We start from the raw sequence: 115,343 nt of genomic DNA, 5'->3' as shown, positions 1-115,343 counted from the left end.
CCGGCGACTTTCGGCACCGGTTACTCCAGCTTCAGCTAGCTGCGCTCTCCGCCTGAGCCTGGCTGTGCTTGCCGAGGGAGTGGAAACCGAGGCCGAGGCTGCGGCGGCGCTGCGCGAGGCCGGTCGCGATCATGGCCAGCGCTTCCGGTGTACACACCCGTACGCCCCCGAGGACGCCGCCTGCTTGATCGGCACACAGAAAGCACACGCAAAGTAGCGTTCGCTGCGCACTGTCCATCAGCCTGGCCCAAGTAAATAGGGCCTCTTTCCTACAGCCGAAACAATTGCTAACATTTTCACGCGTGCGCGCCCCAGGATACGCATATCATTGTGCCAACGCCGCTCGTGCCGCCCGTTCCATACCGGCAGCGGGCAGGCGTGGGAGAAGTTGATGATGCAGCGAAGAACCGACGAGCAAACCGCCCTGACCGCCGAATATGCGCTTTACCTGGTTGATATCCGCGGGGTCGATTTCGCCCTCGAATACCTCGACATCTGTAATGTGCCGCGCGCCATCCTGGCGCGCGCCCTGCAATCGCCGCTGCACCGCCGCCACCACGAACGCCGCAAGCAAATGCGCGCGGATTGATCCTCCCAGCCGCGCCGTTCCTGTCTGCCCGATAAAACCGCAAAAAGGCGGGTGTTTCCAGACCTCAAGTCCCGTTAAAAGCTGCCGTTAAACCAGTAGACTATTCGTTGAAGAATGGCAGGGCGGCCTTGGCGCTACCCCGGCAAGCTCCAGCACGAACTTGCGCAAGGCCTTGGCGCTGCGCGCACCACTGACATAACTGAGGGCACTGATGTTTGGATCGATGCAACGCGGCGTCAACGCCTATGCCACAGTAGGACTGGAAACCTCGGTGATTTCCGGGTCCCCCCACAAATTGATCGTGATGCTCTGCGACGGCGCCCTGGTTGCCGTCAAGAGCGCGATGAAGCACATGGCGGCCGGCCATATCGCAGAGAAAGGCGCCGCCATGTCCGACATGCGCGACGCGTCGAACCAGATCAGCGACAAGCCCGTCGTGCCGGGCGCGTTGTCGTCCCGCCACCCAGGCGTGGCGAGCGAATGATGAGGTGCGGCGAGGAAGTGTTGTCCGAATACGTCGCCATTGCCGACCTTACCGGCATGCTTGCCGTCGCAGATGCCGGCGACCGGAATCAACTGACCGAGCTTGAGCAGCACTGCTCGTTACACGTCGACGCCTACGGCAGCGTCTGATTTTCCGATGGTCGAGCGCATCCCCAGCCCGGGCGTCAGCGCCCCGCTCCCGGCGCAGCCGGTGCTGGCGCCTGAACGCACGGGCGATCCGCGTCTCGAGGCCTTTCAACGCTCGCTCGCAACCATGCTCGGCAGCAAAGTGCCGGTCGCCGTGCTCGCGCGCCTCGGCGACGGCAGCTTCCTCGTGCGCGTAGCGGACACGTCGGTGCGCATGCAACTGCCGCCCGGCACTCAAACCGGCACCGTACTGTCCATGACAGTGCTGGCGGCCTCGCCCCAGCCGACCTTGCAATTGGGTGGTGCCACCTTGCACGGCAGCTTCGCGCCGCTTGGCACCGCTGCAGCGTCGCTCGCGGGGGCCATGGCCGCTGCCCGCGCTCCCCTGGTCGACGATAGCGGCCAGCACCAGTCGGCCGACCTGAGTCCGACCGCGCACCTGCTGGCGCAAGTACTGCACGGCGCCACCGGGAATGGCGCGTCCGCCGCCGTCAGTGGCGCCGCCCCGCTGCTGGCGCACGGTACGCCAGACCCCGTCCAGCTCGCCGGCAAGTTGCAGCAGGCGATCGAAAAAAGCGGTCTGTTCTACGAATCGCATGTCGCCGAATGGGCCGAAGGCAAGCGCGCGCTGGCTGAACTCATGCTCGAACCACAAGCACACAGCGCGCCGGGCGCCCAACCCACCGACCCGCCCCTCGCCCGCATGATCAACATGCAGCTGGCCAGCCAGGAGCAGGGCCAGATCTTGTGGCAGGGCCAACTGGCGCCTGGCCAGGCCTTCGAATGGAAGGTGACGCGCGAACAGGACCAGGAGGCGCGCGGCTCTCTCGAAGCCGAGCCGGCCTGGCAAAGCGGCCTGCGCCTGCGTTTCGCCGCGCTCGGCGAAGTGGAAGCGCGCCTCACCCTGCGCGGCAAGCATCTGCAGATCGACCTGCAGGCGGCGCCCGCCGTGCTGGCCACGCTGCGTGAAGGCGCCCCTCACCTGGAAGAAGCGCTGGCCGCGGCCGGCAGCGCACTGGCCGCACTGCGCATCCACGCCACGGGAACGCCGTGACCGACAAGACGTGCGACGGCGCTCCGCAGCGCCAGCAGCGCGCAGTTGCCCTCGCCTATGCAGCCGGTTCAAAGGCGCCGACCGTGGTGGCCAAGGGGCGCGGCCTGCTGGCCGAACAGATCATTGAGCGTGCGCAAGACGCCGGGGTGTTCGTCCACGAATCGAAGGAACTGGTCTCGCTGCTGATGGATATCGACCTCGACGGCCAGATTCCGCCTGCCCTGTATCGCGCAATTGCCGAACTGCTTGCTTGGCTTTATCATATTGAATCTGGGCAAGGAACCGGGCGCCATTCCCTGTCCCCGCCCGACCTGACACCCCGTCTCGAACCCAAGGCCGCGCCAAGTACCGATGCAAGCAATGACTGACGTAGAACTGGAACACTGGCAAGACTTCGCGGTCGAATCGCGTACCGAAATCCTGGCCCTGCTGCGGCGGATCGGCGCCGAAGAGCAGCCGCTGCGGCTGCTCGACAGGGCTGCCCCGGAAGTGCCGCCGTCGGCGCTGCGCCTGCTCGACATCGGGACCGCGACGATGCTGCTGCAAGGCCCGCAAGATCCTGCCGCGATCCCGGACCTGCTGGCGGCGCCCCAAGTGATCTGCGACACCACGCTCGACAACATTCGCATCGTGTTCGCCGTCGATGGCCTGCGCGAGACCCGCAGCGACGGCATGCCGGCCTTGTCGGCCGACCTGCCGCATACGCTGTTCCGGCTGCAACGGCGCGAGTTCTACCGGATGCCGGCGCCGCCCAGCAAACCTTTGCGCGCGATCATTCCGGCGGCCACGGACAGCGGCGCCAGCCTGGCCTTTTCCCTGTACGACATCAGCTGCGGCGGTATTTCCCTGCTCGACGATGCGCTCCAGCTGGGCGCCCGGATCGGGCAAGTCTACGAAGCCTGCGCAATCGAATTGCCGGAGATTGGCATGGTGAGCACCTCGCTACAGGTACGCAACTGCCTGGATACGCCGCGCCTGCACAAGGGTACGCGCCGCCTCGGATGCCAGTTCACCGGCATGTCGCGCGCCGCACTGGCCAGCGTGCAGCGCTATATCCTGCGCCTTGAAAGCGCGCGCAATGCGCGCCGGGCGGGACTGGCCTGACCCTACGGGTCTGGCCCCGCTTACGAGTGTCAATGTCGTTTTTTGGCCTAACGCTCAGCCAGGTGCTCGTACACGAAAGATTTGAGTGCCAGTTCGCTGGCGTCGTCGATGCCGGCATTGAAGGCGATTCCGTAGCGCATCTGCTGGGATAACTTCCCCTTGATGCTCTGGATCGTGCCTGCCAGTTGCAGCAGATGGGCCTTGCCCCCGATCTTGACCCGGAATGCGAGACTGAGCTGGGTTCCCACATTACCCAGCACAAAGCCGGTCGCGATCGCGCAGCCGCCACCGGACAAGTTGGTGATAATGCCAGGCACGCTACCGTCGACCAGCGTGATCGAGGCCGGCACCTTGACTTCTATCCGCAGCGCCTGGCGGAACGGTTTGCTGACCGCCTCGGTCGGATAGCGCAGGAACAGGTGACCGCTCGGCAAGGCGGCAAACCGCATCAGGGAAGTCTTGAAGGCGCACAGAGTGCGTCCGAAGATGACCTGGGCAGTCATTGGCAGGCCGTCGAAGTGCTGCCAGCTCTGGCCATTGGCAGCGCGCACGGCCGGCGCCGACACGATAATCGACTGCAAGGGAACGCGGCCGTAGAAATCGACCTGCGCCGAGCGCGGTTCATAATCGCCCGGCAGCTTGAAGGTCAACACCATGCCTTCGGCGTTGTGCTTGAGCGATTGCAAAGGATCGCTGGTGGGCCCTGGCATGCGCTCGTCGAGGTCGTCGCCCAGCTCCAGCATGTCACCCGCCCTGTCGCCGGCCGAGCTGCTGCGCACCGGGCGCGACAGCAGCAGCCGGTTCAGCGTAGCCTGATCCGATACCACATAGCCGGCCGGCGCAAGCAAGTCGCCGGAGCGCAAGTACAGCGGCCAAGGCAGCGGCTCGCCCACCAGCAAGTCGTTTTCCGACACAGTCACATACTGTTGCTTGCTCATGTTTCCTCTTGATGATTCGACCGGGCAAATCGCGTTCGACCGTGAATGTTGACACAAATTAATACCTGCGGCAATGGGACAACACACCTGCGCGAGATGAAAGGGAAAGGCGGTTCTTTTCCCCCCTTTGAATATTTCCGGCACACCTCATAATGGCGCCAACATCCTCCTCCGAACCCCATCCATCATGCCTGCAGCACAAGAGCTTATTGACGACACCACTGCCGCGCGCCAGCCCTTTTTCAGGACTGCGCTGGGACGCAACGTCATGCTCGGCGGCGTGGCCGCCGCTGCGCTGGCGCTCGTCGCCGCCCTCTGGCTGTGGAGCCAAGCGCCCGAATACCGCGTCTTGTTCTCCAACTTTACAGACCGCGACGGCGGAGCGATTACCGCCTCGCTGGAGCAAATGGGGGTCCAGTACAAATTTGCTGAAGGCGGCTCCGCCATCCTGGTACCTGCCGAACGCGTGCACGACATCCGCCTCAAGCTCGCAGCCCAGGGCTTGCCGAAAGGCGGCAATGTCGGCTTCGAGCTGATGGAGAACCAGAAACTGGGCGTGTCGCAATTCCACGAACAGGTCAACTATCAGCGCTCGCTCGAGGGGGAGCTGGCCAATTCGATCCAGGCGCTCGGCTCGGTGGCGGCGGCGCGCGTTCATCTGGCCTTGCCGAAACCGTCGGTGTTCGTGCGCGACCAGCAGAAGCCGACCGCGTCGGTACTGCTGAACCTGCAGCCAGGGCGCACCCTCGATCCGGGGCAGGTCAGCGCCATCTCCCACCTGATCGCTTCGAGTGTGCCCGAACTGACGACGGCCAACGTCACCGTGGTCGACCAGAACGGCAATTTATTGTCGGAACCGCCAAACAAGTCGGCCGGCAGCAAGCAACTCGACGCCAGCCAGCTCAAGTATGTCGAGCAGGTGCAGCAGAACATCGTCAAACAGGTCGAATCGATCATCACGCCGCTGGTCGGCGCCGGCAACGTGCGCGCCGAAGCGACCGCCGACGTCGATTTTTCCCAAGTCGATACCGCTGCCGAATCGTATAAGCCGAACTCCGCGCCGGAACCGCAGGCCATTCGCAGCCAGCAGAGTTCGGAAGCGAACGCCCCTGGCGGCGCCGCTTCCGGCGTGCCGGGCGCCCTGTCGAACCAGCCGCCGGGCGAGGCCAGCGCGCCGCTCGAAGGGCAGCCGCCCGCCACGCCCCAAGCTGCCTCCCCGGGGCCGGCACGACGCGACGCGACCACCAATTATGAAGTCGACAAGACAATTCGGTATGAACAGCGCCCGATGGGGGGCATTCGGCGCCTGACGGTCGGCGTCGTGGTGAACTACCGGCGCACGGTCGATGCGGCAACCGGCAAGGTGACGGTACGCCCGCTGGCCGCCGCCGAGGTAGCGCAGATCAACGAGCTGGTGAAACAGGCAATGGGCTATTCGCCAACCCGCGGCGACACGCTCAACGTCGCCAACGCGCCTTTTGATGGCGTCGACCGGCCGGTCGATGTCGACCCGCGCGCCGAATGGTGGCGCGATCCGGGCAATCTGGAACTGGCCAGGGATGTGGGTAAATACCTGTTGATTGCGATTATCATTGCATTCTTGTACTTCCGTATCCTGCGACCCCTGCTGCGTCCGGCAATGAAGAAGTTCGACGAGGCCACCGCCCTGCCACCGGAGCTCACCGAAGAAGAGGTACAGCTAGCCGCGGCGGAACAGCAGGAGCAGGATTCCCAACAGCCCCACGCCAACGCCGAGGCGCGGGGTTACCGCGCCGATCTGCAACTGGCCCAGGAGATGGCACGGGACGACCCGCGCATCGTCGCCAACGTCGTGAAAACATGGTTAGGTACCAATGACTGATAAAGAAAAAGATGGCGTCCAGCGCGCAGCGATCCTGATGCTGGCGCTGGGCGAGCACGAGGCGGCCGAGGTGATGAAATATCTCGGGCCCCGCGAGGTGCTCAAGCTGGGTGCCGCAATGGCGCAAATGAAATCGGTGCAACAAGAGGAGGTGGTGTCGGTGCTGGAAGCCTTCCGCGCCGAGACCGACCTGCATTCGACGGTCGGGCTCGACTCGGATGAGTACATCCGCCAAGTGTTGACCAAGGCGCTAGGCGACGACAAGGCGGCTGTGTTGCTGAACCGAATTCTCGGCGGCAAGGATGCCTCAGGGATCGAAAGTCTGAAGTGGATGGACGCCGCCTCAGTGGCCGAACTGATCCGCAACGAGCATCCGCAGATCGTCGCCACGATTCTGGTCCACCTCGAACGCGACCAGGCCTGCGAAATCCTGGGCAATTTCACGGACCGGCTGCGCAATGACGTCGTGCTGCGCATCGCTACGCTCGACGGCGTGCAGCCTGCTGCGCTGCGCGAACTGAACGACGTGTTGACCAAGCTGCTGTCCGGTAACGAGAACATCAAGAAATCGTCGCTAGGTGGCGTGCGCACGGCGGCCGAGATCCTGAACTTCATGAGCGGCGACCAGGAGTCGGCGGTGATGGACAACATCAAGAACTATGACAACGACATGGCACAGAAGATCATGGACGAGATGTTCGTTTTCGACAATATTATCGACATCGACGACCGCGGCATCCAGTTGCTGCTACGCGAGGTTCAGTCCGAGATGCTGATCATTGCGCTCAAGGGTGCCTCCCAGGACCTGCGCGAGAAGATCTTCAAGAACATGAGCCAGCGTGCCGGCGAAATGATGCGCGAAGACCTGGAATCGAAGGGGCCGGTGCGCCTGTCCGAGGTCGAGGCGCAGCAAAAGCAGATCCTGCAGATCGTGCGTCGGCTGGCGGACGAGGGCCAGCTCGTACTCGGCGGCGCCGGCGACGATTCGTTCGTGTAATCCGTAGCCACAACGGGCGTCGATTGCCAAACCAACGCCGTGGTTATACCATATTGAGTGCATACAACATTCAGGCCCTGCGTCGGCCTACCCGGCGGCACTATCGAATTAGAAGAAAGAGCAGCTGAGACAGATGCAAGCGATTACGAACGCTGAACAGGGGAGTTACGAAATCCGCGCGCGCGGCGAGATCGTCGCGCTGCTACGGCAAATCGGTGAAAAGAATCAACTGATCCGCTTGCTGGTACGGGGCGCCGCCGATGTGTGCGTCACTACCATCCTGCGGGTCCATCCGGAAAGCGATACGATCATTCTAGATCATGCGGTCACCGACGAGCAGAACGCGCGCCTGCTGGCCGCCGGCCAGGTGATGTGCGAAACCTCACTCGACAATATCCGGATCGCGTTCACGGCCACCGAGCTGCGCCCCATTCTGTTCCAGGGCGGTGGTGCGCTCAGCGCAGCCATTCCACCAACCCTGGTGCGCCTGCAGCGGCGCGAATTCTACCGGATGGCCACGCCGGTCATGAATCCGGTGCTGGCGACCATCGCGCTGCCGGACGATGGGGCCCGCGCCTTGTTGCCGCTGCACGATATCGGCTGCGGCGGCGTCGCCTTGCTCGACACTCGGCGCCAGCTCGACAATACAATTGGAAAAGTGTTCCGGAATTGCCAAATAGCCCTGCCCGGACTAGGCACAGTGACGACGGCGCTGGAGGTGCGTTATTCGCTCGACCTGGCGCTGCTGAACAACAAGACCAGCCGCCGCCTGGGCTGCGCCTTTGTCGATCTGTCGCGCGCCGACATGTCCCAGGTCCAGCGCTACATCACGCGACTCGAGCGCGAGCGCAATGCACGCCTGGCAGGGCTGAGCTGACATTGACGCAAGGTGGCTGACCAGCATACCGGCTTACACCTGCATGTTCATGATTTCATGGTACGCCGACACCAGTTTGTTACGCACCTGCACACTAGCCTGGAAACTGATGTTCGACTTCTGCATCGCGATCATGGTGTCCGACAGGCTGACCGAATCGTCGCCCATGGCAAAACGCTGTCCCAGCTCTTCAGCATGCTTCTGGCTGTTGCTGACCTGCTCGAGCGAGGTCTTCAGGGCATCCGAAAAATCGACCCTGGTCGAAGGCGCCGCGGCAGGACCGGCCGGCGCGAGAGTTGGCGCGGCCGGACGGGTTGCCGCCGTTTTCAATTGCTCCATCATCGCCAGGATACGGCCGCTGTCAATTCCGCCTACGTTCATGTGGTTTCTTTCCTTCATGGCAATTGAAGCATTCAAGCCCTGAGCATAGCACCGACATTCCGTGGCCCATCAGTCGGGAAGCGCTGAAATATGGTTCTATTTCGCGCTTTGAATGTTTCCTTTGGGCGTCATAATCCGGTCTCGCCAGTTCTTCCGAAACTCTTCGTCCAATGTCGTCCACCATGCCAAAAGAAATGCAAACTGCCTACCAGCGTTGGGAAATGGCGTCCTTCGGCGACGAGCGGCCGAGTACTCGTGCTGCACGCAGCGCGCCACAGGCGGCACCGCCACTGCCATCGCAAGCGGCGCCTCAGTTGATGCTGCCCACGGTTGAGGAACTGGAAAGCTTGCGTGAGGCGGCGCGGGCCGAAGGATATGCTGCCGGCCGCGAGGCAGGTTACGCCGAAGGTCAGCGCGCCGGCGCGGCAGATGCCGATTCCGTGGCGCAGGCCGAACGCGAGCAATTGCGCGCCCTCGCCGTGACCTTCAGCGGCGCTGTCGCCACGGCCGACGAGACGATCGCAGCCGACGTGCTCGATCTCGCCCTGCACCTCGCCCGTTCGATGGTGCGCACCACCTTGACGGTGCGCCCGGAACTCATCATCCCGATCGTGCGCGAAGCGATCGACTATCTGCCGGTGCTGCAGCAGCCGGCCATCCTGACGCTGAATCCCGAAGATATCGAGATCGTGCGCACTGCCCTGTCCGACGAGCTGAACAAAGGCGGCTGGCGCGTCGTGGCCGATCCGCAGGTCGGCCGCGGCGGCTGCAAGGTCGATACTGCGAGCAACCAGATCGACGCTCAGGCCAGCACCCGCTGGACGCGCCTGGCGCACGCCCTGGGCAAGAACGTTGAGTGGCTCACTTGAAAAGCGCTACGTTTGACCGCCACACGGCGCGCTGGAAATCCTACCTGGCCGACTGCGATTCGCTGCTCGGCTTTGTCGAACCGATGCAGGTCTCGGGCCGCGTCACGCGCGTGGCGGGCCTGGTGATGGAATGCGTCGGCCTGCGCCTGGCCGTCGGCAGCGCCTGCACCATCCCGCTGCCGAACGGCGCGAAGATCGAAGCCGAGGTCGTCGGCTTCGAGGGCGAGCGCCTGTTCCTGATGCCGCAATCGGATGTCGAAGGCGTGGTGCCCGGTTCGCGCGTGTATCCGGTCGAAACCCCGGTGCCGCGTCCCGGCACGGTGACCCATCCACGGCGCCGTCCGAGCGACCGCGCGCGCCATTTGCCGGTCGGCTGGAAGTTGCTGGGCCGCGTGGTCGACGGCGCCGGCCGTCCGCTCGACGGCAAGGGTCCGCTCGGCACCGATGAAGTCGCGCCGATCAACGCCCGCCCCGTCAATCCGCTGGACCGCGCGCCGATCAAGGAAACCCTGGACGTCGGCGTGCGTGCGATCAATTCGATGCTGACCGTCGGCCGCGGCCAGCGCCTGGGCCTGTTTGCCGGTACCGGTGTCGGTAAATCGGTGTTGCTGGGCATGATCGCGCGCTACACGACGGCGGACGTGATCGTCGTCGGCCTGATCGGCGAGCGCGGCCGCGAAGTAAAAGAATTCATCGAGCAGATCCTCGGCGAGGAAGGCATGGCACGCTCGGCCGTGGTCGCGGCCCCGGCCGACAGCCCTCCCCTGATGCGTCTGCAGGGCGCGGCCTATGCCACGGCCATCGCCGAGCATTTCCGCGACCAGGGCAAGAACGTGCTGTTGATCATGGATTCGTTGACCCGTTATGCGATGGCACAGCGAGAAATTGCGCTGGCCATCGGCGAGCCGCCGGCGACGAAAGGCTATCCGCCTTCGGTGTTCGCGAAACTGCCGGTGCTGGTCGAGCGCGCCGGCAACGGGCTGGAAGGCGGCGGCTCGATCACCGCCTTTTATACCGTGCTGTCCGAAGGCGATGATCAACAAGACCCTATTGCGGATGCCGCGCGCGGTATCCTGGACGGCCACATCGTCCTGAACCGCCACCTGGCCGAAGCCGGCCACTATCCGGCCATCGACATCGAGCAATCGATCAGCCGCGCGATGCACGGCATCACTTCGCACGAACACCAGTTGGCGGCGAGGAAGCTCAAGCAATTGTATTCGCGCTACCAGCGCTCGCGCGATTTGATCAGCGTCGGCGCCTACGCCCCCGGCAGCGACCCGGTGCTGGACCAGGCGATCGCCCTGAACACGCAGATCGAGGAATTCCTGTGCCAGGAAATCCACGAGAACACGAATATGGGCCAGAGCTTGGGGCAATTGACCTCTCTGTTCAGCTGATCGGTACAAAGTTGCCGCAGGTATACTTTGCGCATTCAAGCTTGATTAATTATGGCGAACCCCTCTGCACTTGACACCCTGATCGAGCTGGCCCAGCGCGATTCCGACGACGCCGCCAAGCGGCTCGGCGTCGCCCTGAAATCGGTCGAGGAAGCGGAACAAAAGCTGCAAATGCTGCTGGGCTACCGCCAGGACTATGCGGACCGTCTCGACCAGGCGCAGATGAACGGCATCACGCCTTTCGCCTACGCCAATTTCGTCGCCTTTGTCGGCAAGCTCGACAATGCGATCAATGGCCAGCAAGAAGTGTTAAAGCACGCGAAATACAAGAGCGAGCTGGAGAAGGCGACCTGGCAGGAAAGCGAACGCAAGCGCCTGTCCTACCGCACCCTGAACGACCGCGCGGCCGCCGAAGCGCTCAAGATCGAAAACAAGCGCGACCAGAAAATGATGGACGACCACGCGGCGCGTACCGTCCGCACCAACCGGTAACTCTTATGACGATGCAAACGACTTCCCTCCCGATCCAGCTGAACGCCCCCGCTCCGGCGCAGAACCCGCGCGCGAACGCCCTGCCCTTGAACGACGGCGTCAATTTCGGCGCGGCGCTGACGCAACAGCTCAACCTCCGGCAAATCAACCAGCGCCAGGTCGAACAGCGCCAGCACGAGCAGCGCCAGGCATTGGCGCAGCCGCAGGCGCCAACGCCGCAGCAGCAAGTCGCCGCCCCGCACCCGCAGGCTGGCGCCAGGCCGGCCGCGAACGAAGCGAAGCCGGCGTCGCGCGAGATGGTCAAGCAGGCGGCGAGGGAAACCGAGCACCCTGCCACCACGGCTAAAAGCGACGCCGCCAAAAGCGACGGCGCTGGCGACAAGATGACTGCCGCGGGGGAAAGCACGGATGATGCTGCCACCTCGGCTGACGCCAAGGCCGCCGATTCCGTGGTCGACATGCTGGCCCTGGTCGCCAGTTTCAACCAGGCTCAGCAGGCTGCGGCCGCCCCGGCGCCGGTTCCCGCCCAGGCGGACGCACTGTTGTCCGGCGTGAAAGCCAGGCTGGGCGACGACCACAAGCTGCTTGTCAAGCTTGAGGGCGACGCCGCCCTCGCTGCGGCGACCGGTGCGCCGCAGGGCAAGGCCGAGCCAGGCATCGACCTGCGTGCCCTGGACCTGACCAAGGCCGGCGAGGCGGGCAAGCTGCCGCTGGAAGGCGCCGACTTCGCCGCCAAACTGCGCGACAGCGCGGCGCAGGCCAGCATGCAGGAAGCCGCCCCGGGCATGGATGCCGTGAACAGCTTGAGCGCCCAGGCGACTGCCCTGCAGAACGCGCAGACGATCGCCAGCGCGCCGACGGATCGCCTCAGCGCGCGCGTCGGCACCTCGGCCTGGGACGACCAGGTGGGCCAGAAAGTGATCTGGATGGTGGGCGGCGACGACCAGAGCGCCACGCTCGAGCTGAACCCGCCGGACCTCGGTCCCGTGCAGGTGGTGCTGAACGTGTCGAACGACCTCGCCAGCGTGACCTTCTCCTCGCAGCAGCTGGAAGTGCGCCAGGCCCTGGAAAATGCCTTGCCGCGCCTGCGTGAAATGATGAGCGAGAGCGGGATCGCCCTGGGGGATGCGTTCGTCAACGCCGGCGCCGAGGGGCGCCAGGGGCAGGATGGTCAGGGTTCGGGCGGCTCGGGCAATGGACGGGGCGGTCATGGCGGCGGTGGCGACAGCGGCGTGGCCGAGGTTGCGCCGCGCCAGCGTACGCGCGTGATTGGCGGCGCGGGAGCGGTGGATACGTTCGCGTAACGCGGCAACAGGTTTCGTTTACGGCCACCATTGTGCGGCCGTTTTTTGTGGGGACCTGTGGAGCCGCGATATGGTCAAACGCAGCACTCTGGGCTCAAGAGCCCAGGCTACGAGCCCAGGGTACAAGATGGAAGAAACCTTGATGTGATGTACCTTCCCCCCTCTTTTCAAAGCTTGCCGCTGCGCACTTTTTCTCGATAATGACATAATCACGCAACCCCACATCAGGCACCCGAGGCAACTTGAAAGCGAATCCGAAAATGAAGGCTGACCCGAAGGCAGAGGCGGCACCGGCGGCAGGATCGAAGAAAAAGCTCATGATCATGGCGATCGCGGGCGTGCTCGTGCTCGGCGGCAGCGCCGGCTGGTTCTTCCTGCACGGCAGCGGTGATGCCGGGGCGGCCCACGCCGAAGACGCGCCGGCGAAGAAGAAAAAGAAGGACAAGGAGCATGTAAAAGCCGAATACGTGCCCGTCGAACCCTTCACGGTGAACCTGCAGCCCGAGAACGGCGACCAATATCTGCAGATACAATTTACGCTGCAGGTCGACGGCCCGGAGCAGGTCGCGCTCATCAAGGACAACATGGCCAAGGTGCGCAGCCGCGTGCTGCTCCTGCTGTCGGGCAAGAAGGCCTCGGAAATCAACACGGTGGCCGGCAAGCAGCAGCTCGCGGCCGAGATCAAGGCCGTCGTCCAGGCGCCGTTCGACGAGGGCGGCGACGACCAGGACATATCAGACGTGTTGTTCACCGCGTTTATCATTCAGTAACAAAAACAATATGGCGGATAATTTTCTCTCACAGGAAGAAGTCGATGCACTCCTCAAGGGGGTCAATGGCGACAAGGACGAGATTTCCGCGCCTGAAGACACCTCGGGCGTACGCACCTACAACCTGGCGACCCAGGAGCGGATCGTGCGCGGCCGTATGCCGACGCTCGAGATCATCAACGAGCGCTTTGCGCGCTTGCTGCGCATCGGCCTGTTCAATTTCCTGCGCCGCAGCGCCGAGGTCTCGGTTGGTTCGGTACGGGTCTCGAAGTACAGTGAATTCATCCGCAACCTGGTGGTCCCGACCAACCTGAACCTGATCCACATGAAGCCGCTGCGCGGCACTGCGCTGATGGTGTTAGATCCGGGCCTGGTGTTCCTGCTGGTGGATAACCTGTTCGGCGGCGACGGACGATTCCATACCCGCGTCGAGGGCCGCGACTTCACCCAGACCGAGCAGCGCATCATCCTGCGCATCCTCGACATCGTGTTCGAAGCTTATGGCAAGTCGTGGGAACCGGTCTACCCGATCGAGTTCGAGTACATCCGTTCCGAGATGAACACGCAATTCGCCAACATCGCGACGCCCAACGAAGTCGTGGTATCGTCCACGTTCACGATCGAGCTCGGTCCGGTGTCGGGCCAGATCCACTTCTGCATGCCGTATTCGATGATCGAGCCGATCCGCGATGCGCTCACCTCGAGCATCCAGGGCGAGGCGCTCGAAGTGGATAAACGCTGGATCCGCCTGATGACGCAGCAGATCCAGGTGGCCGAAGTCGAGCTGGTAGCCGAGCTCGGCCACGGGCGGGCGAACTTCGACGAAATCCTCAACATGAAAATCGGCGACGTGATTCCAATCACGGTCCCGGAAGCAATCCAGGCGACGGTGGACGGTGTGCCGGTGATGGAATGTTCATACGGCGTCTTCAACGGCCAGTACGCGCTGAAGGTCGAGAAATTGCTGGCCAATAGCGACAGCTTCAAGTAATTCAGGAGAAACACCATGTCCGATACCCAAGACGACCAAATTATGGACGACGACTGGGGCGCCGCGATTGCCGAGCAAGCCGCCGCCGAAGCCGCCGCGCTGCAAAAGCAGCAAACCGCCAGCGCCGCCGTGTTCCAGGATTTCGGCACCAAGAACGTGCGTCCGGACACCCCGAACGACATCGACTTCATCCTCGACATCCCGGTGCAATTGACCGTGGAACTGGGCCGCACGAAAATCGCGATCAAGAACCTGCTGCAGCTGGCGCAGGGCTCGGTCGTCGAGCTCGACGGCCTGGCCGGCGAGCCGATGGACGTGCTGGTGAACGGCTGCCTGATCGCCCAGGGCGAGGTGGTGGTCGTCAACGACAAGTTCGGTATCCGCCTGACTGATATCATCACGCCTTCGGAACGGATCAGAAAATTGAATAAATGATGTCGACGCGCGCACCCGCCTGCCCTCCCGCAACCTTGTACGAGGCAGCCGCCAGGGGCAACGACCCTGTCCGGCTGACCGCAAGCCTGCGCAAGAGCGCCGCCGGCGCGCTGCTCGCATCGGCGCTTTTCGCACCGATACTCCTGCTGCCGCTGGCCCCCTGCGCGGCCCAGCCGGCATCGACCAGTAGCACTTCCCAGGCCGCGCCCGCAGCGGCCCAGCCGGCAGCACCGGCGCCGTCCGCCACGGCCGCGCGCCAGCAGGACGGCAGCAGCATGGCGCAGGGGCGACAGGACAGCGGCACGGCGGCGCCAGCCCCGGCCCCCGCCCCGAGTACGCAAACAGCGACGCCGGCCGCATCGCCGGCGGCCACTGCCAACACCCCGGTCCAGGAACGCGCCACCACGGTCGGCGAAGTACCGACCGTCGCCGCCACCACGCCGACGCCGACACCCGGCGTGGCCACCATGCCCGGCGCCCCAGGCGCGATTCCGAGCAACCCGGTCACCATCCCGCAAGCCCCCGGCCCCTCGACCGGCTCCCTGCTCCAGACCATCCTGGCCCTCGTGCTGGTGCTGGCCCTGCTCGCCGGCCTCGCCTGGGCCGCCAAGCGCTATGGCCCGCGCGTGGCCGGCAACTCGGCCAACCTGCGCATGGTCGGCGCGCTGAATATCGGCGGACGCGAACGGATCATGGTCGTCGAAGTGGGCGACCAGTGGATCGTCGTCGGCGCCTCGCCGGGCCGCGTGAATGCGCTGGCGACGATGCCGAAGGGCGACGCGACGGCCAGCGCCGCGCTCGCCGCCCACACGCCGTCGGCATCGAATTTTTCCGACTGGCTGAAACAGACGATCGACAAGCGCAATGCGAAATAAAGTAAAAGGCAAGAGGTAATGCGGGCAATGCGAAACACGAAGAAATTCCTGCTGGCGGCAGGCCTGGCGCTGCTGCCGCTGGCCGTGCTGGCGGCGCCCGGCGTACCGGCCTTCACGACCGCCCCGGGTCCGGGCGGCGGCACCACCTACACCCTGCCGGTGCAGACGCTGCTGCTGATGACGGCGTTTACCTTCCTGCCGGCCGCCCTGCTGATGATGACCAGCTTTACCCGCATCATCATCGTGCTCTCGCTGCTGCGCCAGGCGATCGGCACCCAGACCGCGCCGCCGAACCAGGTGATGGTCGGCCTCGCGCTGTTTTTGACTCTGTTCGTCATGGGTCCGACCTTCGACAAGATCTATACCCAAGCCTACCTGCCCCTGCAGGAAAACCAGATCCAGATGACGGAAGCGATGAGCCGCGGCGCCCAGCCCCTGAAGGACTTCATGGTCAAGCAGACGCGCCAGTCGGACCTCGCCATGTTCGTCAAGATCTCGCGCACACCCGCCCTGCAGGGTCCGGAAGACATTCCGCTGCGCGTGCTGATCCCCGCCTTCGTCACCAGCGAACTGAAGACCGCCTTCCAGATCGGCTTCGCGATCTTCATACCCTTCCTGATCATCGACATGGTGGTGGCCTCGGTGCTGATGTCGATGGGCATGATGATGATGTCGCCGGCCGTGATTTCGCTGCCGTTCAAGATGATGCTGTTCGTGCTGGTCGACGGCTGGCAACTGCTGCTGGGCTCGCTGTCCCAGAGTTTCAATTAGGGAGAGCGCGATGACCCCGGAAACCGTTATGACGATGGGCCGCACGGCCATGGAAATCACGCTGATGGTGTCGGCGCCGCTGCTGCTGGTCGCCCTGATCATTGGCTTGATCGTGAGTATTTTCCAGGCCGCCACCCAGATCAATGAAGCGACCCTCTCCTTCATCCCGAAACTGGTCGGCGTCTTCGTGGCCCTCATCATTGCCGGCCCCTGGATGCTGTCCGTGATGCTCGACTACATGCGGCAAGTGTTCACCGGCATCCCGAACATGGTCGGCTGAAGCCGGCCGAAGTTACCATTCACCGTTCGATGCTGACCCTGACCTCGCTCGAGATCAACGCCTGGATCGCGGGCCTGCTGTGGCCGCTCACGCGCATCCTCGGCCTGATCGCCTCGGCCCCGCTGTTCGGCCACGCCAGCGTGCCGAACCAGGTCAAGCTCATCCTCGGCGTGCTGCTGGCCCTGATCATCGCCCCCACCATCCCTGCCGTGCCCGCGGTCGACCCGATGTCGTATGCGGGCCTCTTGATCCTGGTGCAGGAAATGCTGGTCGGCGCCGCGATGGGCTTTTCGATGCGCCTCGTGTTTGCCGCCGTCGAATACGCGGGCGAACTGGCCAGCTCGACGATGGGCTTCGGCTTCGCCTCCTTTTTCGATCCCACCACGCAAGGCCGCTCGGCGGCGATCAGCCAGTTCCTGTCGATGGTCGCGACCATGGCTTTTCTTGCCGTGAACGCGCACCTGGTGCTGCTGGCGGCGCTGTCGGAAAGTTTCGTCAGCCTGCCGATCTCGGCCTCGCCCTTGTCATTGGCGGCACCATTGGAACTGGCGCGCCTCGGCAGCCGCATCTTCTCGGCCGGCCTGCAGATTTCGCTGCCGATCATTGCCACCCTGCTCATCACGAACGTCGCGCTCGGCATCCTGACGCGCGCCGCGCCCCAGTTGAACATCTTCAGCATCGCCTTTCCGATCACGCTCGGGGTCGGCATGCTGACCCTGAGCGTGGTCCTGCCCTATCTGAACACGCCGATCCAGAATTTGTTCAACGAGGGCATCGAAGCCGGGCGCCGGATACCGCGCGCCGCCGCGCAACGGGTTCCCCCTGCGCTGGCGCCGCAAGGGGCGCCGGGCGTTCCGGCAGCGCCTGCCGCCCCCTGAGTTCGGCAAAAAGCACGTTTTCCCGTTCCGGATCCCCGAGTGAATATTGCTCGCCCACGAACGCACACTGGACTATCATGAACCATGCATGTTGCGTGATTAACCGGCCCGAGCCGGTGCATGCCAGTGCCGGAGAACGCGTTGAATCTTTCACCGTTACCACTCGCCGTCTTCGTCGTCGATGCCGACGGCGTCATCGCCAGCTGGAACAAGGCCTGCGAAAAGCTGGCCGGCTATACCGCGGCCGACATCCGCCGGCAGACGCTCGACGAAATCGTCGAGTTCGACGCCGTGTCCGGACCGGTGCCCACCATCGCCGGCCGCACCGAGATCGATTCCACCGGGTTCCTGCGCTGCGCCGACGGGCGCCGCCTGCCGGTGCGGGTAACGGTCGCGCCGCAGTCGCTCGACCCGGAGCAGCCCGGCACCTTCAGCGTGATCGTGATCCCGCGCGCCGGACCGATCCTGGCGCGCTATGCGTTGATCCAGGACTTGCCGGTCGGCGACATCATCGAAGGCCTGCCCTGCGTCTTTTACGTGATCGACCAGAGCGGCCACCTGCTGCTGTGGAACCGCCTGCTCGAAGACGCGCTCGAAATGTCGAGCGAAGAACTGCCTACCAGTAACGTCAGCCTGTTCTTCGACGAAAAGGATCGCGCGCACATCGTCAAGAAGATCCTCGACGCCTTCGAGCACGGCCACTCTTCGCATGAGGCCGAGCTGGTCGGCAGGCACGGCAAGCGCACCAGCCTGCTGTTTCATTGCGCCCGCACCAGCCTGGGCGAGCTGCCCGTGATCTTCGGCACCGGCCTCGACATCAGCGCGCGCAAGCAGACCGAGCACGGGTTGCGTGTGCGCGACCGCGCCATTTATTCGAGCGTCAACGCCATCATCATCACCTGCTGCGAGGGTGGCAGGAACGTGATCGAGTACGTCAATCCCGCCTTCGAACAGATGACCGGCTATACGCTCGCCGAAATCAAGGGCCGCGATCCGCGCTTCATGCGCGTTGAAGGCTGCGACCTGCACGAACACAGGCGCATCGATCAGGCCCTGAAGAACAAGGAAAGCGTGCAGGTCATCCTGCGCAATGCGCGCAAGAATGGCGACGTCTTCTGGATCGACCTGCGCATCGATCCGGTGAGCAATGCCGATAGCGAAGTCACCCATTTCGTCGCGGTGATCAGCGACATCACCGAGGCCCGCCATTACGAACGCCGCCTGCACCACCTGGCCCACCACGACCCGCTGACGGGCCTGGCGAACCGCACCCTGCTGCAGGACGAGCTGAAATTCTCGATCGACTTCGCCGTGCGCAACAAGGTGCTGGGGGCGCTGGCCTTTCTCGACCTCGACAATTTCAAGCACATCAACGACAACTTCGGCCACGATGCCGGCGACGCCGTGCTGCGCGAAATCGCGAACCGCCTCAAGGAGAGCGTGCGCGACAACGACACGGTGGCACGCGTCGGCGGCGACGAATTCGTGCTGGTCATTAATAACCAGCCCGGCCACGAACAGCTGGCCGACCTCATCGAACGCGTCCGCCAGCGCGTCAACGTCCCGATCAATGTCGCCGGGCGCGACATCCTGCCCGGCACCAGCATCGGCGTGAGCCGCTTCCCGCACGATGGCGACACGGTCGACCGCGTGATGCGCGCGGCCGACGCGGCGATGTACCACGCCAAGGCGCTGGGCAAGAACAACTGCCAGTTCTATTCGAACGAACTGAACCAGGTCGTGCACCAGCACCTGATGCTGGAAGCGAGCCTGTCGCGGGCCATCGGCAACCAGGAAATGGTGCTGGGCTACCAGCCGAAGGTGGACCTGCGGACGGGTAAAGTCGTCGGCGCGGAAGCGCTGGTGCGCTGGAACCATCCGGAAAACGGCATGGTGCCGCCGGACAAATTCATCCCGGTGGCCGAGGAAACCGGTCTCATCGTGCCGCTGGGCGAATGGGTCCTGAACGAGGCCTGCGGCGCGCTGAAAGCGCTCGATAAGCTCGGTATCCACGACTTCGTCATCTCCGTGAACCTGTCGGCACGCCAGCTGCGCCAGCGCCAGTTCGCGGCAGGGCTCGCGCGCACGCTCAAGCGCCACGGCGTCGAGCCGCGCAACCTCGAGCTGGAAGTGACCGAAAGCCAGCTGATGGACCGGCCCGACGAAGCAACGGAGGCGCTGGCCGAACTGAAAGCGCTGGGCGTGCGCCTGTCGATCGACGACTTCGGCACCGGCTACTCGAGCCTGTCCCACCTGCAGAAATTCCCGGTCGACTTCATCAAGATCGACCGCTCTTTCCTCGGCGAAGTGACCCACGACGGCCATGCCGTGATCACGCGCGCGATCATCGCGCTGGGGCACAACCTGAAGCTGAAGGTGATCGCCGAAGGCGTCGAAACGCTGGAACAGCTGACCTTCCTGCGCGAGCACGATTGCGACCAGATGCAGGGCTATTATTTCAGCCCGGCGCTGCCGCAGGAAAAATTGCAAGAAATGCTCTGCAAGGACGATCGGCTACAGGATTAATCCGCAGAATTTCAGCCTGCGGTTAACCCGCCGCCCACGCGCCATCCGCCAACGCCAGTGTCATCAACCTGGGCGAGGTCGACGACGAAGCCTGTGGATCGGACGCCCTCAATCCGAGCAGTGCCGGCTGCGCGTCTTAGCTCATGTAATTAAACAACGACAGCCCCGACAGGATCTTGAAGGATTTCTGGGCAGCGTCGAGCGTCATCTGCTGCGTGCTGTACTCGGAAATAGCCTTGGCCACATCGAGGTCCTGCAGCTTCGATAGCGTCGCCGAGTACTGGAGGCCCAGGTCCATGCCGGTGTTTTCGAGGTAGTCGAGCTCCTTCATGCGCGAGCCAACGGAAGCGCGCACTGTCAGGATATTGTCGAGCGAAGACTTCAGATTGCCGCTTGCTGCGGTCAGCTTGTTCGTCAGCGCAGCGCGGCCTGCCGGATCGTCACTCGAATTGCGCAGTGCGTCGACCAGGTTTGACATGGTCGCGAACACCGATTCCTTCCTGCTCGGCGAGATCTCGAGACTGTCGCCATCGGCCGGCGCACCCTTGATCTCGAACGACACACCGCCAACGCTGATCTGCTGGCCAGGGACGTAGGTCTCGCCAGTGCTCACCTCGACGGCCGGATCGGCGGTCTTATCGGTCACGGTATAGGTCGCTGCGCCCGACGGTGCCACACTGAAAGACAACGTGTACTCGTGCCCGTCGAGCGCGCCCGGATCGGTCACCGCACCGATGCTGGCGACTGCCTGCCCCTGATTCGCGTCCGACATGACTGTCTGGTAACTACCATTCCCGGTGCGGGCGGCGATGAAGATCGCGCTGCCCGGCTCGCTGATCGACATATTGCGCGAGGCGCCCACCTGCAGCATGCGCTGCCCCTGGTCGCCCACGTAACTCGTACCACCTTCACTCTGGACGAAAGGTTTCGTGCTGCCGCTGTAACCGGAGAACAGGTAGCTGCCGTTCCCATCGGTGCTGTTCGCCACTCCCAGCAAATCCTGCATGCGCGCTTCGATTTCGGTGGCGATCTTGTCGCGGTCGCTTTTCGCCAGCGAGCCATTGCCTGCCTGGACCAGCAGCGACTGCACGTCCATGACCAGGTTGCCGCCGTCGCTGAGCGCCTGTTCCACCATTGCCAACGAACTCGTCGCGTTATCGCGGTTGGTGGCGTACTGGGTATTGAGCGATTGCGATTGCGTCACCTCGAGCGCGCGGGCGGCTGCGATCGGGTCGTCGGCCGCGGTCAGGATACGCTTGTTCGCAGCCAGCTGGTTTTGGGTCTTGGCCATCTGCGACTGCAGCGTGTTGAACTGACTGGTCGCGTTTTCATACATGGTTCTGGTGCTGATGCGCATGGTGGACTCCACTCTTTATTCTGATCAACGTCCGATCGACAGCAGGGTGTCGAAGATGCTGGTCGCGACCTGCATGACCTTGCCGGCTGCCTGGTAGGCCTGCTGGTATTTCATCAGGTTGGCCGCCTCCTCGTCCAGGTTCACGCCAGACACGTTTTGTGCTGTTCCCTGCACTTCCTTGAGCAAGGCCTCGCCGGCGCTGGCGCCGACCTGTACTTCCCGCGTCTTGTTACCCACCGCGCTGACGGTTTGGGCGAATGCGGACTGGAAGGTGGCGGTACCGTTGTCGAACAAGCCTGTGGTCTGCAAAGCCGCCATTGCCGCCATGTTACGGGTATCGACGTTGCCATTCTTGTTGTTCACGATACTGAAGGCGTCGCCGTCGTCCGGCGTGCCTGAGATGGTCACGCTCACGCCCTCGAAGCTGTAAGTGGCGCCGGGCGTGAACGGCACGCTGCCGCCGGTGCCGGTATACGGCGTGCCGGGGTTCTCGGGCGTAACAGTCAGCATTGCATCCGGCGGGAAGCCCGACAGGGTACCGGTCTCCTTGTCATAGTTCAGCTCGACCGGCAGCGCTGGCCCGGCGGCGAAAAAATCCTGGCTGATGCTGCCGCTGCTGATCTTTGCGCTCCCCCTGTTGGTGGTCAGCGCCGCAGTGGCAATGGGCATCGCGGCGGCGACCTCGTTCACGTCCGACAGCGCCAGTTTGAAATGGGCGGCGGCGTTGGCAGTGGGCCGCACCAGGTAATTGTCGCCGGATGCGGCGCTCCCGGCAACGGTGAACCGGACTCCATCCTTTTCGATACTGGTAACGCCGTCGGGCGAAGTCGGGATCTGTTCCCGGAAGTTGTCGCGCAAGCGGGTCAGGTAGAAATCGCCACCATCCGACTCAATGCGGAAATCGCTGTCGCCGAGCTTGGCCAGATCGGTGATCTCGGCGCTGACCACTGCGCTGCCGGCGGAATTGCCAACTGCGGGCGACACCGACACCGGCGCCGCCGTGAAGAAGTCCCCGCCTTGCGCGCCGCTGCTATCGATACCGAGCTTGTGCTGTTCGTTGAAGGTCGTGGCCAGGCCCAGGGCCAGGCGACCGATTCCGTTCTGCACCCGGTCTAGCATATTGCCGCGAAACTCCAGCAGCCCCCCCAGTTCGCCGCCGGTAAGCGCGCTTTCCGGCAGCGCGATCTCCTTGCCCCCGGTGAGATAGCCGACGTTGATGCGCGACAGGTCGGTCGGCGAGCGCATCGCCGCCAGCTGGAAGGGCTGGCTGCCCACAACCAAAGGCTGGCCATTGCCGATCGAGATGTTCAGCGCGTTATTGCTGCCGGCCGTGACCGAGGCCTTGACATGCTTGTTCAGCTCCATGACAAGCTGGTCGCGCTGGTCGAGCAAGTCGTTGGGCTGACGGTTCCGGACCGAACCCAGGCCCCCGATCCGGTCGTTGAGATCGGCGATCTGCGTGGCGTAAGCGTTGATCAGCTTGACATTGCTCTCGATCTGGCTGTTCACGCCGGCATCGATTTCCTCGAGACGCGCGTCGACCTGCTGGAAACTGCCGGCAAGCGTTTCGGCGGCCGACAGCAAGGCCTGGCGTGAAGGGGTCGAGGCGCCGCTGCCGCTCACGTTCTGCACCGCCGAGAAAAACGTTTGAATCGCCGGCGACAAGCCCGAGGTGGTGTCTGCCAGCAAATTGTCGATCTGGCTGACTTGGGCGTAATAGGTGTCGAGCGAAGCCTTCGACGTGGTGGCGCTGCGCACCTGGTTGTTCAGGAAGTCATCGCTGTAGCGCTTGATCTCGGCAATCTTGGTGCCCGTGCCGACAAAACCATAGCCCGTTTCCGTCGTCGTCGACGTGGCCTGCACGACGCCCTGACGACTATAGCCATCAACATTCGCGTTAGTGATGTTGTGGCCGGCAGTCGTGAGCGCAGCCTGGGCTGCGTACAAACCACTCTTGCCGATACTAAGGAGATTTCCGGACATGTCGTTTTCTCTATGTGCTGTTTTCTTCTACGGCAGGCCGCGCCCAAACTTGAACGCCCCGCCGTATGTTCATGCCAATGAATCCTTGATGATCCTGGTCAGCTTGTTCCCGTAGTTCGGATCGGTCGCATAGCCAGCGCGCTGCAGTCCGTGAGCAAAGGTCGCGGCGTCGCCGCCGTGGCCGAGTACCTTGTCGTAGCGCGGATTGTTCGCCAGCATGCGCGCGTAATCCTTGAACGAATCGGCAGGCGTGTCGTAGGCACGGAATTTTTCGACCCGCTGGCGCGCGTGGCCGTTCACGTATTCGGTCGTCACGGCGGTCGCGACCTTGCCCTTCCAGCCCGGGCCGGCCTTGATGCCGAACAGGTTGTTAGCATTGCTGCCGTCGGCATTGCGAATCATGCGCTTGCCCCAGCCCGTCTCCAGCGCGGCCTGGCCAAGCATGAATTTGGCAGGCACGCCGGTGGCTGCTTCCGCTTCGGCCGCATGCGCGCCGAGCTTTTCCTGGAAGGCGCGCACGTGCGGCGCCTGGGTGCGGCCGCTCGCGCTGACGCCATTCGTCTGGACCGCGGCGTCGATGCTTTTCAGCGCGCCCGCCTTGTTCGGCAGCATCGGGATGTCGAGCATGCTTGCCCCGGCCCTGGTTGCAGCCGCGCCCTCGGCGCCGCCGATGGCCAGCGCCCTGGCGTCGGTCTGGCTCGAGAGCTGGCGCACCAGCACGTCGGCCAGGCCCATGCCGCGCCTGGACATGTTCTGGCTCAGCTGCTGGTCGAGCATCGACGTGAACATCTTCGTTTGCTGGCTGTCCGTCAGCCCGTCCTGCGGCGTGGCGTCGCGCATGCTCTTCATCATCTGGTTGATGAACAGCGCCTCGAACTGCTGGGCCGCACCGCGCGTCGCATCGGGCGCGCCGGCCTTGGCCGAACGCTTCAGGTTGCCAAGGCCCTGGGTGTCGAGCGCGAAGCTGCCGGAGACGTCGGTTTTCGAAGGAGTCATCACAGCGGCCTTAAATGATTTCGAGTTCTGCGCGCAGCGAACCGGCAGCCTTCAAGGCCTGCAGGATAGCCAGCAAGTCTTGCGGCGTGGCGCCGATCGAATTCATCGCTTTCACGACTTCGGCCAGCGAGGCGCCGCCCTTGACCAGCACGACCTTGCCCGGATCCTTCTTGATTTCCACGCTCGGCGTCGTGATCACGGCCGTCCGCCCGCGCGAACCCGGCGCCGGCTGGCTGACCTGGGTGTCGGCGCCGATCGTCACCGACAGGTTGCCGTGCGAAATGGCGCAAGTGTCGAGCGTAACGGCCTGGTTCATCACCACCGAGCCGGTGCGTGCGTTCAGGATCACTTTCGCGGCCGCGGCCGCGGGCTTGACGTCGATGTTTTCCATCAGGCCGATGAAACTCACGCGCGCATCCGACGAGGCCGGGGTGCGCACGCGGATCACGCGCCCGTCCAATGCCGTGGCGGTACCGGTGCCGAACTGGTCGTTCAAGGCGGTGACGACGCGGCTCGCGGTGGCGAAATCGGTCTGGTTCAGCTCGAGGCGGATCTGGTTGTTTTCGCCGAGGTTCGAGGCGACCGCCTTTTCGACGGTGGCGCCGCTCGAGATCTTGCCGACCGACAGGTGGTTGACCTGCACTTGCGCGCCGCCGGCAGAGGCGCCGACGCCGCCCACCAGCACATTACCCTGGGCCATGGCATACACCTGGCCGTCGGCGCCATGCAGCGGCGTCATGAGCAGCGTGCCGCCGCGCAGGCTTTTCGCATTGCCGATCGAGGAGACCGTGATGTCGATCGTCTGGCCCGGCTGGGCGAAGGCCGGCAGCGAGGTCGTGACCATCACGGCGGCGACGTTTTTGAGCTGCAGCTGGCCGGTCGGCGGTAAATTGACGCCCTTCTGCTGGAGCATGGCGATGATCGACTGCACCGTGAACGGGGTCTGGCTGGTCTGGTCGCCGGTACCGTCGAGGCCGACCACGAGGCCATAGCCCGACAGCTGGTTCTGGCGCACGCCGGCGATGCTGGCCATGTCTTTCAGGCGCTCGGCGTGAGCGGCCGGGGCGGCGGCAAGGGCAGCGCAGAGCGCCAGCAGCGGGAAAGCGAAACGCATGATCACTCCGATCAGAACGGCAGCAGGGACAGGAAGAAGCGCGACATCATCGAATTGGCTTCGGCGCGGTCGATACGGCTGTTGGTGCGGTATTCGACGCGGGCGTCGGCCACCAGGGTCGAGGACACGATATTCCCGTTCTGGATCGTGTCGGGGCTGACCATGCCGGAGAAGCGGATGAACTCGATGCCCTTGTTCATCGCGACCTGCTTCTCGCCGGCGACGATCAGGTTGCCGTTCGAAAGCACCTCGGTGACGGTCACGCCAATAGTGCCGGTAAAGGCATTACTGGCGCTCTGGTTGTCGCCATCGGCGAACTTGATGCCGCCCTCGGTGGCGACGTTCGCGCCCAGTTTCGATTGCAGCGGGCCCGGCAGGCCAAAGCTGGCGCTGCCCGTCTTGTTGCCCGAGCTGTTGCCGGCCTTGTTGGCCGAGGTCTTTTCGACGATGTTGATCGTCAGGAGGTCGCCGATCTGGCGCGCGCGGCGGTCTTCGAACATCGGACGGTAGGCCTTGGCGTTGTAGATGGCGCCATCCGTCGGCGGCGCCAGCTCGGCCAGCGCCGGGCGCGCGCTGCGCGTTTCCTGCACGATGGTGCTCGGGGTGACGGCGCAGCCCGCCAAGGCAGCCAGGATGATCGAGAAAAGAAGCGCTTTCATAGCTGGGCCAGTTTCTGCAGCATCTGGTCGGAAGTCGTGATCGCCTTGCTGTTGATCTCGTAGGCACGCTGGGTCTGGATCATGTTGACCATTTCCTCGACCACGTTGACGTTCGAGGTTTCGACATAGCCCTGCATCAGCACGCCGGCGCCGTTGGTCCCGGGGGTGTTCGCGTTCGCGTTGCCAGAGGCGGTCGTTTCAAGGTACAGGTTCTCGCCCTTCGATTCCAGTCCGGCCGGATTCACGAAGGTCATCAGCTGCAAGTTGCCGATCTGGGTAGTGCCGGTCGACCCGGCGGTTTTCACCGACACCGTGCCGTCACGGCCAACAGTGATGCTTTCGGCATTTGCCGGCACCGTAATCGGCGGCTGAAGCGGATAGCCGCTGGACGTGACCAGGGCGCCGTTGGCATCGCTCTGGAAGGAGCCGTCGCGCGTATAGGCCTGAGTGCCGTCCGGCAGCAGCACCGAAAAGAAACCGGTGCCGTTGATCATCACGTCCTTTGAGTTGCCCGTTTCCTGAGGGTTGCCTTGGGTGAAGATGCGCTCGGTCGAGACGGCGCGCACCCCCGTGCCGAGCTGCATGCCAGAGGGCAAATTGGTTTGCTGCGAAGATTGGGCGCCAGGCTGACGCTGGGTCTGGTACAGAAGGTCCTCGAACACCGCACGCGAACGCTTGAAGCCGTTTGTGCTGACGTTGGCGAGGTTGTTGGTGATGACGTCGAGGTTGGTTTGCTGCGCCTCGAGGCCGGTCTTGGCGATATACAGCGAACGAATCATGGGTTTCTCCTATTGGCGGCACGGGATGGCAACCCAGGGGCCGCCATGCACAATAGAATTATGCTGGAGAAACACTTAATTCAAAGCAAGGATCTGACTGGCTTTCGCGGCGTTATTCTCGGCGTTCTTCATTAAGCTCATTTGTGTTTCGAAAGAACGTGCCAAGCCGATCATTGACACCATGGCATCGACCGCATTCACGTTGCTGCCTTCCAGCGCGCCGCCGACAACGCGCACTGCCGGGTCCAGCTGGGCCGAGCTGCCGTCTTTCAGGCGGAACAGGCCATCATCGCTACGCACCAGGTCCCGCTCGGGCGGATTGACCAGCTTGATACGACCCAGGATGACCGGCGTGGCGGGACGTTCGGCGCGCGTAATCGTGGAGATGGTGCCGTCCCCCCCGACCATGATGTTCGTGTCAGGCGGGATGGTGATCGGTCCCCCATCGCCGATGATGGTGGCACCGCTGGCGGTCATCAAAACGCCATTCGGGCTCATCTCGAGGGCGCCGTTGCGGGTATAGGCCTCGCTGCCGTCGGCATTTTGCACTGCGATCCAACCCTGGCCTTTGATCGCTACGTCCAGATCACGCCCGGTCATTTGCAGTGGGCCGGACGTAAAATCGGCCCCGACCGTATTGTTGACAACGAAGGCGCGCGTCGGCAGGCCCTCGCTTTGCACCGGCACGGCGCGGAAAGTATCCAACTGCGCGCGAAAACCCGTCGTGTTCAAGTTCGCCAGGTTGTTCGACGTCGTCGCCTGCTGCTCGAGGACATGTTTGGCGCCGGAGGCGACGGTATAGATGAGGCGATCCATTCATACTCCTTCTTATTCGTGCGGGATCGCCGTCGTTGGTTGAACGCGTGGGCATACCCTGCGGCGAACCGCTTGTCGTAGCGTGGGCTCTCGAGCCACGCGTCCACCGCCGGACAATCATCCGCGCGGCTTTATGGCCTCGATTAACGCAGGCTTACCAGGGTCTGCAACACCGAATCCTGCGTCTTGATGGTCTGCGCATTTGCCTGGTACACGCGCTGGGCGGTGATCATGTTGACCAGCTCGGCCGTCAGATCGACATTCGAGGACTCGACTGCCGACGATTGCAACACGCCGAAACTGCCTGAATCCGGCGCACCGACCAGCGGGAGCCCCGAATCGGTCGATTCAGCCCAAGCGTTGTTGCCCAGCGGTTCGAGCCCGTTGACATTGGCGAAATTGGCCAGCACCACCTGTCCGAGTGGCTGGCTCTGGCCGTTGCTGTATTGCCCCATGATGATGCCGTCTTCGCCGATCGAGAAGCGCTGCAGGTGCCCGGCCGTGTAGCCGTCCTGGGTCAGGCGCTTGTCGCTAGTCGCGGTGCCATACTGGGTGGTGCCGGTAAAGGCCAGCTCCATCGTCTGCGTCGGTGCGGAGCCGGTGGATGGATAGATCGGCAGGGACAAGCCGAACTTTCCGCCCCCGGTGCTCTCGCTTGCGTTCAGCGCGCCGTTGGCATCGAAAACCAGCTTGCCGACCGGCTGGGCGGCCACCTTGACTGCGGCCGTGATGGCCTTGTCGACCAGGTCCGGGGTAGAGCCCGCGATCGCCGCCGCGTCGGTGCCGGCCTTGATGATCGCGTTCTGAGCCGCCAGGTCGGCGCCGTGCACCGGGGACGCGGCGGCGGCGGCCACCACCGCCGAGGCGGCCGTGGCATACTCATCCAGACGCGAGGCCACGGCCACGGCGTCCGGCGGAACGGCCTTCCGGGCAGCATCCCAGGCCGCGCGCGCAGCACTGGCGCCGGCATCGCCGAGCGAGGCCTGGGCCACCTCAAGCTGGGTGACTTCAATGCCATCGTTGGCGGCGAACACGTCCCACGTGCCTGCCTCGTTCTTGCGGTAAAACGTCGACAGCACGTGAGGGTTGCCCAGTGAATCGTACACGTCGAGCGGTGACTGCTTGTTGTAGGTATTCGGATCACTCGCGTCGAAAGTCAGCAGCGTCGGCGGCGCTGTACGCGAATCGAGGTTCATTTCGATGCCGACCTTCGTGGTCGAGACCGGCTTAAGATCGCTGGTCCTGACCTGCAGCGGGAGCGGCGCGCCGGCGAGCACCCCGCCATTCAGGCCGATGCCATAGCCGGTCAGCTTGGCGCCCTGGGCATTGGTCATGAAACCGTCTTTGTCGAGCGAGAACTGGCCATTACGGGTGTACTGGACCATGCCTGAGGAAACGGTACGAAAAAACCCCTGGCCGTTGATTGCCACGTCAAGTGAGTTATTGGACGATTCAATATTGCCCTGGTTGAATTGCTGGGCGATATTTGCAACCTTGGTGCCGATACCGGCGGTCATGCCGCCAGCACCGTTGAGCGAGCTCGCGTACACGTCGGCGAACTGGGCGGTCGAACCTTTGAAACCCACTGTACTGGCGTTGGCGATGTTGTTACCGATGACATCGAGGGATTTGGCAGCGCCGTTCAAGCCGCTCAGACCTTGTTGAAAAGACATTTAGTTCTCCAGATAGGATTAAAATGAGCGGCTCGGCTCAGAGTACTTGTTTGATGTCGGGCAGCATGATGGCGCCCTTTCCCGCGAGGTTGACCTTCACCCCGTCCCTGGAATTGGTGCTGACGCTGGCAACGCTGTCGAGGGACAAGCCCTTGACGTCGGTCAGCGGCTGGCCGCCGCGCTGAGCAACGACACGGAAGGTGTAGCCGCCATCGGCGACCACTGCCGCATCGGCCGCGTCCGAGCTGCCGTCCCAGGCAAGCGCAGTCGAGCCTGCCTCCGCCGCGCCGAGATCGATGGTAGCGATGTCCTTGCCGGTGCGCGGATCGGTGACGATCACCTGCACGTTGTCGGCCGCGGTGGCAAGATCGATGCCAAATACCGACTTGCCGCTGGTCAGGTTCAAGGTATTGCCTTCGATAAGAACGCTATGACCGATCAGATTGGTCGCCTGCATTGCCTCGCTCGACTGGTAGCTCGACTTCAGGCTTTCCAGCGTGTCGTTGAGTTTATTTACGCCGGTCACGGTCTGCAACTGGGCCAGCTGGCTCGTCACCTGGGCGTTGTCGAGCGGGTTCAGCGGGTCCTGGTTCTTGAGCTGGGTAACCAGCAAGGTCATGAACTTGTCGGTGTCGGCCTGCACGCTGTCGGTCGCGCCCGCCTTCTTGGCGTTCATGGTCGACATCAGGTCGTTGATCGAGGTGCCGGAGGCGGCGGAATTAACGGTGGTCATGGTTCAGTGCTCAGTGGATTATTGACCCAGGGTCAGGGTTTTCATCAGCATGCTCTTGGCCGCATTCATCGTTTCGACGTTGTTCTGGTAAGAGCGCGAGGCCGACAGCATGTTCACCATTTCGTCGACCGGGTTCACGTTCGGCATCGACACATAGCCCTTCTCGTCGGCCATCGGGTGCTTCGGGTCGTAGACCTGCTTCAGCGGCGACGGGTCGTTGACGACTTCCTTCACCTTGACGCCGGTGCCGCCGGTGGCCATCGGCACCGCCTCGAAGACGACCTGCTTGGCGCGGTAGGCTTCGCCCGTGGAAGACGTTGCGCTGTCGACGTTGGCGAGGTTGCTGGCGACGGTGTTCAGGCGCTGGGCCTGGGCGCTCATGGCCGAGCCGGAGACGTTGAAGATGTTAAAGAGGGACATGATTATTATTGACCGTTCTGGATCGCAGCCATCATGCTGCGGATCTGTTGGTTGATCATCGTGATGCCGGCTTCGTAGCGCACCGCATTGTCGGCAAACTGGTTGCGCTCGACGTCCATGTCGACCGTGTTGCCGTCGACCGAGCCCTGCACCAGGCCGCGGTACAGTACCGGAGTGCCGTCGGGCAACGCCTTGCCGTCGGCTCCGGGCTGGATGTGGCCCTTGTTCGTTGCCGCCAGCGGATTCGCCGCGGCCGGGTTCGCTTTGGCGAGCGCGCCCTGCATGGCGCTGGCGAAGTCGATGTCGCGCGCCTTGAAGTTGGGCGTGTCGGCATTCGCGATGTTGGACGCGATCAGTTCCTGGCGCTGGGCTCGCAGGGAGAGCGCGGATTCGTTGAAGCGTAAGTAGTTGTCGAGTTTGCCGATCATGCCGCCTCCGGGCTGATTTCTTGTTGGGACAGCGTGAATCATACGTTTGAGCAACAAAGCCCAATCGAAGGATCAGGACCCCCAATACCCGGCTATTCAAAGTTTCGCTGAGGCATCAACGCGCCTAAGATGGCAGCCATTACGAAAAGGCTTGCCTCCCATGTTCAAGAATTCGAAGCTGTTGACTGTGTTGTTGCTGGCCGGTCCGCTGGCGCTGGCCCAGGCCGCCGGTGCGCGGCAGGACGGCGCCGCGCTGCGCAAGCTGGCCGAAGGATTTTTACAGGCGCAAAGCGCCGGCCTGCCGGGCAAGGTGACGGTGAAAGTCGGCGCGGTCGACCCGCGCTTGTCGCTGGCCGCCTGCCCGGCGCCGGAAGCCTTCCAGCAGCCGGGCGCCCGCCCCTGGGGCAAGACCACGGTGGGCGTGCGCTGCACGGCGCCCGTGTGGTCGATGTTCCTGCAGGCGCAGGTGAGCGTTGTCGCCGATTACGTGACGGCCGCCGTGCCACTGGCCCAGGGACAGGCGATCGACGCCAGCCAGCTGGCGACCATGCAGGGCGATATCGCGGCCATGCCGAACGGAATCATCACCGACATGGCGCAGGCGATCGGCCGTACGCCGACGGTGTCGCTGCCGGCCGGAACGCCGCTGCGGCTCGATTCGCTGAAATCGCAACCGGTGGTGCAGCAGAACCAGGCGGTGCGCATCGTCTCGTACGGCGCGAATTTTTCGGTCTCGGGCGAAGGCAAGGCGATCGGCAACGCCGCAGAGGGCCAGGTGGTGCAGGTGCGCACGCCGCGCGGGGCCATCATCAGCGGTACGGCGCGCAATGGCGGCATTGTCGAGGTGACATTGTAAAACCCTGCCTGGCAGGCGAATGTTGCTTGAGAGACAGATAATAAAAAACTTCTTTGATTCGCGATCCGCGCTAAAGTTTGACGGCAAACAGCCGTTACACACTGCAGATCCCGGAGTTCCTGCTCCGAACAGAGAAGGATGATGCTGTGAAAATTAACGATACCCTCAAAGGGGCGCAAGCCCAGCAGCTGACGAACACCACGGCGGCGAACGCCAGGCAGGCCGAGAAGGCCGCGGCGACGGCGACCCCGGCGCAGACCGACAGCGTCCGTTTGTCGTCGCAGGCGCAAGCGGCCAGCGGCACCTCGGGCTCGACCCAGGTCTTCGACGCCAAGAAAGTTGAACGCATTAAGTTGGCAATTGCCGATGGGCAGTTCTCAGTCAATTCCGAAAAGATCGCGGACGGTTTGCTCGATACCGTGCGCGACCTGCTCCACTCACGCAACCGATAAGCGATCCATGACCCGTCCGAACGCCACCCTCACCGCAGAACACGAGCGCATTGCCGCGCTGGTCGAATTGATGAAGCAGGAACAGCAGTTCCTGGTGGCGGCGGACGCGGACGGGTTGGCCGGGCTGACGCCACGCAAGGTGGTGCTGGTGCAGGAGCTGGCGCAGCTGTCGCGCGAGCGCCATGCCGCGCTCGGCGGTGCCGGTTTCAGCGCCGCGGAAGCGGGCATGGAACCGTGGCTGGCGGCGCAGGGCGACGATGCTGCCCGTGCTGCGTGGTCGCAACTGCTGGCGCTGACCGCCGACGCCAAGGAACTGAACCGCGTCAACGGCATGCTGATCAACCGCCAGATGGCGCACAACCAGACCGTGCTCACTGCCTTGCGCACGCCGACCTCGGCGCCGGAATCGACGCTGTACGGCGCCAAGGGGCAGACCTTCGGCACTGCGCCGTCGCGGCGCTTCGTGGTTGGTTGAGTACTACCCTTCTCTTTCGATGACGGCCGCTGATGCGGCCGTTGTTGTTTGTGGCGGTCGCGGTGGCCCTGATGTGGCTGTGGCCGACGCCCGTCGATGCAACGCTTTTGTAGGGTGGGCGCCCCGCGCCCACGCGGTACGGGCGTCTCCTTTTGGCCCGCTGCTGCGAATGATCGCTCGCACACGCAACCGAATCGCTAACGACTGACGGATGCTTTGCGAGCGGTGCATCCCTGCAACGGACTGACGGTGACGTACGTAACCGCGTGGGCGCGGGGGCGCCCACCCTACAAGAGCTTGCTTCAGCGCAAGCGCCACCGTCTTCACAAGCGGACAGTATTCCTGATTGTCATTACCCGACGGAGGAAACCATGCACCGCATTGCCCTTGCCACCCTGCTGCTCGCCGCCCTGCCCGCCCACGCCGCCATCGTGGTCACCATCACGCCCGAACAAGCCTCGCTCGGCAAGCGCGACGAGGTCGTCGTCACGGTGACGCTCGCCAATACCGGCGCCGCGCCGGAACGCATCGCGAAAGGCCGCACGCCCTTCGGCCCGGTCGAGGGCGCGCTGTTCGAGATCACGCGCGACGGCCAGCCGGTGCGCTACCTCGGGCGCGAAGTGAAACGCGCGCCGCCGACCGACGCCGATATGCTGCTTCTGGCGCCCGGAGAAACCCGTAGCGCGCAGGTCGAATTATCGCGCGCCTACGACATGGCCGCGACCGGCGCCTACGCCGTGCGCTACCGCGGCGCGGGACCGGTGTCGATCCTGGCAAGCGGCGGCCTCGTCTCCAACACGGCCGTCTTCTTCATCGAGGGCCGCTTGCCGCGCGGCACCAGCCTGCCCGCGCTGGCCGCGACGGAAGGCGGCAGCCTGGGCTACGCGAATTGCTCGAACCCCCAGCAGGACACGATCGCCGGCGCCCTCGCGGCCGGCGGCGCGATGGCGGCCAACGGCCTGGGCTACCTGACGAGCGGCAAGGAACAGGCCCAGCGCTACACCAACTGGTTCGGCGCCCTCGACGCGGCGCGCCAGGCGACCGTCAACCAGCATTTCACGGCCATCAAGGACGCCTTCGAAACGAAGCCGGTCAAAGTCGATTGCGGCTGCGACGAGGATTATTTTGCCTACGTTTATCCGGCGCAGCCCTACACGATCTATGTCTGCAACGCCTTCTGGACCGCGCCCCTGACCGGTACGGATTCGAAGGGCGGCACCCTGCTGCACGAGATGAGCCACTTCGATGTCGTGGCCGGTACCGACGACCATGTGTACGGCCAGCAAGGCGCGGCCGAGATGGCGCGCACGGCGCCGGAACGTGCGATCAACAACGCCGATTCGCATGAATACTTCGGAGAAAATTCGCCGCCGCTGAATGAAGGGCGGGTTGTCTATACGCGTTAGCACGCTTGATAAAAGAAATCCAGCACAACGTAAAGAAATTACATCATTGTGACTTTTTTGCTCACCAATGCCACAAACATCCAATTTGCATTGCTCTCGGTGCGTGAATTCAGCAGTATGGGGCTGAGTTTTCGTTAGATTGAAGTCAAGTTTTTGGACGAGGACTTGTCACAAGAAGGGCCAATAGGGCCACGACAAACCATACGGAGAGTACACATGAGCAGGAACAGCATCTGGAAGTCGGTAGTCGGTATCGCAGCACTCGGCGTCGCCGTCGGCGCGCAGGCAGGGTCGAACGGGGTGAAAGTGACGGTCGCCCCCGAGAAGGCCGTGCATGGCCCGAGCGACGATGTCTATGTCAACGTGACCCTGACCAACACCTCGTCCACCCCGCAGTACGTGCTCAAGGCCCGCACGCCCTTCGAGGGGCTGTCCGCGCCGCTGTTCGACATCACGCGCGACGGCGCCAGGGTCGCCTACACCGGCGCCATGATCAAGCGCGGCAAACCGACCCAAGCTGATTACTACGTCCTGAAACCGGGGGCCTCGCACACGGTGAAGGTGGAGTTGTCGTCGCTGTACGACATGAGCGTCAGCGGCGACTATGCGATCCGCTACCGCACGGCCTCGCCCGACCTGTTCCTGGCGACCAATGGCCGCGCCAGCGCCGCCGCGGCCAACGCCCACGATATGGGCGAGCTGCAATCGGACGCCGCCTCGTTCTACATCGAAGGCCGCCTGCCGCGCGGTTCGGACTCCTCGATCATGCAGGCGCTCAAGCAGGGCGGCGGCACCACGACCGGGCCGGCCGGCCTGAGTTACGCGTCGTGCACGGCCTCGCAGCAGAGCACGATCTCCTCGGCGATCTCGGCCGCGAAGACGATGTCCGGCAGCGGCGTCAGCTACATGGCAAATGCCACGATGGGTCCGCGCTACACCAAGTGGTTCGGCGCCGTCACGGCGACCCGCCAGAGCACGGTCAAGTCCCACTTCACGGCGATCAAGGATGCGTTCGACACCAAGCCGGTCGTGGTCGACTGCAGCTGCAAGCAGAGCTACTACGCCTACGTGTACCCGACCCAGCCCTACCGCATCTACGTCTGCAAGGCCTTCTGGACGGCGCCGATGACGGGCACCGATTCGAAGGGCGGCACCCTGGTGCATGAAATGAGCCACTTCAACGTCACGGCCGGCACCGACGACCACGTGTATGGCCAGAGCGGCGCCGCCAGCCTGGCGCTCAGCGATCCCGACGCGGCGATCGACAATGCCGACTCGCACGAGTATTTCGGCGAGAACACGCCGGCATTGAACTAAGCTCGCGCCAAAAAACCGGGCCGGCAGGGTTGATCCTGCCGGCCCGGTTTTTTATTTGAGGTTGGAAATGAACGAGACCGGCCTGGCTTCAAACTCCACCGGCTTGTCGAGTTGCTTGATGTCAGCCAGCACCGGCCCGGTGTAGCCGATGTTGTAGTTGTGGCGGCCTTTGGCGAAGGCGTAGGTGTGGGTGATGTCGATCGTATTCATCAGCATCTTGCCGGGCTCGAGCGGCTGGTAGTCCGCGCTGGTGAGCGCGGCGCGCTTGACCATTTTGCCCGTATAGGCAACCGGCCGCCCGCCGGCGTCGCGCACGTCGAAGCGCGGCCCCGTCAATTCCTTCTCCGCCGCCAGTTCGCGCGGAATCCAGACCGTGGCCTTGCCCTGGTTCGTAAACGTCAGCTCGACCAGCACCTTGCCGGGTGGCGTGGCGATCTCGATGCGGTGCTTGACGTCCACGGTGGGTTCTCCGGCGGCGCCCGCAAGAAGGGGCAGGAGGCTGGCGGCGCCCAGGGCGGCCAGCAGGATCGATCTGCGCTGCATTGTCAGCTCCATATGGTTGTGGTGACCATTGTGCGGGCCCAGCGTGGAAAAGCCAAGGGGGGCGGATTACGTAGGGTGGACTCCCGAGTCCACGCGTTCGGCGGCTGCGGATCGAAACATCAAGACTGACGGACACGTTTCGACTCGGAGGTGCCGCAACGCGTGGACTCGGGAGTCCACCCTACGTGAAACTTTATTTCACCCGTACGGCCGAAATGAAATTTTATTTCACTGACCCGCGGCCAATATCGTCACCGCCACGCGCCGGTTGCGCGCTCTGCCCGCCTCGTCCGTATTTGGCGCCACGGGCAGATTCGCCCCATGCCCCAACGCCGTCAGCCGCCCTTCCGCCACCCCGCCTTCGATAAACAGCCGCACCACGCTGCTCGCGCGCACGCTCGACAATTCCCAGTTCGAGGGAAACGCGGAGTTCGCAATCGGCTGATTGTCGGTATGTCCCTCGACCTGGATCGCATGCGGATCGTTGCGCAGCAAGGTGGCTACCGATCCCAGCGTGGCGCGCGCCTCGCCGCCCAGCGCGGCCTGCCCTTCGTCGAACAGGACTTTGGCATTGATCTCGACCGTCACGCCGCGCGCGGTCTGGGTCACGCGCACCTGCCCGTTTTTCACCAGCGGCGCCAGCGAGGCGTTCAGCTCGCGCGCCAGGGTATCGAGCCGCTCGCGTTCGCGCCGCACGGCCTCGGCGCGCTTGCGGGCAATGAGGTTAGTCAGGGGAAGTTGTTCGATGGTGCTGCTGGCTTGCGGCACGGCGGGCTTGCCGCCAAAGGCGTCGCCCAGCGCGTCCGACAACACCTTGTACTTGCCGACATTGACGACGGAAATGGCGTACATCACGACGAAAAAGGCGAACAGCAGCGTAATAAAATCGGCGTAGGAAATCAGCCAGCGCTCGTGGCTCTCGCGCGTGTGGTCTTCGTCGTCGTAGCGCCGGCGAGCCATCTCAGCGCTTCGCCAGCAGGCTGGCCACGCGCTCCTCGACCACGCGCGTGTGGTTGCCGCTGGCCAGGTCGTGGAAGACTTCGAGCAGGATCTCATACTGGGCGACCTGGTCCGACACGATCGCCTTCAGCTTGTTACCGACCGGCAGGAAGAACAGGTTCGCCAGCCCGACGCCGTACACGGTCGAGACAAACGCCACCGCGATACCGGAGCCCAGGCGCGACGGATCGGACAGGTTTTCCATCACGTGGATCAGGCCAAGTACCGCGCCCAGGATGCCGATGGTCGGCGCGTAGCCGGCGGCGGATTCCCAGATGCGCGCGGCCTGGCGCTCGGCGAATTCGAAGGCGGTGACTTCCGTTTCCAGCAAGCCGCGGATTTTTTCCGGCGTGATGCCGTCCACCACCAGGCGCAGGCCCTTCTGCACGAAGGCATCGGGCGTCGCCATGTACTGTTCGAGCGAGAGCAGGCCGTCGCGCCGTGCCGTATGGCTCCACAGCGCGATTTCCCGCGACAGGGGCTGGCGCCGGCTGGCAGGGGGGAAAAACACCCAGCGCAGCATGCGCATGCCGCGCCGGAAGCTCCGTGCTTCCGATTGCAGCAGCACGGCGCCGAAGGTGCCGACCACCACGATCGCAAACGCGGCCGGCTGGATGAGGGAGGCAAAGCGCCCGCCGTCGAGCGTATGCCCGACGATGAGACCGGCCAGGGCCAGGCCCAGGCCGATCAGGCTGGCGAAGTCCACAGCTTTTCCTTGAGCGAAGCGCGCAGGCGGGCCACGGCTTGCGTGTGCAATTGCGACACGCGCGACTCGGACACGCCGAGCACCGCACCGATTTCCTTCAAGTTCAGTTCTTCTTCGTAATACAGGCCCATCAGGATCTTCTCGCGCGGCGGCAAGCCGTCGATGGCCTCGATCACCGCCTGGCGGAAGTCGGTGTCGAGCAGCGCGCGCAGCGGGTCGTCCTCGTCCACGGCATAGCGGTCGAGGAAGCTGTCGTTGCCGTCTTCATCGTGGAAATCTTCGTAATAGACCAGCTGGTGGCCGCCGCCTTCGAACAGCATTTCCTGGTAGTCCGAAAGCGAGACGTCGAGCGATTTCGCCACCTCGAGCTCGGTCGGTGGACGCCCCAGTTGCTGCTGCAGCTTCGTCATCGCGGTCTCGACCTTCTTCATGGTCGAACGCGTGCTGCGCGGCATCCAGTCGTTGCTGCGCAATTCGTCGACCATGGCGCCGCGGATGCGCAGCACGGCATAGGTTTCGAACTGGGCGCCGTGGTTGTCTTCGTAGCGGTTGATGGCATCGAGCAGGCCCATCATGCCGGCCTGGATCAGGTCGTCCACCTCGACCGACGGCGGCAGCTTCGCCTTCATCTGGTGCGCGAGGCGCTTCACGAGCGGGGCGTGCTCGGTGAGCAAATGGTTCTTGTCCGCTTTCCCTTTGACGGTATACATGCTTGTGCTTTTTTTCTTAGAAACCAAAACGGGCACCGCCGCCTTGACGCAAATCGCGCAATTCGCGCAATTCGCACGTCATGCGCGGCATCGCAAAGCGTCCAGCCAGCTCGCGGAAGGCCACCGAGGCCCCGGCCATCGGGAAGGCATCGACCACCGAGCGTCCGAGACGCGCGGCGCGATGCAGGTATTCGTCGGCCGGCACCGAGCCCATCGAATTCAACGTTACTGCAAGGTAACGACTTGCTGCTGCCGACATATTATCGTAAACCACTTTCGCCTCGGCCTCGCTGGCACCCGTGACCAGGATGCCGAACGGACGCCGCCCGAATTCCTGGGCCAGGCGTTTGATGAGGCCATACGCATTCGTGATCGAGGTGGCACTGGTCGAGACCTGCACGACGATTTCGGAGTCGGCCAGCAACGGCACGGCGAAGCCGCCCTCGCGGTTCAGTTCGCCATCGACGATGACGATGCCGCCCTGCTTTTTCACCAGTACATCGAAGGCCTTGGCCAGGCGCCGTGCTTCATGGCTGCCGGTGGCCGGCGCTTCGCTGTCGCGCGCCAGCAGCGCCACATTGAAACCCTGGGGAGCCAGCTGCACCACTTGGTTCAGCGCGCATTCCTGGCGCGCCACCTGCAGCAGGCTGATGTGGCGCTCCATCTCGAGGCGGCGTGCGACGCCGTACTCGCGCTGGCAGGCGTCGACGATCAGCACGTCGTTGCCGCTGCGGACCAGCGAGGCGCCCAGGTTCACCAGCATCGCGCCCTTGTCGTCGCTCGGGGTAGCGGATAAAAACGTGACGATGCGTGGCTGGGGGCCGGCCAGCATCCGGCGCAGGCCCTCGGCCTGGTCGAAATCGAAACTAGCCAAGGCGCACCTCGCGCAGGCTCTCGTCCTTGTTCAGGCTACCGGTGCCGGCCATCATCAGGGGCAGGTCGGCATCCTCGAAAGCGTTGGCCGCGTCGCGGCGGCTGCGGAAGGCGCGGTCGACCAGCATCGCGCGGTCGGCCAGGTGCAGGTCTTCCGGCACGCGCTGGCCGTTCGAGATGTAGTGCAGGTTCAGTTTCTGGCGAATCACGACGTCGAGCACGTTGCCGATCGAGGCGGCTTCGTCGAGCTTGGTCATGATGCAGCCGTGCAGGCCGCTGCCCTGGTAGGCGCGCACGACTTCGGCCAGGGTTTCGTTGGTCGACGTGGCGTTCAGGCACAGCAGGCGTTTCACGTCGGCGCCCGAGCCTTGCAGCATGGCGACCTGTTCGGTGACCATCTGGTCGCGCTGCGACATGCCGATGGTGTCAATGAGAACGGTGTGCTTGTTCTTGAGCTCTTTCAACGCAATGCGCAGGTCGGCCTCATCCTTCACCGAGTGCACCATCACGCCCAGGATCTTGCCGTAGATGCGCAGTTGCTCATGGCCGCCGATACGGTAGGCGTCGGTGGTGATCAGCGCCAGCTTTTCCGGGCCGTGGCGCATGACGCAGCGCGCGGCCAGCTTGGCGGTGGTGGTGGTCTTGCCGACGCCGGTCGGGCCAACCAGCGCGAACACGCCGCCCTTGTCGAGCAGCGTGTCTTCGTCGGCCATCGTGGTCAGGTTACGGGCGAGCACGGTTTTGATCCAGCGCATCGCCTCGGTGGCGTCCTTATTCGCCGGCATCTTGTCGATCAGGTAGCGCGACAGCGAGGCCGAAAAGCCGGCGGCCAGCATCTCGCGCAGCACGACGGCCTTTTGCGGCTCGCGTGCCTGGGTACCGCTCCAGGAGAGTTCGGCCAGCTGGCTTTCCATCATGCCGCGCATGGCGCGCAGCTCGCTCATCATGCCGCTCATCTCGGCGGCGGCCGATTCCTTGGCCTGGGAGATGGCGGCCGACATCATCGAGGTCATCGCGGCCATGTCGAAAGCGGGTTCCGGCTGCGGCGCGCGGCGGTTGGCGTAGCTGTGTTCGCCTTTGTAGTCGGCCTCGTAGTCGGCTTCCGGCGCAGTGCGGGCCGACAGCGAGCGGCCGGCGAAGGCGGCGGCGAATTCCGGCTCCGGCTGCGGTGCGCGGCGGCTGGCGTAGATCTGTTCGGGCGTGGCGACGGCGGGCGCGGCGCTGCGGCGGTTCACGAAGGCAGGCGCGTCCGGCTCGAAGGCATTCAGGTCGAGGCGCGGCTGCGGCTGGGCCATGTCGGAGCCGGGTGCGGGGGCCGACAGCGAAGCGACGTCGTCGTTGTCGAGCGCCAGGATTTCGACCACGCCGTCGACAGGACGGTTCGAGAGGATGACGGCGTCAGGGCCCAGCGCATCGCGCACCTTGCGCAAGGCTTCCCGGGATGTTGCCGCTGTAAATTTCTTCACATTCATCTTATTCTCCGCACTGCACTATTCGATTGGTACCGGCGGACGCAGCCGGTCTATGGGATAGATTATTGACGATGCCGTGAAGCAAGCATCGGGGGAAAAGGATGGGGAAAGTGGGTTAATTCGAATTAAAGTGCGTGGACTCGTGTCCCCAGGGTGGCGACACTATTGACACTCCACGCTGATCGGCCAGGAAAATGGGCCTGACGGCCCATTTCGCTGGCGATTGCTACCGTGTCCGGAACGACTGCGTCAGCGGCTCCGGCAATGCCGATCAGCGCTGGCGGCGTTTGCGGCTCACGCCGAGGGCAACAGTGCCCAAGGCCAGCAGCATCAGCGATGCCGGCTCCGGTACATCAGTGGGAACTGTCTGCTTTGCAAGAACTTCACCGGACAGGTTCAGGGTCAGTGTCGACCCGGAGTGCAGCGTGCTCGACGCCGCTTGCGGTGCATAGTCAGCGAAGCTCAGCAGATAGGTGGCGTTGTACTTGCCCACAGTATTCGCCAGGAAATCAGCTTCAAATTGCTTGCTGTTGCCAGCCGCAAGATTGTCGAACTTCATCAGATTGGTTCCAAACTGGTTGCCGATGTCGCCGGTCTCGGTAAATCCGGTCAGGCTCAATGCAACACGGTCGCCGAACAGATTGGCCAGCGAAAAGCCGAGGCCGCCTGCTTGATCGCCCAGGTAGAAGGAGCCGAAATCCAGATTCAGCGTCGTGTCGGCGAACCCGCCAAAGGCTGCGGCGGCGTGGTCCTGATAGATATAGCTGAGGGTAACATCGCCGACCCAATTGGCATTCGCCGTGGTGGTCACCGTGGCTTGCCCGATTGCGCCGGAATTGCTGGAGTTGAGCGTGAGCGACTCATTAACGTTGACCTTTCCGCTGCCAACGTAGGCGTTCAGGCTACCAGCGGCGACTGAGGCCGAGACGCCACTGGCTAGCGCACCAGAGCTGCTTTTCTTGGTAGTTTTGTCAGAGGATGTCGACGCCCAGTCGCCGTCGCCGCACTGCGCCGACTTAAAGAAGCGTGAATTATTTTGGCAAGTTACCGAAGCTGAGCTCGTCGAGTTGGCACTGTTGCTTGCACCCACAGCAGTGAGTCCGATTGTGCTTTGGACGCTGCTGGTCGTGGTGCCACTTGATGTATTTTTATCGTACGTGACGGTAACACTGTTGTTTTGGTTGCTGCCGTTCGCTTTCGTTGCCGCACCAATGGTGACACCGGTCAGTACACCGTTGCTGGCATTGAACTTGTTGAACGCCGTGCTTGCGCTGGTCGTCACGTTTTTTGTTCCGGTACCAGTCAGCGACGGAGCGGTTGCCTTTGGCACGGTAAAGCTTTGAGTCGACGTTAGTATGGACGCATGCGCACTTGCGGGCACAATCAGGAAGGCGGTAAGGGTTGAGAGAACTGCAGCGTTGAAGGATTTTTGCGACATTTTGGACCTTTCGTTAATTTCACTCTTTTATCCTGGCACTACACCAAGATTTCTTTCGGTGATGATAATTAAGATAAAGCAACTACTGTGCCAAATGCGCAACATTATGATCTTTAAGGAAATTAAATTTCCAATAACCTAATTTTTGAATCGGTGTAAAAAATTCCGACAGTAAATTGTCGTTCTCAGATCCTTACCGAATGTTTTATTTAGGAAAGTTTGTGTCCTGCGGCTTTTAATGTCTTTATCAGAGGTGTTGCAGACCAGGTCAATCGCGGGCCCTGAGTATACGCTGTGATAAGAAAGCAACTTTTCGCGGATCCATACGCAAGTTCGACATTCCATGTACAGCTACCGCACCCCGGAAGGACGAATTGCAGACAATCATCCGCTGCGCAAACTACGGGTGCTAGTCGATGGCGTGCTGCACTGTATGGATGAGGACATCACGTCAGCGAGGTGACGCAGAAATTCTTCGCCCAAGGTGCTGCGCACCGCCGAACGGCAAAAGCTGGTGTCGAACGAGGACTTCACCGCCGACGGTGCGCTGATCGACGAATGGGCATCGATCCGTCGATTCGTCGATTCGTCGATTCGTCGATTCGTCGATTCGTCGATTCGTCGCCATCGACCTTAATCGAGAGGCTCCGCCCGACGCGATGACACTCTTGAAATTTTGGCACTGCTCGAAGCCAATGGCCTGACGAGGAAGAACGTCGGCACCGTCAACAGTCCACCTCGCCGAAAAAGGTTTGATGACGCGCGGGAGATGATTGTCGACGCCACGCTGATCGCCGCTCGCCCGTCGACCAAGATCAAGATCAAGAGCAAGAATGCAGAACGCGGTCCGGAAATGCACCAGTCGACAAAGGGAAACGATTGGCATTCCCCCATAAAGGCACCCGTGAGCGTGAACGCTACATCAGGTCTTGTACACACAGTCATCGGCACTGCGAACAACGTTTCCGACGTAACACAAACTGGCACGTTGTTGCATGGCAACGAGTCTACAGCGTTTGGCGACGCTGGCTACCAAGGCGTCGAAAACGCCCAGAAATCTCGGTAAGCCGGTTACTCGGCACAGATGGGCAGGTGCTGTTCCATGGCCTGGCGCGTACCACGCTGCACCTGATCTGGGAGGTCGTTATCAGCTCGCAAGCCAATAATATACCCCGCCGCAGCTCAGCGCTGCGCTCAACAAGATTAGCGTCGCACCCAGGAAAGGGTAGGCATTGGTAGATACTGGGCACTCTTTCGATTGCGATTCGCAGGTCTCGTTCGCGTTGCTGAAGTCGTCGATTTCGCCAAAATTGCTGATGTTACTCATGTCAATATGTATAGAGGAAGAAGGAAGAGGCAAAAAGCAGAAAGCAGAAAGCCGGTTGCAGAGGGTTGATCCTCTTCCAATTACCGACCGGCGCCTGAAGGCTTACGCTGGTGCATGAAAGAAACTCAGTTTGATACTCGCCCGCCGCCCGTGCTGTCACCAAATAATGTGCACTTAATAAAACATTATATCCAAAATGAAACATTTTGGCCACGGCAAGTCTGCGACGGTTTTGGTAAGATCGAGTGTTTTTCCCATCTAACCGGACCAAAAGCGGACCTCGTGCACAATCCACTTTCGACTGCGGACGCTTCTACTGTGCAGCAGACAATCGCCGGCGCAGCATCTCCGCACGCATATGCGTCAGTTGCTCCCGAATGTGCGCGACAATGAAACTCGTCCCAAGGCCGGTCGGTAGCCAACTGTTCAATGCAGCCTCGCTCTCATAGGTCACCAGCGTCTTGCCGTGGGCTTCCACTAAGGTTGTCGTGACCTCCGCCTTGCTGACAGTGCCGGATATCGCGTGCGAAACAAGCTTGTACGGCGGCTCCAGGTCGACCTGCCGAACGGATTCAACCGGTAAGGAAAAAACCCCCAGCTTCATTCGCGCGGACTGGGAGACCAGCAGTCTGGCCGGTGATCGCTGGATGACCTTGCTCTCCACCACATCCGGCAAAAAATCACGCATGTGATCGTAGTCGGTGAGGACGGCGAACGCTTGCGATGCGCCGACTGGCACGGCAAAATCCGCCCGTACCCTGACAACGTCTCCCTCGCGTTCCACACTCACCCTGATGTCGTCGTTCCCCTGGGCGGCGCCTTCACGCGTGGGGACGATCATGAGCAATACAAGTGCGCCAAGGGCAAGCGGAAGATTTGGCAGAACCCGGTTTGACCTGGAAAACATGGCGTTGAGTGTCGTGACGTCAGGGAAGTTTCAATGCACACATTTTAGCCGCTAATACCGAGGCTTTCGGGATGACGCGAGGCGGTCAACATGAAAGCCGAAGCGGTCCTTCTTAATCGAAGGTTTCCACCGCACGCAAAGCCTGCGCGTTCGCATCCTTGTCCGCCAGCAGCGGCGTGAACGCGATCGGCCAATCGATGCCGATGTCGGGATCATTCCACCGCACGCTGCGCTCGCATTCCGGATACCAGTAATCGGTCGTTTTATACAGGCACTGGGCGCGCTCGCCGAGCACGACGAAGCCATGGGCGAAGCCCGGCGGTATCCACATCTGGCGATGGTTGTCGGCGCTCAGCACTTCGCCCACCCATTTCCCGAAGGTCGGCGAGGAGCGGCGCAGGTCGACCGCGACATCGAACACGCTGCCTTCGATTACCCTGATCAGTTTGCCCTGTGGATGCTGGACCTGGTAATGCAGGCCGCGCAGCACGCCGCGCTGCGACAGGCTGTGGTTGTCCTGTACAAAAGGCGTATGGATTCCGGTCGCCACCGCGAATTCGCGCAGGTTGAAGCTTTCGGAAAAGAAGCCGCGGGCGTCCTCGAAGACTTGCGGGACCAGTACCAGTACGCCGGGAATGGCGGTCGGTATGACATTCAGTGGCATGGGCGGCTCATTTGAGGATACTGAGCAGGTAACGCCCGTAGCCATTCATGGCCAGGGGCGCCGCGAGCGCCTCCAGGGCGGCGGCATCGATCCAGCCCTGGCGATACGCAATTTCTTCAGGGCAGGCAACTTGCAGGCCTTGGCGTTTCTGCAGGGTGGCGATGAAGCTGGCCGCTTCCAGCAGGCTATCGTGGGTGCCTGTGTCGAGCCATGCATAGCCGCGTCCCATGATCTCCACGTCCAGGCGCCCAAGCTCGAGGTAGCGCCGGTTCAGGTCGGTAATCTCGAGCTCGCCCCTCGCCGAAGGCCGGAGCTCGGCTGCGAGGTCGCACGCCTGGTGATCGTAAAAGTACAGTCCGGTAACGGCATAGCTCGATTTCGGCAGCGCCGGCTTTTCCTCGATGCTGACGGGACGTTGTTCCCCGTCGAACTCGATCACGCCGTAGCGCTCGGGATTGCTCACGTGATAGGCGAACACAGTGGCGGCGTCCAGCCGCGCATCCGCTGCAGCAAGCTGCCTGACCAGGTCATGGCCATAGAAGATGTTGTCTCCCAACACGAGGGCACTGGGCGCCCCGTTGATAAAGTCCCTGCCGAGGATGAAGGCTTGCGCCAGACCATCCGGATTCGCTTGTTCGGCATAGCGAATGTCCATGCCCCAACGGCTGCCATCGCCCAGCAATTGGGCGAATAGCGGCAGGTCGTGGGGGGTAGTGATGACCAGTACCTCGCGAATGCCGCTCAGCATCAGCACGCTCAGCGGGTAATAGATCATTGGCCTGCCATATACCGGCATCAGCTGCTTGCTGATCACCTGGGTCACCGGGTACAGGCGGCTACCGCTTCCGCCAGCCAGGACAATGCTCTTGCGTTTCACCGGGAACATGGCTCACTTTCCAAAATCTGCTGCAGAACATGTTTGACGCCCTCCTCCCACGGGACATCCCGCACCAGGGCGCGCAACGCCGCCTCGTCCGCCAGGTCAAGCACGGCACGCCCCGGTGCAAGGACCTCACCGAGCGGCGCCAGCGCGCGCTGCAGATCGAATCCAAGTTGCCCGTCCCGTCCTGTCAGAAGAATCTTCATATGCTCATGCTACATACGGACCAGCTGCCGGTAGCTGCCGTCGGCGATCCTGTCCACCCAAGCGCGGTTTTCCAGATACCATTGCACGGTTTTCCGGAGTCCGGTCTCGAAACTTTCCGACGGCTGCCACCCGGTCGCGGCGGCGAGTTTACCCGCATCGACGGCATAGCGGCGGTCGTGCCCTGGCCGGTCTTCCACGAAGCGGATTTGCTCACGGTAAGAGACACCATCGGCGCGCGGCCGCAGGTCATCGAGAATATCGCACAGCGCCTCGACGACAGCCAGGTTGGTGCGCTCATTGCCGCCGCCGATATTGTAGACCTCGCCCACAGGCCCGCCGGCGAGGACGCTGCGCAGGGCCGCGCAGTGATCCGTCACATACAGCCAGTCGCGTACCTGCTGGCCGTCTCCGTAGACCGGCAAGCCCTCTCCCGCCAGCGCGCGCTCGATGCACAGGGGTATCAGCTTTTCCGGGAACTGGCAGGGCCCGTAATTGTTGGAGCAATGCGTGGTCAGGACCGGCAAGCCATAGGTGGCGTGCCAGGCGCGCACCAGATGGTCGCTGGCCGCCTTGCTGGCTGAGTAAGGACTATTCGGTGCGTAGCGGTTCGTTTCCCGAAATGGCGGGTCCTTGTCAAGCAATGAGCCGTAGACCTCGTCGGTGGATACGTGGAGGAAACGGAAGCTGCTTCGCTCCGGCTCCGGCAGAGTGGCGTGATACGGGCGCGCAGCTTCCAATAACTGGAAAGTGCCAAGCACGTTGGTCTGGATGAAGTCTTCCGGCCCGTCGATGCTGTTGTCGACGTGGCTCTCGGCGGCGAAATGGATGATCGCGCGCGGCCGGTGACTGGCCAGGAGATGCGCGACGAGCGCACGGTCACCGATATCGCCCCGTACGAAAAGATGTTCGGGCCTGTCGCGCAACCCGGCCAGGCTGTCGAGGTTGCCCGCATAGGTCAGCTTGTCGAGGTTCAGGACGGGTTCGCTCGACTGCGCCAGCCAATCGCGCACGAAGTTCGAGCCGATGAATCCTGCCCCGCCGGTTACCAAAATCATCCACCACTCCTCAAGACCTGCCCATCCGGGCAAGCGGCACCCATGCCGCCGCCCGGCAGTAAATCAGGAGTATAAACGCAGGGCCGACAGACAGTCTCCAGACAGCCTTACTGCGCGCCCACCAGGCTGGTCACACGAATCGTCTTGGTCTCCGGAATCTCCGAATGCGACAAGACCTTCAGCTGCGGCAGCGCCCGCCGCAGGAAACGCGACAGCAGCACGCGCAGCGGCCCCGGCACCAGCAGCACCGGCGTGTGGCCCATCGCTTCCTGCTGCTGCGCCGCGTTGTGCGCCTGCTGGGCGATGGTGTCGGCCAGGCCCGGCTCGATGCCGGTGCCGTCGCCGCCCGCACCCAGCGCCTGCATCAGCAGCCGCTCGAGACGGTTATCCAGGGTCATCACCGACAGCTCGTTGGTACCCGGGAACAGTTGCTGCACGATCGCCCGGCCCAGTGCAATACGCACCAGCGCCGTCAGCTCGCCCGGGTCCTGCACACCGGTGTGCTCGGACAGCGTCTCGATGATGGTGCGCATGTCGCGGATGTGGACGCCTTCGATCAGGAGGTTCTGCAACACCTTTTGCAGCGTCGCCAGCGACACGACTTTCGGCACCAGGTCTTCCACCAGCTTCGGCGTTTCCTTGCCCAGGTGATCGAGCAGCGCCTGCACTTCCATGCGGCCCAGCAGTTCCGAGGCGTGGGTCGTGATCAGATGGTTCAGGTGGGTCGCCACCACCGTGCCGGCGTCGACCACCGTATAGCCCAGGTTCTGCGCCTCGTCGCGCATGCTTGAATCGATCCACACGGCCGGCAAACCAAAGGCCGGATCGGTCGTCGCCTGGCCCGGCAGCGTGCCGCTGGCCATGCCCGGATTGATCGCCAGGAACTGGCCGTTGATCGCTTCGCCGCTGCCCACTTCCACGCCTTTCAGGGTGATGCGGTAGGCGGACGGTTTCAGTTCCAGGTTGTCGCGGATGTGCACGGGCGGCGCCAGGAAGCCGACTTCCTGGGCGAATTTTTTACGAATGCCCTTGATGCGCTTGAGCAGTTCTCCGCCCTGCCCCTTGTCGACCAGCGGAATCAGGCGGTAGCCCACTTCCAGGCCCAGCGTGTCGACCGGCATGATGTCCTGCCAGGTCGCTTCTTCAGTCTCGCTCGATGCCGCACGCTCCGCAGTCGAGGCTGCTTCGCCCGCGGCCGCTTCCGCTTCGCGCTGCGGTGCGTTGCGGGCACGCTTGGCCAGCAGGTAGCCGCTGCCGCCCAGCACGCCGCCCAGCAGCAGGAAAACGAGGTTCGGCATGCCCGGGATCATGCCCATGCCGGCGATGATGCCGCCGGTGATGTAGAGCACCTCCGGTTTGGCGAACAGCTGGCCGATCATCTGGCCGCCGATGTCCTGCTCGTTGGCCACGCGCGAGACGACCATACCGGCCGCGATCGAGATGATCAATGAAGGAATCTGCGCCACCAGGCCGTCACCGATGGCCAGCAGCGTGTAGGTCTTGGCGGCTTCGCCCACGCCCATGTCGTGCTGCACCACGCCGACGATCAGGCCGCCGATGACGTTGATCAGCGTGACCATGATGCCGGCCACGGCGTCACCCTTGACGTATTTCGAGGCACCGTCCATGGCGCCGTAGAATTCGGCTTCCTGCGCCACTTCCGTACGGCGCTTGCGCGCTTCCGGCTCGGTGATCATGCCGGCGTTCAGGTCGGCGTCGATCGCCATCTGTTTACCAGGCATCGCATCGAGGGCGAAGCGCGCGCCGACTTCGGCGATCCGGCCCGCACCCTTGGTGACGACGGTGAAGTTGATGATGGTGAGAATCACGAACACGACGATACCGACCGTGTAGTTGCCGCCGATCAGGAAGTGGCCGAAGGCTTCGATGACTTTACCGGCCGCCGCGCCGCCGGTGTGGCCTTCGGTGAGCACAATACGGGTCGAGGCCACGTTGAGCGACAGGCGCAGCATGGTCGACACCAGCAAGATCGCCGGGAATGCCATGAAGTCGAGCGGCTTGACCGTATACAGCGCGGTCAGCAGCACGATCACGGACAGCGCGATATTGAAGCTGAAGAACAGGTCGAGGATGAAGGCCGGCAGCGGCAGGATCATCATCGCCAGCAGCAGGATGATCAGGATCGGCGCGGCCAGGGCATTGCCCCGGGCACCGATTCCGCTCATCCAGGCAGGCAGTCTCAGACTATTCATTCAACGGCTCCGTTATTCGTGTCGGGTTTAACTTGCGATGCAGGGTTCAGCGGGTCCATCTCCGGCGGCACCGGCAGCTTGGTCGGACGATCCGGATAGTGGCCGCCGGCCTTGCTGTAGTTACGCAGCTGGAAGACATAGGCCAGCACTTCGGCCACCGCCGAGTACAGCTTCTCGGGAATCTCGTCGTCGATCTCGGTGTGCTTGTACAGGGCTCGGGCCAGGGCCGGGGCTTCCAGCAGCGCGACCTTGTGCTCGCGCGCCATTTCCCGGATCTTGGCCGCGACTTCGTCGGCGCCCTTGGCCACCACCCGCGGTGCGCCGCCCTGGCCGTCCGTGTATTTCAAGGCCACCGCATAGTGGGTCGGGTTGGTCACCACGACGTCAGCAGTAGGCACATTCTGCATCATGCGGTTACGCGCCATTTGTCGCTGCATCTGGCGAATCTTCCCTTTGATCTGGGGATTGCCGTCCGATTCCTTCGATTCCTGGATCATTTCCTGGCGCGTCATCTTGAGCTTGTTGCTGTAGTGCCAGAGCTGGTACGGGGCGTCGATCAGGGCGACCACGCCCAGCGAGCCGACGATGATCAGGAAAGCGTGCGCCAGCAGGTCGGCCAGGTGGCCGGTGCCGGCGCCGAGCGGCTCGACGGCCAGCCCGATCACGGCTTCCTTCTCGCTCATGACGACGAGCCAGGCGACGCTGCCCACCAGCACCGTCTTGGCGATCGCCTTCAGCAGCTCGATCAGGGAATTCGTGGAGAACATGTTGCCGATGCCCGTCATCGGGTTCAGCTTCATGAAGTTCGGCATGAAGGCCTTGGAACTGAAGTTGAAGCCGCCGATCGCGAGCGGAGCCGCCAGGGCGACCAGCATGATGGCGCAGGCCAGCGGCAGGCAGGCCAGCAGGACGCCGCCGATATCGTTCGCGATGCGCTCGATCAGGACGGTCGGGTTGTAGATCTGTTCGCGGTTCAGGCTGAGGCTGGACGCGAGCATGGCCGACAGGTGGCCGGCCAGGTTGCCGCCGGTCATCCAGAGGCCGGCGCCGGCGGTCATCAGGACGGCAAAGGTCGCGAGCTCGCGCGAGCGCGGAACGTCGCCTTCCTCGCGCGCCTTTTCCAGTCTCCTGGGGCTTGCGTCTTCTGTCTTTTCCGCGTCGCTGTCTCCCGCCATCTCCCGCTCCCCTGTTCGTCGCTACATCGTGCAAACCGCCATGCAGGACAGGATTATCGCTGGTATTGCCGTAGGGCCATACTCGGAACAGGGAGAGAAAGCGGGGTTAATTCGACTTCCGCGAAGCATGAAGTTTCACAAAAGGAACTCTCCGGCGGCGATTTTTGCTGCTTAGCAACACTATGAATTGTTGTGAAAATCGCTATCAATTGTTCTAAGCACTGTGCATACTCACTCTACAATTAAATCGTCAGCAACAGTCCGGACCGCCTACGTGATTGATTCGCAAAGGAAATAATTGCTGGCAGGGATGTTCTACGAGCACTGGCAGCGATGCCGGCTCCTTGGTTCGATCATGTCACTGTCATCGGGGGTCTCCATGGCTGTCGTTTTCCAATTAAGAAATTGCTGCTTTGCACAAATTCTCTTGGCCGGCATGACGTTTTCCTGCCAGTCGAGGGCCGCCGACACGCTGGTCATGCCGGAGAACCCGTTTCAGCGGGCGGCCGCCGAGGAAGCGAAAATACCGCGCGCTGACCACTGGGATATCTACATGTCCGGCTACGCCTACCACGACCGCGATACCTACACCCGCAAGCAGCTCGACAAGATGAACGAGAATACCTGGGGCGGCGGCCTCGGGCGCACGCTGCGTAACGAGAGCGGCAACGACGAGTCGGTGTACGGGGTGATCATCCGCGATTCGAACAACCGCCCGCAATGGATGGCGGGCTATGCCTATCAGTGGATGTTCCCGGTGGTGTCGAAAAAACTCGAGGTCGGCGTGGGCCTGACGGGCCTGGTGATCCGCCGTTACGACTGGTACGGCGGCCGCCCCTTCCCCGCCCTCCTGCCGGTGGCCTCGATCGGCACGCCGAATGCGCAGCTGGTGGCAACCTATGTGCCGCATCTGTCGATGCGCAAGGCGACGGGCAATATCGTGCTTCTGATGCTCAGGATGTCGCTGTAAGGCGCCGCCAGGCTCCTGAAAAAAAAAAGCCGCACAGCGCCCGCCAGGGAGCTGTGCGGCTGGAGGCAGGCGGGGCGCCGCCCTCCAGGCAAAGCCTCAGACCACCATGAAGTCGCCGCTAGTCAGCGCCAGGTGCACCCCGACGACGGCAATCTTGACTGCCGCGCCGGCGCCGGAACCGTCCGCATCGTAGTAGAGGTTACCGCTGGCCTTGTCGTACTGGATGTAGTCGTTGGCATCGAGGGCGGATGAGCCGAGTACCTTGAAGTTGGCGGACGCAAGCGTTCCTGTGGCCGCCAGCTTCGTGAACACGGCGTTTTCCAGGCGTATCGTGTCTTCGGCGGCGAAGTCGGTGATGACGTCGACGTTACCGGTGTTGTTCAAGGCCGTGCTGAACGTGAACCAGTCGGCACCGGCGCCACCGGTCAGCACGTCGTTGCCGCCGCCGCCGTTGAGGTAGTCGTTGCCCGCCCCGCCGTCGATGGTGTTGGCGCCCGAGCTCCCCGTCAGGGTGTCGCTGTACTTCGAGCCGATGAGGTTCTCGATGTTGAGCACCGTGTCAGCGCCGGAGATCCCCGAGGCCGTCGTCGCCGCCGCGCCCAGCGCCAGCTTCACGCCGGCCGTGCCGGAGGTCGCGGTGGCGGTGGCATACGCGAACGACAGGGTGTCGGTTCCCGCGCCACCGTCGATCGCATTGCGGCCGGTGCCAGCGTAAATCACGTTGTTCAGGTTATTGCCGGTGGCGCTCGTGTCGCCATTGAGCAAGCGCAAGTTTTCCACGTTCGCGCCCAGCTTGTAGCTGATCGTCGAGATGACCTGGTCGATGCCGCCCGCCGTCCTGGCGTTCGTTTCCAGCACCAGGTCGCCGGCGTTGTCGACATAATACGTGTCGTTGCCGTCGCCGCCGACCATGGTGTCGGCGCCGCCGGCGCCATTGAGCGTATCGTTGCCTCCCAGGCCCTCGAGCCTGTTGGCCAGCGTATTGCCGTACAGGATATCGTTGCCGGTGAGCGAACCGCGCACCTGCTCGATGTTCGACAGCTTGTCGCTTCCTCCCTGGCCGTCGGCCGCGATCCCGGTGGCCAGGTTGACGTTCACCGCGGCGCCCGCATAGCTGTAGTCCACCAGGTCGGTACCGCCCATGCCGTTGATGGTGTCGTTGCCGCCGCGTCCTTCGAAGGATTCGAAGGCGCCCGTGTCGCTGCCGGTGAGGATGTCGGCGAAGTTCGAGCCACGGACCGCCTCGATGTTGAGCAGCACGTCGGTGCCGCCGAAGCCGTCGGCGGCGCGGCCCGCGCCCAGGCCGCCCAGCACGACGCTGACCGCCGCGACCGAACTGGTGTAGTCGGCGCGGTCGAAGCCGGCGCCGCCGTCGATCGTATCGTCGCCGCGCTCGCCGCTGAAGAACTCCAGGCCTTCGCCCGGGACGTCGCCGTTGTCGGCATTCCCGCCAACGAGCGTATCGTTGAAGTTCGAGCCGCGCACGCCTTCGATGCCGGTCAGCTCGTCGATGCCGCCGCTGCCGTCGCGGGCGATCCCGGTGGCGAGATTGACGTTCACGCCAGCCAGCGCTTCGATGTAGAGCGCCTGGTCGAGCCCTCCGCGGCCGTCGATCAGGTCGTTCCCCGCGCCGCCGTGGAACTGCTCGACCAGGTCGGTGTTCGAGCCGAGCAAGATATCGTCCAGATAAGTGCCGAACACCTGGTTGATGTTGGACAGGATGTCGGTGCCTGCGCCGTTGATGGCGGTGCCCAGGGCCAGGTCGACCTCGACAGCACTGTCGGCATAGTAATAGGTGACGCGGTTGCCGTTCGTATCGTTGTAGCGGTCGGTCACGGCGCCGCCGTTGATGACGTCGTCGCCGTCGCTGCCGTCGAAGATCTCGAGCACCGCGCGGCTGCTGCCGGTCAGGACGTCGTCGTACGAGGAACCGATCACGGTATTGATGTTCACCAGGCTGTCGACACCACCGAACCCGTCATAGGCTTTGCCCGTCGCCAGGTTCACCACCACGCCCGTCTGCGACTGGACATAGTTCATCGTGTTGCCGTCCGTATAGCCGATCAGATCGGTGATGGCGCCGCCATCGATGGTGTCGTTGCCGGCGTCGCTCCAGAACCTGTCGCGGCCGGCGCCGCCCTGCAGCTTGTCGTTGCCGTCGCCGCCATTCAGGAAATCGTTACCGGCGCCACCGACGAGGATGTCGTCGCCATCGAAACCGCTCAGGTTGTTGTCGCCTGCATTCCCGGTAAGGCTGTCGGCATAGCGCGAACCGACGACGCCTTCGATGTCCACCAGCTTGTCGGCATGGCCCCAGTTATCGATCGCGGTACCGGTGGCCAGGTTGACCGTCACGCCGCCGCCCGTGGCCATGGCACCGTTGCTGTAGTCATTGGTATAGCTGACCGAATCGATGCCGGCGCCACCATCGAGGGTGTCGGCGCCCGCGCCGCCGGCCAAGCGATTGATGCCGCTGCCGCCCCGCAGCACGTCGTCGCCGCTGCCGCCGTCGAGATAGTCGTTGCCGTCGCCCGCGGCGAGCGTGTCGTTGCCGTCCTCGCCGTAGAGACTGTCGTCGCCGGCACCGCCTTGCAGATTGTCGTTGCCGGCGCCGCCGGAGAGATAGTCGCGGCCGTCGCCCGCCATGATGAGATCGTCGCCCGCGTCGCCGCGCAGGCTGTTGGCGAGCGTATTGCCGGTGATGGTGTCGTTCAGGGCGGAGCCGGCCACATTCTCGATGCCGGCGAGGGTGTCGCTGTTGCCCCAGTTATCGCGTGCGGTCCCGGTCGTCAGGTTGACCGTCACGCCCACTGTGCCGGAAGGCAAGCCGTTCCAGTAGGTGATTTCGTCCACGCCATCGCCGCCGTCGATCTTGTCGTTGCCCGCGCCGCCGGAAAAGCGGTCGCTGCCGGCTTCGCCCAGCAGGGTATCGGCGCCCGCGCCGCCATCGAGCCAGTCGTTGCCGGCGCCGCTGCGGACGGTATCGTTGCCGCCGCCGCCGAAGAGGTTGTTGTCGGCCAGGCTGCCGGTGATGCTGTCGTTGAAGTCCGAGCCGTTAACGTCTTCGATGCTGAGCAGCTGGTCGGTATTGCCCCAGCTGTCGACGGCGACGCCGGTGGCCAGGTTGACGGTCGCGCCGACGCCGCTGGCCGGCGCCGTGCCGGACGCGAACCAGTAATACGCGCCGTCGCGCCCTTCGCCGCCATTGAGGATGTCGGCCCCCGCGCCCCCCACGAGCCGGTCGTCGCCGGCACCGCCGTCGAGCGTATCGGCACCGTCGCCGCCGTCGACCCAATCGCTGCCGTCGCCGGCGGCGATGGTGTCATTGCCTGCCTCGCCCCACAGGCTATTGTTGTCTGCGCTGCCGGTGATGGTGTCGGCGTAGCGCGAGCCGATGGCGTCTTCGATGCCGGCCAGGCTGTCGGCATGGCCCCAGTTGTCGACGGCGCTGCCGGTCGCCAAGTTGATGTTCACGCCCAGCCCGGTCGCGGTAGCCGTGATGTCGACATCGTCCCGGTAGTTGACCGAGTCGCGGCCGGCGCCGCCGTCGATGATGTCGGTGCCTGCGCCTCCCGCCATGTAATCGTCGCCGAGGCCGCCCAGCAGGTAGTCGTTGCCGGCGCCGCCGATGAGGCCGTCGTTGCCTTCTCCGCCACCGAGGATGTCGTTGCCAGCCTCGCCGTTCAGGTTGTTGGCGTCGGCGCTGCCCGTGATCGTGTCGTCGAAACGCGAACCCGTCACGTCTTCGATGCCGCTCAGCGTGTCGGTATTGCCCCAGTCGTCGGTGGCGCTCCCGGTCGCCAGGTTGACCATCACCCCGCGTCCGGCCGGTGCGGGGATGCCGTAGTCGTTCCAGTAGTCGGCGCGGTCGATGCCGTCGCCGCCGGCCAGCGTGTCGCTGCCGGCGCCGCCGGTGAGCGTGTCGCGGCCCGCGCCGCCGTCGAGTTTGTCGTTACCTTCTCCGCCCTGCAGGTAGTCGTCGCCACTGGCGCCCAGGAGGGTGTCGTTGCCCGCGTCGCCGTACAGGTTGTTGTTGGCGGTGTTGCCGGTCAGGCTGTCGTCCAGGCGCGAGCCGGAGGCGTTCTCGATGCCGACGAGCGTGTCGGCATTGCCCCAGTTGTCGACCGCGGTGCCACGATACAGGTTGACCGTCACGCCGCGCCCGCTCAGCTTTGCCGAAGCATCGTAGTCGTTGCCGTACTGGACGTAGTCGTTGCCGGCGCCGCCGTCGATCGTGTCTGCGCCGGAGCCGCCCGCGAGCGAATCGTCGCCGAGGCCGCCCTGCAGCTTGTCATTGCCGGCGCCGCCGTCGATCCAGTCGCGGCCGCCGCCGGCGTCGAGCGTGTCGTTGCCTTCCAGGCCTTGCAGGCTGTTGTCACCGGCGCTGCCGGTGATCGTGTCCCCGAAGCGCGAACCGGTGACATCTTCGATGCCGGTCAGTTTGTCGGTATTGCCCCAGTTATCGGTTGCCAGATTGGAGACCAGGCTGACGGTCACGCCCACACCCGTGAGCGGCAGATTGCCGTATTCGACGCGGTAATCGATGCGGTCACGGCCGTCGCCGCCATTGAGCGTATCGGCGCCGGCTCCGCCTGTGATGCTGTCGTCGCCCGCACCGCCCTGCAGGTTATCGTTGCCCGCCCCGCCGTCGAGCCAGTCACGGCCGTCGCCGCCACTAACCGTGTCGTTGCCGTCGCTGCCCCACAGGTTGTTATCGCCGGCGTCGCCCGCAATGGTGTCGTCATAACGCGAGCCGGTCACGTTTTCGATGGCGATCAGCGTGTCGATGTCGCCCCAGTTGTCGATCGCCGCCCCGGTGGCGAGATCGACCGTCACGCCCAGGCCGGTCGCGTCGCGCCCGGAACCGTCGTAGTTGTCGTCAAGGTAATTGACGGAATCGTGGCCCGCGCCACCGTCGATCCGGTCATCGCCGCTGCCCGCGTACACGTCGTCGTCGCCCGCGCCGCCGGTGATGGTATCGTCGCCGCCCCGTGCAAAGACATAGCCGCCGGCGTCGGACATCTGGATGAGGTCGTCGCCTTGGCCGGTATGGAGGTTACGGATGCCATTCAAGGTGTCGGTGCCGATGTCGGCGCCGGTAGCGGTGCCGGCCTGCAGGTCAACGACCACGGCGGCGCTGGCGTCCCCGTACATGACCACGTCATTGCCTCCGTTGCCGTAGACGGTGTCGTCACCCCCGCCGGGGTGGAACCAGTTTCCGCCGGCGGAGCCGAGCAGCGTGTCGTCATGGCTCGACCCGGTAACGTGCTCGATGCCGACCAGGGTGTCGGTGTTGCCCCAGTTATCGATGGCCATGCCGGCCAGCAGGTTGACCGTGACGCCGGCCGGGCCGTCCTCGTAGCGGACGGTGTCGCCCACTTGGCCATCGGCGCCGCCATCGAGCGTATCGTTGCCGGCGCCGCCGCTCAGCGTATCGTCGCCTTCAGCGCCGTAGAGGGTGTCGGCGTCCTCGGTGCCCACGAGCCAGTCCGGGTCCGCGGTCCCGGCGATGATCGCCAGGGTACCCGCGTACTGCTTCGCTTCCAGGGCGCTGGACGTGACGGCGCCCACATGTGCTTCGAGTTCCCAGTTGCCGCCGAGCGCAGCGGCACCCGTCAGACCGGTCGAAGCCGCGATGTCTGCGCCGGTCGCGCGCGCCAGTTGCTGCAGGAAAAAGCCGCCCGCGGCGCCCTTGCCGACGTCGCAGCCATACAGCAGGATGTCGCCGCCCTCGTCCAGGCTGGCGCCGATCTGCGCCAGCGCCGCCGCATGGCGCGCCAGGCCGGCGGCGTCGATGCCGGTGCTGCCAAGGCTGACCTGTCCCGCGCTGCCATGCGAAACGAGGTGGATGGCGCCGAGGCCGCTCTCGCCCGCGAGGGCGGCGGCGATCTGCGCCAGGCCGTCCTGCGTACTGTCGAGCAGGACGATACGTATCGCATCGCCGGCCCGTTCGACGATCGTTTCCCACCCCACGACCGACGGGTCGACAAATATCACTTCACGGCTATGGCTCATGCAGGCTTCCTTATAGTGGCACCAGGATTACAATTCTATAACTTACCGTGCGGAAAATAAAATGGCCGTTCCCGCGCCGGATCGGGCCATCAAAAGAAATCGATGCAGTCAGGGCCGCCCGTCCCCTGATTGCATTTACTGCCGGCTAGACAACGAAGAAGTCGCTTGCATCCAGGACGGGTTTCGAACCAATCGTCGCGATCTGGATCGCTGCTGCGCTTCCATAGCCATCCGCGTCGTAGAACAGGGCGCCGGTGGCCTGGTTGTAGATGATGCGGTCGAAATAGCCGTCGGCAGCCGCGCCCAGGTGGAATTTGCCGGGGTCCAGGGCGGTGCCGGACTCGGGAACATACATTCCAAGCGAAAAGATAGCGTCGTCGAGAACGATCTTGTCCACCCCGTGCACGAAATCGGTGATCGTGTCGATATTCGTGCTGCGCAAGGGGGTATTGAAGACAAAGCTGTCGCTCCCCGCGCCCCCCGTCAACACGTTGTTCGCGCCATTGCCGGTAATCTGGTTGCTCGATGCGTTTCCGGTAGCGTTGATGGCGGCCTCACCCTTGAGCGTGAGATTTTCAACATACGCGCCCAGGGTATAGCTGACCGACGACTCGACGGTATCGACGCCATTGCCCGCATACTCGATCACGATGTCGCCGGCGCGATCGACGACGTAAATGTCGTTACCGCGACCGCCGATCATGCAGTCGTCACCGCCGCCGCCGTTGATGATATTGTCGCCGTTATTCCCGACGATCTGGTTGTTCAGCGTGTTTCCGGTGCCGTCGATATGCGCCGCGCCAGTCAGGGTGAGGTTCTCGACGTTCGACGACAAGGTGAAATTCCCGGTACTCAGGACCAGGTCGGTTCCGCCGCCGGCCAGTTCCACCACCGAGTCTTCTTCGCCCTGGACAAGGTAGGTATCATTGCCTGCTCCGCCCGTCAGGACATTCGCGAGGCTGTTTCCCATCAGCGTATCGTTATAGCCGGTTCCGATGGCATTTTCGATCCGGGCTTCGGTAATCTGCGTCATCCCCTGCGTCAGGGCGGTGACGAGATTGGAGCTGTTGGCCGCCAGCGTCACCACCGTGCCGAACCCGAGCTGCTCAACCAGGTCATTGTAGTAATGCTCGTTTCCCGCGGTGACGGCAAAGATCGGCACGATCCCGGTGGCGACGAGCTTGGCTTTGAGCAGTGGGACCGTCGGATAATCTTCGAGTTCCAATATCGCATCGCCATCGTTGGCGACATACGTGGTGTCGCCGGCGACGTGGTAATCGGCGTCGGTCATCACGATCGCCGTGCGGAAGGAGCCCGACCGGAAACCCACCTCGCTCGCGTGCGTGGCAGCATGGAGCAGCGCTTCGAGCTGGGCTTCGGGTGTGTCTCCGCCGTCTCCGATACCGAGCTTGCCAAGCGCACTGGTCAGCGCTGACTGGCTACTGGTGAGCGCCAGGTCGGTACGGTAGACGTAGCTGTCCTTGTCGATGAAGGAAGCGAGTCCGAAGCGGTTATCCGTCTGAATCGACGAGAGCACGGCCCCGACCTGCGGCACCAGCGCCTTGACCGATGCCACGTCATCGCCGAAAGAACCGGAGCAGTCCTGCAGGAACAATACGTCAAGCGGTGCATCGACCACGCCGCCAGCGGCCAGGGTCACCATGCGCCCGTTGATATTGCTGGTGCTGCCGGGCGTCAGGTCGATGCTGACGCCGCCGGCCGCACCGGAGGCATCGAGCGTATCGACGCCGATCGCGTCTTCGATCATGATCGAGCCGGAAGTGCCTGCCACGACATAGGTGTCATCGCCGGCGCCACCGTTCATGGTGTCGTCGCCCAGCATATCGATGAGGCGGTCGTTGCCGGTTTCACCGATCAGCTGATCGTTGCCTGCCCCGCCACTCAGGGTATCGTTGCCGGCTTTGCCGTTCAGGACATTGTTCGCGCTATCGCCGGTCAACTTGTCGGCGTAGCTGCTTCCCGACAGGTTTTCAATACTGCTCAAGCTATCGAGGCCGGAGCCGCCGGTTGATTGGGAAGCCTTATTGACCGCTACCGTCACCCCCGCCAGCGCAGTCGCATAGCTCACGGTATCGTTGCCGCTGCCGCCATTGATGACGCTGTTCCCGACGTTGGCGGTGATCAGGTTATCCATGGCATTGCCGGTCCCCGACATCGCGCCAGTGCCGACCAGCGTGAGGTTCTCGATCGACGTCAATGACGCCAGCGAAAAACTCACCGTCGACTGCACGGTATCCGTGCCGCTGCTGTCGATAATCTTGTCGGTGGTGGTATCCACTTTGTACAGGTCGTTGCCGCTTCCCCCGTCCAGCGTATCGACGCCGGCCCCGCCCTCCAGGGTATCGTTGCCGGCCAGGCCGGACAGCTTATTATTGGCGCTATTTCCCAGCAGCGAATTGGCTGCGGAATTACCCGTTCCGTTAAGCACGCCCGAGCCCATCAGTTGCAAGTTCTCGACGTCAGTCGCCAGGGTGTGCGTCACATAGGCCTGGACTTTGTCGGTTCCACCGGTACTCGTTTCGGTGATCCGGTCCGAGGTATCGCGCACCACGTAGGTATCGTTGCCCGCGCCACCGATCATGGTGTCGGCGCCAGCGCTCCCGTCGATCACGTTGGCGGCTGCGTTGCCGGTAATCCGGTTGGCCATTGCGTTACCGGTACCGTTGATCGCCGCGGATCCGGTCAGGACGAGGTTCTCGATCGTGCCAAGCGCAGCGAGGCTGAAACTGACGCTCGAATTGACCTGGTCGACACCTGCAGAATCCAGGATGCTGTCTTTCGTCGTGTCGACCACGTAGATATCGTTGCCGGCGCCGCCGTTGAGCACATCCGTGCCGGCGCCGCCATCGAGGGTATCGTTACCGTCGCCGCCACTCAGCGAATTATTTCCCGAGTTGCCAGTCAGTTTGTTGGCATTGACGTTGCCGGTTGCTGAAATGGCGGCCGTCCCCGTCAGGACGATATTCTCGACATTGAGTAGACCTGCAATGGAATACGAGATGCCTGCATTGACCGTATCCGTCCCTTCATTGGCCAATTCGGTGACCACGTCGCTGGCCGCGTCGACGACATACACATCGTTGCCGACACCACCCAGCATCGTGTCGGTGCCAAGGCCGCCGTCGAGGCGATCGTTACCCTCGCCGCCTGTCAGGCGGTCATTGCCGGCGGCGCCGAGCAGCGTGTCGTTGCCGTTCAGGCCACTCAGAACGTTATTCGCACTATTGCCGGTGATGACATTGTCATTCGCGTTGCCGGTGCCATTGATGGCCGTGCTGCCGGTCAGCGTGAGGTTCATCTGGTAGCCGGCAGCCAGGGTCGTGGTCGTTGCGGCGGTCACGTTTTGCGTGAAGTTCGCCAGCGTCGACAGTTGGGTGCTGGACATCCCGACCAGATATGCGGCCTCCATCGACGACATTGCGTTGGCCACTTTCGTGGCTGCCGCCTGCTCCGTCGCAAACCCATAAAAATGCATCAACGTTTTTGTTTCGCCGACAGCCAGGCTAATGGTGTAGGTGGTGGAGGCGACATCCTGGCGGGTAAAGCTGGCGGACGACGCAGACTTGATACCGCCGGACACCACGTGGACCATTTTTTGGCCGTTGTACGAAAATGCTGCGCTGTCCGCCATGTACCAGTCGTCGTTCGACGAATAGGTGGCATCTCCACTCGAGGTGGTGGCGACCCGCGTGTACGAGTCAAAATAAAAGTCGTCGGCAAGCGAGACGGTGAAGGTTTTCGCCGTCGTGCCAGTATTGGTCAGGCTCTCGACCTGGCGCAGGAAATCCTTGCCGACGTAGGCACTCCGGGTCACCGCGAGCCCATAGGTGGTACTCGTCGCGCTCAGATTCTGGGTGTTCGCCGTCGTTGTCGGTGCGCCCCAGGGCAAGTAAGCGGAATAGTACTCGCCGGCAGGCGTGACGCTGAATGAGGTCGAATCGAACATCGAATAGCCAAGCACGCTGGCGTTATCAATATTTCCGTAATTATCCAGGTACCAGGTCTGCCCATCAGCGTTCGTATTCGTCAGCACTATTCTTCTCCTAAAACATTAATTGGTCACAACTCGTCCTGCGCAAATCGCGATGGCGCAATGCTTGCACGTAATTCGATGACGATGGGGGCGCTACAGTTGATCCGCACTATCTCGACGACACTGTGGGTCGCCGCCGGCTGGCATTTCCTGCCAGGGTAAAGCCAGGCCGGACTGCGCTGCTTATCGATCCGATTCGTTTCGCCGTCGATAACATGGTTTCTATGACGCGTAACCTGCTTATATTTAATTGCGATAAAAAGTATAACGATAAATACTGCAAAAAGGAATTTATTTCCGACTGAATGTTTTGCAAACCTCCACCGTCATGATGAGGCCTGGCTCGGTATTTACGCGCAGATGAAACTAGAAGGGCTGGACCCTGTGCAATACAGAATCCAGCCCTGGCTACCTGGCGAATCAACCGTCCAGCTTTACGGATGTGCAGCTGGTTCATCAGGGATAGAAATCGTCGCTGCCGATGAACGCGAAGGCGTCGCTCGAGCCCGAGAGGTCTTCGGCCCTCCATCATGGTATCGACCGCGAACCCACGGTCATTCCGGGCGCGACCAGCATCGCCGGCCTGGCCGCAGGCGCCAGCACCGGCAGCGACAGCCTCTACGACATCGAAAACGTCAAGGGATCGGCATGCAACGACGTCCTCTCGCGCAGCAAGGCCGCCAACCTCATCAACGGCATGGGCGGGACCGACTCCATGATCGGTGGCGACGGGAGCGACACCTACTATGTCGACAACGCGGGCGACCTGGCCATCGAAAGCAACACCAGCCGCACGACCGGCGGCACCGACACGGTCTTCTCGACGGTGTCCCATACTCTTGCAAGCAATGTCGAGGTCCTGCACCTGGGCGGGAGCAGCGCCATCAACGGCACCGGCAACACGCTCGACAACCTGATCCATGCCGGCATCGGCGCCAACATCCTCGATGGCAAAGAAGGCACGGACACGCTGTCGTATGCCGACACGACTGCCGCAGCCGGCACCACGACCGGAGTGACGTTGGACCTGTCGAAAATCAACAGCTCCGGCCAGGCGACCTCTTCCGGCGCTTCCGGCAAGGACCTGGTCAAGGGCTTCGAAAACCTGGCCGGCTCGCGCTACAACGACGTCTTCACCGGCAGCACCGGCGCCAACGTCCTCAATAGCGGCGCCGGCAAGCCACAACGTCGACCGGCTTACGGACTTCTCGGTGATCGATGACACCCTCCAGCTGGACAACGCCGTCTTCGCCAGGCTGGCCACTGCGGGCACCCTCAACGGCGCCTACCTGCGGGTCGGCAGCGCGGCGCTCGATTCCAATGACTACGTGATTTATAACAAGGTCACCGGCGCGCTCAGCTATGACGCCAATGGTTCCGGCAGCGCTGCAGCAGTCCAGTTCGCCTGGTTGGCGACAGGCTTGTCGCCCCTCGGCACGGACTTCTTCGTGATCTGAAGCAGCGCGGCAGGCCGGCGCAGTGCGCCGTCCTGCCGCCGGGTGGGATAGGCAGCAGAGGTAGCCGGTCCTTATTCAGACCGGCTACCTGCAGTGCGATCAGTACAGGCCGAAATCGCTCAGCGCAAGGTTCTGCTGGCCGACGACGGTGACCACGAGCTGCAGCTCATCCGCGGTAATCGTGCTGCCCACATCCATGCTGGTGAACTTGAATACGGCCGAATTGTAGCCGTCGTCGACGACAAAGAGGCGTTCCGCGCCGATCGCAAATGCCTTGTCGGCAGTACCGAGGGTGTCGATAACAGCAGATGCGGTGATTGAAGAGGAGGAACCGGCCCATGTCGAGCTATCGAAAGAATCGAGGACATTTGCACGAACGATCACCATCTCGGCAGCGCTGGAGAAGGTGCCGCCGGCCGTGGTCTTGACAAGTCCGCTTTCGATGGTAAGGTCGCCATCGCCTACGAGTGCACGCGCCAGCTCGATCCGATCCGCCCCTTGGCCGAAATCAATGATCTTGTGTCCAGCCTGGAAGTCTCCGAAGGACCCGACGTTCGACAGCGACGGTTCCGAGAAGCGGAACTTGTCGTTGCCCGATGGTGTCCACGTTGATCCATCGTCCCCATACATGATGTCCTGGCCGGTGGGCCCCCAAGCGCCCGGGACAATCGTCCCTGCGTAGAGAATGTCGTCTCCGGCACCGCCCATGATTCTGTCACTGCCATCGGCATCAGCCAAAATGGTGTCATTGCCGTCGTCGCCGTAAACGTAATCGGCCCCCGCGCCACCATCGAGCATGTCATTGCCGCTGCCACCGTCCACGGTGTCAGCGCCATCGCCGCCGTCGAGCGTGTCATTGCCGCTGTCACCAGACACCATGTCATTGCCGTCGCCGCCCATTAACTTGTCCGCGCCTGCGGCGCCATTCAGGCTGTCATGACCAGCACCGCCGTCGAGCGTGTTCGCGCTGGTGTCGGGCGTAACGGTGTATTGATCGCCGGCGTACAACTGATCGTTACCGTCGCCACCTTCGATCACGTCCGCGCCCAGCCCGCCGTAGATGAAGTCGTCATCAGCGTCGCCATAGAGCTTGTCGGCCGCCGAACCGCCGTAGATGGTATCGGAGCCGGCGTCGCCATGGATCGTATTGCCAAGATCAGCCGGCGGCGTTGTTGATGGGTAACTGTACATGCTGGGAAGTTCATTGCCGTACAATTTGTCGTTGCCGGTGCCACCGCTAAGAATGTCGGCGCCCAGGCCGCCAAAAACGGTGTCCGCGCCATCTCCGCCGTTGACCTTGTCATTGCCGGCATTGCCGCGCAAGGTGTCGTCGCCGCCGAAACCGTTGATCGTGTCGCTGCCGGAACCGCCATACAGCCGGTCGATCGTCGTATTCGACGTGCCGTTCTGCAGCGTGACAGACGCTGTGCCGGTGTACTCCAGGCCCTCGATGTTGGCATAGGCGCTGTAGGAGGTCAGCGTGGCGGAGCGGATCATGTCGATGCCTTCGCCGGCGGCTTCCACGACGGTGTCGGTTGCATCGACCACATACACGTCGTCGCCGAGGCCGCCCACCAGCCGGTCGGCGCCTGCATCGCCAGCGAGAATGTCGTTACCGGCCCCGCCGTACAAGGTATCGTTGCCGGCGCCGCCGGACAGGCTGTTATCGTAGCTGTTGCCGTACATGGTGTTGGCAAGCGCGTTTCCGGTGGCATTCAGGGCCGCGGACGAAGGTATCGCGTCCAGTTTCGTGTACGGTGACGAAAAACCAGCGCCCATGCTCGACACTCTTTCGCTATCGACCATGCCTGCCACCGCGCGCACCTTGTTGAGTGCATCCAGTGCTTTCTGGTCATAGGTCGCGTTCCCGCCGGCGAGCACGATACGTTCAATGCCATCCTTGGCGTCACCGGTATCGGACGTCGTCAGGTACAGGACATCGGCGCTGCCCGCCGTATCGCTGATATCGGCATTGCCGTTCATCACCATATAAAAATCGTTGCCGGCACCGCCCAACAACATGCTGTCAGTACCGGGGGCTGCCATTGCCAGCAAGATGTCATCGCCATCTCCCCCGTCGACCACGTCGGTCACGTTCGCCTGGCCATACCAGTAATTCGGCGGCGCATAGGTGCTGAAGTCCCCAGTCAGGATGTCGTTGCCGAGACCACCGGCGATGTAGTTCTCGCTGGAATTGCCGATAATCAGGTCGGCCTTGTCGCCGCCTTCGGCATACCACGCTGACGTACCGGTGTAGGTGTCGTCAAGCACCAGCGCTTCGACGTTCAGGGCGCCCTTCATGCTGAAATCGACGGTCGACAGGACCACGTCGGTTCCCGTATCCGTCGAGATTTCAGAGATGGCATCGCCCATCTCGTCGATGATGTAGATATCGGAGCCGTCACCACCGGCCAGCGTGTCCGCCACGCCATCGGCCAGATGGGTATAACTCCTGATAAACGTAGCGCGCAGGGCGGTACTGTTCTCGATCCCGGCTGCGCTGCCGCCGTACAGGATGTCGTCGCCGGTATTGCCCTGGACCTTGTCGCTGCCCTTGCCGCCCACGACGACGTCATGCCCGGCGCCGCCCAGAATCGTGTTGTTGCCGGCACCGCCGACGATGACGTTATCGAGGGCATTGCCTGTCACCGTCACGTTGCTGGTACCGGTATAGACCAGGTTTTCGATTGACGTGGCATACGCGCTGTACGCGATGTTTGCTTTCGCACCGACAATCGTGTCGATACCTTCGTTGGCCAGTTCGGTAATAACGTCGGCAGCGTCGCTCTGATAGATATCGTTGCCCTTGCCGCCGATCAGCGTATCCGTGCCCGCGCCGCCGTTCAGGTTGTCGTCGCCATTCCCGCCTTCCAGCCGGTCCGCGGCAGTACCGCCAATCAGCGTATCGTTGCCGTCATAGCCGAACAGGCTGACGACGCCGGTGCTTCCGGTGGCGTTGATCACATTGGCCGCATTATTGCCGTGCAGCGTGGCGGCAAGCTTGCTGATATAGCTCAGGCCCTCGATATTGGTGAAATTGCGCAGGTCGAGGTAGCGTCCGCCTTTTTCATTCGTGACAATGGTATCGAAGCCGCCGCGCGCTGTTTCGAGGATGGTGTCTTCGTTACTAACGTCGCGATACGTATCGTTACCCGTACCGCCGATCAGCACATCGACGTCCGCATCCACGCCGGCATACAGGGCATCGTTGCCGTCCCCGCCCTGCAGGTTGTCCGCGCCGCCATAGCCGAACAGGGTATCGTCACCCTTGTCGCCATACAGGATGTCTGCGACCGTCGTCGACGCATTGGCCATGATCACATTGTTCAGGCTATTGCCTTTGAGCGTAGCCGCCAGGGTGCCGGTGTACGTCAGGTTTTCAATCGCCCCCCAAGGTTCCAGCGCATAGGTTTTCAACCCGTTCAATACACTGGTCTTGATCGTATCGACCCCACCGTATGAGTACTCCAGAAATTTGTTGGAGAGCGACTTGATGATGTAAGTGTCGTTAAACGTGGTGCCGATGAGGGTTTCGGTGGACAGGGTCGCAGTAATGTCGAGACCGCCTGCACTATTCTTGACTAAGGTCGCCATGATGTATTTTATTTATTTTGTAGATGTGAAGGTAGGCTGGAAATCGCTACGGCACGAAGAAAGTCGTATGCGACCCAGAATTTATTCAAGAAGGTTAAATAATGTTTTTTATGTCACCGGCGCGTTTAATGCGTCTGCTTCCGAAAACGGATTTGAATCATTCCGCGACTCGCCTTGTATTATATCGAAGCGACTTGCAGTCTAGCAGAGCTCGAATATTTGTGTCCATTAGTAAATTAATATCTTATCCGGACATGCTTCTGGATCGCACCACACTCATCCAGCAATACAAAAATAAAAAATTTTCCAATGCGACTCAGGTAAACAGGCTATATGTCGTGAAGCGGCTCGTTGAAACGATACGCATCAAAACCAGCGTCATCACTGAATGCACTTACTCTTCGCTGAGCGACGAATGCAAGCGGTCGCGTACCGGCTTGAGCAGGTAATTCATCATCGTGCGCTCGCCCGTCCGTACGAACAGTTCGACCGGCATGCCGGGACGGATGTCGAGGTGATGGCGGGCGATGTCGCGCGCACCCTCTGGCGTCACCCTGGCACGTACGAGATAGTACGGCATGCCGCTGCGCTCATCGACGCTGCGGTCGGCCGACACCTGGGTGACTTCGCCTTCGATATGCGGCGTACGGTTGACGTTAAAGGCCGAGAACATCAGGTCGATCTTCAAGCCGGAGCGCACTTTGTCGACGAGGTTAACCGGCAACATCCCCTCCACAATCAGCGCGTCGTCGCTCGGGACGATGTCCATCATGCGAAAACCCGCGGGTACCACCCCACCCTGCGTGAAGACAGCGAGGCTGACGACCGTGCCGGCGGCCGGCGCCCTGACCTCGGCATTGGTGAGCTCGAAGGTTTGCGCGGCCAGGCGCGCGCCCAGCGCCTCGGCCTCCTTGCGCACCTCGGTCAGCATGGTGCGCACCTCTTTCTGGTACTCCTCGTTGCGCTGGGAACGGCGCAGCGCCATTTCCATGACCTGGCGCTGCAGGCGGCCGACCTGGCCGATGTCTTCGGAGATCTGGCCGCTGAGCTCGGCATTGGCACGTTCCAGTTCCAGCAATCGGGTCCGGGCCACGAAACCCTCGCGCGTCAGGTTGCGCGTACTATCGAGCTGTTCCGCAAGAAAACCGGCCTGCTTGTTCTTGCTGTCGCGCGAGGCCTGCATCGCCGTGATTTGCAGGCGCAGGCCTGCCACGTTTTCATCGAAGGCATTGAGCTCGTCGCGCAACGAGGTCCGCCGCGAAGTCAGCAACTGTTGCTGCAAACGCAGCATCTCCGCCACGCGCGGCTCGCCAAGCCGCGCCTTCAGCGCGGCCGGGAACACGATTTTTTCCTGGCCGTCGCGTTCGGCGCTCAGCCTCGCCTCCGTGGCACGTGCCGTGAGGTACTGGCCATCGGTCATGTCGAAGGCCGAGCGCGCCAGCACGGGGTTCATCCGGACCAGCACCTGGCCGGCCTTGACCACATCCCCGTCACGCACCAGGATCTCCTGCACCGTGCCGCCGACGAGGTGCTGTACGGCCTTGCGGTTCGATTCCTTGGCGACCGTACCCGACAGCGGCACGCCCTTGTCCAGCGGCGCCACGAGCGCCCACAGCAGGAAGCCGCCCACCCCCAGCAAGATGATGAGCCAGCCCAGGCGCGTGTATGCCGCGGCCTCGGTCTTCACTTCATGGACGAGCGTGGCGGCTCCGTTGTTCTGCACGACTTTCATTATTTTTCCTCCGCGAAGTCGGGAGCGGCCGCGACCCGCCTTGCTTGTTGCTCCTGCTGCTGCGCCTTCTGCCCCGGGCCCTGGAGCGCCGCCATGACCTGGGCGGTTGGACCGAAGAGCTGGCTGCTACCCTCACGCAGCAGCAGCAATTTCGTCGTCACGCCGATGAGGCTCGTACGGTGGGTGATCAGGACGACCGTCTTGCCGCGCGTACGCAGTTCGCGCACCGCTTCGGCGAGCGCCATTTCGCCCACGTCGTCCAGGTTCGAATTCGGTTCGTCGAGGACGACCAGCGACGGGTCGCCGTACAGCGCGCGCGCCAGGCCGAGGCGCTGCTTCTGCCCGCCCGACAGCCCGGCGCCACCGTCGCCCAGCACCGTGTCGTAGCCGTTCGGAAGGCGCAGGATCAGGTCGTGCACGCCGGCGCTGGTGGCGGCCCGTACCACCTGTTCGGCATCGATATCGCCGAAGCGCGCGATGTTCTCGCTGACCGTGCCGCCAAAGAGTTCGATCGACTGCGGGAGGTAGCCGAGGTGCGGTCCCAGCTCTTCCTTGGCCCACTGGTAGATATCGGCGCCGTCCAGCCGCACTTTGCCGGCGGCCGCCGGCCAGACGCCCACCAGCAGGCGCGCCAGGGTCGATTTGCCCGAGCCGCTGGGGCCGATAATGCCGAGCACGTCCCCGGGCGCGATGGCGAAGCTCAGGTTCCGGATCACGGGCGTCTGGGCGCCGGGCGGGGCCGCGGTCACGCCTTCGACCGACAAGGCGCCCAGCGGTTGCGGCAACGACATCCCCTGTTCGCGCACCGGATTGGCTTCCAGCAGCTGGTTGAGCCTTTCCCATGCGCTGCGGGTGCCGCTCCAGGATTTCCACACGCCGATCACCTGCTGCACCGGGGCCAGGGTGCGGCCGACGAGAATCGACGCGGCGATCATCATGCCGCCGCTGATCTCGTTCTCGAGCACCAGCAGCGCGCCCAGCCCGAGCACGAGCGACTGCAGCGACACTTGCACGAACTTCGTCATCGCGTTGACGACGCCCGCCTTTTCGCTGGCCTCGGCCTGTACCTGCAAGAACTTCGCGTGCAGGCCGAACCAGCGCTTCATCAGGTTCGGGAGCATGCCCATCGATTCGATCACCTCGGCATTGCGCAGGTTGTTCGTCGCCAGGTTGCTGGCGGCGAGCGCCATCGCATTGGCCTGCGCCAGGGGTGCGTGCGTGACGCGTTCGTTGACATACGCCAGCGCCAGCAGGACGACGGTCCCCCCCAGGGCGAAGACACCCAGTACCGGCTTGAAGACGAAGATCACCGCCAGGTAGATCGGGAACCAGGGAGCGTCCAGGAAGGCGAACAGGGCGCTGCCCGTGATGAACTGGCGCAGGTTGGTCAGGTCCTGGAGCGCCTGGCCGGCATTGTGACCGCTCTGCTTCAGGTTTTGCTGGAACGTGGCGCTGTAGATGCGCTGGTTGAGCTGCATGTCGAAGTGCGCCCCGACCCGCACCAGCACGAAGGTGCGCACCAGTTCGAGCGCCGATATCAGCAGATAAGCGCCCAGCATCATGATGGTGAGCATCCACAAGGTCGTTTCGTTGCGGCTGGTGAGCACCCGATCGTAGACCTGCAGCATGTAAAGGGATGGCGCCAGCATCAGCAGGTTGGTAATTGCGCTGAAGGCGCCGACTGTCAGAAGCGTTTTCTTGAAACCAAGCAGAACCTGTTTGATTTCGCTGTTTTTATTTTGATATTTGTTGTTCATGGGTCGGCCGATGGACGGCGGCAATCTATTCCGGCCTGGGGGGCGAGCCGGAGGCAATCGCAACACTGTGTTGTGGGAGCGCGGCCGGCACGCACTGCCCCGGCCGGAAGTCAAAAACGGTGAACGGCAGGATGCGTTCAGACGATCGGGCTTGCGTCGTCCCAATCGAATACATCCTGGCCGCGCGGCGCCGCGCCGTCCACCAGGGGCTTCGACAGCTTGCTCGGCCGAATGCTGGCCGCGCCGCCCATCAGGGTATGGAAGTTCCGCCCGTAGAACGCGCCATTCAATTGCGTCTGGCTGATCAGGTAGGAACGGAAACGGCGCCACAGCCCCGGATCGATGCGCATCGTGTCGTCGGTCCAGAACTGCTCCAGGCTTCCCTGGTAGGTCAGCCCCGGGATGTCGTACAGGGCGCGTCCCATCAGCTTGAGCGGCTTGTCGTGGTAGAGCGCGGACAGGCCCACCGTGCTGTTGATCGTCACCACGCCGCGTGCATGGCGCAGCAGTGTCGGCAGGTGCACGTCGTGCACATAATGCACGCGGCCGGTCACGCCATGCTCCGCGCTGAGGGAATTCACCAGGCGGCGGTAGTCGCGCTGCCCGCGGTCCATCGGGTGGTGCTTGAATACGAGGTGGTGCGCCTGATCGGCACCGGCCGCAAACGAAGCGACCACTTCCCGAATGAAGTCGCGCACATCGTTGTACGGGCTGTGGCTGGTCACCTGGCTGTCGTTGTAGACCTGCAGGGCGACCGCAAAATAGTTTGAATCCTGCTCGCGCAACAACTGTTCGAAAACCGGCTTGTCGCGGCGGCGGTTCAGGTGCTTGCGTACCCAGGAGCGGACCCAGGTCCGCGCTTCATAGCGTATCGAAAACTTCTTGTGATGCCGGTAATGCGGGTAAGCGGCCTTCGTGAGCCGTCCCGCAGCGTAGTACAGCATCGAGCTGAGCGCGCCGCGCAGGAAACTCGGATAGGCCGGTTTCGGCGTCTCGACCTCGATATCGGGCAAGTCGCGATAGAAGGCTGGATTGCGCGGCAGCTGCGAATGCACGTTCACGCCGCCGCATTCGAGCGTGATGTAATCCGGGCGCACATAACCCTCCTCGAAGACAAGGAAAGGCACGCCGAGTTCATTCGCGACACGCTTGGCGGCAACGTGATAATGGCGGCAATCGCCAAAGCAGATGATGCCGTCGATGCGATGGAGGTCGAGGAAGCGCGCGAGGAAGGCCGGAAAATCGTCCAGCGTACCGGTGTAGTCGGTCGCATTCAGCTTGCGATGGAAAAACCGGTCGCCGCCGTTGAAATTTATCTTGCGCACATCGATGTCGTGCGCGCCGAGCCAGGCTGCAACGCGGTTGAAAAAATTCCCCATCGGTCCCTGCAACATCAGGACGCGGCGGCATTGCAGCAGGGAATAGTAAGCCGGTAATGTGTAATCACCTTGCCGGTAGCGTGCCAGCTGGCTGGCGTCAAGGCGAGCGTTCATTCAATACTCTGCGAAAGGGGTTGCTTTAGGGAATTTCGCTGGCGATTATATTGAGATTTCTTCGTAAGAAACTCAAGCTTTGTAACAGTGTCCCGTGAATACAACGGTTTACAGGAAAAAAAACAGGTTGCTCGGCAGCTTGCTGGAAACGCGCTCAGTTACCGTAAATACATAACTGGTTGAAGTAACACGCGGTATGCGTCATCCTGGTGCGAACAAGCTGCGGCCGAGGATCCGCAGCTTGCGCCGCTGGCGGCGCACCCATCCGAGCCGCAGCTTTTCAAGTCCGCCGTCCTGTTCCAGCGCGGAGCGCGTTTCCAGGATCTGCTGCAGCACCGCTTCGCAACTTGTGTAGCCCTTCAGTTGCCAGTCCCAGTACACCGGATAACGCAACAGGGTCGCGGCCACCAGTTCATCCAGGTCCAGGCGCCGGCGGCGCCGGGCAAACGCGACGCCGCCGTCGACGACATCCTCGGTCAGGCCCCAGCCGGCATAGAAGGGCTGGCCATACACGACGACGCGCTTGCCCCGCAGCAGGGCGTCGAAACCAGTCAGCGAGGTCATGGTGTGCACCACGTTGCAGGCGTCGATGCAGCTGACGACCGACAGGCGCGTCTCGACCAGGTCGGCCAGGCGGCCCGCCTGCGCCAGCGCGACCGTGCCGGCGCGGTTGCCCGACATCACATCCGGATGCGGCTTGTAGACGATGAAAGCGTCGGGATGGGCGCGCCGGGCCGCTTCGAGCAGGCCGAGGTTGGTCTTCACGTCCACGCAGCCGTAGCGGATCGAGGCGTCGTCTTCGACCTGCCCCGGCACCAGCACGACCTGCTTGCCGGCGCTCGGCCAGCCCGCCTGTTCGCGCGGCTCCAGGTTGTATTTCGTGATGCCGTGACGCACGATGAAGGCGCGCACGGCCGCCGCCCGGCGCAGCTCATGCTCGCCAAAGGCCGCGGTGGCGAGCATGGTCTCGAGCGTCGACGGCCGGGTAGGATCGAAATAGATGCCCTGGTCGTCCAGCACCAGGCACAAGGGCGGAATCAGGTCCGAGCCGAGCCCGACCGAACGCGTGAACCCGTCTTCCATGCGCACCAGCGCGGCGCCGCTTTGTTCTGACAGTTGCGCCAGGCCGGGCGGCGCATCGCGGCCCCAGAACACCAGCCTGTCAACGGGCGCCGGCTGCAGTTGCGCCGCCTCTCCCGCGTCCGCGGCGAAGGCGACCCGCCTGCCCTCGAGCGACAGCAGGGGCTTGACGTTGGCAGCCTTCCAGCGGCGCAAGGCCACGCCGATCACCCTGCCCCGCTGCCGGCTGGCCATGTCGCGCTGGCGGATGAGCCATTCGATGACATCGAAGATGGTGCCGCGCTGGCGGCTGACCGGATCGAGGTAGCGCGTGTAGTGGAAATAGGCCGCGGCAAACAGCTCGTCCACCGAACGGCGCCGACCTGCCGCACTGCGCCGGGAGCATGCCTGGCGGTCGTCGGTGCTGCCCCAGCCGGCATACCAGGGCATGCCGAACACGCTCACCGGCTTGCCGGCCAGCAGCGCCTCGAAACCCATGGTCGAGGTGACCACGTAGACGCGGTCCATTTCCTCGATCAGGCTGAGCGGATTGACGGGCTGGCGCAGGACGACGGTGCGCGCATCGTCCTGCACCGTCGTCAGGTAGCCGCCCTTGCGGCCGGCGCTTACTTCCGGATGGGTTTTCACGTATACGGTCGCCTGCGGATTTTCCGCATGCGCCGCCGCCAGCATGCGGGCAAAGGTGGCGCCGTCGGCGCCACCCAGTGCAACGCTCAGGTCGCCGGCGGTCTGGTCGATGACCAGCACGCGCTGGCGGTCGTCCGCGCGCAGCAGCGTCCGGTCGAGGAGCGGCGCGTGGTTGTATTTGCTCAGGCGGTGCGCCAGCACCAGCGCCCTGGCGCGCGCCACCTCGGCCGCGATCCCGTCGAGCAGGTCGGTATCCGAGGCCAGCAGCCGCTCCAGCGCGGAGGGACGGGTGCTGTCGTAATAGATACCGAGGTCATCGACGACCAGCGACAGGCCAGGACTTGCCTTCCCGGTGCCGTAGGAGCGCAGGAAACCGTCCTCGAGCCGCAGGCAGGGCTCGCCCGTGCGCGCGGCATACCATTCGGCGCGCCGGGCACTGGGCTTGGCGCCCCAGCCGGCCCAGGCGGCGGGCTCGCCGGCGCGCAGGGGCAACACGGCCGCCCTGACCTCCTGCCCGAGCAGGTGCGCCAGGAAGGGCTGGCGCCAGACGCCGACGTTCCACGCCGGCACCCGTACCACAGGCGCCGTCACAGCCCGACTACCGCGGCGATTTCGGCGAGCCGGTGCGCCCACGTATGCTCGCGCAGCACATATTCGGCGCCGGCCCGGGCACGCTCGAGGTCGTCCTTGCCGGGACCGTCCTTCAGGCGCGCGAACAGGCAGTTGGCCTCTTCCGCGTTGTGCACGATATGGCAGTAATCCTTGAAATAACGGTCGACGGCGGGGCTCGGATTGGTGACCGCGATGCCGCCGCAGGCGAGGATCTCGATCAGGCGGCGCGAATACATGGTCGCCGAATCTTCCACCGTGTTGACGTTCAGCGAAACGAGGTAATCCTTGTATACCTGGCCCGTGGCCTCGTGGCGGATCGCGGGAATCGACTCCATGCCCGGCAAGTCCGGATAGCGGTAGACGGCGGACTTGCGGTCCGAATTGCGGTCAATGACGGTCAGGCCGAGTCCCTGCCCGCAGCTGGCCTCGAACAACATGTCCTGCCAGATGCGCCGCTTGCTGTGGATATGCGTACTGTAGCTGCCCACGAAATTCGCGCGCCGGTACTTGAAGTCGAAACCGGTGAAGCCATGTGTGCGCGGCTGTACCGGAAACATCAGGGTATTGACGGTCACCTGCGGCCCCACGCGTTCGCGGTAGCGCGGGACGCAATTCTCGTCGACCGTGAAAATATGGTCGAAGTGGACCGCACTGTCGATGAAACGGTCGAAATGCACCCCATCTTCCTTGTTCCAGAAGACCGTTGGAATGCCAAGGTCGCGCGCGTAGGCGACCATGCCGACCAGCGTGCGGTTCGAACGGCGCGGCTCGTCCTTGTAGGCGGCGATCCGGTACTTCCATGCCTTGCGCGCGCCGTGCCATGCCGACTCGACGAACAGCAGGTCCGGCCGCCGCATGCGCAGCACCCAGCGGTAATTCAGCGGCGTTACGTGCATGATCCTGCCTTCGGGCGCGAGGCAGGCCGCCGTCAGCTCGTCGGATACCAAAGCAATTCGCATTCTTCATTTACTCCGTGGTGTGGTACCGCAGGCGGCCACGCGGGCCGCCTTCTCGCCGAGCTTCTTCAGCAGTTTCTTGCGCCAGCGCTTGGGACGCAGGCGGCCAAGCTGGAACTTCGTCCTGCTCGCCAACATCATGAGCCGCTCGGCCGCGCTCAGGCGCCGGTAATAGGCATCCCGGTCGTGCAGCTGCTCGACCGGCGCGGTGCGCCGGAATGCCGCCGCGCCCTGCGCCATCGCATCGATCGTCACCTCGCCCGCCACCGGCACTTCGCCGCTGTCCATCAGCCGCAGCGCGGTGACGCTGTCGATCACCTCGACCTTGCCCTGGATCGCCTGCAGGAATTGCTCGAAGCGCGCGACGTTTTCCTGGAGCGGCGCCGAGAAGTGGCCATCCTCGCCTTCCTTCGAAAACGACCACGAATGCATGACCAGCACGGCGATGGCCCCATCGCCCATTTGCCGGTAGAACGACTCGAGCGCCATCATCATCCGCGGCAGGTCCTGGCAGGATGCGTGATTGAAATTCAGGTGATAAAACTTGTCCTGCGCCTTGTACAGGTTCAGGCAGGACACCGGCGCTTCGTAACAGCCGTTATCCCAGCGGTACTGCGGCAGGCGCCCCGCCTTGAACAGCTGATTGTCGCTGGTGGCGACGTAACTGCTGTTGAGCCTGATCCCATGGCGGCCCATCGCGCGCACCGTGGCCGGTCCATAGCGGTAGCCGCCGCCGCGGAAGGCCACCGGCGCGACGCCGGTGGCCGCCATCTGGCGGCTGCACAAGAACTCGAACATGGCGTCGGCCTGCTCGTCGGTCGCATTGTTCGCCAGTTTCAGGCGCGGCAAGCCGCGCTCTTCCCAGAACGCGTCCGGAAAAATCTCGGGGTGCGAATGCAGCTGCAGGTCGTGGCCGCGCGCATGGATTTCGCGCGCGACGTCCTGGATCTGCTCGCCCCACAGGAATTCTTCCACGTAGTCGAGGAACATCACCAGCTTGACGCCGTATTTATCGGCAATCGACATCATTTCGCCGATGCCACCGCGCCCGTCCGGGTACCGGCCCCAGATCAGGCGTTCGACGTGGTCTTTCTCGGCACGCCTGGGGAAGGCTTCGACGTCGATGGTGATCATTAAGCGGTTGGTCATCAATACAGTCCAGTAGCGTGCGGCGTGCGACATGCTGCCCACCGCAGTTGCGGTGGGCAAAGCGAACATTGTAGCTGTGTGCCGCGGATCAGCGCCGGACGAAACGTCGGGCGCCGGGCGCAACAGTGCAGTGCTTCGGCGACGGCTCCCCGAATTCCTCGGTCAGTCCCTTGTCCACGAGGCGCCGGGCAACCAGCTGGTTACGGGCCAGGGTATTGTCGAGCGAAGGGCATTCGCCACTCTGCTTCGTGCAATCGTCACGCCCGCTCGCATCGCAGTACCAGTCGCTGATCGGCGAGCCTGCCCAGGCATCGGTGAAGCGGTTGTCCTCGACCTGGTTGCCGCCCGAACCATCGCGAAAGCGAATCGCATCGCCGCAACCGTCCTCGAACTGATTGTCTTTGACCAAGTTACCGGTCGAGTTATGCGCTAAGTAAATCCCGTGCAGCAAGCCACATTTCTCGATATTGCGGAACTGGATAAAACGATTGTTCACGATCGCGTTGTCGTCGGCATTGACCAAGCGGATCACAGCGGTCGAGGGCTTGCCCGTCCCGCGCTTGCGTTGCCCGATGCCTTCAAAAAAATTGTTTCTGATGACGACTTTGCTGACTGCATTGTTCAGCTGGTTGCGTGATCCGTTTAACGAAATTGCCGTCAAATAATTCTGAATGCGCAAACCCGCAACCTTCAAGTTGGCAGGCTGGCCTACGCGGCCGGTCACGGTCAGCCACGTCAGGTCCTGGTCGCCTCCGTCGAACACGGGTCGCTTTACGTCCTCCACCGCGGCGATGGTCAGGCTGCCTCCCGGCGCGGCCCCGGCCGTTGTGGCGCTCTGAGCTACATATCGTCCGGGCAACACCCGGATTGTGACGTTCACGCTGCCTTCCTTGAATTTGTCTTGCGCAAGGATCAGTGCGTCCTGCAAGGTCGGCAATGCCGACTGCGGCGTCTTGCCGTCCGGTTTTGCGGCGGCTGCCGGGCCCAGATAGAGCACGACATCACGGCCTGTGACCCCGGCAAACGACGGCAGCGCGACAACGCACAGGTACAAGGCGACGAAAAATTTACGAACCATTGACAGCTCTCTTTATTCTTCCAGCGCCGCAAGCTTGAACAAGCGGCACGGATTCAGGGTTAATCATCGGACACGACAACGGTCTGCCCACTTACGACCGCACGCGTGCAGCCTTGGCTGGTTTCAAGCCCGGCGAACACGGCACGAGTGTTCTCCGACCGACAGGCGCCAGGCATCGACCCGGCCCTTCCGGCGGATCTCCAGCGCCAGGCGCTTATCGGCCTGCAAAGCAAGCCGCGAACCGTCGTCATCCAGGCATAACAGCGTTGCGAAGAGGACATTCTTACCGGATTGCCGATAGCCGAGCGCTGTGTTCGGTATCAGCTCGCCCTGACCCTGGCTGATCCATCCCTGCAGGCGGGGGCTTGTTGCGCCTTTCTCGAGCACGCTCGAGATTGCCCCGTTACCTGCGCAGCGTATATGCAGTGTCCGGCCATTGCCCAGCTGCGTAAGGCAGGCATCGGCATCGCGGGCGAGGTCGGGCAGGTGCGGCGCGAAGTGAAACCACTGCGTAAAATCGCGATCGGCATCGGCAATCAGCCGGTCGATCACCAGCACCCACTCATTCGGCGAGTAGGCGATGAAACGGGCATGCCGGACGCCGGTCCCGCGGTGCCTGAACTGGCCGTCCACCAGGTATCCCCAATCGTTGACGGCCACCGCACCGAGTGCCGAGCCATACATGGATTCCGGGCCCGCGGCCCGATCGCCGCCATCGCTTTCTCCGCCGATCTCGACGGTATTATGCGCACGCGCAGATTGCACGTAGCTGCGGCGATCGTCGGCCCTGGACGCAAATTTCCCTGCGTCGCACAGGATGTCTTCGCCTTCGAACCACACGAACGAGAGGTCGTCCGCCTGCTTCTGGACAGGGCTATGGAACGCGCCCATTACGGCCAGCAGCGAGGCGTCCCTGACCTGGCCGTTACCGTCATCGCGCACGACGGCGTAGCCCGCCGAATTGAATACTTCGCTGCGTCCCCGGAAGGCGGTTGCCGTGACCGTACCGTCCTGGGGCCGGCCATCGGTGTTGCCGAACGGAATCATCCGCCCATCGGGCATGAGGAACCAGCGCATGACCTCTTCCGCCCTGGCGACCAGGGCGCCCAGGTCGAAGCGGCTGAACCAGCCGCACTCGCGCAGGCGCTTGATGGCTGCGATAGCGCCGGACTGTGAACCGGGAGAATTCCCGAGATAAACGCCACGATCGTTGAATTGCAAGCCCAACAGTTTGCCCAGCACCTGGTCGAGGAAGGTTTCGATCTCGCACCGGTCGCTGTCGCTGATGACCTGCGCCAATGCAGCCGCGCCATGCAGGTCGATGAATGTGCCCTTGCCGTATGCTGCATGACGCTCGCCGGCCAGGTACGCAAGATGATCGCGCACCAAGTCGTCAAGCACGGTCTGCAAGGCCGCATCGATCGCCGCCCCATCGTGCACGAGCTGCGAAATAACATACGCAAGCTTCATGGCGCGCAGGCCCGCCGTCATGTCCGTCCAGGCGAATTTCGACTCGCGCCCTTCGACATAATGGAAACGGTGCCAGTCGACGATCACTCGGAGCGGAAATTGCAGCCATTCCGGATCCATGGTCTTGCCGTGCTGGTACAGATGGGCATCGAGCATCCGCCACATGTGCAACTGGCTGCACCAGTTCGTGTCCTTGAAAGGATCGCTGTGCCAGTCAAACGGAAACGCCAGCGGATACGGTTTGAGATCGGCCCTGCCCGCCGGGATGAACGAATAGCGCCCTTCCCTGTTCTTTACGGGCGAACCTTTTGTTCCCAGGAGGTAGAGCTGGTCCGCACTGATCCGCGGCGCGGCCCGGCAGGCGGCAAGGTCGAGGCCTGCCCGCGCAGCGCCATCGCCAGCGCCGGCCATTGCGCTTCTTCTCCTGTCGCACATCGCCAGCGCCGTCCTGATCAGCTCTGGCGCCAGTTCTCTCGGCTCCGGGCCATGTCCCGTATCGCTGTCGAACATGAGCGACCGGATTCGCCCGGACGGATTCGGTCCGCCCCGCAGCGGCACGCTGAAATGCTTGCAAAGAGGCGTGTAGTGCTGCTTGTGATGGACCGGATCCTTGATATTCTGGACAATCAGGCAGTTTGCCTGCGGCGCCCTCGCCAGCGCCTCGATAGCGGACAGGCGCGCGCGCTCGGCCGGGTCCAGCTGCTCCAGTGGCCGGCCCTCGAATGCGACATCAAGGAACTGCTCGACAAAGCGCGCGGAGTACCTGCTGACGTCCGTTTGCGGATTGATCGCGACCGCGGTTGCGTCGCCCAGCGCCGCTGCCAGGGTCATTGCGCCGAATCCTCCCGCGGACGATCCATAGCAAATGATGTGCGACGATGGAATCCGGAGACGCCCGGCAATGCTCCTGGCGAGCTTCGCCATGCTGGCCGTCCAGTCATTCCCGGAAGTACCGACATACCAGCCGATGTGCAGGTCTTGCGGCGCCAGCAGCAAGGTCGGGTCGGAGATGTAGAGCACCGCACCCGGAAACATGCCATGCCAGGTCCAGCGGTCGAACTTGAGCAAGGGCTGCCTGGCCGGATCGCGTGCGCCCGACAACAGGACGAACAGGCGCTCCCCGCCGCCCTGCTGGAACAGGCACTCGAACTGTCCGTCGTCGATCCCGACGGAGAAGCGCCCATCCTGCATCGGCTGCGAGGAGAATTCGGCCAGATCGCCGAATGCTCCCCACTTCGTTTCCAGCGTTGACTTCGTAATACTCATCAGGCTGCGTCGTTGACCACGTGATCACCCAGGCGCGTGAGGACGACGCCGGCCTTTTCGCCGACCTGTACCCAGGTGCGCTCGCGTTCGACCCATACGCGCCCGTTCTCGCCCAGGCGGGCGCGCAGTTCAGGCGCATCGATGAGGCGCTGCAGGGTTGCCGCGAGGCTTACGGTATTTCCCTTCTCGAACACGAGCCCGGTCTGGCCGTCCTGCACCATCTCCACCAGTGCGCGCACGCTGGAAACGACCACGGCCTTTTCCATCGCCAGTGCTTCCAGCGGCTTCATCGGCGACACCATCTCGCAGACCGGCAAGGGCTTGCGCGGGAACGGTGCGATGTCGACCAGCGAATAATATGCCTCGACTTCTTCGTGCGGTACGCGGCCGGTCAGGATGAGCCAGTCCGAGAAGCCGCTCTCCTCCGCGATGCGGATGATCTCTTCGGTAATCGGTCCGCGCGTCTGGCCGGAAGCATTCTCGTTGCCGACCATGAGCAGGCGGAATTCGACGTTGGCCTGTTTCAGCAAGGCGCAGGCTTCGGCCAGGTGTTCCAGTCCCTCGTAGTCGACAAACGTGCCGATGTAGCCGATGACGGGCACGCCTGCCGGAATGGCAAGCTTCGTGGCAAGGGCTTCATCGCGCGGGATCGGCTCGAAGCGCGTCGGGTCGCACGAATTGGGCAACAGGTCGATATGCCCGTACGGCACGCCCCGCTCCACCAGCTCCTCGCGCATCGGCTCGGTCAGGGTAAAGACATGGTCCGCCATCGCGGCAACGCCGGCCTCGAGCATCCTTTGCACGTGGAACGCCGGCGAGTCGCCGAATGCCGTATCGCGCGACAGGCGGGTGATCTCCCAGAGCCCGCGCACCTCGTAGATGAACGGGATGCCAAGGCGGCGTGCGGCGATCAGGGCCGGCAGGGCCGTGATGTGGTTCGAAGCCGCCATCACGACAGCCGGACGGTATTCGCGCAGGCGCGCTTCCATGGCGTCGGCGGCGGCCAGCACGTATTCGCGTGCCGATACGCCCGCGCGCAGCGGGGCCAGTGTACGCACGTAAGGGATGTCGTCGACGGTATCGATCGGCGTCACTTCGTCGGCGGTCAGCTCGGGTTTGATATCGAGCGGGAAGCCCGGACGGCTCAGCACCACGACATCCCAGCCCGCCGCACGGATACCGGAGGCGACGCCGTGCGAACGGGTCGCATAGCCGCCCGACGAATACGGCAGCGTGTTGTGCAGGACGTAGCAGAGGCGGCCCGGGATGGTGTCGATGCTCGTTACCTGCGTCGGCTGTGCCGCCTTGAGCACGGACAGCATGTAAGCGGGCGTCGACTGCATCTTCGCGAGGAGCTCTTGCTGCTTGCTGGTCGGCTTGTCGCCGTACAAACGCTCGATCTCGAGGATGATGTCGCATGATTGCTTGAACTCGCATGCACGCTGCGTCACCCAGAATGCGCCGCGCAGCACGCTTTCCGAGCGGTCCAGCACCAACGCCTGCTGTGCCAGCGCCAGTTCCTCGGATTCGTGACCGGCAGCGGCCAGCAGCTTGCCGATGCGCAGCAGGTCGAGCGCAGCGTCTTTCTTGCGTCCGCCGAACTTCCTGGCGACCACGTCGACAACGCCCTGGCTGCCGCCCTTCAGGAAGACTTCCTGGTAGTAGGTGCTATCGAGGTTCGCCCGGATCTGTTTGGTAAAGGTGCGCCAGACGCGGGCCGTCGTCGCATGCTGGCGCGCGCGCTCGCCGATCTCCGCCATCAGCTGCGGGTTATCGATCAAACGCTCCAGCGCGGCGGCCAGGTCGGCGGCGTTGCCGGCATTGAACAGGACGCCGGTACTGTCATTGACCACTTCCTCGCAAAAGACTGGCAGGTTGGGAACGATGACCGGCATGCCCAGGGCCATTGCTTCCACCAGTTTGATAGGTGGGATGATTTCGCAGACGTGATGCGGCTTGCGCGGAATCGCCACGACGTTGGTTGCCGCCAGCTCGGCGCGCGCGCTGTCGGGCGGCAGCTTGCCGAGGAATTCGACCTGGTCCGACAGGTCTCCTTCCCGCACCAGGGCTTCCAGCGCAGCGCGCATGTCGCCATCGCCGATCAGGCGGGCGTGCACACGCGTGCCGCGCGCCTTCAGGCGTCCGATCGCCTCGATCAGGAGGTCCAGTCCTTCGTAGCCGACCATGGCGCCGGCATAGCCGACGGTGAACACGTCGGCGATCTTCTGCACCTGGTGGCTCTCGGCCCGGACGATGGTATCGGCGTTGATGCAGTTCGGAAGCAGGGAAATACGCGCCGGATCGACGCCCCAGCCCTGGATGAATTCGCCGAGTGCGTTCGAGATGACGTACACGCGATCGGCGTGCAGTGCCACGTGGGCCTCGAGATCGAGTCCGATCTGATAACGCTCGGATGTTTCATAGTTCGGCACCTTGGACGCGCGCGAGAGTTCCCACAGGCCCCGCATCTCGTAGATGAAGGGAATGCCGAGGCTGCGCGCCGCCAGCAATGCCGGCAGTGCATTGACGTGGTTCGAGGCGGCATGGATCGCAGCGACGCGTTTCTCGGCAGCGAGCTCCGCAATGACACCTGCGGCCTGCTCGATGTAGACGTCCAGCGGCAAGGATTGCGGCGGATGGCGGCGATGCATGTAGGAAACGCGGTCGATGACCGTCATCCCCTCAGCCGGCTCGCCCTTGCGGTCGGAGCGGTCCCACGGATAACCCGGACGGGTCAGCACCGTCACGTCGAGGCCGTCCGCAGCCATCGCCCGCACCAGTTCGTGGGTACGCACCGTATAGCCGCTCGTGTGATAAGGCATCGCGCTGGCTGCGACATAAAGCAAGGAGCTCGGCACCGCGTCATAGGCCGGCGCCGGAGCCGCGTTCACGGCCGGGAATGCGCGGCGCAGGCGGGCCAGCGCCGTCACCTCCTCCGCGCGCCGCTGCTCGGAAACCGACAACTCGACGCCGGTGTCCTGCAGCGCCGCCAGCAGCTGGGCAGGTTCCGTGACGAAGCCGGCTTCGAACAGGCGGAATGCCAGCCATTTGGCACGGTAGGGCTGGGGATCGAGGGCGTAGGCTTCGCGTGCCGCCTGTGCTGCCTTTTCCGGGAAAATCGATTGCAGGTGACGCGCCAGCAGGGTGAACGCAGCCGCTGCCTTCTCCGGCTTGATGTTGCGTTCAGCGAGATAAGCCGACACCGCGGCGACGCCGCCGGTACTAAATCGTGCGGCCAGCGTTTCGAAATCGTCGGTACTGACTTCGCCTGGCGCCTGGTGCACGGACAGCGCGGGCACGGATTCGCCGGCGCCGGTGCGGCGCGTGGCGCGACGCGCTTTTGCCTCGGCACGCAACGTGAGCAAGGCGCCTGGCAGCCGGAAGAAGGCGCCTGGCGACTTGAACCCGTTGATCAGGAGGTTGCCGAGCTGGAACGACAAGGTCTTGCGCACGGCCATTGCGCTCATCTCGAGCGCGGCCTGCTTCCGTGCCATGAGTTCGGCGTCGCGGTCCCTGCGCTTTTCCATAGACGCAATCTTGTCCTCGGCTTTCTTCTGGCTCGCAGCTGCCAGCGCCAGTTTCGCCGCGGTTTCGGCAATCGTCGCCTTCAGGCTCGTCATCTCGCTTGCCTGGGACTGCTGTGCCGAGAGGGCGGCGGCGCGTGCCTGGTCCAGCTGTTTTTCCACACCCACACACTGGGCCTGGGCACGCGCCAGCTCGGCTTGGAGTTGCTCGATGCGCGGCGACTGGGACTGGGCGCGCGCCAGCTCGGCTTGGAGTCCCTCGATGTGTGCCGACTGGGCCTGGGCACGCGCCAGCTCGGCTTGCAGTCCCTCGATGCGCGCCACTTTGTCGCCAGCCTCTTCGGCATGCGATTGCAGGGTTGCCGCAAGATGCGTTTCGAGCTCGTTACGCTGGCCGGCCGCTTGTGCCAGCTCGGCCTGCAGGGCCGTCATCCGGGCAAGCAGCTCGTTTTCCGCAGCCTGCCGTACTTGCAAGGCAGTGGTGAGCTCCGACTCGAGCTCGGCGCGTCGTTGCGTCACGGCTGCCAGGTCGCCCTGCAGCTGCGCCACGTCCGCGGCGTGTGCCCGCTGGAGCGACGTCCGCGTCTCGATGGCGGCTGCCAGGTCGGACTCGAGCCGGCTGAACTTGTTTTGCAGGCTGGCCTGCTCGGCCGCCAGGGCGTCGTGCGCGGCCTGGACCGTATTCAGTCGTTTGGTACGCTCGTCCAGAACTTTCCTGGACTCGGCGTAGTTCTTCGCGATCTTCGAATGCTTGGCCTGCAGGTCAGTGTATTGCTGCTGGACATAGTAGGAGCCTGCTTCGGTCGCTTGCGCCGCCAGTTCGGGCGCATGCCGGGCGATGCCGCCATCCTTGCATGCGACGAAGCGAATATAGCCATCGCTGACATTCATCGTGGTGACCGAAAAACCGGCGACCGACGCGAGGATTTCGCGCGGGAAGATGGTCGCCTTGTGGTCCGGGAACGGATGCAGGCCGAACGGCACCGTCACGATCAGCGTGCCGCCTGGAGCGACATGGCTGGCAGCCCTGCCGAGGAACCGGCTCGTGTGGGTCTGGTGCTCGAGGACTTCCCCGAGGATCACGGTGTCGAACTGGCGCTCGCGGTCCAGCCCGGACAGGTCGGTGCAGACGAACTCGACGCGCTCGCGCACCGAGGGAACTTCCTTCTCCTGCTCGGAGCGGGCATAGTCGATCACGCTCTCACTGATATCGATGCCCGTTGCCCTGAACCCCTCGCGGGCCAGCAGCAGCGACGTGATGCCTTGGCTGCATCCAACATCGAGGACGGTGTCGCCCTGGGCTTGCGAGCACATCCAGTTGATGCGATCGCGCGCCCTGCGGCCGGTTTCGTCGCCAAGTTCGCCGTAGTAGGCTTGGTTGATCCGGTCCGCCCACAGTACGGTCGATGTTGGCTGGTTTGCGGTTGGGGAAGAAGGCAATTGGAACCTCGGTGATTAAAATATTTGAGCCATGGCGCATGGCCATGGCTTGTGACGGAACACGGGGCCGCACCCGCCCTTCGGGGGGGGCAGCCCGGACTGGCAGCTTATTTCTGCTTCCAGATTCCCTTGGTGTCGATGACGAACGTTCCGCCAGCGAAATCCGGGGTGGTTTCCTTGAACTCGCGATGGTCGACCAGCAGCACGGCGACGTCGGCGGCTGCCGCGCCCTCGGTCAGGGATGCGAGGGTCAGGCCGGTTTCGGCCAGCATCGGCGACAATGCGTCGATGTTCGGCTCGACCGCAAGGACCTGGCCGCGATACTGTTTCGCCAGGTGAGCGGCGATGTCCACCGACGGGCTCTCGCGCAGGTCATCGATGTCCGGCTTGAACGCCAGGCCGAAGCAGACGACGCGCGCTGCCTTGCCGTCGTTTTGCGCGGCGAATGCCTGCACCGCCTGGTCGACCTTGGCCAGCACCCAGTGCGGCTTGCTGTCGTTGACGCGGCGCGCGGTGCCGATCAGCTTGGCTTCGTCCGGGGTCTTGCTGACGATGAACCACGGGTCGACCGCGATGCAGTGGCCGCCCACGCCCGGGCCCGGCTGCAGCACGTTCACGCGCGGGTGGCGGTTGGCCAACTTGATCAGTTCCCAGACGTTGATGTCGAGCTTGTCGCAGATCATCGAGAGCTCGTTGGCGAAGGCGATGTTCACGTCACGGAAGGAGTTTTCGGTGAGCTTGCACATCTCGGCCGTGCGGGCGTTGGTGATGACGCACTCGCCCTGCACGAAGATCTTGTACAGCGCGGCCGCCTGCTCCGAGCACTTCGCGGTCATGCCGCCGATGACGCGGTCATTTTCCACCAGTTCGCGGATGACGTGGCCTGGGAGCACGCGCTCCGGGCAATGCGCCACGCGGATGTCGGAGTCTTCGCCGGCCTGCTGCGGGAAGCTCAGGTCGGGACGGGCCTCGGCCAGCCATGCAGCCATCTGCTCGGTGGCGCCGACCGGCGAGGTCGATTCCAGGATCACCAGGTCGCCCTTTTTCAACACCGGCGCAATCGCCTTCGATGCCGACTCGATATAGGCCAGGTCCGGCTCGTGGTCGCCCTTGAACGGGGTCGGGACGGCAATCAGAAATGCCTCGGCCGGTTCCGGGGTCGTCGTGGCGCGCAGGTAGCCTTCGGTCACGGCGGCGTGCACCACGATGTCGAGCTCGGGCTCGACGATGTGGATCTGGCCCTTGTTGATCGTCTCGACGGCACGCGCGTTGACGTCCACGCCGATGACCTTGACCTTGCGTGATGCGAAGACGGCGGCGGTCGGCAGTCCGATGTAGCCCAGGCCGATGATCGAGATGGTGTTGAATTGGTTCTTCATGTTTGTTATCCGAGATTAATAGTCAGTTCGTTTGCCGCTTGCGACGCCAGTGGCGCGTGTGCCTGGGCGATGAGCGCCTCGACGATGCGGGCGCTGGCCTGGCCATCGCCGTACGGGTTGTGCGCGAAGCTCATGGTGCGGTAAGCCTCGTCGTCGTCGAGCAGCCTGGCGACGTTGCTCACGATGCGTTCGACGTCGGTGCCAACCAGGCGCACCGTGCCCGCCGCCACCGCTTCCGGGCGCTCGGTCGTGTCGCGCATGACCAACACCGGCTTGCCCAGCGACGGCGCCTCTTCCTGGATGCCGCCCGAGTCGGTCAGGATGATGTGCGAGCGCGACATCAGGAAGACGAAAGGCAGGTAGTCCTGCGGGGCGATCAGGTGCACGTTGGCAAGGCCGCCGAGCAGGCGCTTGACGGGTTCCTGGACGTTTGGATTCAAGTGCACCGGGTAGACGAAATCGGTTTCCGGATACTGGCGGGCCAGCTGGCCCAGCGCCGCGCAGATGCGCTCGAAACCATCGCCGAAATTCTCGCGGCGGTGGCCGGTGACGAGCACCATCCGGGCGTCGGGGCGCAGGAAGGGGAAGCAGTCGGCCTGCTCCTGGTACAGCGCCGGCGAGCTCTCCAGCTTTTCGCGGACGGCGATCAGCGCATCGATGACGGTGTTGCCGGTGACGATGATCTTGTTCTGCAACACGTTCTCGTTCAGCAGGTTGTCTTGCGAGGCCGTCGTCGGCGCGAAGTGCAGGTCGGCCAGCACGCCGGTCAGGCGGCGGTTGCCCTCCTCCGGCCATGGCGACATCAGGTTGCCGGTACGCAGCCCCGCTTCGACGTGGCCCACCTTGATGCGCTGGTAGAACGCGGCGAGCGAGGTGCAGAAGGTGGTCGACGTATCGCCGTGCACCAGCACATAGTCCGGAAGGAACTCGTCGAACACGGCCGAGATGCGCTGCAGGATGTCGGTCGTGATCGTGAACAGGTTCTGCCCTGGGCGCATGATGTCCAGGTCGAAATCGGGAATGATCTCGAACAGCGCCAGCACCTGGTCCAGCATCTGGCGGTGTTGCGCCGTCACGCAGACTTTGCTGTCGATGCCCGGATGGGCGGCGAGCGCCTTCACGAGGGGGGCCATCTTGATCGCTTCCGGGCGCGTGCCAAAAACGGTGAGTACTTTGATTGGTTGTTGTTTCATGTTAATTTTGGCAAGTTACAGGGTGAGTACGACCCGCGCGCTGACGGCGATTTGATAAATGATCTGGGTAAGGTCTTTCCAGATCTGGCGCGACTTCACGTCGATTTTCGGCAGCACCAGGACCTGGTCGCCGGGATGCAGTGCGGGGATCGACGCCCCTTCGTCATAGCTGCCGTCGCGGTGTGCCACAAGCACGCGCGAACCGGCGGCATTCTGTGTGTATCCGCCGGCGCGGCGGATGTAGTCGTCCAGCGACAGGGTCTTGTCGTAGGCGATCGCATTCGGGAACAGTACTTCTCCGCTGACCAGCACCAGGCCGTCGCGTGCCGGCACCCTGATGATGTCGCCGTTTTCCAGCGGCAGTTCGTCGCGGCCGGCGGCGCGCGCAATCAGGACCTGCCCGCTTGGCTCGACTTTCTTTGCCCGGTCCACCCATTGCAGGATCAGTTCCGACTCGTCCTTGCGCAGGCGCGCTTCGTCGCTGGTGCCGCTGCGGGCCGTGAGCACGCTCGATTCGAGGCTGTGCAGGGTGGTTTCCAGCATCGTCTTCTGGCGCTCGCGCACGCTGATGCGATACAGCTGGATGCTGTCCACGTCCGAGCGCTCCGAGTAGTTGATCTGTGCGAGCAGCGCCCCCATGCGCGCGCCGTAGGGCAGCACATACTCCTGCGCGCTCTGGTGCTCCCCTTCGACCCGGACCGTGATCGTGCCCTGTTTCTTGTCGGCCGTGAACGCGACATCGTCGCCATTGCGCACTTCGATGCGGTCGCTGTCGGCGAGGGAGTAGTACTCGGTGTTCCTGACGGTGCCGGTGTTGCGCACCACGCGCACATGCGTGGCGCTGGCGGACGGCTTGGCCATGCCCGACAGTTCGCTCAGGCTGATCGACGCCTTGTGGAACTCGAAGCGGCGCGCGTTGGCGGCCAGGCCGCTGACGTTGACCGTGTTTTCGCGCGCGTCGATGAAGATGACGTCGCCGTCGGCCAGCTGGACTTGCGGGATGCGTCCCTGCAGCAGGAAGTCGTAGAGGTTCAGGTGCGCACGCACGTGGGCGCCGCGCTTGACCTGCACATCGAGGAAGCTGCCGCGCTCGGGATCGATGCCGCCGGCCTGGTCGAGGTAATGCAGGACGCTGTCCATGCTGGTGCCGTCGTACAGGCCGGGCCGCGCCACGAAGCCGCCGACGAACACGCGCACCGGCTGCGCCGCGGCCAGGCTGGCGTAGCCGAACACATTGGCGCGAAACACCTTGCGCATGGCCGTTTCCAGGGCCGCCTGCAAGTCCTGGTTACGCACGCCGGCCATCCTGACCGGACCGATCTGCGGCAGGAACACATTACCCTGCGGGTCGACCGGCAGCACGCCGTCGAAACTGAAGCCGCCCCACAGCCGCACCTGCACCCGGTCGCCGACGGCGATCAGGTAATCCGGGTTGAAGCGGGTGGCGCCGGCGCGGGCAAAGCTGCCGGTGAAGAGCTGGGCGCCGAACACGTTGCTCTTCATGTTGGCGGCGTAGTCGGCCGCCTGGGGCGACTGGATCTGGATGTCCGGCACCGCGGTTTCGGCGGCAGCCGGCGCGGCCGGCTGGGCTGCGGGATTGGCGCCGTGGGGCATGGCGATGGCGGACGCGGCCTCGCCCGGGGCTTGCTGGGCCAGCGGCGCGGTCAGTTGCGCGCGGGCGCCGGTGGCGCCGAGCAGCAGCGTGAAGACGGCGAAGGTGAATAAACGACGCATGACTTAATCCTTGTGGTCGCGAATGATCGCTGCGAGCAGATGTGCGACGCCGGCCAACAGCAGCGCGATCAGGATGAAAACGAGGGTGTTGTAGAAGCGGCGCGGCTCCACCGGATACTCGGGCAGGCTCGGCTTCTGCAGCAGGGTGACTTTTTTCAGGTTGCGGGTTGCTTCGACGCGCCCGCGCTCGAGCGCGACCAGTGCGGTCTTGTAGACATCCTGGGCAAACCCGGCTTCGAGCTCGAGACGCTGGAACTCCTCGACCGTGCCGTTCAGGGTCTTGCCGGCCGGCGCCGCGAGGCGGGCCTGTTCGCGTGCGATCTGCTGGCCGATCGCTGCGATCTGCGTATCGAGCTCAACCACGCCGGGCGCCTGCGGCGCGAGGTAGCCGAGCAGCGCCGTGCGCTGGGTCTGCAGTTCGGTGCGCTTGCCTTCCAGCGCGTTCACCGAGGCGGCCAGGTGCGCGGCCGAGTCCTGCGGCGACACCAGGCCCTTGTCGTTCTGGAAGCGCAGCACCGCCTGGCGCGTCTGGCGGTAGCGGGTCGCCAGTTCGGCAACCTGGCGCTCGACGAAACCGACCTGGTCCCTGGCAAGCGCATGGGCCATCGCATTCATCGTGCGCTCGCCCTCGCCCACCATCATCTGGGTGATCGCCTGGGCGGTGCGCGGATCGAAGGCTTGCGCCTTCACCACCAGCACGCCCGCGTATTCGTCGAAGTCGACGCTGACGCGCGACAGGAAATACTCGTGGAACCGTTCGCTGGCGGTATCTTGCGACCACATCCGCGACAGCGGGTCGCGCCGCGGGTCGCTGTAGTGCGCGCGCAGGTGAAGCGCGGCGTCGAGCTTGTTCAGCATGTCGATCGACAGCATGTAGTTGCGCAGCAGGAGCTGGTCGCTACGGTCGGCGCCGCCGCTTCCGCCGAGCAGCGCGCCGACATCGAGCGAACTCTTCGCGCCGAGGTCGGTGCGCTGGATGATGACGGTGGCTTCCGAGGTGTAACGGTCGGACGCCACGACGCCCCAGTACACGGATGCCAGCGCGGACGCTGCAAGTGCGAGGGCGAGGATCGGACGCCGGACGAGCGCGGCCACCGGACTGCGACGCAGCCCGGCGCTGCCGCGGCCGAGCATGCCGGACGCGAATCGTTGGATAACACGGAGGGTCATGCAGCAATACTTTCTTTGTAACTAGTCAGTGCGTCGTCGATATCGTCGAACCAGATGGCGCGTCCCTCATGCAGCCAGATGCCTGCCTTGCAGAACTCGCGCAGGGTGCTGTCGCTATGGGACACCATGATCAGTCCGGCGCGGTCGACGAGCTGTTCGAAGGCGGCGCTGGCCTTGTTCCTGAATGCGGCATCGCCGGTCGAGGTGATCTCGTCGGAGATATAGACGTCGAAATCGAAAGCCATCGACATCGCGAACTGCAGGCGCGACTTCATGCCTGACGAATAGGTCTTGATCGGCTCGTCGAACGAAGCACCGATGTCGGCAAACTCCTGAATGAACGCGAGGCGCTCGGCCAGGTCGTGTTCGTGCCCGTGGATGCGGCACACGAACTTGGCGTTCTGGCGGCCGGTCAGGGTGCTTTGCAGGCCGCCGGCGAAACCCATCGGCCAGGACACCCGGCAGTCGCGCGCGATGGTGCCGCGGGTGGCGACGTCGGTACCGCCGATCAGGCGCAGGAGCGTCGATTTCCCGGCTCCGTTGCGTCCGACCAGCCCGACGGTCGTCTTCGACGGAATCGTCAGGTTGACGCCGTTCAGGACCCACTTTCCGGGGCCGTGCGTCGTCCGGTAGCGCTTGTGCACATCGTCCAGCTGGATCATTCCATCACCATCCTGTCCGCAAACCGGAGATGCAGCATGAGCCCGAGGAAGATCGCGACCAGGGCAACGCCATACAGGTAAGCGATCTCCAGTCCCGGCACGGTGTGGTAATACGGCGCAAACCCGACGCGCACCGTTTCGATGCCATGCACGATGGGGTTCAAGAGCAGCCAATCACGAAATGGCAGCGGGACGGTGGTAATAGGGAACATCACGCCGGACAACAAATACAGGGGATACATCACGACCGCGACGATGCGCTCGAATTCCGGCACCAGCTCGACTGCGACCGAGGCCATGAGCCCGCCGCCCAGGCCCAGCAGCCATAATCCGAAACTGCCCTGCATGACCTGCAGCGCGTTAGCGGGAAGGACAGTCGTATGCAGCAGCGCGATACCGGCTGACAGGACGATGCTGACCAGCAGCATCAAAAAGCCTTCCACCCCTGCCCGCACGAGCACCGTATCGATGGGCTTGACCTGGCGATACGCGAACAGGGCACGGTTGGCGCTGACCGCGTTCAGGCACTGCACCATGGTGCGACGGAAAGTAAAGTACGGCAACATCCCGGCAACGATCCAGATGATCGTGTCGATTCCGCCGATCGTGCGCACGCGGACCGTACTATACAAGACCAGGATGAGGCCGATGTGGGACAGCGGTTCGAAGACGACCCACAGCCAGGCCGCACGTTGCGCCGAGATGCGCTTGATGGCCTCACGCAGAAAGAGCGCTTTCCACGTAGAGAACGTTATCGACAAAGCAGAACGGACGGCAACACTCATGTAGGGTTCTTCAGTTACACCATTAAATTCGGACTGCGCGGGCAGGCGGGAAATAGGTCTGGGTCGACCCTAGCAGCTGGCACGGAGCCTGGACTGTGTAACCGCTTGGATGGGTGCTCCTTGATTCATCGCACCGGATGAAGAGCGTGTTGCGTTTAGAGCCGGGAAGAATTGTAGCCGATCAATTTAAATTGCTCTAGTTATGGTAGCGGTCGCGCATTCGCCGAGGTCTTGAGCAAGCAACAAAATTTCCCTCGTAAAATGTGGTCAAGTGATAGAACGGCTTCATTTACTCATAACGAGTAAATACAAATATCGGCGAAATCGTCATATTTCTGGAATAAATGTGATCTTAAGTGCATCAACTAGCGTGCAGTCCCTTAAACGAGGGCCGCAAAAACTCACTAATTCTCACTTTTGTGAAATTTCGGCGCCGCATAAAAAAACCACAGCTTTCAGGGAATCTGAAGGACTGTGGTTCTTGTATGCGTGTTTCAGGACTACGTCGATGCCGGTTCGGAGTCCATGTCAGGGAGTGCGATGCCGATGGTCTGCGGCCGTACGGCCCGGCGGCGGCGCGCGCGGGCGGCGCGCGCCACGGTCCAGTAGAAGGCGAGGTAGAGGCCGAAGCTGAGCAGCGTACCCCGCACCAGTGCTTCGCTGTTTTGCGGGAAACACACCGCAAACCAGGCCGGCACGGCCGCCAGGAACCAGGAGACAGGCGACACGCAGGCATTGCGCAGCGGTGCGCTGAACTTGCGGAAGTAACGGCCGGCGACGGCGATCTTGACCAGGCTGTGCAGGTGACAGCTGTCGGGCTGGCCCGGATGGCGCCGGCACCACAGGCGGCGCACGATCGTGAAGACGGTCTCGAAGGTCGGGTAGGCGCAGGCCAGCAGCGGCGCCCAGCTCGATACCTGCGGATTGCGGTACACCAGGGTCACGGACAGCCACGCGAGCAGGAAGCCCAGCAGGTAGGCGCCGCCGTCGCCGAGGAACAATTTACCGTATGGGAAATTGACAAGGAAGAAACCAAGGGTAACGGCGCAAACGATGAAGCAGGTGCGCGCCAGCTCGGCGTCACCGCAATCGAGGGCGATCAGGCCGACCGCGACCAGGCCGATCACGACCGTGCCGCTGGCCAGGCCATTGAAGCCGTCGATGATATTGACGGCGTTGGCCACGCCACCGACAGCGAAGGCGGTGAACAGGACCGACAGCGGCAGCCAGGCCAGCACCGTGTCGAGCAGGCCGATGCCGGTATGGGCGATGCTCACGCCGGTCAGCGCCCAGCAGGCCACGCCGCTGGCCATGGTCGCGACCAGGCGTGCGCCGATCGACACGCGGCGCGTCAGGTCTTCGGCGATGCCGAACAGGAAAGCGGGCGCGGCCGCAACCAGCAGGGGCGCGAGCAGGCGCTGCTGCGAAACGGACGAGACCGCACATGCAAAGATGAGTCCAAGCATGATCGCCAGCCCCCCGATGCGCGGCGTGGGCACACTATGGAACTTCTGTACCCCGCGCGTGGCATCGAGCGTGAATCTGCCGTGCCAGCGCGTCGTCGCGACCAGCAACAGTGAACACACGAGCGAGACTGCCAGGCCGAGTTCAAAGGTAAGGATATTGGTTTCTGTTGGATCCATAAATGAGACTTGATTAGCCGCCGAATTTTAACGCATTTCTCCTAAGAAAACAGCAACTCGGCGGCAATCGTGTGCTCCGCTCGAAGATTCATTCCAAGCACCATGAAGCGCGCTTAAGTAACTGATTTTCCTTGAGTTTTAGAGAACCCGGCTCTAATTTAAACTCTGGCCACCAATATTGAAGCAAGTTTTCCTAATATTTACCAACATTTCCTTACAACTTATGACGTCTTTACGCTACGTTAACAGGGCGAAATTACATCCCGTTACATATTCGACTAAAACAGCGTAAAGAATTATTTCCGCACGTTAAATCTGGTTGAAATATATTATTGCTTCGGGTGTTACACGTCTTTTTTCTGTACGGGTGACCATGTGCCACACGGCAACAAGAAAATGCGGACGAATATCGAGGTCCAAATCCTGAAAAAAAAACCGCGGCCACTCGGGCCGCGGTTTTTCATCCATCCTGCGGCTATCAGTTGCCGCTACCACCCGTACCGCCGGTGAGGACGTTCTGACCCGCATCCGCACGCACTGCCGTGACCACTGCCGGTGCAGGGGCGCCGGTTGCAGTAATGAGATTGTGTGCTTTCAGCGCTTCCAGGACTGCATCCTGTGCATTGCCCGGATTGGTCGCGCTCTTCGGAACCAGCGTCGCGGACAGGAAGTCGGTTGGCACGATGATGCTGCCGTCAATGCCGGCCAGGACCTGCACAAGGTGATTGACCGTTGCCTGCAGCATGCTGGCATTGGTCACAATGATGCGGACGCCGTCATTGCTTGCCAGCTGCTGCGGCGTTGCGTTGACGCCCGCACCCGAGGACACGGCAACATAATTCACCAGCATTTCGGTCAGCGGCGTGATGTTGGCCCTGGCGCCGTCGCCTGCGGCGAGCGAACGCAGCGTTACGCCGTTCTGGGTGAGCGACAGGATGCAAGGGCCTTCGCCCGGCACCGCCACCTTCAGGGTGAACGCGCCGTCCGCTCCGGTCACCGCAGTGCCCGTGCCAGTCTTGCAGACCGCCGATACGGTCGCATTGGCGATGGCGACGCCGGTCGCGGCGTTGCCGGTGATCGTGATGGCCGCAGCCGGCGTGGGCGCATCGTCGCCACCGCCACATGCGGTCAGGGTCGACATCATGCCCGTCACCAGCGCCAGTTTGATGGCTGCGCTCAATTTGAAGCTCTTCGTCATGCGGTACATCCTTTTCAATTGTTTATCTAATTTTGCAGAGATTTCTTGTGCACGCGGCACGTCCAAACAGGGCCTATATGAAACACATGTACGGCAACCTGCAATTTTTCTCGACCTCAACACTATATAGGAGTGTTTTTCCTACGGCAACACTTTGAACATCTGCCACCCTGGCTAAGTGGTTGATAAGCAACCAAAATCTCACACAATCTCACTATCGACCTAATTCGATGAGATGGTATTTGGCTGCTTCTCCAGACCCGGCGCCTGATTCATGAGCGTCGTGTATTGGCCAAAGGCGTTACGCATCCGTGGCATTTGCCGCACGATATATTCGCGTCCGATCCGCCCCTGGTTGAAGAAATCGGCGCGCGCACTGTACGCCATCGGCAACTCTTCCAGCACACCCAGATTGATGCAATTGCACTCCCCGCTGCGTGCCCGTTTTGTCTCCACGCGCGCCATATAATTGCCGGCGCCTTCCAGGTGGGTCCAGCCAGGCTTCATGCCCTTGCGCGGGGTGAGCGGCACCGCCAGCCCGAAGCCGATGCGCGTTTCGATCTCGCTCTTCCTGAAAAAGGCCTGGGCCTGCACGTCACCGAACCAGCGGCTCACCTGCACGAACGGCCCCTGGTCCCCGCCGCGGTAGCGCTGGTAGCCGGCCTCGATGCTCGCGTTCAGGGGCGCATAATTCCACATGTAGGAAGCGCTGCCTGTCTCGGTGTCGTCCGTGCGGTAGCGCAGCTGCTCGCGCAGGTGCGTGTACTGCACGCGTACCTGGTCGTCCGTGCCCGGCACAAACCAGGTAGTTTCGTTTTGCACGCCTTTCAGGTCGTACAGGTATTTACCCGCCGAGCTCACATTGACGATGCTGTCGGTCAGCCAGAATGCCTGACTCAGCACGGCAGTGCGCAGGCCGTCGCGCTGCTGGGCCCAACCCAGGAAACCGTGCGCCACGTCGTCCGACTCGGCCACCGTCTCCAGATAGCTGGTGTACAGTTCCGCGCCCTTCCAGACCGGCACGAAGGCTTGCACGTTCGCCGCCAGGCTGTAATCGAGCAGGCCTTTTTCGGTGCCCACGAAGTGCACGGTGCGTGGCTCGAGGCGGATGCGCGAATAGCCGCGCGGCCCCTCTTCCGTATCGAGCCACTGCACGCCCCAGCCGCCATCCGGACGGAAGGCGAACGACAGGGCAGATTGCGCCTCGCGCCACTGGCCATCGTCCAGGAAGCGGCGGTAGCTGGTCTTTTCCACCGTGGTCTTGTACAGCTGCAGGCCGGCCTTCTTGGTCACGACCGATACGTAACGGATATCGGCCGACGCCAATGCCACGCCGGCGCCGAGCGCGATGCCGATGGCGTCGACTTCGTTCTGGTTGTAGCGGTGGTTCTCGTATTCGACGACCATCTCGGCGCCGCGCTTGCCGACACGGACGCGCTCGAGGCCCGCTTCGACCAGCGCTGCACGCACCCGCAGCAGCGCATCGCCGGCAAGTAGCGGCTGCGCCAGGGCCGGAACCGGCGGCAGGATGAGGTGGTTCGACGCGAAAGCGGCGGACGCCGCCGCGCCCTGAGGCGCCGGCGCGACCGTCGCCGCGCCGGCGGGTGCAGCTTGCCTGTCGCCGGCCGGCGATGCCGGCACCGGCACGGTGGCCGACGCGGGGTATGCCGCCGAGACGGCCGTGGCTGCCGGGGTTGCCCGCGCGGGCACATCCCATACCCGGCCGTTCTCCCCGACCGGGATCACCAGGTTGATGCCGAAGGCCGAGCGCTCGTACGGCTTGCCGACGGGTGTACTGGTGCTGAAGGCACGCTGGGCAGTGGCGACGAAGCGCGCATTGCCCAGCAACGCAATGGCCGGGCTCTCGTAACGCAGGCCGAGGTTGTTTGCCGGGCCATTACGCTCCAGCATGACGGCGGCACCCGTCCTCCATAGCGCCAGTTCAGCACTCGCGAAATAATTGCCGAGATAGTCTTCGCCTTTGGCAGCACCGGCAATCCAGCGTAGCGGCCCGAAGCGGTCGCTCACCGCTACATAGGTCGATTTGAAATAGGCCGCGCCGCCGCTCACATCGTTCATGCCCACGGCAACGTCGGGCTGCCCGCTGAAAAACCTGGGCAGCATGAATTTCACATTTGCCGACAGGTCGCGGGCGCCACGTTGCCCGGGGATGGGATCCAGCTCCGCCAGGCGGGCGGAAATCTCGAGGTGCGGCAGCAGTCCCAGTGCAAACTGGTAATTTTCCGCCTTCCTGAAACGCGAGAAATTTGCGCCGAGGTAGTCGTTATAGCCGAATACCATCGCGCCATCGGGCAGGGTGCGTCCATCCGGCAGATTGAGCGTTCCGGACGAACCTGCGGCGGAAAGCGACACCAGGCCAGCAGGAGGGCGTGCGGTGTCCTGGGCCACTGCCGGCACCGTGAGGAATGGAGAAGCAAGTACTACACAATACAAATTACGTCGCGATGTTTTCACTAGATCGATACCAGCCCGCAGTTGCGCGGAGCATTTAGAATTAACAAATCGTACACGGCTGAGCATGTACGCAACATTTTACATTGAGCAACATTAAATCCCCTCAACCGTGCGACATGAATCTGCAGAGATAATGTAATATTGAAACGCTGTGATAATTAGTGAGAATTCACAGTGACTCGACACCTTACGCGACAGCAACCTATGGAGGCACGATGGAACGAATCGAACGACTGCGCCGCATGGCAAAAGAAGCGCTCCAGGAATACCAGACAGCGATCACTGCAGGTGGCGAGCCTTCTTACCCCCAGTGGGCCGACGACATCATGACGGTCTGCGATCAGGCCGAGTCCGCGGTGGCCGCTCCGCTACACCTGCCTTTGCGTGCTCCCTTGCAGCGCGACATTCACCGTCACGTCAGCTGACAGGCATCCCCCGCGGCGCTACGGCTTCCAGCAAGGCGTGGCGCCTACCGGCTGTTTCACTATCCCGTTACGCTGCTCACGCGTTGGCAACCTGCCTTGCCTCCTCCGCATGCTGCATCTGCTCCAGGTAGACCCAATCGACGATTTCGTCCGCCGGCCGATAACCCGACACCAATTCGCCCAAAATCTTTCTGATTTGGGGAACATTGTTCGCTGCCAGCGCCAGTTCAAGTGCCGTTATCCGCCTCATCAACTGCTCCCAGGGAATCGCCTCTTCGTGCGCGCGCATCACGCGCGGATGCGCGGTACCGGTCGGGTTGTCGCCGATGAGCAGTTCTTCGTATAGTTTTTCGCCAGGGCGCAAACCGCTAATGGCGATCTCGATATCCCCCTCGGGATTGGCCTCATTCTTGACCGACAAGCCTGACAACTCGATCATCCGGTGCGCAAGGTCGATAATGCGCACCGGGGCGCCCATGTCGAGTACGAACACATCCCCGCCCCCGGCCATTGCGCCTGCCTGGATCACCAGCTGCGCCGCTTCCGGAATCGTCATGAAGTAGCGCGTGATATCGGCGTGGGTCAGGGTGACCGGTCCGCCGCCCCGGATCTGCTCGCGGAACAGCGGCACGACGGAACCGCTGGAACCCAGCACATTACCAAAGCGCACCATCGAGAACCGCGTAGCGCCCTTGCGCTGTGCCATTCCCTGCAAGACCAGCTCGGCCAGGCGCTTGCTTGCACCCATGACATTAGTCGGCCGCACCGCCTTGTCTGTACTGATCAGCACGAAATCCTTCACGCCGCACTCTTCCGCAACCTTGACGGTAACCAAGGTACCCAGCACGTTGTTGCGCACGCCTTCTGCCGGATTGTGCTCGACCAGCGGCACGTGTTTGTAGGCGGCTGCGTGGTAGACCGTGTCCGGACGCCAGGTGCGCATGATCTCGCGCATGCGCCGCTCATCGCGTACCGACGCGAGCATCGGCAGCACCCGCACGCCGATGCCGGCCGCCGCCTGGAGTTCCTGGTGGATCGAATACAAGGCGAACTCGCTTGCTTCCACCAGGACGAGCGTCGTTGGCTCGAGCTTGACGATCTGCCGGCACAACTCACTGCCGATCGATCCGCCAGCCCCCGTGACCACGACCACCTTGCCGCGAATATTACGATGCAGTAAATCATCGTCCGGCGGCACCGGATCGCGCCCCAGCAGGTCTTCGATATCGAGTTCGTGCAGGTCGCGCATGTGGACCCTGCCCTGGGCAACATCACCCAGCCGCGGCAGCGTCCGGACGTGCAGCGGCAGGTGCAGCGCCTGGATACCGCGCACGATTTCTGCGCGGCGTGCGCGGCCGATCGCCGGCATCGCGAGCAGCAGGTCGGTTACACCGTGGCGGTTGACCAGCTTGGACAGTGCCTCTACCGGGTAGATGCGCTGGCCATTGAGCGTGCCGCCGTGCAGGCTGCGGTCGTCGTCGATAAAGGCGCGCACGACCATCTCGCGGCTGTTTGCAAGCGCGTCCGCCAGCTGGCGTCCCGCCGAGCCGGCGCCATAGATCACGACGACCGCTTTTGACGCCGACCTGCGGTCGAGTACCTGCATGTAGGCGCCGCTCAGCCAGTAGCGCCCCAACAAACGAAAAGACCCGGCGGAGACGAAGAGCATCAAGGGCACGCTCAGTCCAACGCTGCGTGGCACTCCGGGCGCGCCGATGACGGTGAAGGACAGCAGGTAGAGCAGGCCGACCACGCCGGACGCCTTTACCAGGGTCATCAGCGCCGCGGTACCGGAGTAGCGGAAGATCGCGCGATACAGTCCCGATACGATATAGATGGGAAGCGCAAAACCGATGGCAGTGAGCGTCGCCCGGATTTGCGGCTCGGTCATGAACTCCCAGCGTTCGAGCCGCAGGCCGAAAACAATCCACACCGATCCAACGCACAAGCCAACATCCACCATGAGCGCAAGCGCCCGCTTGGCGCTCCGCGGCAGCGCCAACAATAAATCAGCAAACCTACTCATATCCCCTTCAGACCGGCTCGACGCCTTTTTTATTCGTTACCGCCCTCCGGATATACCGAGGGCTTTCCTTTGCTCATGCCGGTCCGGGTGCTCCCGGCAACAAGCCGATCCATCGACCGGCCAATCGGAAGCTCAGGCTGCAGCCGTCAACACCTGATGGATGGCAGTGCAGGTCCGGTCGATCTCCCGGCCTGTCAGCGTGGGGTGGACCAGGAACATGAGACTCGTTTCGCCCAACTCCCTGGCAACCGGCAGCCGCTCCACCGGACGAAAACCCGTTCCGTCGAATGCTTTTTCGAGGTACACCTCGGAACACGAACCCTGATAGCAAGGGACACCGAGCTTGTTGATCTCCTCGACGATGCGGTCGCGGCTCCAGCCGGCTCGGAGCTTTTCCGGCCGCACGTATACATAGCACTTGTACTGCGCATGGATCACGTCGTCCGGCACCTCGGCAACCCGCACAACCTCGTGCTGGCGACAGGTGTTCAGGATCGCCTGCGCGTTGGCCGTTCTCGCCTCGGTCCAGGCAGCCATGCGCTGCAGCTGGATCCTGCCGATGACCGCCTGCATCTCGAGCATGCGCCAGTTGGTGCCAAAACTCTCGTGGACCCAGCGGAAGCCCGGCGGGTGCTCGCGTTCGTAGACAGCTTCGTAGCTCTTGCCATGATCTTTAAAGGACCACATCTTACGCCACAGCAATTCATCATTGGTTGTAACCATGCCACCCTCACCACCGGTCGTCATGATTTTGTCCTGGCAGAAGCTCCAGGCGCCGACGTGGCCGATGGATCCGACCATGCGGCCCTTGTACCTGGTGCCGTGGGCCTGGGCGCAGTCCTCGATCACCTGGAAGCCGTGGCGCGCCGCCAGGGCCATGATCGGGTCCATGTCGCAGGGCCAGCCCGCCAGGTGCACGCAGATCACGGCGCGCGTACGCGGGGTCAGCACTTTGGCGATGGTGTCGGCCGAAATATTCCCGCTGTCAGGTTCAACGTCCGCAAATATCGGCGTCGCGCCGGCGTTGACGACGCAGGAGATGCTGGCGATGAAAGTGCGGGGGGTGACGACGACTTCGTCGCCGGGACCGATCCCCATCGCTTTCAGGGCGACATCCAGTGCCAGCGTGCCGTTTGCCAGCGCGACGGCATGGCTGGTACCAGACCACGCGGCGAATTCCTTTTCAAACTGGCGCGTTGCGTTACCTGTCCAATAGTTGACTTTGTTCGACAGCACTACCTGTTGGACTGCGATTGCTTCCTCAGCCGTAAAAGAAGGCCAAGGCGAAAACTGAGTATTTAGCATCTAAACGTGATTCCCTAATTCGTCTTTATTTTCGAAACCGTGCTGCCCGGAGCGCTGAGGTTTACTTCATTGGCGTAGCGGGATTACCGACAACTGTCGCGCCATCGGCCACAGGTTTTACTACAACGGCCCCTGCCCCGACGACCGCCCCCGAGCCAATAACCACACCCTGGCGGACAGCAGCACCGACACCGATCCAGCTGGCAGCGCCAACGCGCACATTGCCCGACAAATGCGCCCCCGGGCTCACATGAACGGCATCGCCGAGCCAGCAGTCATGGTCGACGGTGGCGCCGGTATTCACAATGCCAGCCTCGCCGATGTGGGCATCAATATTGACGACAGCCCCGGCCATGACAACACACCCGTCACCAAGCGCGGCATGCGGGCTGACCCATGCGCGAGGATGAATAATAGTCGCGGCGCGGGCGCCCGCAAGCTTCAAACTGCGATGCTTCTCCGCCCTTATTCGACAATTGCCAATTGCAACGATGACCCCGGCAAAGTCAGTTACGCACGAAAGCAGTTGCTGAGTATCGCCGATTACCTGCCAGGGGCCGAGCATCGAGACTATCGGCCATGCGTCGTCAAAAAACACAACGTGCTGCCAGCCTGCTGCCAGCGCAACGTCAGCCACTACCTTGCCGTGGCCGCTCGCTCCCAATATTGCGATTCGCTTTGTCATTACTTTTTCGATTCAGCTTTGCCGGTAAAACGCGGCATGGTCACATCGCCTGCTGCACTGATTCCTTCACGCACGATGACCTTTTTCACCGTCAGCCAGAGAATCTTGACGTCGAGCCAGAGTGACCGGTTGTCCACGTACCACACGTCCAGCTCGAACTTTTCCTCCCAGCTCAACGCGTTGCGACCGTTGACTTGAGCCCAACCGGTAATGCCGGGTCTTACCTCGTGTCGACGTGCTTGTTCTGGCGTATACAGTTCAAGGTAATCCAATAGCAATGGCCGCGGCCCGACTAAACTTAGTTCTCCCTTGAGTACATTCCACAATTCGGGGAGCTCATCAATGCTGCTTGAACGAAGAAATTGTCCAAACCGCGTGAGTCGGACCGAATCGGGTAGAGGCCGACCGGTCCCATCGCGCTCATCGGTCATCGTACGGAACTTGATAATCTTGAAGGAGGCTCCCTTCATCCCTGGCCGTAACTGGCGAAAAAAAACCGGCCGACCAAGTTTTACGGCAACCAAAATAGCCACCACGATCAGTAACGGAAATAAAAACACGATTCCAATTACGCCTAATACGATATCAAAGGCCCGTTTCATTGGATGTTCATCTCACGCAGCATTACTCGGTTGACATCATATACATTATACTTCTCTTCCGCCACCATTCTCGAACGCCGACCCATTTCAGTAGCTAAGCCGGGCTGATCTATAAAACGAAGCATGGCTTCAACAAGCGCTGCTGTCGAGCGCACAGGTACTAGGAAACCATTTAGGCCGTCTACAACTGTCTCCCTACAGCCGGGAGCATCTGTGGTGATAACAGCGCGCCCCATAGCCATGGCTTCAAGGACGGTACGAGGTGTCCCTTCACGATATGATGGAAGCACATAAACGCTGCTCTCCTCGATTGCAGGACGTACGTCCGACAAACGCCCTAAGAATTCGACAATTCCCGCTGCCACCCAAGCGTCCAACTCACCATGAGAGATTGAATCCGGGTTATCATCAATCCATCCTGCTAACGAAAAATGTACCTCCGGATGCGTCTTTTTGACCATCGCGGCTGCCGCTACGTACTCACGCACGCCCTTTTCTCCCAAAAGCCGCGCGATCAGCAGAAAACGTGGCGGGCCCGCAGGTAAAGCGCTTGGCTTAAAGTCAGTTATCGAAACACCCGAGCCATTAACCACATGCGAAGGTATTCTCTTCGCCAAGAGACCACCTGACCTAAACAACGCCTCGTCATCTGGATTCTGAAAAAATACCTTAGTAGCGCCAAGGAGCGAAAGTTTGTATAACGACTTCGCTGCGCGCTGGGCAAAACGACCTCTCAGTCCGGCAGCGCCGCCGAACGCAAAGCCTAGACCGGTAATAAGCGGAAATCTCTTCGGCACCCGTAGAACGGCGGCTACGATACTTCCATAAACGACCGGCTTCACTGTATAGCTAAGCAATACATCGGGTCGCAATTTTGAAATAAGACAACCTATGCTAATCAAAGTGCGAAAATCAGCTATCGGATTCATACCGGTACGTTGCATCGGAATATGATGCACGTGAAAACCCATCTCCATTATCTTCAAACTAACGGCAGCCTCCGCGTCTAAATCTGGCGCAGCAATATGGACTTCGTAACCCGATTTACTAAGATCTGCCAATAGTGCACCGCGAAAAGTTAATATCGAGTTAGGATAGCTCGCAAGAATAAGAAACTTCATGCAAAAACCTTATAAACCGGAAATAAAAAAAAATAAATTATTCGAATCGCAAACATATATATTAGCTAAAAAGCGCAAGCACGATAAAAATAGCAATACCGCCTTTCACGTCAGGCATTGGTTCTTACGCGCCAAAGACCTCCGCACAGATTAATGAACTTATTTACCGAAAAGGCAGAAGAGATTTCGTTAACAACCATTCTATACTCATAAAGAAGGCATTGATTTACCCCTCAGGGGAATTTTTTTCACCAATTCCTTTTTGCGTGAGCCACCTCCCAAAGCCATCGGTAAATATGTCCGTCGCCAACTCTCTTTGAGCCTCAGTTGCATTTTTTTTTGCTTGCTGCAATCCGCACAATGCCAATTCGGAGGCTAACTTTTTATCTAAGACTAAACGGCGAATGGCTGAAGCAAGCGCCTGGACATCGCCGGGCGGCACCAGTACGCCAGCGCGCCCCCCCATGAGGCATTCAGGCACCCCGCCAACTGACGAAGCAATTACAGGAGTACCTTGACTTTGGCACTCTAAAATCACTAAAGGAAGTCCTTCAGTATAGGACGGTAAAATTAAGGCAATCGCAGCCGACATTTCACTGAACAGTGGTGTGCCCCACTCAATTTTTCCAACGAATTCAACCTTCGCGCGCACGCCACAGTTATTGGCCAGTTCCTCGAGTCGAGCCCGCTCCGGGCCGTCACCGACTACGCGAAGATTAAGGCCAGGACACTCCGTCACCAAAGCCAAAGCACGGATTAGAATATCCACACCCTTTTCAGGGGAGAGACGTCCAACATATAGGAGCGAGCTCGTCGTAATATTTTTCTCTGGCAACTTTGTTGCTATTTGATCGAGCCGAACCCTCCCCTCGTGCAAAACCACGTTCTTCTTTTTATGCAATGAATATTTATTTTTCAAAGCCTCGGAGACGAAAATGCACACATCTGCGTTCCGAAGTATAAGCCGGTTAAGAACCCTGCTAATGGAAGCCACAGTTCGCCAAAACACTCCACCTCGAAGAGCAATGGTGTCTCCCGGATCCCCAATCATTTGTGTTACCACATACGAGTTCACACGTTTTCGAGAAAGTGCTAGAATCGTCGCAACGAACGCTTGCTTCCCCCAAATGATATGCGCGCCGCTTACGCATCTCGTTAGCTCAGTTCGGAACTGAATAAAATTTCTGAAGTATCCAATAACACCCTGTGTTTTGCTTCGCGGACCAAAAATCTCCACTTTCACTCTAGCGGGAAACACAATTTCGCTCAAACCGTGCTGACCACTTGGGAGTGGGCAGATTCTTCCAAAAAACCGCCAAGTGTGAACGCAATCGGGAAAAGATTTGAGAATTTCGTCTAGCGGTACCGCAGTAGCGGAATACCACTTCTCGCCTGGCCCCTCGTAAAGACGCTGATCACTAGTGTAGGCCACAATAATTTTCATATTGGAAAAGCTATCAACCGTCATTACGTAACCACATCCATAAATGTATTGATCACATTTTCCGTCCAGTTCTCATAGGAATAGCTGGCCTGTGCCCAAGTCAGGCCAGAACGTGCCATTTCACGGGACCGAACATCATCCGTCATAATTTGCGAAATTTTCTTCGCTAGATCGTCCTCAACAGCAGGATCAAAAATCATTCCGCATCCTGGCGGAACAACTTCAGGCAACGCTCCGCGATTCGACACAATCACCGGTCGTTCTAGCAACATCGCCTCAGCTGCGACCAAACCAAATCCTTCATCGATTAGAGATGGTACGATAACTACGTTTGCTTTGCGCATAACAGCGTGTATATCTCGGCGTAGGCCTATAAAATGGACCCGCTCACAAATCTCGAGCTCAGAAACGACTTTCATTAATTTTTTATAGAAGAGCGCACACGCCGGGTCATCCTTAGATCCGGTAATCCAAAGGTGCACATTATCAGGTAGCTTACCCATAGCCGCAACTGCCAAGTGTAAACCCTTGCTTTCTCGAACTGATGCGCAAGGTAAGAGAACGATATAATGCTCATCGTCATATTCCGGCAGTTCCTTTTCCAGAGCAGTTTGTACACTGCAATGAGCACTAACTGTTGAACCATTGTATATCAGCCTTATCTTTTGCTTCACAGCATTAAGTACGATAAGCTTTTTCTGCACGCTGTGTGAAATTGCCATAATAACGTCACACTTTCGTATTGCCCACGAGTACACGGACGACTGTCTTTTATCCGCACCGTGGCAGTGCCAAATTAGCCGCGGCCGATTCGCAGCCCCCCCCAAAGTTAACGCTATAGCTACTAGCAAAAGATCGCGATAACTATGTACGTATACTACATCGTAATGCAGGAGTACGTTCTTTAAGCGAAAAATTAGAGCAGTAATACGCGGCAGACAAATCAAAAGATCGAAGCCCCTATAAACTCCCCTGCGGAAAGAAAATATTCCGGATCCGCGTATGCCAACTTTTCGGTCAACAGATACTCCTGCCATTTCCAAATTATCCATATCCCGATCATTCCGGCAGAGTTCTGCGTAAACCAAATGTATTCTCGAATCCTTCCTCAGCCTCGGCAATGCCTCCTGGAGTACCCGACGTACCCCTCCCTCATATGCTAGCATGTATGGTACAAGCACCTTTATTTTGTCCATCCCTGCTCCTATTGCTTAGTTCTTTGAGGTAGCTATCTTATATACTTCAACGATTTTTGAGGCCCATTTATCTGCACCAAAAGTGCTTTCGACACGCTCTCTTGCGTTCCTGGTTAACCTCGTGCGTATTTCTTCCGTCTGATCTAGAACCGACTCCATCGCTGCAGCGATATCTTGAGGGTCACCTGCCTGCGTGAGTAACCCGTAACGCTCGTCGACAATAATGTCGCGTATTCCGCCGATTCCAGATCCGATGACGGGGACACCTATGCCCATTCCTTCGAGCACAGCTAACGAAGTGGCTTCAACTATTCCGTTATATGGCACGGAAGGGACAACGATTGCAGTGCTTCTTTTCATAATGGACAGAAGGCGGTCGCGCGGAACATCCCCCATAAAGTTGATGCGTTCACTTACCCCTAGCGTCGTTGAAAGCTCTACAAGGGAACGGAACAGTGGACCGCCGCCTGCAATTACTAACATCACGTCTTTTTTCTTGATGAGAGCAATTGCACGAATTGCGAATTCGACACCGTTCTTAGGAACAAGTCTCCGCGGAACCAAAAAGAAATTAGTGGGAAGGTCTATTGCTGGCAGGTCCCGGCCCGTAGCAGCCAGTTCCGTCATATCGACAGCGTTCTCAATTACGCAAATTTTAGTCTCATTGACAGCGAGGCTTTTCAAAATTTCCGCCTGGCCGCTGTCTACTGGAATTATCTTGTTCGCAACTCTAAAGGCCTCAATTTCAAGTCGCGATATCTCGGCGACTAGGGAATCATCGTTAGAGTTGGAGACCGTGCCGCTTTCATTGGACCAAGGACCGTGGACGGTCTGGACGATAGGAAAGGCCGACCCAAATGCACGCGCTGCAGCACAGGTCGCAAGAGGATCATGCGAATGAACGAGGAGATCCGGGCCCGCGTCGGCAACTGCCTTGTTGATCTGTTCTCCTAGCCGGCGCACTGTCATTCGCAGCAGTTTGACACGGGCCGCATCCTTGCTAAGTACTCTATGCACGAAATAGGCTAATTTTTCGGTAAAGCTAGTACGGATATCATTACGACTAACTAGAATAACTTGGAAGCCCTTTTTAAGAAGCATATCGCGGAGCAGCTCGATATGGGTACTAGCGCCTCCCACATGAGGAATGTTAAATGTCGTGCAAATTATTATCTTCATACATCTTCCCGACGAATAGGAATATTAGTGCGAATTGCATAGCCTAGGCCAACGACCATAAAAAAGACTGGGGCTACAAATACAGAAATTGGCGCGATTGTTGCAGTTCCGAACACAAAAACCGCTAGGCATGCAGCACGCAAAACCCGCGATGCGCCGTTCTGCCTCTGCTGAGTTACAGCAGTATTTTTCCAACAAGCTTTATAGATAAGAAATAAAATCGCCACCCCCATGACTCCAGCCCCGAGAAATGTATCAAAATAAATGCTGTCTGATCCTTCAAAACTGGAAATCGCTGAATTCGCCATTAATGGTTGAGTTGCTTTCGGAAAATTTGAATACCCAACACCAGCTAAGTTCTGGATGGCGGTAACCAATGCGATATATTGCGCATCTAGTCGCGATGAAATATTATCCTCGTTCGTGCCATGCTGAAGAGCACGAGTCATACGTTCCTCGAACGTAGCATTAAAAGCTGTACCTATGAACGCAACTGCGGCAAGCACAACTATGATGCCTATTTTTTTTCCGCGGGAAATCTTGGCTCCGGAAATCCAATAGGCAACTGCGACAAAGACCCCTAATACAGCAGAACGACTTCCTGATAGCACAACGTTTACCCCGCCTAATGCTATTGCGGCCCACATTAGAACAGCGTCTACACCACGTAGTCGTTTCAACAAACTTGTAGCCGTCACACCTGCAGCAAGTAAAATAGATATATACGCGAAATCGTTAGGATTAGAAATTAGCCCGGTTGCACGATTTCCAAACATTTCGTCGAATGCAAGGTCTGTGTTAGTGTGAACCGGCAAGATAATCTGGAGTTCCGGAAAGATTGAAAAGAGAAAAAGCGCCGCAAGACCAGCAAGCATTTCATATTTTAATGTCCGTATAGATCTTTCGGAATTCATAATAGCCAGCGCAACTGGTAGAATTGCAGCCAACCCAAACCGTTTCATGAAAATCGCCATCTCAGCCATCGGCCCTACATTTCCGCCAAATACCACACTGCCAAAACTGCTTAAAAGGCCGAGACAGAGAACAAGCAATAGAATTTTTATTGGAATTCTGAACGTCGCTGGTATTTTTCTTATGAACCAGAGTCGACCGAGCACCAAAATCCATAGAAAAATGAGTATCACATCGCTTGCAGTGACGTTGCCGACACCAGGGAGGCTCGCGATCGGGAACCAAATTAATGCGGCTGGGATACATAGAAACAGGAGAAAGCTACCCGAAATTTTTAACATTTTTCCTCGTCAGGAATTTCTCATTTCGCCGCATATACGACCATTGGAAAAATAGGTAAAGTACATAAGAAATAAGGTATGCCGACGCTAGTCCTAGAGCTCCGAACGGTTCGGCAAGCGCCAGCGTTAATAACATAATGCATACAGCCCAAGCGAAATCCATAAGAACTAGCGCCCACATGTTACCCGAGCTAGTAATCGCTTGCGATAATGCATTTGAAACCGCCATTGGAATGGTCGAAAACGCGATAAGTGCTAACACTGCCCAGCTATCGCGATACTGTGGACCATAGGCGCTCATTAACAATGGGGAAAACGATGAAACAAGTGATGCCATAACAAAAGCGATCATACCAGTCAAAAATACGTTGTTTTTAATTAATCCTTTTAACTCGCTGGGCCTACCATCAATCGTCATTGCAGACAACGTTGGGAGAAGAATATTGCTTATGGCAGCCGGGAAAAATAATATAACCGTTCGCCATTGATACCCGATGTTAACCATCGCCATTTCGGAAAACCCGCTTTTCTGCGCCACTAAAACTGCATTACAGGCCCAAATTGCAGGCGCCACTACTAATCCGCTTACTAAAGAAGGAATACTAAATGTTGCGATAACCCTTCGTTCTGCAAATGAATTTCTAAAATCTATGGGAATAGCCATTTGTAAACATAGTTTACTAATAGAGCGATAAGTTAATATACAATTTAAAAATCCACAAAAAACAAGTCCAAAAATTATTCCGTCTAGGCCGTCTAGCAGAGCCCCGGCCACTGTAATCGGGAGCGTAACTAGCCCATAAATAAGAGATAATTTTGCATTCAGCTTGAAAGCACCGAACCCCAGGGTTATTCCGTTTTGAACGTTGTTTAGGGAAGCGAAAACCAACAAACCCGAGGTATAACGTAATATCCTCGAAAATTCCGACATCCCTATAGCTTGGCTTATCCATGGCGCGAAAAAATAGATGAGCAGAGACAAAACGATGCCAAAAGTGGCGGAAAGTAGGAGTGCCATTCCGATAAACCGACCAGCGCGAATGGAATCGGCTTCTTTAAATTGCGCAATGTACTTTGTGGTCGTCAGGGTCATTCCAAAGCCGGCAACGACGACAAGCATCGCAACAGTACTTTGAATCATCCCAACTTCGCCGAAGATGTCTTTATCCAATATTCTTGCGATAACAATTGAGGATACAAGTCCTAAACCGCGCCCGAATATTGCGCCCATCATCGACCAAAAAATGCCGGTTCTAAAGCGGCCAGGGCTTATCAGCAATGATACCGCGTCGCGAAGAGACATATTAGATTATTAAGATAATTGATCGCTAGAGTGCGCTTCTCGAATTAAAAGCGAGCTCATCTACTAAGATGCGTTTTTATTACGCGAAAGATTTTACTATAAGCAGAAACGCCGCCGTAGGTTCGCTTTCGACGTCGTTTTCCGATACTGTGCTTAATCGCACGATAGGGGTAATAATTGTATTATCCAATTAACTGATCGACATGTCGGCCGGTTCCACGGTCGTGGGACCAAGATAAAGCTTCGGACAACCCGTAAATTAAATGATACGTCGGAATATGCGTCAACTAGCTCGTCTGGACGCACCTCGAGGGTGCCGTCTTAACCGGAGCGAAGCTCGGCGAAAGGAGCTTTGCCGATGTCGAAGCCAAGCACGTTGCGCTTAATGCCAAATTCAACGGCAAGAGGAAGACTCACATATCCGACAACGATGACGGCGATATTTGCTTGGCGAAGAGGATATTTTTCTAACTCTGTATTTGGCATCGCATTCAGGCGGTAACGGTGTGCTCGCTTTGAACACCCGAAAGTTGCGTTCTGATTCTTAGTATTTATACTGAGCGTAACGGTATTTTCCATACTTGGAACCATACCCATATCCTCCCATACGGTGACGCAGGTCGTTGAAGACCACGCCTGCCACGTTGTAACCGGCCTGCTTAATGCGTTTTGCTGATTCTTCGATTTCGCCCATCGTACTGACATTGCCACGCACTACGTTGAAAATAGTGCCAACATGCGGAGCGATGACCATGCCGTCAGTGACAGCCAGAATTGGCGCTGTATCGATAACGACGAGATCGTATTCGTGCGCCACTTCCTGCAAGAACTTTGCAAAATTATCGTGCTCGAGAAGCTCTGAAGGCTGTGGAGGGAAATCACCAGTCGAAAGGAAGTCCACGTTTTCCACGACGTTTTTGTGGACAGCGTCGGCGAATGTAGTTTTACCTGCGATTACCTCCGAAAGCCCGCCGCGTCGCTGCAGTCCGAAATAGCGCTGCAGGTAGCCCTTGCGAAGGTCACCATCGATCAATAAGACCTTTTTCCCAGCGGCGGCGAGGACCGCAGCGAAGTTGACGGAAACGAAGGACTTTCCGACGCCTGGCGTAGGGCCAGTGATCATGACAATTTTGTTCTTTGCACCCAACATCGAGAACTGGAGCGACGTTCGGAAACTACGTAGGCCTTCAATGGCAAGGTCGGTTGGATCGTCTTTTGCGAGCACCGAAACTTTCGTGGCGCCTGCTTTTACTTCGGTGTACAAAGCGTCTTGTCTAGCGCTGTGGGGGATCGCTGCGCTGATCGTGAGCCCAAGCATCCTCTCGATTTCAGTAGGATCTTCAATACCGCCGAAGAACGATCTGCGGATGAACGTACATGCGACACCCGCAAAAATTCCCAACAACATAGCCGTGATAATCAGGAGTGGGCGTTGCGGGCGAACTGGGCGAAGTGGAACTACGGCTTCATCCAGCAGACGGACGTTGCCGACTTTGCTGGCTTTTACCAGTTTCAGTTGCTGTGCGCTGTTCAATAGAGATGTATATAGTTCGGTATTTACTTTTATATCCCGAGTAAGACGTAGCACATCCTGCTCGATAGATGGCATATTCTTGATGCGATTGTTGACCGAGCCAATTTCATTGTTCAGGGTACGCATTTGCTGTTCTACAGCCTTAACAAGCGGATTGGATTCTTGATAGCGCGTCAGCAACTCGTCACGGTGCTGCTTCAGCTCAATAAGCTTGGTTTGCGAGAGTACTGACTGTTGTAAGATGGACTTCGCTTCCTCGCCCAGATCAACCGTTCCACGGCGATTTCGCATCTGGTTATAAGTAGCTTCAGCCTGCTCGAGATTGCGTTTGAGTTCTGGAAGTTGCTTCTCCAGGAAGACTAGCGACTTTTCAGCCTCTGCCGATTTCCGCTCGACGTTTTGGCGAATATAAACCTGACCAATTTCGTTCAAGGTTGCAGCTGTTTTTATCCGGTCACTACCTTCCAACGACACGCCAATGACGCCTGACTGCTTGCCCTTCTCTGCAATTGTGAGCGATTGTTGCATCTGCTCAACTGTTTCCAGCATAGGCGCGCGGGCAAGAACAAACTGTACGCCCGGTTTGGCTGCAAGTTGGTCTACGTGCAGCTTAAAGTCGCCGTCCGCATTCTTGATCACTAGCGTTTCGCCGACCCGGCCGGTACCCGTCAATCCGGAATCGTCGTGTGTAACGGTATAGGTGTTGCCGCCCATTGCAGTAAGAAGGAACTTTTGGCCCTCGAATCGCGCAGGGATGACGAACGTCGATACACGGATCTTCTCCGCGCCCCATGCATAACCGCCGAGACCGAACAGGCCCGGATCCGATACTTCAGTCTTGCCTCGCGCGATCCACGAACCCACGAGAGGGAAACGTTTTGGTGCGGCTGTAAGATCAAGCTGGGCGTTCGTCACTGCTTGCGTGACGACGTACCTTGAACGTAGGATTTCGATCTCTGCGGTTGCAGCGGACTTCATCTCGAATGCGCTTGCAAGATCGCCAAGCATCATTGCGGATGATGAGCTTCCTCCATCCTCGACTTGGACGAGAATATTTGATTGGTAAATCGGCGTTGCAATGAAGGAGTATGCAGTGCCCAGCGCGGTAACAAACAACGCGACGACTGCGATCAACCAGCGGTTTTCGATCAGTAAGTCCAGATACGCGGCAAGGTCGATTGAGTCGTCGTCATGCTCGGCGACCTGAACAGTGCTCGGATGGGTGGTTGAAACCGTTTGATTCATAGATTCTCTGAATAATTCAAATGACGTGGAAGCGACAGCGTAAGGTATCAGCCAATCTGCTCAATCTGTTTTGCCCATGCCTGAACGCCGTCGACAATCAAACTGTGCGCGTGACGGAAACTTTCGATACCTTCGCGATAGGGATCAGGGATATCGACGGCAGCCGTCTCGCCCAGGCGGAAAACCTTCCCGCGCGCGCCCCGGTACTGCCCTTCGACATGACGCTTCTGTTCGAGGTCCATAACAAAAATGACGTCGGCGTCCGTTACCATTGCTTGCGAAATTTGACGGGCCACATGACCACTGATATCAACTCCCTGCTCGACCATCAGCGCGACTGAGTGCGCGTCGGCGCCTTGACCGACCAGCGCCCCCAGACCAGCGGAGCGCACGGTGCACGCAGGCAGCGCGCGCTGAAGCAGCGCTTCCGCCATCGGACTCCGGCAAATATTGCCGATGCAAACCACGAGAATGTTGTTCATCATTTCAACTGCCCGACCGACGTGGCCGCCGTTGCCGCGCTCGGGAGAATCAGGCTGATCACGCGGTTGTAGCGTGCCAGACCGGCGGCATCGACGTACACGACGTCGCGTGGATTGAGCTCGAATCCCTCGGCCATCGCCAGCGCCACCGGCGAACCGGCGTCCAGGTTGTAAACCACTGGCTCGGGCTGGTTGGCGCCACGGATCACATACACCTGGCGGGCGGAGCTGCTCAACTGGTTCAAGCCGCCGGCCTCGCCCAGCGCGGCCGCGAGCGTCAGCTTTCCGTTGTACATGGGCAGGGCTGCGGGACGGGTCACTTCACCCAGCACGTACACCTTGCCCTCATCGCGGCTCGGCACGCGCACTACGTCGCCCGGCGCGAGCATCAGGCGCGACATGTCGGCGCCCTGCTGCACGAGCTGGGGAATGTTGACGGGATAGGAAACACCCTTGCGCGCCACGATCACCTGGCTCTGGTCCGCGGTCGGCAGGAAGCCGCCGGCGCGGCTCACGCCTTCGAGCAGGGTCATCGGCACGTCGTCGATTGCCTGGCTGCCCGGCGCCTTGAGGTCGCCGTCGAGATAGACCTTCTTGCTGCGGAATGCGAGCACGCGCAGGGTCAGGTCGGGATCCTTGATGGACGCGAGCAGGCGCTTGGAGAGCAGGCTGCGCGCTTCCAGCTCCGTCATGCCGGACACCTTGATCGGGCCGACGTAGGGGAACTGGATCATGCCCTGGCTGTCAACGACGAATGCGGCCGGCGACTGGGCGCCGGAGTTGGTCAGGGCCTGGGCGCCGGCTGCAGCAATGTTCAGCTCGGGGTGGTTCCATACCAGGACCGACAGCAGGTCGCCCGGGCCAATCACATAGGGGCTGGCTTCGCCGAACAGGGCTTGCACGCGCTGGTCCGTATTCTGCGCCTTGGCAATGCGCTCTTCGCGGATCAGGTCGGGCGTGATCAGCTTGATCACGGGCGCCGGCATCGGGGCGCTATGGGTGCTCGGCACGCGATCCACGTCGATCCGCATGCCCGGCTCCATGTTGGCACAGCCGGTAACAATAAAGGGAAGCACGGCGGCGAAGCTGACCAGCTTCAGCGCCCTAAAACGGGTGGCAGACATCAATTTTTTTTCCGGTAACTCTACAGGCTTGCGTTTGACGGATGCTGGTTTCTTTAATACGGTCCTGCTTTTACCAGCGAACTGTTGCAATGCAAGAGAGCGGAAAAGGACACGACAACCAACGAAGTCCGCATTGTACACACGGATTTTCCTCAGACCAAGAATTTAGGGTCATGGGTTGTCAGGCTGAACAGAGGCAAATACAACGGTAAGTACAGTTATTTCAACGGATTATGGTGGATCTGTTACGCGGAACGGCGCCTGTCCCGGCAGAGTCATTGTCGGGCGCTCGATATTTCCTGGGAATAAAGGATTTTCGATATAAAAAATGAAATACTCGTGCCATTTTTTTACATAAAATAATCACGAAATGTAACTAATTCGTGTAACTCACCATGGCATTAGTTTGTCGTTTTTGCGCCATAAAATTGCGACGATCATGGCAGTGCTTCGATTAAATTGATAGCCCGCAACGGCTGCGTTTCCTGAGGACAGCAAACTCGATAGAGTCCGCACACCGTTCCCTGGAGCCTCCCATGGCACTGCACCATCCGCTCATTCTTGTCCTGCTGCTTGCTGTCTCCCCTGCCCTGGCCCAGACCAAGGCCGAGACCGACGCGATCAAGGCGGCGCTCGACCTGAAGATCTACCAGGCCAATGCCGACGCCCTGCTCGCCCAGCGCGAGGCAGAGATACGCAAGGCAAGTGCGGAGGCCGAGCGCGCGGAGTTGCTGGCGCGCTTGCCGCCCGCTTCCAGCAAGGCGCTGGCGGGAGAAATCGACGTGTCGAAGTTTGGCGCGGCTGGCCTGGTCAAGGCATTCGATCTGGCGCGCGAACTGGCGCCAGAAGTGTGCGCGGCCCTGCCCGCTATGGGCAAGGCCGTCATCCATGATCCGCTGTCCACCCAGGGCGTGGTCACGGCGCGCATCGTCAACGACGGACTCGAACACATGAATCGCAGCCTGGAACAACAGGCCAGGCAGTTGCAGGAAGTAATCGACCGACATACGCCGTCCGGAACCCGGGCGGCGCCCTTGTCTGCGGTGGTGCTGGCGGCAGTGCCGGCGGTGGTCAAGTCGCTGGCGGATATCACGTCGCTGTTCAAGACCGACATGACGGCGCAGGGCATCGCCTATGGCAGTGGCGCGCGCGAGCTGTTCACCACCGCACTGGCGCAGACCTGCCCAGGCAAGTTGGCGGGCCTCGGTAGCGGTTACCTGGGCGAGCTTGATCCGGCGCAGCATGCGGCGC

General features: G+C 61.6%; 95 protein-coding genes and 1 pseudogene (1 of these 96 cut by a window edge). 33 read left to right on the top strand and 63 right to left on the bottom strand.

What is annotated here, in order from left to right; genetic code table 11:
* Positions 1-391 precede the first annotated feature (391 nt).
* The 6 genes from AC1MEM_RS09555 (at position 392) to AC1MEM_RS09530 (ending at position 3,377) form a co-directional block, all read left to right on the top strand.
* Complete coding sequence (locus AC1MEM_RS09555; RefSeq protein WP_499476848.1) at positions 392-589, top strand: hypothetical protein; 198 nt, start codon at positions 392-394, stop codon at positions 587-589.
* A 211-nt stretch (positions 590-800) separates the two neighbouring features.
* Complete coding sequence (locus tag AC1MEM_RS09550) at positions 801-1,073, top strand: flagellar protein FliS (RefSeq protein ID WP_499476847.1); 273 nt, start codon at positions 801-803, stop codon at positions 1,071-1,073.
* Positions 1,070-1,222: a hypothetical protein gene (locus tag AC1MEM_RS09545; RefSeq protein WP_499476846.1), complete on the top strand. Its 153-nt coding sequence runs from the start codon at positions 1,070-1,072 to the stop codon at positions 1,220-1,222. Before AC1MEM_RS09550 ends, AC1MEM_RS09545 begins: the two co-directional genes overlap by 4 nt.
* Before the next feature lie 7 nt (positions 1,223-1,229).
* Positions 1,230-2,273 carry a flagellar hook-length control protein FliK gene (gene fliK, locus AC1MEM_RS09540; protein ID WP_499476845.1) on the top strand — a complete coding sequence of 348 codons (1,044 nt, stop codon included), beginning with the start codon at positions 1,230-1,232 and terminating at the stop codon, positions 2,271-2,273.
* Positions 2,270-2,641 carry an EscU/YscU/HrcU family type III secretion system export apparatus switch protein gene (locus AC1MEM_RS09535; RefSeq protein ID WP_499476843.1) on the top strand — a complete coding sequence of 124 codons (372 nt, stop codon included), beginning with the start codon at positions 2,270-2,272 and terminating at the stop codon, positions 2,639-2,641. Before fliK ends, AC1MEM_RS09535 begins: the two co-directional genes overlap by 4 nt.
* Positions 2,634-3,377 (top strand): flagellar brake protein, encoded by a 744-nt coding sequence (locus tag AC1MEM_RS09530; RefSeq protein WP_499476841.1) that lies wholly within the window; start codon positions 2,634-2,636, stop codon positions 3,375-3,377. The genes AC1MEM_RS09535 and AC1MEM_RS09530 overlap by 8 nt, the downstream gene beginning before the upstream one ends.
* Positions 3,378-3,424: 47 nt before the next feature.
* Here AC1MEM_RS09530 and AC1MEM_RS09525 read toward each other — a convergent pair whose 3' ends face one another.
* Positions 3,425-4,315: a PilZ domain-containing protein gene (locus AC1MEM_RS09525; protein ID WP_499476840.1), complete on the bottom strand. Its 891-nt coding sequence runs from the start codon at positions 4,313-4,315 to the stop codon at positions 3,425-3,427.
* Between the two features lie 187 nt (positions 4,316-4,502).
* Between AC1MEM_RS09525 and fliF the strand changes: the two genes are divergently transcribed.
* The 3 genes from fliF to AC1MEM_RS09510 all read left to right on the top strand — a co-directional run bounded on the left by fliF (position 4,503) and on the right by AC1MEM_RS09510 (position 8,050).
* Complete coding sequence (gene fliF, locus AC1MEM_RS09520) at positions 4,503-6,176, top strand: flagellar basal-body MS-ring/collar protein FliF (protein ID WP_499476839.1); 1,674 nt, start codon at positions 4,503-4,505, stop codon at positions 6,174-6,176.
* Positions 6,169-7,173: a flagellar motor switch protein FliG gene (gene fliG / locus AC1MEM_RS09515; RefSeq protein WP_499476838.1), complete on the top strand. Its 1,005-nt coding sequence runs from the start codon at positions 6,169-6,171 to the stop codon at positions 7,171-7,173. The genes fliF and fliG overlap by 8 nt, the downstream gene beginning before the upstream one ends.
* A 133-nt stretch (positions 7,174-7,306) precedes the next feature.
* Positions 7,307-8,050 carry a flagellar brake protein gene (locus tag AC1MEM_RS09510; RefSeq protein WP_499476837.1) on the top strand — a complete coding sequence of 248 codons (744 nt, stop codon included), beginning with the start codon at positions 7,307-7,309 and terminating at the stop codon, positions 8,048-8,050.
* Positions 8,051-8,083: 33 nt separating this feature from the next.
* Here the strand turns inward: AC1MEM_RS09510 and fliE are convergent, their stop codons facing one another.
* On the bottom strand, positions 8,084-8,431 hold the full coding sequence (gene fliE / locus AC1MEM_RS09505; protein WP_499476835.1) for a flagellar hook-basal body complex protein FliE: 348 nt from the start codon (positions 8,429-8,431) through the stop codon (positions 8,084-8,086).
* A 170-nt stretch (positions 8,432-8,601) separates the two neighbouring features.
* Between fliE and fliH the strand changes: the two genes are divergently transcribed.
* The 4 genes from fliH (at position 8,602) to AC1MEM_RS09485 (ending at position 12,496) form a co-directional block, all read left to right on the top strand.
* A complete protein-coding gene (gene fliH, locus AC1MEM_RS09500) occupies positions 8,602-9,300 on the top strand; it encodes a flagellar assembly protein FliH (RefSeq protein ID WP_499476833.1) in 699 nt (232 codons plus the stop codon).
* A gap of 83 nt (positions 9,301-9,383) precedes the next feature.
* Entirely contained in the window at positions 9,384-10,700 is a 1,317-nt protein-coding gene (fliI, locus tag AC1MEM_RS09495) for a flagellar protein export ATPase FliI (protein WP_499477618.1), read from the top strand.
* Between the two features lie 51 nt (positions 10,701-10,751).
* Positions 10,752-11,192: a flagellar export protein FliJ gene (fliJ, locus tag AC1MEM_RS09490; protein ID WP_499476831.1), complete on the top strand. Its 441-nt coding sequence runs from the start codon at positions 10,752-10,754 to the stop codon at positions 11,190-11,192.
* A gap of 5 nt (positions 11,193-11,197) precedes the next feature.
* A complete protein-coding gene (locus AC1MEM_RS09485) occupies positions 11,198-12,496 on the top strand; it encodes a flagellar hook-length control protein FliK (RefSeq protein ID WP_499476830.1) in 1,299 nt (432 codons plus the stop codon).
* Between the two features lie 94 nt (positions 12,497-12,590).
* Here the strand turns inward: AC1MEM_RS09485 and AC1MEM_RS09480 are convergent, their stop codons facing one another.
* The gene (locus tag AC1MEM_RS09480; RefSeq protein ID WP_499477768.1) at positions 12,591-12,815 is read right to left on the bottom strand and encodes a hypothetical protein; all 225 of its coding nucleotides are present in this window, start codon (positions 12,813-12,815) and stop codon (positions 12,591-12,593) included.
* Between AC1MEM_RS09480 and fliL the strand changes: the two genes are divergently transcribed.
* The 8 genes from fliL to AC1MEM_RS09440 all read left to right on the top strand — a co-directional run bounded on the left by fliL (position 12,757) and on the right by AC1MEM_RS09440 (position 20,022).
* Positions 12,757-13,266 carry a flagellar basal body-associated protein FliL gene (fliL, locus tag AC1MEM_RS09475; RefSeq protein ID WP_499477617.1) on the top strand — a complete coding sequence of 170 codons (510 nt, stop codon included), beginning with the start codon at positions 12,757-12,759 and terminating at the stop codon, positions 13,264-13,266. The two genes, AC1MEM_RS09480 and fliL, sit on opposite strands and share 59 nt — an antisense overlap.
* Positions 13,267-13,276: 10 nt before the next feature.
* Entirely contained in the window at positions 13,277-14,257 is a 981-nt protein-coding gene (gene fliM / locus AC1MEM_RS09470; protein ID WP_499476828.1) for a flagellar motor switch protein FliM, read from the top strand.
* Positions 14,258-14,272: 15 nt separating this feature from the next.
* Positions 14,273-14,692 (top strand): flagellar motor switch protein FliN, encoded by a 420-nt coding sequence (gene fliN / locus AC1MEM_RS09465; RefSeq protein WP_499476826.1) that lies wholly within the window; start codon positions 14,273-14,275, stop codon positions 14,690-14,692.
* A complete protein-coding gene (fliO, locus tag AC1MEM_RS09460; RefSeq protein WP_499476824.1) occupies positions 14,689-15,567 on the top strand; it encodes a flagellar biosynthetic protein FliO in 879 nt (292 codons plus the stop codon). The genes fliN and fliO overlap by 4 nt, the downstream gene beginning before the upstream one ends.
* A 27-nt stretch (positions 15,568-15,594) precedes the next feature.
* Complete coding sequence (fliP, locus tag AC1MEM_RS09455; protein WP_499477616.1) at positions 15,595-16,338, top strand: flagellar type III secretion system pore protein FliP; 744 nt, start codon at positions 15,595-15,597, stop codon at positions 16,336-16,338.
* Between the two features lie 10 nt (positions 16,339-16,348).
* Positions 16,349-16,618, top strand: coding sequence for a flagellar biosynthesis protein FliQ (gene fliQ / locus AC1MEM_RS09450; protein ID WP_499476823.1), 270 nt, complete (start codon positions 16,349-16,351; stop codon positions 16,616-16,618).
* A gap of 29 nt (positions 16,619-16,647) precedes the next feature.
* Entirely contained in the window at positions 16,648-17,496 is an 849-nt protein-coding gene (gene fliR, locus AC1MEM_RS09445) for a flagellar biosynthetic protein FliR (protein WP_499476822.1), read from the top strand.
* A 141-nt stretch (positions 17,497-17,637) separates the two neighbouring features.
* Positions 17,638-20,022, top strand: a complete 2,385-nt coding sequence (locus tag AC1MEM_RS09440; RefSeq protein ID WP_499476821.1) for a sensor domain-containing protein — start codon at positions 17,638-17,640, stop codon at positions 20,020-20,022.
* 136 nt (positions 20,023-20,158) lie between these two features.
* On the opposite strand, the gene flgL is transcribed toward AC1MEM_RS09440, so the two are convergent.
* From flgL to flgB, 11 genes are all read right to left on the bottom strand, one after another.
* The gene (flgL, locus tag AC1MEM_RS09435; protein ID WP_499476819.1) at positions 20,159-21,379 is read right to left on the bottom strand and encodes a flagellar hook-associated protein FlgL; all 1,221 of its coding nucleotides are present in this window, start codon (positions 21,377-21,379) and stop codon (positions 20,159-20,161) included.
* Between the two features lie 24 nt (positions 21,380-21,403).
* Positions 21,404-23,362 carry a flagellar hook-associated protein FlgK gene (gene flgK, locus AC1MEM_RS09430; protein WP_499476818.1) on the bottom strand — a complete coding sequence of 653 codons (1,959 nt, stop codon included), beginning with the start codon at positions 23,360-23,362 and terminating at the stop codon, positions 21,404-21,406.
* A gap of 69 nt (positions 23,363-23,431) precedes the next feature.
* Positions 23,432-24,358 (bottom strand): flagellar assembly peptidoglycan hydrolase FlgJ, encoded by a 927-nt coding sequence (gene flgJ / locus AC1MEM_RS09425; protein ID WP_499476816.1) that lies wholly within the window; start codon positions 24,356-24,358, stop codon positions 23,432-23,434.
* Positions 24,359-24,368: 10 nt separating this feature from the next.
* The gene (locus AC1MEM_RS09420) at positions 24,369-25,472 is read right to left on the bottom strand and encodes a flagellar basal body P-ring protein FlgI (protein WP_499476815.1); all 1,104 of its coding nucleotides are present in this window, start codon (positions 25,470-25,472) and stop codon (positions 24,369-24,371) included.
* Between the two features lie 11 nt (positions 25,473-25,483).
* Complete coding sequence (locus AC1MEM_RS09415) at positions 25,484-26,131, bottom strand: flagellar basal body L-ring protein FlgH (RefSeq protein WP_499476814.1); 648 nt, start codon at positions 26,129-26,131, stop codon at positions 25,484-25,486.
* On the bottom strand, positions 26,128-26,910 hold the full coding sequence (gene flgG, locus AC1MEM_RS09410; protein ID WP_499476812.1) for a flagellar basal-body rod protein FlgG: 783 nt from the start codon (positions 26,908-26,910) through the stop codon (positions 26,128-26,130). The genes AC1MEM_RS09415 and flgG overlap by 4 nt, the downstream gene beginning before the upstream one ends.
* Before the next feature lie 75 nt (positions 26,911-26,985).
* Positions 26,986-27,726, bottom strand: coding sequence for a flagellar basal-body rod protein FlgF (gene flgF, locus AC1MEM_RS09405; protein ID WP_499476810.1), 741 nt, complete (start codon positions 27,724-27,726; stop codon positions 26,986-26,988).
* Between the two features lie 143 nt (positions 27,727-27,869).
* The gene (locus AC1MEM_RS09400; RefSeq protein WP_499476809.1) at positions 27,870-29,399 is read right to left on the bottom strand and encodes a flagellar hook protein FlgE; all 1,530 of its coding nucleotides are present in this window, start codon (positions 29,397-29,399) and stop codon (positions 27,870-27,872) included.
* A 37-nt stretch (positions 29,400-29,436) separates the two neighbouring features.
* On the bottom strand, positions 29,437-30,132 hold the full coding sequence (locus AC1MEM_RS09395) for a flagellar hook assembly protein FlgD (RefSeq protein WP_499476808.1): 696 nt from the start codon (positions 30,130-30,132) through the stop codon (positions 29,437-29,439).
* 18 nt (positions 30,133-30,150) lie between these two features.
* On the bottom strand, positions 30,151-30,552 hold the full coding sequence (gene flgC / locus AC1MEM_RS09390) for a flagellar basal body rod protein FlgC (RefSeq protein ID WP_499476807.1): 402 nt from the start codon (positions 30,550-30,552) through the stop codon (positions 30,151-30,153).
* A 5-nt stretch (positions 30,553-30,557) separates the two neighbouring features.
* On the bottom strand, positions 30,558-30,980 hold the full coding sequence (gene flgB, locus AC1MEM_RS09385) for a flagellar basal body rod protein FlgB (RefSeq protein ID WP_499476806.1): 423 nt from the start codon (positions 30,978-30,980) through the stop codon (positions 30,558-30,560).
* A 160-nt stretch (positions 30,981-31,140) separates the two neighbouring features.
* Between flgB and flgA the strand changes: the two genes are divergently transcribed.
* The 5 genes from flgA to AC1MEM_RS09360 all read left to right on the top strand — a co-directional run bounded on the left by flgA (position 31,141) and on the right by AC1MEM_RS09360 (position 35,486).
* Positions 31,141-31,836, top strand: a complete 696-nt coding sequence (gene flgA / locus AC1MEM_RS09380; protein ID WP_499476805.1) for a flagellar basal body P-ring formation chaperone FlgA — start codon at positions 31,141-31,143, stop codon at positions 31,834-31,836.
* A gap of 146 nt (positions 31,837-31,982) precedes the next feature.
* Positions 31,983-32,288, top strand: a complete 306-nt coding sequence (gene flgM, locus AC1MEM_RS09375) for a flagellar biosynthesis anti-sigma factor FlgM (RefSeq protein WP_499476803.1) — start codon at positions 31,983-31,985, stop codon at positions 32,286-32,288.
* Between the two features lie 7 nt (positions 32,289-32,295).
* Complete coding sequence (locus AC1MEM_RS09370) at positions 32,296-32,763, top strand: flagella synthesis protein FlgN (protein WP_499476801.1); 468 nt, start codon at positions 32,296-32,298, stop codon at positions 32,761-32,763.
* A gap of 371 nt (positions 32,764-33,134) precedes the next feature.
* Positions 33,135-34,169, top strand: coding sequence for a M35 family metalloendopeptidase (locus AC1MEM_RS09365; protein WP_499476800.1), 1,035 nt, complete (start codon positions 33,135-33,137; stop codon positions 34,167-34,169).
* A 216-nt stretch (positions 34,170-34,385) separates the two neighbouring features.
* Positions 34,386-35,486, top strand: coding sequence for a M35 family metalloendopeptidase (locus tag AC1MEM_RS09360; RefSeq protein WP_499476798.1), 1,101 nt, complete (start codon positions 34,386-34,388; stop codon positions 35,484-35,486).
* 51 nt (positions 35,487-35,537) lie between these two features.
* Here AC1MEM_RS09360 and AC1MEM_RS09355 read toward each other — a convergent pair whose 3' ends face one another.
* From AC1MEM_RS09355 to AC1MEM_RS09325, 7 genes are all read right to left on the bottom strand, one after another.
* The gene (locus AC1MEM_RS09355) at positions 35,538-36,029 is read right to left on the bottom strand and encodes a hypothetical protein (protein ID WP_499476797.1); all 492 of its coding nucleotides are present in this window, start codon (positions 36,027-36,029) and stop codon (positions 35,538-35,540) included.
* A 228-nt stretch (positions 36,030-36,257) separates the two neighbouring features.
* Entirely contained in the window at positions 36,258-36,989 is a 732-nt protein-coding gene (gene motD, locus AC1MEM_RS09350) for a flagellar motor protein MotD (RefSeq protein WP_499476796.1), read from the bottom strand.
* 1 nt (position 36,990) lies between these two features.
* Positions 36,991-37,734: a flagellar motor protein gene (locus AC1MEM_RS09345; RefSeq protein WP_499476795.1), complete on the bottom strand. Its 744-nt coding sequence runs from the start codon at positions 37,732-37,734 to the stop codon at positions 36,991-36,993.
* Positions 37,716-38,444, bottom strand: coding sequence for an RNA polymerase sigma factor FliA (locus AC1MEM_RS09340; protein ID WP_499476793.1), 729 nt, complete (start codon positions 38,442-38,444; stop codon positions 37,716-37,718). The genes AC1MEM_RS09345 and AC1MEM_RS09340 overlap by 19 nt, the downstream gene beginning before the upstream one ends.
* Positions 38,445-38,460: 16 nt before the next feature.
* Complete coding sequence (locus tag AC1MEM_RS09335; RefSeq protein ID WP_499476791.1) at positions 38,461-39,318, bottom strand: MinD/ParA family ATP-binding protein; 858 nt, start codon at positions 39,316-39,318, stop codon at positions 38,461-38,463.
* The gene (flhF, locus tag AC1MEM_RS09330; protein WP_499476789.1) at positions 39,311-40,789 is read right to left on the bottom strand and encodes a flagellar biosynthesis GTPase FlhF; all 1,479 of its coding nucleotides are present in this window, start codon (positions 40,787-40,789) and stop codon (positions 39,311-39,313) included. Before flhF ends, AC1MEM_RS09335 begins: the two co-directional genes overlap by 8 nt.
* Before the next feature lie 271 nt (positions 40,790-41,060).
* The gene (locus AC1MEM_RS09325; protein WP_499476787.1) at positions 41,061-42,227 is read right to left on the bottom strand and encodes a PEP-CTERM sorting domain-containing protein; all 1,167 of its coding nucleotides are present in this window, start codon (positions 42,225-42,227) and stop codon (positions 41,061-41,063) included.
* 484 nt (positions 42,228-42,711) lie between these two features.
* On the opposite strand from AC1MEM_RS09325, the gene AC1MEM_RS09320 reads away from it, so the two are divergent.
* Together AC1MEM_RS09320 and AC1MEM_RS09315 are read left to right on the top strand one after the other, a co-directional pair.
* Complete coding sequence (locus tag AC1MEM_RS09320) at positions 42,712-42,864, top strand: hypothetical protein (protein WP_499476786.1); 153 nt, start codon at positions 42,712-42,714, stop codon at positions 42,862-42,864.
* Positions 42,833-43,309 (top strand): annotated as a pseudogene (locus AC1MEM_RS09315) (transposase); the annotation flags it as partial. The gene AC1MEM_RS09320 and the pseudogene AC1MEM_RS09315, both read left to right, overlap by 32 nt.
* A gap of 558 nt (positions 43,310-43,867) precedes the next feature.
* Here AC1MEM_RS09315 and AC1MEM_RS09310 read toward each other — a convergent pair.
* The 7 genes from AC1MEM_RS09310 to flhB form a co-directional block, all read right to left on the bottom strand.
* On the bottom strand, positions 43,868-44,395 hold the full coding sequence (locus AC1MEM_RS09310; RefSeq protein ID WP_499477614.1) for an SRPBCC family protein: 528 nt from the start codon (positions 44,393-44,395) through the stop codon (positions 43,868-43,870).
* A gap of 178 nt (positions 44,396-44,573) precedes the next feature.
* Entirely contained in the window at positions 44,574-45,125 is a 552-nt protein-coding gene (gene rfbC / locus AC1MEM_RS09305; RefSeq protein WP_499476784.1) for a dTDP-4-dehydrorhamnose 3,5-epimerase, read from the bottom strand.
* Between the two features lie 7 nt (positions 45,126-45,132).
* Positions 45,133-46,002 (bottom strand): glucose-1-phosphate thymidylyltransferase RfbA, encoded by an 870-nt coding sequence (gene rfbA, locus AC1MEM_RS09300; RefSeq protein WP_499477613.1) that lies wholly within the window; start codon positions 46,000-46,002, stop codon positions 45,133-45,135.
* Complete coding sequence (locus tag AC1MEM_RS09295) at positions 45,999-46,211, bottom strand: sugar nucleotide-binding protein (protein ID WP_499476782.1); 213 nt, start codon at positions 46,209-46,211, stop codon at positions 45,999-46,001. Before AC1MEM_RS09295 ends, rfbA begins: the two co-directional genes overlap by 4 nt.
* 9 nt (positions 46,212-46,220) lie before the next feature.
* Positions 46,221-47,267, bottom strand: a complete 1,047-nt coding sequence (rfbB, locus tag AC1MEM_RS09290; protein ID WP_499476781.1) for a dTDP-glucose 4,6-dehydratase — start codon at positions 47,265-47,267, stop codon at positions 46,221-46,223.
* A gap of 107 nt (positions 47,268-47,374) precedes the next feature.
* Entirely contained in the window at positions 47,375-49,480 is a 2,106-nt protein-coding gene (gene flhA, locus AC1MEM_RS09285; protein ID WP_499476780.1) for a flagellar biosynthesis protein FlhA, read from the bottom strand.
* Positions 49,477-50,655 carry a flagellar biosynthesis protein FlhB gene (gene flhB / locus AC1MEM_RS09280; protein WP_499476778.1) on the bottom strand — a complete coding sequence of 393 codons (1,179 nt, stop codon included), beginning with the start codon at positions 50,653-50,655 and terminating at the stop codon, positions 49,477-49,479. Before flhB ends, flhA begins: the two co-directional genes overlap by 4 nt.
* 436 nt (positions 50,656-51,091) lie before the next feature.
* On the opposite strand from flhB, the gene AC1MEM_RS09275 reads away from it, so the two are divergent.
* The gene (locus tag AC1MEM_RS09275) at positions 51,092-51,625 is read left to right on the top strand and encodes a hypothetical protein (RefSeq protein WP_499476777.1); all 534 of its coding nucleotides are present in this window, start codon (positions 51,092-51,094) and stop codon (positions 51,623-51,625) included.
* Between the two features lie 96 nt (positions 51,626-51,721).
* Here AC1MEM_RS09275 and AC1MEM_RS09270 read toward each other — a convergent pair whose 3' ends face one another.
* Positions 51,722-57,640 (bottom strand): DUF4347 domain-containing protein, encoded by a 5,919-nt coding sequence (locus tag AC1MEM_RS09270; protein WP_499476776.1) that lies wholly within the window; start codon positions 57,638-57,640, stop codon positions 51,722-51,724.
* A 145-nt stretch (positions 57,641-57,785) separates the two neighbouring features.
* Positions 57,786-61,694, bottom strand: a complete 3,909-nt coding sequence (locus tag AC1MEM_RS09265; protein ID WP_499476775.1) for a hypothetical protein — start codon at positions 61,692-61,694, stop codon at positions 57,786-57,788.
* Positions 61,695-62,175: 481 nt separating this feature from the next.
* On the opposite strand from AC1MEM_RS09265, the gene AC1MEM_RS09260 reads away from it, so the two are divergent.
* Together AC1MEM_RS09260 and AC1MEM_RS09255 are read left to right on the top strand one after the other, a co-directional pair.
* On the top strand, positions 62,176-62,916 hold the full coding sequence (locus AC1MEM_RS09260; protein ID WP_499476773.1) for a hypothetical protein: 741 nt from the start codon (positions 62,176-62,178) through the stop codon (positions 62,914-62,916).
* Positions 62,906-63,151: a hypothetical protein gene (locus AC1MEM_RS09255; protein WP_499476771.1), complete on the top strand. Its 246-nt coding sequence runs from the start codon at positions 62,906-62,908 to the stop codon at positions 63,149-63,151. Before AC1MEM_RS09260 ends, AC1MEM_RS09255 begins: the two co-directional genes overlap by 11 nt.
* Positions 63,152-63,250: 99 nt before the next feature.
* On the opposite strand, the gene AC1MEM_RS09250 is transcribed toward AC1MEM_RS09255, so the two are convergent.
* The 19 genes from AC1MEM_RS09250 to AC1MEM_RS09160 all read right to left on the bottom strand — a co-directional run bounded on the left by AC1MEM_RS09250 (position 63,251) and on the right by AC1MEM_RS09160 (position 97,102).
* Positions 63,251-66,745 carry a hypothetical protein gene (locus AC1MEM_RS09250; protein ID WP_499476770.1) on the bottom strand — a complete coding sequence of 1,165 codons (3,495 nt, stop codon included), beginning with the start codon at positions 66,743-66,745 and terminating at the stop codon, positions 63,251-63,253.
* 394 nt (positions 66,746-67,139) lie between these two features.
* Positions 67,140-68,477 (bottom strand): HlyD family type I secretion periplasmic adaptor subunit, encoded by a 1,338-nt coding sequence (locus AC1MEM_RS09245; protein WP_499476769.1) that lies wholly within the window; start codon positions 68,475-68,477, stop codon positions 67,140-67,142.
* Complete coding sequence (locus AC1MEM_RS09240) at positions 68,477-70,234, bottom strand: type I secretion system permease/ATPase (RefSeq protein ID WP_499476768.1); 1,758 nt, start codon at positions 70,232-70,234, stop codon at positions 68,477-68,479. The genes AC1MEM_RS09245 and AC1MEM_RS09240 overlap by 1 nt, the downstream gene beginning before the upstream one ends.
* 137 nt (positions 70,235-70,371) lie before the next feature.
* Positions 70,372-71,727, bottom strand: a complete 1,356-nt coding sequence (locus tag AC1MEM_RS09235) for a capsule polysaccharide biogenesis protein (protein ID WP_499476767.1) — start codon at positions 71,725-71,727, stop codon at positions 70,372-70,374.
* A 201-nt stretch (positions 71,728-71,928) separates the two neighbouring features.
* Complete coding sequence (locus AC1MEM_RS09230) at positions 71,929-74,025, bottom strand: capsule polysaccharide biogenesis protein (RefSeq protein ID WP_499476766.1); 2,097 nt, start codon at positions 74,023-74,025, stop codon at positions 71,929-71,931.
* A complete protein-coding gene (locus AC1MEM_RS09225; protein WP_499476765.1) occupies positions 74,022-75,005 on the bottom strand; it encodes a CgeB family protein in 984 nt (327 codons plus the stop codon). The genes AC1MEM_RS09230 and AC1MEM_RS09225 overlap by 4 nt, the downstream gene beginning before the upstream one ends.
* A gap of 3 nt (positions 75,006-75,008) precedes the next feature.
* The gene (locus AC1MEM_RS09220; protein ID WP_499476764.1) at positions 75,009-76,151 is read right to left on the bottom strand and encodes a polysaccharide deacetylase family protein; all 1,143 of its coding nucleotides are present in this window, start codon (positions 76,149-76,151) and stop codon (positions 75,009-75,011) included.
* A gap of 88 nt (positions 76,152-76,239) precedes the next feature.
* Positions 76,240-77,229 (bottom strand): right-handed parallel beta-helix repeat-containing protein, encoded by a 990-nt coding sequence (locus AC1MEM_RS09215; RefSeq protein ID WP_499476762.1) that lies wholly within the window; start codon positions 77,227-77,229, stop codon positions 76,240-76,242.
* 123 nt (positions 77,230-77,352) lie between these two features.
* Positions 77,353-79,965, bottom strand: a complete 2,613-nt coding sequence (locus AC1MEM_RS09210) for a heparinase II/III domain-containing protein (RefSeq protein ID WP_499476760.1) — start codon at positions 79,963-79,965, stop codon at positions 77,353-77,355.
* The gene (locus AC1MEM_RS09205; protein WP_499476759.1) at positions 79,965-84,929 is read right to left on the bottom strand and encodes a glycosyltransferase; all 4,965 of its coding nucleotides are present in this window, start codon (positions 84,927-84,929) and stop codon (positions 79,965-79,967) included. Before AC1MEM_RS09205 ends, AC1MEM_RS09210 begins: the two co-directional genes overlap by 1 nt.
* A 107-nt stretch (positions 84,930-85,036) precedes the next feature.
* Positions 85,037-86,308: a UDP-N-acetyl-D-mannosamine dehydrogenase gene (gene wecC, locus AC1MEM_RS09200; RefSeq protein WP_499476758.1), complete on the bottom strand. Its 1,272-nt coding sequence runs from the start codon at positions 86,306-86,308 to the stop codon at positions 85,037-85,039.
* Between the two features lie 5 nt (positions 86,309-86,313).
* The gene (gene wecB / locus AC1MEM_RS09195) at positions 86,314-87,501 is read right to left on the bottom strand and encodes a non-hydrolyzing UDP-N-acetylglucosamine 2-epimerase (RefSeq protein ID WP_499476757.1); all 1,188 of its coding nucleotides are present in this window, start codon (positions 87,499-87,501) and stop codon (positions 86,314-86,316) included.
* A 15-nt stretch (positions 87,502-87,516) separates the two neighbouring features.
* Entirely contained in the window at positions 87,517-89,235 is a 1,719-nt protein-coding gene (locus AC1MEM_RS09190) for a polysaccharide biosynthesis/export family protein (protein ID WP_499476755.1), read from the bottom strand.
* A 3-nt stretch (positions 89,236-89,238) separates the two neighbouring features.
* Positions 89,239-90,405: a KpsE/RkpR family capsule polysaccharide export protein gene (locus AC1MEM_RS09185; RefSeq protein ID WP_499476754.1), complete on the bottom strand. Its 1,167-nt coding sequence runs from the start codon at positions 90,403-90,405 to the stop codon at positions 89,239-89,241.
* Positions 90,402-91,067, bottom strand: a complete 666-nt coding sequence (locus AC1MEM_RS09180) for an ABC transporter ATP-binding protein (protein ID WP_499476753.1) — start codon at positions 91,065-91,067, stop codon at positions 90,402-90,404. Before AC1MEM_RS09180 ends, AC1MEM_RS09185 begins: the two co-directional genes overlap by 4 nt.
* Positions 91,064-91,852: an ABC transporter permease gene (locus tag AC1MEM_RS09175; RefSeq protein WP_499476752.1), complete on the bottom strand. Its 789-nt coding sequence runs from the start codon at positions 91,850-91,852 to the stop codon at positions 91,064-91,066. The genes AC1MEM_RS09180 and AC1MEM_RS09175 overlap by 4 nt, the downstream gene beginning before the upstream one ends.
* A 500-nt stretch (positions 91,853-92,352) precedes the next feature.
* Entirely contained in the window at positions 92,353-93,495 is a 1,143-nt protein-coding gene (locus tag AC1MEM_RS09170) for an MraY family glycosyltransferase (protein WP_499476751.1), read from the bottom strand.
* 478 nt (positions 93,496-93,973) lie between these two features.
* The gene (locus AC1MEM_RS09165; RefSeq protein ID WP_499476750.1) at positions 93,974-94,693 is read right to left on the bottom strand and encodes a hypothetical protein; all 720 of its coding nucleotides are present in this window, start codon (positions 94,691-94,693) and stop codon (positions 93,974-93,976) included.
* Between the two features lie 222 nt (positions 94,694-94,915).
* Complete coding sequence (locus AC1MEM_RS09160; RefSeq protein ID WP_499476749.1) at positions 94,916-97,102, bottom strand: YjbH domain-containing protein; 2,187 nt, start codon at positions 97,100-97,102, stop codon at positions 94,916-94,918.
* A 281-nt stretch (positions 97,103-97,383) separates the two neighbouring features.
* On the opposite strand from AC1MEM_RS09160, the gene AC1MEM_RS09155 reads away from it, so the two are divergent.
* Positions 97,384-97,593 carry a hypothetical protein gene (locus AC1MEM_RS09155; RefSeq protein WP_499476747.1) on the top strand — a complete coding sequence of 70 codons (210 nt, stop codon included), beginning with the start codon at positions 97,384-97,386 and terminating at the stop codon, positions 97,591-97,593.
* A gap of 76 nt (positions 97,594-97,669) precedes the next feature.
* On the opposite strand, the gene AC1MEM_RS09150 is transcribed toward AC1MEM_RS09155, so the two are convergent.
* The 14 genes from AC1MEM_RS09150 to AC1MEM_RS09085 all read right to left on the bottom strand — a co-directional run bounded on the left by AC1MEM_RS09150 (position 97,670) and on the right by AC1MEM_RS09085 (position 114,092).
* Complete coding sequence (locus AC1MEM_RS09150; RefSeq protein ID WP_499476746.1) at positions 97,670-99,619, bottom strand: polysaccharide biosynthesis protein; 1,950 nt, start codon at positions 99,617-99,619, stop codon at positions 97,670-97,672.
* A 132-nt stretch (positions 99,620-99,751) separates the two neighbouring features.
* On the bottom strand, positions 99,752-100,924 hold the full coding sequence (locus tag AC1MEM_RS09145) for a DegT/DnrJ/EryC1/StrS family aminotransferase (RefSeq protein WP_499476745.1): 1,173 nt from the start codon (positions 100,922-100,924) through the stop codon (positions 99,752-99,754).
* Positions 100,925-100,985: 61 nt separating this feature from the next.
* A complete protein-coding gene (locus AC1MEM_RS09140) occupies positions 100,986-101,609 on the bottom strand; it encodes an acetyltransferase (RefSeq protein ID WP_499476744.1) in 624 nt (207 codons plus the stop codon).
* Positions 101,609-102,211, bottom strand: coding sequence for a sugar transferase (locus AC1MEM_RS09135; RefSeq protein ID WP_499476743.1), 603 nt, complete (start codon positions 102,209-102,211; stop codon positions 101,609-101,611). The genes AC1MEM_RS09140 and AC1MEM_RS09135 overlap by 1 nt, the downstream gene beginning before the upstream one ends.
* Positions 102,208-103,332, bottom strand: coding sequence for a glycosyltransferase family 4 protein (locus tag AC1MEM_RS09130; protein WP_499476741.1), 1,125 nt, complete (start codon positions 103,330-103,332; stop codon positions 102,208-102,210). Before AC1MEM_RS09130 ends, AC1MEM_RS09135 begins: the two co-directional genes overlap by 4 nt.
* 226 nt (positions 103,333-103,558) lie before the next feature.
* Positions 103,559-104,800, bottom strand: coding sequence for a glycosyltransferase family 4 protein (locus AC1MEM_RS09125; protein WP_499476740.1), 1,242 nt, complete (start codon positions 104,798-104,800; stop codon positions 103,559-103,561).
* The gene (locus tag AC1MEM_RS09120; protein ID WP_499477611.1) at positions 104,800-105,942 is read right to left on the bottom strand and encodes a glycosyltransferase family 4 protein; all 1,143 of its coding nucleotides are present in this window, start codon (positions 105,940-105,942) and stop codon (positions 104,800-104,802) included. Before AC1MEM_RS09120 ends, AC1MEM_RS09125 begins: the two co-directional genes overlap by 1 nt.
* A gap of 45 nt (positions 105,943-105,987) precedes the next feature.
* Positions 105,988-107,151 (bottom strand): glycosyltransferase family 4 protein, encoded by a 1,164-nt coding sequence (locus AC1MEM_RS09115; protein ID WP_499476739.1) that lies wholly within the window; start codon positions 107,149-107,151, stop codon positions 105,988-105,990.
* Positions 107,148-108,404: an O-antigen ligase family protein gene (locus tag AC1MEM_RS09110; protein ID WP_499476738.1), complete on the bottom strand. Its 1,257-nt coding sequence runs from the start codon at positions 108,402-108,404 to the stop codon at positions 107,148-107,150. Before AC1MEM_RS09110 ends, AC1MEM_RS09115 begins: the two co-directional genes overlap by 4 nt.
* Positions 108,385-109,707, bottom strand: coding sequence for an oligosaccharide flippase family protein (locus AC1MEM_RS09105; RefSeq protein WP_499476737.1), 1,323 nt, complete (start codon positions 109,705-109,707; stop codon positions 108,385-108,387). The genes AC1MEM_RS09110 and AC1MEM_RS09105 overlap by 20 nt, the downstream gene beginning before the upstream one ends.
* A 321-nt stretch (positions 109,708-110,028) precedes the next feature.
* Complete coding sequence (locus AC1MEM_RS09100; protein WP_499476736.1) at positions 110,029-110,286, bottom strand: hypothetical protein; 258 nt, start codon at positions 110,284-110,286, stop codon at positions 110,029-110,031.
* Positions 110,252-112,486, bottom strand: coding sequence for a polysaccharide biosynthesis tyrosine autokinase (locus AC1MEM_RS09095; protein WP_499476734.1), 2,235 nt, complete (start codon positions 112,484-112,486; stop codon positions 110,252-110,254). Before AC1MEM_RS09095 ends, AC1MEM_RS09100 begins: the two co-directional genes overlap by 35 nt.
* A gap of 47 nt (positions 112,487-112,533) precedes the next feature.
* Positions 112,534-112,971 (bottom strand): low molecular weight protein-tyrosine-phosphatase, encoded by a 438-nt coding sequence (locus tag AC1MEM_RS09090; RefSeq protein WP_499476733.1) that lies wholly within the window; start codon positions 112,969-112,971, stop codon positions 112,534-112,536.
* Positions 112,968-114,092 (bottom strand): polysaccharide biosynthesis/export family protein, encoded by a 1,125-nt coding sequence (locus AC1MEM_RS09085; protein WP_499476732.1) that lies wholly within the window; start codon positions 114,090-114,092, stop codon positions 112,968-112,970. Before AC1MEM_RS09085 ends, AC1MEM_RS09090 begins: the two co-directional genes overlap by 4 nt.
* Positions 114,093-114,628: 536 nt before the next feature.
* Between AC1MEM_RS09085 and AC1MEM_RS09080 the strand changes: the two genes are divergently transcribed.
* Positions 114,629-115,343 carry the 5' portion of a hypothetical protein gene (locus tag AC1MEM_RS09080; protein ID WP_499476731.1) on the top strand. Its footprint extends 479 nt past the window's final position, so only the first 715 of its 1,194 coding nucleotides appear in the window; its start codon is at positions 114,629-114,631; the stop codon falls past the right edge of the window.

Source organism: Telluria sp. AIW5 (assembly GCF_056680575.1).
This window is presented reverse-complemented; position numbering and strand designations above follow the sequence as displayed.

What these genes read in the sequence shown, in the direction of transcription:
- AC1MEM_RS09555 (WP_499476848.1), top strand. Translation starts at nt 392, where the DNA reads ATGATGCAGCGAAGAACCGACGAGCAAACCGCCCTGACCGCCGAATAT.
- AC1MEM_RS09550 (WP_499476847.1), top strand. Translation starts at nt 801, where the DNA reads ATGTTTGGATCGATGCAACGCGGCGTCAACGCCTATGCCACAGTAGGA.
- AC1MEM_RS09545 (WP_499476846.1), top strand. Translation starts at nt 1,070, where the DNA reads ATGATGAGGTGCGGCGAGGAAGTGTTGTCCGAATACGTCGCCATTGCC.
- fliK (WP_499476845.1), top strand. Translation starts at nt 1,230, where the DNA reads ATGGTCGAGCGCATCCCCAGCCCGGGCGTCAGCGCCCCGCTCCCGGCG.
- AC1MEM_RS09530 (WP_499476841.1), top strand. Translation starts at nt 2,634, where the DNA reads ATGACTGACGTAGAACTGGAACACTGGCAAGACTTCGCGGTCGAATCG.
- AC1MEM_RS09525 (WP_499476840.1), bottom strand. Translation starts at nt 4,315, where the DNA reads ATGAGCAAGCAACAGTATGTGACTGTGTCGGAAAACGACTTGCTGGTG.
- fliF (WP_499476839.1), top strand. Translation starts at nt 4,503, where the DNA reads ATGCCTGCAGCACAAGAGCTTATTGACGACACCACTGCCGCGCGCCAG.
- fliG (WP_499476838.1), top strand. Translation starts at nt 6,169, where the DNA reads ATGACTGATAAAGAAAAAGATGGCGTCCAGCGCGCAGCGATCCTGATG.
- AC1MEM_RS09510 (WP_499476837.1), top strand. Translation starts at nt 7,307, where the DNA reads ATGCAAGCGATTACGAACGCTGAACAGGGGAGTTACGAAATCCGCGCG.
- fliE (WP_499476835.1), bottom strand. Translation starts at nt 8,431, where the DNA reads ATGAACGTAGGCGGAATTGACAGCGGCCGTATCCTGGCGATGATGGAG.
- fliH (WP_499476833.1), top strand. Translation starts at nt 8,602, where the DNA reads ATGTCGTCCACCATGCCAAAAGAAATGCAAACTGCCTACCAGCGTTGG.
- fliI (WP_499477618.1), top strand. Translation starts at nt 9,384, where the DNA reads ATGCAGGTCTCGGGCCGCGTCACGCGCGTGGCGGGCCTGGTGATGGAA.
- fliJ (WP_499476831.1), top strand. Translation starts at nt 10,752, where the DNA reads ATGGCGAACCCCTCTGCACTTGACACCCTGATCGAGCTGGCCCAGCGC.
- AC1MEM_RS09485 (WP_499476830.1), top strand. Translation starts at nt 11,198, where the DNA reads ATGACGATGCAAACGACTTCCCTCCCGATCCAGCTGAACGCCCCCGCT.
- fliL (WP_499477617.1), top strand. Translation starts at nt 12,757, where the DNA reads ATGAAGGCTGACCCGAAGGCAGAGGCGGCACCGGCGGCAGGATCGAAG.
- AC1MEM_RS09480 (WP_499477768.1), bottom strand. Translation starts at nt 12,815, where the DNA reads ATGAGCTTTTTCTTCGATCCTGCCGCCGGTGCCGCCTCTGCCTTCGGG.
- fliM (WP_499476828.1), top strand. Translation starts at nt 13,277, where the DNA reads ATGGCGGATAATTTTCTCTCACAGGAAGAAGTCGATGCACTCCTCAAG.
- fliN (WP_499476826.1), top strand. Translation starts at nt 14,273, where the DNA reads ATGTCCGATACCCAAGACGACCAAATTATGGACGACGACTGGGGCGCC.
- fliO (WP_499476824.1), top strand. Translation starts at nt 14,689, where the DNA reads ATGATGTCGACGCGCGCACCCGCCTGCCCTCCCGCAACCTTGTACGAG.
- fliP (WP_499477616.1), top strand. Translation starts at nt 15,595, where the DNA reads ATGCGAAACACGAAGAAATTCCTGCTGGCGGCAGGCCTGGCGCTGCTG.
- fliQ (WP_499476823.1), top strand. Translation starts at nt 16,349, where the DNA reads ATGACCCCGGAAACCGTTATGACGATGGGCCGCACGGCCATGGAAATC.
- fliR (WP_499476822.1), top strand. Translation starts at nt 16,648, where the DNA reads ATGCTGACCCTGACCTCGCTCGAGATCAACGCCTGGATCGCGGGCCTG.
- flgL (WP_499476819.1), bottom strand. Translation starts at nt 21,379, where the DNA reads ATGCGCATCAGCACCAGAACCATGTATGAAAACGCGACCAGTCAGTTC.
- flgK (WP_499476818.1), bottom strand. Translation starts at nt 23,362, where the DNA reads ATGTCCGGAAATCTCCTTAGTATCGGCAAGAGTGGTTTGTACGCAGCC.
- flgJ (WP_499476816.1), bottom strand. Translation starts at nt 24,358, where the DNA reads ATGACTCCTTCGAAAACCGACGTCTCCGGCAGCTTCGCGCTCGACACC.
- AC1MEM_RS09420 (WP_499476815.1), bottom strand. Translation starts at nt 25,472, where the DNA reads ATGCGTTTCGCTTTCCCGCTGCTGGCGCTCTGCGCTGCCCTTGCCGCC.
- AC1MEM_RS09415 (WP_499476814.1), bottom strand. Translation starts at nt 26,131, where the DNA reads ATGAAAGCGCTTCTTTTCTCGATCATCCTGGCTGCCTTGGCGGGCTGC.
- flgG (WP_499476812.1), bottom strand. Translation starts at nt 26,910, where the DNA reads ATGATTCGTTCGCTGTATATCGCCAAGACCGGCCTCGAGGCGCAGCAA.
- flgF (WP_499476810.1), bottom strand. Translation starts at nt 27,726, where the DNA reads ATGGATCGCCTCATCTATACCGTCGCCTCCGGCGCCAAACATGTCCTC.
- AC1MEM_RS09400 (WP_499476809.1), bottom strand. Translation starts at nt 29,399, where the DNA reads ATGTCTTTTCAACAAGGTCTGAGCGGCTTGAACGGCGCTGCCAAATCC.
- AC1MEM_RS09395 (WP_499476808.1), bottom strand. Translation starts at nt 30,132, where the DNA reads ATGACCACCGTTAATTCCGCCGCCTCCGGCACCTCGATCAACGACCTG.
- flgC (WP_499476807.1), bottom strand. Translation starts at nt 30,552, where the DNA reads ATGTCCCTCTTTAACATCTTCAACGTCTCCGGCTCGGCCATGAGCGCC.
- flgB (WP_499476806.1), bottom strand. Translation starts at nt 30,980, where the DNA reads ATGATCGGCAAACTCGACAACTACTTACGCTTCAACGAATCCGCGCTC.
- flgA (WP_499476805.1), top strand. Translation starts at nt 31,141, where the DNA reads ATGTTCAAGAATTCGAAGCTGTTGACTGTGTTGTTGCTGGCCGGTCCG.
- AC1MEM_RS09370 (WP_499476801.1), top strand. Translation starts at nt 32,296, where the DNA reads ATGACCCGTCCGAACGCCACCCTCACCGCAGAACACGAGCGCATTGCC.
- AC1MEM_RS09365 (WP_499476800.1), top strand. Translation starts at nt 33,135, where the DNA reads ATGCACCGCATTGCCCTTGCCACCCTGCTGCTCGCCGCCCTGCCCGCC.
- AC1MEM_RS09360 (WP_499476798.1), top strand. Translation starts at nt 34,386, where the DNA reads ATGAGCAGGAACAGCATCTGGAAGTCGGTAGTCGGTATCGCAGCACTC.
- AC1MEM_RS09355 (WP_499476797.1), bottom strand. Translation starts at nt 36,029, where the DNA reads ATGCAGCGCAGATCGATCCTGCTGGCCGCCCTGGGCGCCGCCAGCCTC.
- motD (WP_499476796.1), bottom strand. Translation starts at nt 36,989, where the DNA reads ATGGCTCGCCGGCGCTACGACGACGAAGACCACACGCGCGAGAGCCAC.
- AC1MEM_RS09340 (WP_499476793.1), bottom strand. Translation starts at nt 38,444, where the DNA reads ATGTATACCGTCAAAGGGAAAGCGGACAAGAACCATTTGCTCACCGAG.
- flhF (WP_499476789.1), bottom strand. Translation starts at nt 40,789, where the DNA reads ATGAATGTGAAGAAATTTACAGCGGCAACATCCCGGGAAGCCTTGCGC.
- AC1MEM_RS09325 (WP_499476787.1), bottom strand. Translation starts at nt 42,227, where the DNA reads ATGTCGCAAAAATCCTTCAACGCTGCAGTTCTCTCAACCCTTACCGCC.
- AC1MEM_RS09310 (WP_499477614.1), bottom strand. Translation starts at nt 44,395, where the DNA reads ATGATCGTCCCCACGCGTGAAGGCGCCGCCCAGGGGAACGACGACATC.
- rfbC (WP_499476784.1), bottom strand. Translation starts at nt 45,125, where the DNA reads ATGCCACTGAATGTCATACCGACCGCCATTCCCGGCGTACTGGTACTG.
- AC1MEM_RS09295 (WP_499476782.1), bottom strand. Translation starts at nt 46,211, where the DNA reads ATGAAGATTCTTCTGACAGGACGGGACGGGCAACTTGGATTCGATCTG.
- rfbB (WP_499476781.1), bottom strand. Translation starts at nt 47,267, where the DNA reads ATGATTTTGGTAACCGGCGGGGCAGGATTCATCGGCTCGAACTTCGTG.
- flhA (WP_499476780.1), bottom strand. Translation starts at nt 49,480, where the DNA reads ATGAATAGTCTGAGACTGCCTGCCTGGATGAGCGGAATCGGTGCCCGG.
- flhB (WP_499476778.1), bottom strand. Translation starts at nt 50,655, where the DNA reads ATGGCGGGAGACAGCGACGCGGAAAAGACAGAAGACGCAAGCCCCAGG.
- AC1MEM_RS09275 (WP_499476777.1), top strand. Translation starts at nt 51,092, where the DNA reads ATGACGTTTTCCTGCCAGTCGAGGGCCGCCGACACGCTGGTCATGCCG.
- AC1MEM_RS09270 (WP_499476776.1), bottom strand. Translation starts at nt 57,640, where the DNA reads ATGAGCCATAGCCGTGAAGTGATATTTGTCGACCCGTCGGTCGTGGGG.
- AC1MEM_RS09260 (WP_499476773.1), top strand. Translation starts at nt 62,176, where the DNA reads ATGAACGCGAAGGCGTCGCTCGAGCCCGAGAGGTCTTCGGCCCTCCAT.
- AC1MEM_RS09250 (WP_499476770.1), bottom strand. Translation starts at nt 66,745, where the DNA reads ATGGCGACCTTAGTCAAGAATAGTGCAGGCGGTCTCGACATTACTGCG.
- AC1MEM_RS09245 (WP_499476769.1), bottom strand. Translation starts at nt 68,477, where the DNA reads ATGAAAGTCGTGCAGAACAACGGAGCCGCCACGCTCGTCCATGAAGTG.
- AC1MEM_RS09240 (WP_499476768.1), bottom strand. Translation starts at nt 70,234, where the DNA reads ATGAACAACAAATATCAAAATAAAAACAGCGAAATCAAACAGGTTCTG.
- AC1MEM_RS09235 (WP_499476767.1), bottom strand. Translation starts at nt 71,727, where the DNA reads ATGAACGCTCGCCTTGACGCCAGCCAGCTGGCACGCTACCGGCAAGGT.
- AC1MEM_RS09225 (WP_499476765.1), bottom strand. Translation starts at nt 75,005, where the DNA reads ATGCGAATTGCTTTGGTATCCGACGAGCTGACGGCGGCCTGCCTCGCG.
- AC1MEM_RS09220 (WP_499476764.1), bottom strand. Translation starts at nt 76,151, where the DNA reads ATGACCAACCGCTTAATGATCACCATCGACGTCGAAGCCTTCCCCAGG.
- AC1MEM_RS09215 (WP_499476762.1), bottom strand. Translation starts at nt 77,229, where the DNA reads ATGGTTCGTAAATTTTTCGTCGCCTTGTACCTGTGCGTTGTCGCGCTG.
- AC1MEM_RS09210 (WP_499476760.1), bottom strand. Translation starts at nt 79,965, where the DNA reads ATGAGTATTACGAAGTCAACGCTGGAAACGAAGTGGGGAGCATTCGGC.
- wecC (WP_499476758.1), bottom strand. Translation starts at nt 86,308, where the DNA reads ATGAAGAACCAATTCAACACCATCTCGATCATCGGCCTGGGCTACATC.
- wecB (WP_499476757.1), bottom strand. Translation starts at nt 87,501, where the DNA reads ATGAAACAACAACCAATCAAAGTACTCACCGTTTTTGGCACGCGCCCG.
- AC1MEM_RS09190 (WP_499476755.1), bottom strand. Translation starts at nt 89,235, where the DNA reads ATGCGTCGTTTATTCACCTTCGCCGTCTTCACGCTGCTGCTCGGCGCC.
- AC1MEM_RS09185 (WP_499476754.1), bottom strand. Translation starts at nt 90,405, where the DNA reads ATGACCCTCCGTGTTATCCAACGATTCGCGTCCGGCATGCTCGGCCGC.
- AC1MEM_RS09180 (WP_499476753.1), bottom strand. Translation starts at nt 91,067, where the DNA reads ATGATCCAGCTGGACGATGTGCACAAGCGCTACCGGACGACGCACGGC.
- AC1MEM_RS09175 (WP_499476752.1), bottom strand. Translation starts at nt 91,852, where the DNA reads ATGAGTGTTGCCGTCCGTTCTGCTTTGTCGATAACGTTCTCTACGTGG.
- AC1MEM_RS09170 (WP_499476751.1), bottom strand. Translation starts at nt 93,495, where the DNA reads ATGGATCCAACAGAAACCAATATCCTTACCTTTGAACTCGGCCTGGCA.
- AC1MEM_RS09165 (WP_499476750.1), bottom strand. Translation starts at nt 94,693, where the DNA reads ATGACGAAGAGCTTCAAATTGAGCGCAGCCATCAAACTGGCGCTGGTG.
- AC1MEM_RS09155 (WP_499476747.1), top strand. Translation starts at nt 97,384, where the DNA reads ATGGAACGAATCGAACGACTGCGCCGCATGGCAAAAGAAGCGCTCCAG.
- AC1MEM_RS09150 (WP_499476746.1), bottom strand. Translation starts at nt 99,619, where the DNA reads ATGAGTAGGTTTGCTGATTTATTGTTGGCGCTGCCGCGGAGCGCCAAG.
- AC1MEM_RS09145 (WP_499476745.1), bottom strand. Translation starts at nt 100,924, where the DNA reads ATGCTAAATACTCAGTTTTCGCCTTGGCCTTCTTTTACGGCTGAGGAA.
- AC1MEM_RS09140 (WP_499476744.1), bottom strand. Translation starts at nt 101,609, where the DNA reads ATGACAAAGCGAATCGCAATATTGGGAGCGAGCGGCCACGGCAAGGTA.
- AC1MEM_RS09135 (WP_499476743.1), bottom strand. Translation starts at nt 102,211, where the DNA reads ATGAAACGGGCCTTTGATATCGTATTAGGCGTAATTGGAATCGTGTTT.
- AC1MEM_RS09130 (WP_499476741.1), bottom strand. Translation starts at nt 103,332, where the DNA reads ATGAAGTTTCTTATTCTTGCGAGCTATCCTAACTCGATATTAACTTTT.
- AC1MEM_RS09125 (WP_499476740.1), bottom strand. Translation starts at nt 104,800, where the DNA reads ATGACGGTTGATAGCTTTTCCAATATGAAAATTATTGTGGCCTACACT.
- AC1MEM_RS09120 (WP_499477611.1), bottom strand. Translation starts at nt 105,942, where the DNA reads ATGCTAGCATATGAGGGAGGGGTACGTCGGGTACTCCAGGAGGCATTG.
- AC1MEM_RS09115 (WP_499476739.1), bottom strand. Translation starts at nt 107,151, where the DNA reads ATGAAGATAATAATTTGCACGACATTTAACATTCCTCATGTGGGAGGC.
- AC1MEM_RS09110 (WP_499476738.1), bottom strand. Translation starts at nt 108,404, where the DNA reads ATGTTAAAAATTTCGGGTAGCTTTCTCCTGTTTCTATGTATCCCAGCC.
- AC1MEM_RS09105 (WP_499476737.1), bottom strand. Translation starts at nt 109,707, where the DNA reads ATGTCTCTTCGCGACGCGGTATCATTGCTGATAAGCCCTGGCCGCTTT.
- AC1MEM_RS09100 (WP_499476736.1), bottom strand. Translation starts at nt 110,286, where the DNA reads ATGGAAAATACCGTTACGCTCAGTATAAATACTAAGAATCAGAACGCA.
- AC1MEM_RS09095 (WP_499476734.1), bottom strand. Translation starts at nt 112,486, where the DNA reads ATGAATCAAACGGTTTCAACCACCCATCCGAGCACTGTTCAGGTCGCC.
- AC1MEM_RS09090 (WP_499476733.1), bottom strand. Translation starts at nt 112,971, where the DNA reads ATGATGAACAACATTCTCGTGGTTTGCATCGGCAATATTTGCCGGAGT.
- AC1MEM_RS09085 (WP_499476732.1), bottom strand. Translation starts at nt 114,092, where the DNA reads ATGTCTGCCACCCGTTTTAGGGCGCTGAAGCTGGTCAGCTTCGCCGCC.